General features: G+C 36.9%; 112 protein-coding genes and 1 tRNA gene (2 of these 113 cut by a window edge). 54 read left to right on the plus strand and 59 right to left on the minus strand.

Going from position 1 to position 115,343, the window contains the following annotated elements; all coding sequences use genetic code 11:
- Positions 1 to 344 carry the 3' end of a murein hydrolase activator EnvC family protein gene (locus B5X51_RS07190; protein ID WP_079720369.1) on the plus strand. Its footprint begins 880 nt before the window's first position, so the window shows 344 of its 1,224 coding nt (coding positions 881-1,224); the start codon falls outside the window, past its left edge; it ends in the stop codon at positions 342 to 344.
- Between the two features lie 291 nt (positions 345 to 635).
- On the opposite strand, the gene B5X51_RS07195 is transcribed toward B5X51_RS07190, so the two are convergent.
- Both B5X51_RS07195 and B5X51_RS07200 read right to left on the minus strand, forming a co-directional pair.
- Positions 636 to 1,148, minus strand: a complete 513-nt coding sequence (locus B5X51_RS07195) for an acyl-CoA thioesterase (RefSeq protein WP_079720371.1) — start codon at positions 1,146 to 1,148, stop codon at positions 636 to 638.
- A gap of 57 nt (positions 1,149 to 1,205) precedes the next feature.
- Positions 1,206 to 2,138, minus strand: coding sequence for an HU domain-containing protein (locus tag B5X51_RS07200; protein ID WP_079720373.1), 933 nt, complete (start codon positions 2,136 to 2,138; stop codon positions 1,206 to 1,208).
- 98 nt (positions 2,139 to 2,236) lie between these two features.
- Here B5X51_RS07200 and dprA point away from each other — a divergent pair, with 98 nt between their 5' ends.
- Positions 2,237 to 3,337, plus strand: coding sequence for a DNA-processing protein DprA (gene dprA / locus B5X51_RS07205; protein WP_079720375.1), 1,101 nt, complete (start codon positions 2,237 to 2,239; stop codon positions 3,335 to 3,337).
- Positions 3,338 to 3,497: 160 nt separating this feature from the next.
- Here the strand turns inward: dprA and trpS are convergent, their stop codons facing one another.
- Positions 3,498 to 4,466: a tryptophan--tRNA ligase gene (trpS, locus tag B5X51_RS07210; protein WP_079720377.1), complete on the minus strand. Its 969-nt coding sequence runs from the start codon at positions 4,464 to 4,466 to the stop codon at positions 3,498 to 3,500.
- Between the two features lie 74 nt (positions 4,467 to 4,540).
- On the opposite strand from trpS, the gene B5X51_RS07215 reads away from it, so the two are divergent.
- Positions 4,541 to 5,290 carry a lysophospholipid acyltransferase family protein gene (locus tag B5X51_RS07215; protein ID WP_079720379.1) on the plus strand — a complete coding sequence of 250 codons (750 nt, stop codon included), beginning with the start codon at positions 4,541 to 4,543 and terminating at the stop codon, positions 5,288 to 5,290.
- Between the two features lie 61 nt (positions 5,291 to 5,351).
- Here the strand turns inward: B5X51_RS07215 and B5X51_RS07220 are convergent, their stop codons facing one another.
- The 4 genes from B5X51_RS07220 to recA all read right to left on the minus strand — a co-directional run bounded on the left by B5X51_RS07220 (position 5,352) and on the right by recA (position 9,002).
- Positions 5,352 to 6,821, minus strand: coding sequence for a hypothetical protein (locus B5X51_RS07220; protein WP_079720381.1), 1,470 nt, complete (start codon positions 6,819 to 6,821; stop codon positions 5,352 to 5,354).
- On the minus strand, positions 6,818 to 7,360 hold the full coding sequence (locus B5X51_RS07225; protein WP_079720383.1) for an RNA polymerase sigma factor: 543 nt from the start codon (positions 7,358 to 7,360) through the stop codon (positions 6,818 to 6,820). The genes B5X51_RS07220 and B5X51_RS07225 overlap by 4 nt, the downstream gene beginning before the upstream one ends.
- Before the next feature lie 11 nt (positions 7,361 to 7,371).
- Positions 7,372 to 7,854, minus strand: a complete 483-nt coding sequence (locus tag B5X51_RS07230) for a hypothetical protein (RefSeq protein WP_079720385.1) — start codon at positions 7,852 to 7,854, stop codon at positions 7,372 to 7,374.
- A gap of 131 nt (positions 7,855 to 7,985) precedes the next feature.
- The gene (recA, locus tag B5X51_RS07235; RefSeq protein ID WP_079720389.1) at positions 7,986 to 9,002 is read right to left on the minus strand and encodes a recombinase RecA; all 1,017 of its coding nucleotides are present in this window, start codon (positions 9,000 to 9,002) and stop codon (positions 7,986 to 7,988) included.
- Positions 9,003 to 9,468: 466 nt separating this feature from the next.
- On the opposite strand from recA, the gene trhO reads away from it, so the two are divergent.
- The 7 genes from trhO (at position 9,469) to B5X51_RS07270 (ending at position 16,804) form a co-directional block, all read left to right on the plus strand.
- Positions 9,469 to 10,500, plus strand: coding sequence for an oxygen-dependent tRNA uridine(34) hydroxylase TrhO (gene trhO / locus B5X51_RS07240; RefSeq protein ID WP_079720391.1), 1,032 nt, complete (start codon positions 9,469 to 9,471; stop codon positions 10,498 to 10,500).
- 207 nt (positions 10,501 to 10,707) lie between these two features.
- Positions 10,708 to 11,871, plus strand: a complete 1,164-nt coding sequence (locus B5X51_RS07245; RefSeq protein ID WP_079720393.1) for a PSP1 domain-containing protein — start codon at positions 10,708 to 10,710, stop codon at positions 11,869 to 11,871.
- Positions 11,864 to 12,355: a gliding motility lipoprotein GldH gene (locus B5X51_RS07250; protein WP_079720395.1), complete on the plus strand. Its 492-nt coding sequence runs from the start codon at positions 11,864 to 11,866 to the stop codon at positions 12,353 to 12,355. Before B5X51_RS07245 ends, B5X51_RS07250 begins: the two co-directional genes overlap by 8 nt.
- A 12-nt stretch (positions 12,356 to 12,367) precedes the next feature.
- On the plus strand, positions 12,368 to 14,680 hold the full coding sequence (locus B5X51_RS07255) for a penicillin-binding protein 1A (RefSeq protein WP_079720397.1): 2,313 nt from the start codon (positions 12,368 to 12,370) through the stop codon (positions 14,678 to 14,680).
- Positions 14,681 to 14,870: 190 nt separating this feature from the next.
- The gene (locus tag B5X51_RS07260) at positions 14,871 to 15,572 is read left to right on the plus strand and encodes a CoA transferase subunit A (RefSeq protein WP_079720400.1); all 702 of its coding nucleotides are present in this window, start codon (positions 14,871 to 14,873) and stop codon (positions 15,570 to 15,572) included.
- 179 nt (positions 15,573 to 15,751) lie between these two features.
- A complete protein-coding gene (locus B5X51_RS07265) occupies positions 15,752 to 16,105 on the plus strand; it encodes a four helix bundle protein (protein ID WP_079720403.1) in 354 nt (117 codons plus the stop codon).
- A 45-nt stretch (positions 16,106 to 16,150) separates the two neighbouring features.
- Positions 16,151 to 16,804: a CoA transferase subunit B gene (locus B5X51_RS07270; RefSeq protein WP_079720405.1), complete on the plus strand. Its 654-nt coding sequence runs from the start codon at positions 16,151 to 16,153 to the stop codon at positions 16,802 to 16,804.
- 53 nt (positions 16,805 to 16,857) lie between these two features.
- On the opposite strand, the gene B5X51_RS07275 is transcribed toward B5X51_RS07270, so the two are convergent.
- From B5X51_RS07275 to hemA, 14 genes are all read right to left on the minus strand, one after another.
- A complete protein-coding gene (locus B5X51_RS07275) occupies positions 16,858 to 17,223 on the minus strand; it encodes a DUF6616 family protein (protein ID WP_079720407.1) in 366 nt (121 codons plus the stop codon).
- 111 nt (positions 17,224 to 17,334) lie between these two features.
- Positions 17,335 to 18,051: a 3'-5' exonuclease gene (locus tag B5X51_RS07280; protein ID WP_079720410.1), complete on the minus strand. Its 717-nt coding sequence runs from the start codon at positions 18,049 to 18,051 to the stop codon at positions 17,335 to 17,337.
- Entirely contained in the window at positions 18,035 to 19,189 is a 1,155-nt protein-coding gene (locus B5X51_RS07285) for a serine hydrolase domain-containing protein (RefSeq protein ID WP_079720412.1), read from the minus strand. The genes B5X51_RS07280 and B5X51_RS07285 overlap by 17 nt, the downstream gene beginning before the upstream one ends.
- 12 nt (positions 19,190 to 19,201) lie before the next feature.
- A complete protein-coding gene (locus B5X51_RS07290; protein ID WP_079720414.1) occupies positions 19,202 to 19,693 on the minus strand; it encodes a methylated-DNA--[protein]-cysteine S-methyltransferase in 492 nt (163 codons plus the stop codon).
- Positions 19,629 to 20,756, minus strand: coding sequence for a CNNM domain-containing protein (locus B5X51_RS07295; RefSeq protein ID WP_079720416.1), 1,128 nt, complete (start codon positions 20,754 to 20,756; stop codon positions 19,629 to 19,631). Before B5X51_RS07295 ends, B5X51_RS07290 begins: the two co-directional genes overlap by 65 nt.
- A 130-nt stretch (positions 20,757 to 20,886) precedes the next feature.
- A complete protein-coding gene (locus tag B5X51_RS07300) occupies positions 20,887 to 21,360 on the minus strand; it encodes a hypothetical protein (RefSeq protein ID WP_079720419.1) in 474 nt (157 codons plus the stop codon).
- A 98-nt stretch (positions 21,361 to 21,458) separates the two neighbouring features.
- Positions 21,459 to 21,812: a hypothetical protein gene (locus tag B5X51_RS07305; protein WP_079720421.1), complete on the minus strand. Its 354-nt coding sequence runs from the start codon at positions 21,810 to 21,812 to the stop codon at positions 21,459 to 21,461.
- A gap of 54 nt (positions 21,813 to 21,866) precedes the next feature.
- Positions 21,867 to 22,856, minus strand: a complete 990-nt coding sequence (gene hemB / locus B5X51_RS07310; protein WP_079720423.1) for a porphobilinogen synthase — start codon at positions 22,854 to 22,856, stop codon at positions 21,867 to 21,869.
- Positions 22,857 to 22,893: 37 nt separating this feature from the next.
- On the minus strand, positions 22,894 to 23,796 hold the full coding sequence (gene hemF, locus B5X51_RS07315) for an oxygen-dependent coproporphyrinogen oxidase (RefSeq protein ID WP_079720425.1): 903 nt from the start codon (positions 23,794 to 23,796) through the stop codon (positions 22,894 to 22,896).
- Between the two features lie 2 nt (positions 23,797 to 23,798).
- Positions 23,799 to 24,257 (minus strand): DUF6973 domain-containing protein, encoded by a 459-nt coding sequence (locus B5X51_RS07320; protein ID WP_079720427.1) that lies wholly within the window; start codon positions 24,255 to 24,257, stop codon positions 23,799 to 23,801.
- Between the two features lie 26 nt (positions 24,258 to 24,283).
- Positions 24,284 to 25,312 carry a uroporphyrinogen decarboxylase gene (gene hemE, locus B5X51_RS07325; RefSeq protein ID WP_079720429.1) on the minus strand — a complete coding sequence of 343 codons (1,029 nt, stop codon included), beginning with the start codon at positions 25,310 to 25,312 and terminating at the stop codon, positions 24,284 to 24,286.
- Between the two features lie 97 nt (positions 25,313 to 25,409).
- Entirely contained in the window at positions 25,410 to 26,060 is a 651-nt protein-coding gene (locus B5X51_RS07330; RefSeq protein ID WP_079720432.1) for a uroporphyrinogen-III synthase, read from the minus strand.
- Positions 26,061 to 26,081: 21 nt separating this feature from the next.
- A complete protein-coding gene (gene hemC, locus B5X51_RS07335; RefSeq protein WP_079720434.1) occupies positions 26,082 to 27,002 on the minus strand; it encodes a hydroxymethylbilane synthase in 921 nt (306 codons plus the stop codon).
- Positions 26,999 to 28,255, minus strand: coding sequence for a glutamyl-tRNA reductase (gene hemA, locus B5X51_RS07340; RefSeq protein ID WP_079720436.1), 1,257 nt, complete (start codon positions 28,253 to 28,255; stop codon positions 26,999 to 27,001). The genes hemC and hemA overlap by 4 nt, the downstream gene beginning before the upstream one ends.
- 201 nt (positions 28,256 to 28,456) lie before the next feature.
- Here hemA and B5X51_RS07345 point away from each other — a divergent pair, with 201 nt between their 5' ends.
- From B5X51_RS07345 to B5X51_RS07400, 12 genes are all read left to right on the plus strand, one after another.
- A complete protein-coding gene (locus tag B5X51_RS07345) occupies positions 28,457 to 29,356 on the plus strand; it encodes a helix-turn-helix transcriptional regulator (RefSeq protein ID WP_079720438.1) in 900 nt (299 codons plus the stop codon).
- 2 nt (positions 29,357 to 29,358) lie between these two features.
- Complete coding sequence (locus B5X51_RS07350) at positions 29,359 to 30,117, plus strand: ThuA domain-containing protein (protein WP_079720440.1); 759 nt, start codon at positions 29,359 to 29,361, stop codon at positions 30,115 to 30,117.
- 89 nt (positions 30,118 to 30,206) lie between these two features.
- A complete protein-coding gene (gene hemH, locus B5X51_RS07355) occupies positions 30,207 to 31,241 on the plus strand; it encodes a ferrochelatase (protein WP_079720442.1) in 1,035 nt (344 codons plus the stop codon).
- A complete protein-coding gene (locus tag B5X51_RS07360) occupies positions 31,241 to 32,596 on the plus strand; it encodes an MATE family efflux transporter (RefSeq protein ID WP_079720444.1) in 1,356 nt (451 codons plus the stop codon). Before hemH ends, B5X51_RS07360 begins: the two co-directional genes overlap by 1 nt.
- An 83-nt stretch (positions 32,597 to 32,679) precedes the next feature.
- Entirely contained in the window at positions 32,680 to 32,925 is a 246-nt protein-coding gene (locus tag B5X51_RS07365; protein ID WP_176132737.1) for an addiction module protein, read from the plus strand.
- Positions 32,888 to 33,199, plus strand: a complete 312-nt coding sequence (locus tag B5X51_RS07370) for a type II toxin-antitoxin system RelE/ParE family toxin (protein WP_079720447.1) — start codon at positions 32,888 to 32,890, stop codon at positions 33,197 to 33,199. Before B5X51_RS07365 ends, B5X51_RS07370 begins: the two co-directional genes overlap by 38 nt.
- A 6-nt stretch (positions 33,200 to 33,205) precedes the next feature.
- Entirely contained in the window at positions 33,206 to 33,754 is a 549-nt protein-coding gene (locus B5X51_RS07375; RefSeq protein ID WP_079720751.1) for a CopD family protein, read from the plus strand.
- 39 nt (positions 33,755 to 33,793) lie between these two features.
- The gene (locus B5X51_RS07380) at positions 33,794 to 35,248 is read left to right on the plus strand and encodes a sensor histidine kinase (RefSeq protein WP_079720449.1); all 1,455 of its coding nucleotides are present in this window, start codon (positions 33,794 to 33,796) and stop codon (positions 35,246 to 35,248) included.
- Between the two features lie 27 nt (positions 35,249 to 35,275).
- Positions 35,276 to 36,058, plus strand: coding sequence for an enoyl-CoA hydratase/isomerase family protein (locus tag B5X51_RS07385; RefSeq protein ID WP_079720451.1), 783 nt, complete (start codon positions 35,276 to 35,278; stop codon positions 36,056 to 36,058).
- 37 nt (positions 36,059 to 36,095) lie between these two features.
- Positions 36,096 to 37,910, plus strand: coding sequence for a Xaa-Pro dipeptidyl-peptidase (locus tag B5X51_RS07390; protein ID WP_079720453.1), 1,815 nt, complete (start codon positions 36,096 to 36,098; stop codon positions 37,908 to 37,910).
- A gap of 80 nt (positions 37,911 to 37,990) precedes the next feature.
- Positions 37,991 to 39,067 carry a PA0069 family radical SAM protein gene (locus B5X51_RS07395; RefSeq protein WP_079720455.1) on the plus strand — a complete coding sequence of 359 codons (1,077 nt, stop codon included), beginning with the start codon at positions 37,991 to 37,993 and terminating at the stop codon, positions 39,065 to 39,067.
- A 249-nt stretch (positions 39,068 to 39,316) separates the two neighbouring features.
- A complete protein-coding gene (locus B5X51_RS07400) occupies positions 39,317 to 40,102 on the plus strand; it encodes an Fpg/Nei family DNA glycosylase (protein ID WP_079720457.1) in 786 nt (261 codons plus the stop codon).
- A gap of 3 nt (positions 40,103 to 40,105) precedes the next feature.
- Here B5X51_RS07400 and B5X51_RS07405 read toward each other — a convergent pair whose 3' ends face one another.
- The 3 genes from B5X51_RS07405 to B5X51_RS07415 form a co-directional block, all read right to left on the minus strand.
- On the minus strand, positions 40,106 to 40,759 hold the full coding sequence (locus tag B5X51_RS07405) for an HD domain-containing protein (RefSeq protein ID WP_079720459.1): 654 nt from the start codon (positions 40,757 to 40,759) through the stop codon (positions 40,106 to 40,108).
- A 151-nt stretch (positions 40,760 to 40,910) separates the two neighbouring features.
- Positions 40,911 to 41,642, minus strand: a complete 732-nt coding sequence (locus B5X51_RS07410) for a lysophospholipid acyltransferase family protein (RefSeq protein WP_079720461.1) — start codon at positions 41,640 to 41,642, stop codon at positions 40,911 to 40,913.
- Between the two features lie 222 nt (positions 41,643 to 41,864).
- Positions 41,865 to 42,275 (minus strand): BrxA/BrxB family bacilliredoxin, encoded by a 411-nt coding sequence (locus B5X51_RS07415; RefSeq protein ID WP_079720463.1) that lies wholly within the window; start codon positions 42,273 to 42,275, stop codon positions 41,865 to 41,867.
- A gap of 323 nt (positions 42,276 to 42,598) precedes the next feature.
- Here B5X51_RS07415 and B5X51_RS07420 point away from each other — a divergent pair, with 323 nt between their 5' ends.
- Entirely contained in the window at positions 42,599 to 43,336 is a 738-nt protein-coding gene (locus tag B5X51_RS07420) for a TerB family tellurite resistance protein (RefSeq protein ID WP_079720465.1), read from the plus strand.
- Positions 43,337 to 43,386: 50 nt separating this feature from the next.
- Here the strand turns inward: B5X51_RS07420 and B5X51_RS07425 are convergent, their stop codons facing one another.
- Complete coding sequence (locus B5X51_RS07425) at positions 43,387 to 43,857, minus strand: thioredoxin family protein (protein WP_079720752.1); 471 nt, start codon at positions 43,855 to 43,857, stop codon at positions 43,387 to 43,389.
- A 10-nt stretch (positions 43,858 to 43,867) separates the two neighbouring features.
- Complete coding sequence (locus B5X51_RS07430; RefSeq protein ID WP_245828713.1) at positions 43,868 to 46,231, minus strand: TonB-dependent receptor; 2,364 nt, start codon at positions 46,229 to 46,231, stop codon at positions 43,868 to 43,870.
- Between the two features lie 180 nt (positions 46,232 to 46,411).
- On the opposite strand from B5X51_RS07430, the gene B5X51_RS07435 reads away from it, so the two are divergent.
- The 5 genes from B5X51_RS07435 to B5X51_RS16090 all read left to right on the plus strand — a co-directional run bounded on the left by B5X51_RS07435 (position 46,412) and on the right by B5X51_RS16090 (position 49,004).
- Positions 46,412 to 47,068: a metal-dependent transcriptional regulator gene (locus B5X51_RS07435; protein ID WP_079720467.1), complete on the plus strand. Its 657-nt coding sequence runs from the start codon at positions 46,412 to 46,414 to the stop codon at positions 47,066 to 47,068.
- Positions 47,069 to 47,890, plus strand: a complete 822-nt coding sequence (locus tag B5X51_RS07440; protein ID WP_079720468.1) for a ZIP family metal transporter — start codon at positions 47,069 to 47,071, stop codon at positions 47,888 to 47,890.
- Positions 47,891 to 47,940: 50 nt separating this feature from the next.
- Complete coding sequence (locus B5X51_RS07445; RefSeq protein ID WP_079720469.1) at positions 47,941 to 48,420, plus strand: hypothetical protein; 480 nt, start codon at positions 47,941 to 47,943, stop codon at positions 48,418 to 48,420.
- Between the two features lie 112 nt (positions 48,421 to 48,532).
- The gene (locus B5X51_RS07450; protein WP_079720470.1) at positions 48,533 to 48,739 is read left to right on the plus strand and encodes a hypothetical protein; all 207 of its coding nucleotides are present in this window, start codon (positions 48,533 to 48,535) and stop codon (positions 48,737 to 48,739) included.
- A 73-nt stretch (positions 48,740 to 48,812) separates the two neighbouring features.
- Positions 48,813 to 49,004, plus strand: coding sequence for a type II toxin-antitoxin system RelE family toxin (locus B5X51_RS16090; RefSeq protein WP_079720471.1), 192 nt, complete (start codon positions 48,813 to 48,815; stop codon positions 49,002 to 49,004).
- Positions 49,005 to 49,185: 181 nt separating this feature from the next.
- Here the strand turns inward: B5X51_RS16090 and feoB are convergent, their stop codons facing one another.
- From feoB to B5X51_RS07470, 3 genes are all read right to left on the minus strand, one after another.
- Positions 49,186 to 51,288 carry a ferrous iron transport protein B gene (gene feoB, locus B5X51_RS07460; RefSeq protein WP_079720473.1) on the minus strand — a complete coding sequence of 701 codons (2,103 nt, stop codon included), beginning with the start codon at positions 51,286 to 51,288 and terminating at the stop codon, positions 49,186 to 49,188.
- Position 51,289: 1 nt separating this feature from the next.
- On the minus strand, positions 51,290 to 51,520 hold the full coding sequence (locus B5X51_RS07465; RefSeq protein WP_057482465.1) for a FeoA family protein: 231 nt from the start codon (positions 51,518 to 51,520) through the stop codon (positions 51,290 to 51,292).
- Between the two features lie 81 nt (positions 51,521 to 51,601).
- Complete coding sequence (locus B5X51_RS07470) at positions 51,602 to 52,273, minus strand: SCO family protein (RefSeq protein WP_079720475.1); 672 nt, start codon at positions 52,271 to 52,273, stop codon at positions 51,602 to 51,604.
- Between the two features lie 253 nt (positions 52,274 to 52,526).
- On the opposite strand from B5X51_RS07470, the gene rseP reads away from it, so the two are divergent.
- The 3 genes from rseP (at position 52,527) to B5X51_RS07485 (ending at position 55,002) form a co-directional block, all read left to right on the plus strand.
- The gene (gene rseP, locus B5X51_RS07475) at positions 52,527 to 53,843 is read left to right on the plus strand and encodes an RIP metalloprotease RseP (RefSeq protein WP_079720477.1); all 1,317 of its coding nucleotides are present in this window, start codon (positions 52,527 to 52,529) and stop codon (positions 53,841 to 53,843) included.
- 98 nt (positions 53,844 to 53,941) lie between these two features.
- A tRNA-Asn gene (locus B5X51_RS07480) sits at positions 53,942 to 54,015 on the plus strand.
- Between the two features lie 249 nt (positions 54,016 to 54,264).
- Positions 54,265 to 55,002: a PepSY-like domain-containing protein gene (locus tag B5X51_RS07485; RefSeq protein ID WP_079720478.1), complete on the plus strand. Its 738-nt coding sequence runs from the start codon at positions 54,265 to 54,267 to the stop codon at positions 55,000 to 55,002.
- Between the two features lie 553 nt (positions 55,003 to 55,555).
- On the opposite strand, the gene B5X51_RS07490 is transcribed toward B5X51_RS07485, so the two are convergent.
- On the minus strand, positions 55,556 to 56,479 hold the full coding sequence (locus B5X51_RS07490; RefSeq protein ID WP_079720480.1) for a YeiH family protein: 924 nt from the start codon (positions 56,477 to 56,479) through the stop codon (positions 55,556 to 55,558).
- A 69-nt stretch (positions 56,480 to 56,548) separates the two neighbouring features.
- A complete protein-coding gene (locus tag B5X51_RS07495) occupies positions 56,549 to 57,439 on the minus strand; it encodes a LysR family transcriptional regulator (protein WP_079720482.1) in 891 nt (296 codons plus the stop codon).
- Between the two features lie 294 nt (positions 57,440 to 57,733).
- Between B5X51_RS07495 and B5X51_RS07500 the strand changes: the two genes are divergently transcribed.
- Positions 57,734 to 59,137, plus strand: a complete 1,404-nt coding sequence (locus B5X51_RS07500) for a nicotinate phosphoribosyltransferase (protein WP_079720484.1) — start codon at positions 57,734 to 57,736, stop codon at positions 59,135 to 59,137.
- Between the two features lie 5 nt (positions 59,138 to 59,142).
- Positions 59,143 to 59,754, plus strand: coding sequence for a bifunctional nicotinamidase/pyrazinamidase (gene pncA, locus B5X51_RS07505; protein WP_079720486.1), 612 nt, complete (start codon positions 59,143 to 59,145; stop codon positions 59,752 to 59,754).
- Here pncA and B5X51_RS07510 read toward each other — a convergent pair.
- Entirely contained in the window at positions 59,741 to 60,520 is a 780-nt protein-coding gene (locus tag B5X51_RS07510; RefSeq protein ID WP_079720488.1) for a THC0290_0291 family protein, read from the minus strand. The genes pncA and B5X51_RS07510 overlap by 14 nt on opposite strands.
- A 198-nt stretch (positions 60,521 to 60,718) precedes the next feature.
- Here B5X51_RS07510 and gdhA point away from each other — a divergent pair, with 198 nt between their 5' ends.
- The 6 genes from gdhA to B5X51_RS07540 all read left to right on the plus strand — a co-directional run bounded on the left by gdhA (position 60,719) and on the right by B5X51_RS07540 (position 70,377).
- A complete protein-coding gene (gene gdhA / locus B5X51_RS07515; RefSeq protein WP_079720490.1) occupies positions 60,719 to 62,062 on the plus strand; it encodes an NADP-specific glutamate dehydrogenase in 1,344 nt (447 codons plus the stop codon).
- Positions 62,063 to 62,145: 83 nt separating this feature from the next.
- On the plus strand, positions 62,146 to 62,865 hold the full coding sequence (gene recO, locus B5X51_RS07520) for a DNA repair protein RecO (protein ID WP_079720492.1): 720 nt from the start codon (positions 62,146 to 62,148) through the stop codon (positions 62,863 to 62,865).
- The gene (locus B5X51_RS07525) at positions 62,866 to 65,274 is read left to right on the plus strand and encodes a TonB-dependent receptor plug domain-containing protein (RefSeq protein ID WP_079720494.1); all 2,409 of its coding nucleotides are present in this window, start codon (positions 62,866 to 62,868) and stop codon (positions 65,272 to 65,274) included.
- Positions 65,275 to 65,419: 145 nt separating this feature from the next.
- Complete coding sequence (gene ileS, locus B5X51_RS07530; protein WP_079720496.1) at positions 65,420 to 69,223, plus strand: isoleucine--tRNA ligase; 3,804 nt, start codon at positions 65,420 to 65,422, stop codon at positions 69,221 to 69,223.
- A 5-nt stretch (positions 69,224 to 69,228) separates the two neighbouring features.
- Positions 69,229 to 69,612 (plus strand): TraR/DksA family transcriptional regulator, encoded by a 384-nt coding sequence (locus tag B5X51_RS07535; RefSeq protein ID WP_079720498.1) that lies wholly within the window; start codon positions 69,229 to 69,231, stop codon positions 69,610 to 69,612.
- A gap of 153 nt (positions 69,613 to 69,765) precedes the next feature.
- Positions 69,766 to 70,377: a lipoprotein signal peptidase gene (locus B5X51_RS07540; RefSeq protein WP_079720500.1), complete on the plus strand. Its 612-nt coding sequence runs from the start codon at positions 69,766 to 69,768 to the stop codon at positions 70,375 to 70,377.
- Between the two features lie 5 nt (positions 70,378 to 70,382).
- Here B5X51_RS07540 and B5X51_RS07545 read toward each other — a convergent pair whose 3' ends face one another.
- From B5X51_RS07545 to B5X51_RS07570, 6 genes are read right to left on the minus strand one after another with little or no spacing between them, the layout of a single operon-like run.
- On the minus strand, positions 70,383 to 70,805 hold the full coding sequence (locus B5X51_RS07545; protein ID WP_079720501.1) for a response regulator: 423 nt from the start codon (positions 70,803 to 70,805) through the stop codon (positions 70,383 to 70,385).
- A 19-nt stretch (positions 70,806 to 70,824) separates the two neighbouring features.
- Entirely contained in the window at positions 70,825 to 72,273 is a 1,449-nt protein-coding gene (locus tag B5X51_RS07550; RefSeq protein WP_079720503.1) for a PAS domain-containing sensor histidine kinase, read from the minus strand.
- Between the two features lie 48 nt (positions 72,274 to 72,321).
- Positions 72,322 to 72,891, minus strand: a complete 570-nt coding sequence (locus B5X51_RS07555) for a 5-formyltetrahydrofolate cyclo-ligase (protein WP_079720504.1) — start codon at positions 72,889 to 72,891, stop codon at positions 72,322 to 72,324.
- Complete coding sequence (locus tag B5X51_RS07560) at positions 72,884 to 73,861, minus strand: succinylglutamate desuccinylase/aspartoacylase family protein (RefSeq protein ID WP_079720506.1); 978 nt, start codon at positions 73,859 to 73,861, stop codon at positions 72,884 to 72,886. The genes B5X51_RS07555 and B5X51_RS07560 overlap by 8 nt, the downstream gene beginning before the upstream one ends.
- Positions 73,862 to 73,864: 3 nt before the next feature.
- A complete protein-coding gene (gene rimK, locus B5X51_RS07565; RefSeq protein ID WP_079720508.1) occupies positions 73,865 to 74,737 on the minus strand; it encodes a 30S ribosomal protein S6--L-glutamate ligase in 873 nt (290 codons plus the stop codon).
- The gene (locus tag B5X51_RS07570) at positions 74,734 to 75,159 is read right to left on the minus strand and encodes an ATP-dependent zinc protease family protein (RefSeq protein WP_079720510.1); all 426 of its coding nucleotides are present in this window, start codon (positions 75,157 to 75,159) and stop codon (positions 74,734 to 74,736) included. Before B5X51_RS07570 ends, rimK begins: the two co-directional genes overlap by 4 nt.
- A gap of 177 nt (positions 75,160 to 75,336) precedes the next feature.
- Between B5X51_RS07570 and uvrC the strand changes: the two genes are divergently transcribed.
- The 9 genes from uvrC to B5X51_RS07615 all read left to right on the plus strand — a co-directional run bounded on the left by uvrC (position 75,337) and on the right by B5X51_RS07615 (position 89,819).
- Positions 75,337 to 77,142: an excinuclease ABC subunit UvrC gene (gene uvrC, locus B5X51_RS07575; protein WP_079720512.1), complete on the plus strand. Its 1,806-nt coding sequence runs from the start codon at positions 75,337 to 75,339 to the stop codon at positions 77,140 to 77,142.
- A 21-nt stretch (positions 77,143 to 77,163) separates the two neighbouring features.
- On the plus strand, positions 77,164 to 79,392 hold the full coding sequence (locus B5X51_RS07580; RefSeq protein WP_079720514.1) for a patatin-like phospholipase family protein: 2,229 nt from the start codon (positions 77,164 to 77,166) through the stop codon (positions 79,390 to 79,392).
- A gap of 201 nt (positions 79,393 to 79,593) precedes the next feature.
- On the plus strand, positions 79,594 to 80,760 hold the full coding sequence (locus B5X51_RS07585; protein WP_079720516.1) for a homogentisate 1,2-dioxygenase: 1,167 nt from the start codon (positions 79,594 to 79,596) through the stop codon (positions 80,758 to 80,760).
- Between the two features lie 38 nt (positions 80,761 to 80,798).
- Positions 80,799 to 81,941, plus strand: a complete 1,143-nt coding sequence (gene hppD, locus B5X51_RS07590; RefSeq protein WP_079720518.1) for a 4-hydroxyphenylpyruvate dioxygenase — start codon at positions 80,799 to 80,801, stop codon at positions 81,939 to 81,941.
- A gap of 289 nt (positions 81,942 to 82,230) precedes the next feature.
- Positions 82,231 to 83,010 (plus strand): DUF3108 domain-containing protein, encoded by a 780-nt coding sequence (locus B5X51_RS07595; protein ID WP_079720520.1) that lies wholly within the window; start codon positions 82,231 to 82,233, stop codon positions 83,008 to 83,010.
- A 3-nt stretch (positions 83,011 to 83,013) separates the two neighbouring features.
- Positions 83,014 to 83,988: a tryptophan 2,3-dioxygenase family protein gene (locus B5X51_RS07600; protein ID WP_079720521.1), complete on the plus strand. Its 975-nt coding sequence runs from the start codon at positions 83,014 to 83,016 to the stop codon at positions 83,986 to 83,988.
- Positions 83,985 to 85,223 carry a peptidoglycan DD-metalloendopeptidase family protein gene (locus B5X51_RS07605; RefSeq protein WP_176132738.1) on the plus strand — a complete coding sequence of 413 codons (1,239 nt, stop codon included), beginning with the start codon at positions 83,985 to 83,987 and terminating at the stop codon, positions 85,221 to 85,223. The genes B5X51_RS07600 and B5X51_RS07605 overlap by 4 nt, the downstream gene beginning before the upstream one ends.
- Before the next feature lie 134 nt (positions 85,224 to 85,357).
- Positions 85,358 to 86,989, plus strand: a complete 1,632-nt coding sequence (gene pgi / locus B5X51_RS07610) for a glucose-6-phosphate isomerase (RefSeq protein ID WP_079720523.1) — start codon at positions 85,358 to 85,360, stop codon at positions 86,987 to 86,989.
- A 190-nt stretch (positions 86,990 to 87,179) separates the two neighbouring features.
- A complete protein-coding gene (locus tag B5X51_RS07615) occupies positions 87,180 to 89,819 on the plus strand; it encodes a TonB-dependent receptor (protein WP_079720525.1) in 2,640 nt (879 codons plus the stop codon).
- A gap of 176 nt (positions 89,820 to 89,995) precedes the next feature.
- Here the strand turns inward: B5X51_RS07615 and B5X51_RS07620 are convergent, their stop codons facing one another.
- Both B5X51_RS07620 and B5X51_RS07625 read right to left on the minus strand, forming a co-directional pair.
- On the minus strand, positions 89,996 to 90,754 hold the full coding sequence (locus B5X51_RS07620; protein WP_079720527.1) for a TrkA C-terminal domain-containing protein: 759 nt from the start codon (positions 90,752 to 90,754) through the stop codon (positions 89,996 to 89,998).
- 174 nt (positions 90,755 to 90,928) lie between these two features.
- The gene (locus B5X51_RS07625; protein ID WP_079720529.1) at positions 90,929 to 91,645 is read right to left on the minus strand and encodes an energy transducer TonB; all 717 of its coding nucleotides are present in this window, start codon (positions 91,643 to 91,645) and stop codon (positions 90,929 to 90,931) included.
- Between the two features lie 230 nt (positions 91,646 to 91,875).
- Between B5X51_RS07625 and B5X51_RS07630 the strand changes: the two genes are divergently transcribed.
- Positions 91,876 to 92,313, plus strand: a complete 438-nt coding sequence (locus tag B5X51_RS07630) for a hypothetical protein (protein ID WP_079720531.1) — start codon at positions 91,876 to 91,878, stop codon at positions 92,311 to 92,313.
- 110 nt (positions 92,314 to 92,423) lie between these two features.
- Here the strand turns inward: B5X51_RS07630 and B5X51_RS07635 are convergent, their stop codons facing one another.
- A complete protein-coding gene (locus B5X51_RS07635) occupies positions 92,424 to 93,503 on the minus strand; it encodes an endonuclease/exonuclease/phosphatase family protein (RefSeq protein WP_079720754.1) in 1,080 nt (359 codons plus the stop codon).
- Between the two features lie 102 nt (positions 93,504 to 93,605).
- On the opposite strand from B5X51_RS07635, the gene B5X51_RS07640 reads away from it, so the two are divergent.
- Genes B5X51_RS07640 through B5X51_RS07650 form a run of 3 tightly spaced genes read left to right on the plus strand, consistent with a single transcriptional unit; the run spans position 93,606 to position 98,250 of the window.
- Positions 93,606 to 96,419 (plus strand): TonB-dependent receptor, encoded by a 2,814-nt coding sequence (locus B5X51_RS07640; protein WP_079720533.1) that lies wholly within the window; start codon positions 93,606 to 93,608, stop codon positions 96,417 to 96,419.
- A 10-nt stretch (positions 96,420 to 96,429) separates the two neighbouring features.
- Positions 96,430 to 97,812: a DUF5689 domain-containing protein gene (locus B5X51_RS07645; protein WP_079720535.1), complete on the plus strand. Its 1,383-nt coding sequence runs from the start codon at positions 96,430 to 96,432 to the stop codon at positions 97,810 to 97,812.
- 30 nt (positions 97,813 to 97,842) lie between these two features.
- Positions 97,843 to 98,250, plus strand: coding sequence for a hypothetical protein (locus B5X51_RS07650; protein ID WP_079720537.1), 408 nt, complete (start codon positions 97,843 to 97,845; stop codon positions 98,248 to 98,250).
- A 10-nt stretch (positions 98,251 to 98,260) separates the two neighbouring features.
- On the opposite strand, the gene B5X51_RS07655 is transcribed toward B5X51_RS07650, so the two are convergent.
- The 13 genes from B5X51_RS07655 to B5X51_RS07715 all read right to left on the minus strand — a co-directional run bounded on the left by B5X51_RS07655 (position 98,261) and on the right by B5X51_RS07715 (position 108,959).
- Positions 98,261 to 98,989: a hypothetical protein gene (locus tag B5X51_RS07655; RefSeq protein ID WP_079720539.1), complete on the minus strand. Its 729-nt coding sequence runs from the start codon at positions 98,987 to 98,989 to the stop codon at positions 98,261 to 98,263.
- Positions 98,990 to 99,173: 184 nt separating this feature from the next.
- Positions 99,174 to 100,394, minus strand: a complete 1,221-nt coding sequence (gene hflX, locus B5X51_RS07660) for a GTPase HflX (RefSeq protein WP_079720541.1) — start codon at positions 100,392 to 100,394, stop codon at positions 99,174 to 99,176.
- Between the two features lie 164 nt (positions 100,395 to 100,558).
- Entirely contained in the window at positions 100,559 to 101,452 is an 894-nt protein-coding gene (locus B5X51_RS07665) for a DUF3078 domain-containing protein (protein ID WP_079720543.1), read from the minus strand.
- 1 nt (position 101,453) lies between these two features.
- Positions 101,454 to 101,966, minus strand: a complete 513-nt coding sequence (locus B5X51_RS07670) for a DUF2480 family protein (protein WP_079720545.1) — start codon at positions 101,964 to 101,966, stop codon at positions 101,454 to 101,456.
- A gap of 76 nt (positions 101,967 to 102,042) precedes the next feature.
- Positions 102,043 to 102,366, minus strand: coding sequence for an iron-sulfur cluster assembly protein (locus B5X51_RS07675; RefSeq protein WP_070052978.1), 324 nt, complete (start codon positions 102,364 to 102,366; stop codon positions 102,043 to 102,045).
- A gap of 1 nt (position 102,367) precedes the next feature.
- Positions 102,368 to 102,745 carry a SufE family protein gene (locus B5X51_RS07680; protein WP_079720755.1) on the minus strand — a complete coding sequence of 126 codons (378 nt, stop codon included), beginning with the start codon at positions 102,743 to 102,745 and terminating at the stop codon, positions 102,368 to 102,370.
- A 43-nt stretch (positions 102,746 to 102,788) separates the two neighbouring features.
- The gene (locus B5X51_RS07685; protein ID WP_079720547.1) at positions 102,789 to 103,217 is read right to left on the minus strand and encodes an META domain-containing protein; all 429 of its coding nucleotides are present in this window, start codon (positions 103,215 to 103,217) and stop codon (positions 102,789 to 102,791) included.
- A 10-nt stretch (positions 103,218 to 103,227) separates the two neighbouring features.
- Positions 103,228 to 104,466 (minus strand): aminotransferase class V-fold PLP-dependent enzyme, encoded by a 1,239-nt coding sequence (locus tag B5X51_RS07690; RefSeq protein WP_079720549.1) that lies wholly within the window; start codon positions 104,464 to 104,466, stop codon positions 103,228 to 103,230.
- A gap of 48 nt (positions 104,467 to 104,514) precedes the next feature.
- Positions 104,515 to 105,831, minus strand: a complete 1,317-nt coding sequence (sufD, locus tag B5X51_RS07695; RefSeq protein ID WP_079720756.1) for a Fe-S cluster assembly protein SufD — start codon at positions 105,829 to 105,831, stop codon at positions 104,515 to 104,517.
- A 99-nt stretch (positions 105,832 to 105,930) separates the two neighbouring features.
- On the minus strand, positions 105,931 to 106,683 hold the full coding sequence (sufC, locus tag B5X51_RS07700) for a Fe-S cluster assembly ATPase SufC (RefSeq protein ID WP_079720551.1): 753 nt from the start codon (positions 106,681 to 106,683) through the stop codon (positions 105,931 to 105,933).
- A gap of 41 nt (positions 106,684 to 106,724) precedes the next feature.
- Positions 106,725 to 107,129, minus strand: coding sequence for a hypothetical protein (locus B5X51_RS07705; RefSeq protein WP_079720553.1), 405 nt, complete (start codon positions 107,127 to 107,129; stop codon positions 106,725 to 106,727).
- A gap of 9 nt (positions 107,130 to 107,138) precedes the next feature.
- Positions 107,139 to 108,584 (minus strand): Fe-S cluster assembly protein SufB, encoded by a 1,446-nt coding sequence (gene sufB, locus B5X51_RS07710; protein WP_079720554.1) that lies wholly within the window; start codon positions 108,582 to 108,584, stop codon positions 107,139 to 107,141.
- Between the two features lie 45 nt (positions 108,585 to 108,629).
- On the minus strand, positions 108,630 to 108,959 hold the full coding sequence (locus B5X51_RS07715) for a HesB/IscA family protein (RefSeq protein ID WP_079720757.1): 330 nt from the start codon (positions 108,957 to 108,959) through the stop codon (positions 108,630 to 108,632).
- A gap of 272 nt (positions 108,960 to 109,231) precedes the next feature.
- On the opposite strand from B5X51_RS07715, the gene thiL reads away from it, so the two are divergent.
- Positions 109,232 to 110,296: a thiamine-phosphate kinase gene (gene thiL, locus B5X51_RS07720; RefSeq protein WP_079720556.1), complete on the plus strand. Its 1,065-nt coding sequence runs from the start codon at positions 109,232 to 109,234 to the stop codon at positions 110,294 to 110,296.
- 32 nt (positions 110,297 to 110,328) lie between these two features.
- Here the strand turns inward: thiL and B5X51_RS07725 are convergent, their stop codons facing one another.
- From B5X51_RS07725 to B5X51_RS07745, 5 genes are all read right to left on the minus strand, one after another.
- Positions 110,329 to 110,580 carry a hypothetical protein gene (locus B5X51_RS07725; RefSeq protein WP_079720557.1) on the minus strand — a complete coding sequence of 84 codons (252 nt, stop codon included), beginning with the start codon at positions 110,578 to 110,580 and terminating at the stop codon, positions 110,329 to 110,331.
- Between the two features lie 72 nt (positions 110,581 to 110,652).
- Complete coding sequence (locus B5X51_RS07730; protein ID WP_079720559.1) at positions 110,653 to 111,423, minus strand: alpha/beta fold hydrolase; 771 nt, start codon at positions 111,421 to 111,423, stop codon at positions 110,653 to 110,655.
- A 214-nt stretch (positions 111,424 to 111,637) separates the two neighbouring features.
- Positions 111,638 to 112,930 carry an aminopeptidase P family protein gene (locus B5X51_RS07735; RefSeq protein WP_079720561.1) on the minus strand — a complete coding sequence of 431 codons (1,293 nt, stop codon included), beginning with the start codon at positions 112,928 to 112,930 and terminating at the stop codon, positions 111,638 to 111,640.
- 201 nt (positions 112,931 to 113,131) lie between these two features.
- Positions 113,132 to 113,422 (minus strand): chaperone modulator CbpM, encoded by a 291-nt coding sequence (locus B5X51_RS07740; protein WP_079720563.1) that lies wholly within the window; start codon positions 113,420 to 113,422, stop codon positions 113,132 to 113,134.
- Complete coding sequence (locus B5X51_RS07745; protein WP_079720565.1) at positions 113,419 to 114,348, minus strand: DnaJ C-terminal domain-containing protein; 930 nt, start codon at positions 114,346 to 114,348, stop codon at positions 113,419 to 113,421. Before B5X51_RS07745 ends, B5X51_RS07740 begins: the two co-directional genes overlap by 4 nt.
- 426 nt (positions 114,349 to 114,774) lie before the next feature.
- Between B5X51_RS07745 and asnB the strand changes: the two genes are divergently transcribed.
- On the plus strand, positions 114,775 to 115,343 hold the 5' portion of the coding sequence (asnB, locus tag B5X51_RS07750; RefSeq protein WP_079720567.1) for an asparagine synthase B. 1,102 nt of this gene lie beyond the right edge of the window; the window shows 569 of its 1,671 coding nt (coding positions 1-569); the start codon lies at positions 114,775 to 114,777; its stop codon lies off the right edge, out of view.

Here is a 115,343-nt window from a genome sequence, read left to right on the forward strand (position 1 = left end):
GTAGGCAGCCACATCCTGTGGTTAAGTCTATAAGCATCAATAATAATGGGGTAAATATTGATACCGATTCTGGCGGAAAGGCACAGGCTGTTTTTAATGGCACTGTTAGTGAAGTTCAGGTATTAAAAGGGGCTAATAAAGCGGTAATGGTAAGGCACGGAGATTACATTACTATTTACGATAATCTTGAAAAAGTATTTGTAAAAAAAGGAGATGTAGTGAATACCGGGCAGGATCTTGGCGCTGTGGCTACAAGCCGAACCTCCGGAAAAACTACTTTACACTTTTTAATCTATAAGAATATGCAAAAAATGGACCCCGCAGACTGGATCCTGGAAATGTAATTTCTTTACTCGATAATCGAGATATAATGCCTGTCTTAAAATCCAAAAATTTTTCCATTTAATGACTTGTAGACTTGCCTCGAGATAATTTACACAAGCAAACTTTATCAGGTTCTGTATCTTAAGGATCTTAGTTGTATCCTCAATAGCCTAATTTAAAAAGGACTGGACATTTAGAAGATAGATTTATTCGGATCATTCCCAACTTACGCTAGAAATTTCCTCCAATTATTTTAAAAGTAAAACTTGTTATAGATTTGAAATAAGGCTTCTTGAATAACCCCACAAAGGCTAATTCTCAAATAAAGCTTTGAGTTCTGTAGCTTCATTAGGCTTCATTTTTCCGGCAAGAACAAGGCTAAGTTGCTTTCTTCGTAGAGCAGCCTCGTAGCGTTCTTTCTCCAGTTCTGTTTCGGGCTCTAAAGGAGGAACCGCAACAGGAGAACCCGTTTCGTCTACGGCTACAAATGTGTAGATGGCCTCATTGGCTTTAGAGCGATTTCCGCTTTCGCGATCTTCCACCCAAACATCAATAAAAATCTCCATTGAAGATTTAAAAGCCCTGGAAACCGCAGCTTCCACAGTAACAACACTTCCCAAAGGAACTGCTTTATTAAAAGCTACGTGGTTTACTGAAGCGGTAACCACAATACGGCGGCTATGTCTTCTTGCTGCAATGCTGGCGGCACGATCCATTCTGGCAAGTAATTCGCCACCAAATAAATTATTGAGAGGGTTGGTTTCACTAGGTAAAACCAAGTCGGTTAAAGTAGTTCTGGATTCTTCTGGGTGTTTTGCCTGCATTTTACCAATTTTTGGCAAAAATAAGGTGCTTTGGGCAATTTACAGCTTAAAGAACTATTAAAGTTCCTGTACTAATAGCCAGGCCGCTTCATTTAAAGACTTTACCTCCCGTAACATGTTTATTGCATCGCGTCTTTTCTCGTGGCTGGCGTAAACCACCTGGTGCAATCCATATTTATTTTCACCTAGAAGATGTGCTTTAAAGCCTTCTTTTCTTAGTTCTGCAACTTTGGTTTTCGCATTTTCCTCTACACGAAATGCTCCGGCTACAATATGATAATTCCCGGTTTGTTTGGCTACATTAAAAGTAATTGCAGGCAATGGATTATCTATAACAAAGGTTGCTTGCTGAATTTGTTCCTGGAGTTGTTCCTGTGCCTGTTGTTGCTCGGCTATATTGTGTTTAGAAACCTGGCTACTATAAATATTTAGCCCGGTAAAACCAGAAATTCCCAGGGCAATAAGACCTATAGCTGCATATTTAAGATAAGCTGGGGTTTTTCTTCTTCTTTCTGGGGTAAAAAGTATAGGAGCTTTTTCTTCAAGCTCTTCAACTTGCTTTTTGTATGTTTCTCTACTAATTCCTGAAGCTTTAAAGCTATCCAGTCCAAAAGAATCGGTTAGGTAGTTTACGTGTTCAAAAGGTTCAAACTGAAGTTTTTCTTCCGAATAAAATAAACGCCCAATATTTTCTAGCTCAACTTTACCATCTTCCTCAAAAGATTTTTCCAGTTTACCTACAAATTCAGCAATCATATTTACCGAAGTAGTATAGGATACTTTTTGAGCTGCTGCAATATAATTTGCCAAAAGGCCATCGTTCTTTCTTAATTGCGAATTAAAGGAGACCACTTTCTTGGGTGGGTAGAAAGTTTGAGTTGCCTCGTCTATATATGCCGATTCTTTTTGGGATAAAAAAGCCCCAAAGCCTGGCAGAATTACGCATTCGTAACGATAAAGTAAATCCTGGATGTAGTTAGCTATCTTCATTGCCGCAAAAATAAGGTGTTATTTTAATCCTCCTAAAGTTACCCAAAGAAATTTTATTAACAAATGTTTTTTTCTGTAATTTTAAGGAAAATCCAATTATGTCTTCAGAAGAATTATTATATGTCCTGGCCTTGCAACATATTCCAAATCTGGGAGATACGCTTGCCAAGAAACTGATTAGGCATTTGGGAACGGCAAAAAACGTTTTAAAACAGAAAAAGCAGGATTTATTGAAAATTGACGGAATTGGTGCTTACCGTTTGCGCGATTTCTTTGATGCTTCTCATCTTAAAGCAGCAGAAGAAGAGCTGAAATTCATAGAGAAGAATCATATAAAAGTACTTTATTTTAAAGATCAGGATTATCCAGACAAATTAAAGCATTGTATAGATGGCCCGGTGGTACTATTTCAAAGAGGAAATATTAACCTAAACAACCAAAAAATTATTAGTGTGGTGGGTACTCGTAAGATCACACAAAGTGGTGTGGCGTTTTGTGAAAAATTTATTGAAGAATTGAGTCCGTTAAACCCGATAATTGTTTCTGGATTCGCTTATGGAGTTGATATCACTGCGCAAAAAGCGGCTGTAGCTAATAACCTGCAGAATATTGGCTGCTTGGCACATGGATTAGATCAGATTTATCCAAAAGTGCATCAAAAATATATGGCTTCAGTTGAAGAAAATGGAGGCTTTTTTACCGATTTTTGGAGTAGTGATGATTTCGACAGAAATAATTTTTTAAAGCGAAATCGAATAATCGCCGGCCTAAGTGAAGCTACCGTGGTTATAGAAAGTGCCGAAAAAGGCGGCTCGTTGGTTACTGCAGATATTGCAAATTCTTATAATCGTGAGGTATTTGCTGTACCGGGAAGACCTTCTGATAAATTAAGTAAAGGCTGCAACGATCTGATAAAATCTCAAAAGGCTCACTTGCTTAATTCAGCAGCAGATTTAGTTTATATGCTTAATTGGCAGCCGGAAGTAGCAGCAAAACCGGTGCAAAAACAATTATTTATAGAGCTTGATGCAGAAGAAAATAATGTGTTGGATTTTTTACAAAAGGAAGGGAAAACCCAGCTAGATAGCATTGCGCTAAACTGTAACTTTCCCTCTTATAAAGTTGCGGGTATTTTAATTAATATGGAATTAAAAGGCGTGGTGCGCCCATTACCCGGTAAATTATTTGAATTGATCTAGTGTTAAGTTAAGCCAAAATCATCGCATAATCCAATGTTTTTTTGCGGCATATCATCGTTAAAAAATAATTCCGTAGCTACGGCTATGCAATGATTTTTTGCCTAAATCTGCCACAAAAATCCTCGATTGCCTTATACGCCATTTCAGCTTTCACTTAACATCAGTAACCTACTTTTTTCCTTACTCGGCTTATCACTTCGTCGGCTACATTTCTGGCTTTTTCAGCACCAACTTCCAGTGCCTTGTCAATCTCTACCAGGTTATTCATATAATATTCATACTTTTTGCGCGGAATTTTAAACTGCTCTAAAAGTATTTCGTATAAAGCCTGTTTAGCGTGCCCGTATCCATACCCGCCAGCTTCATAATTCTTACGCATTTCAGCGATTTGCGCTTCTGTGGCTACTAATTTATAAAGGGCGAAAACATTACAGGTATCAGGATTTTTTGGTTCTTCCAAAGCAGTGCTATCGGTGTCAATAGCCATAATTTGTTTCCTGAGTTTTTTATCGGTTACGAACAGGTTTATGGTATTGCCTTTAGATTTACTCATTTTAGCGCCATCCGTGCCCGGTACATACTTCGTGTTTTCCTCAACTTTAGCCTCAGGAATTACAAAAGTATCACCCATTTTTGAATGAAAACGGGAAGCTACATCGCGGGTAATTTCTAAATGCTGAAGCTGATCTTTTCCTACAGGTACAATTTCGGCATCATAAAGTAAAATATCTGCCGCCATTAACATGGGGTAGGAGAAAAGCCCGGCGTTTACGTCTTCCAGCCTATCAGATTTATCTTTGAAAGAATGCGCTAAGGTTAAGCGCTGGTATGGAAAAAAGCAACTTAAATACCAGGAAAGTTCTGCCGTTTGTGGGATATCGCTTTGACGATAAAAAACTGTTTTTTCAATATCTATACCGCAGGCAAGCCAGGTTGCTGCCACAGAATAGGTGTTGTTTCTTAAAGTTTTGGCATCTTTTATTTGGGTTAGCGAATGCATATCTGCAATAAAAATAAAAGACTCGTTATCGGGTTTGTTGGCCATTTCTATAGCCGGTAAAATGGCACCCAATAAATTTCCTAAGTGTGGAGTTCCTGTACTTTGTACTCCTGTAAGAATTCTGGACATCTACTTTTCGGTTTTTGTGCAAAGGTACTTTTTTTAGGGAATTCCCTCGGTTCATTTTAGTACTTTTGGCTGCTATGAGCATCTTACGATCAATACTTACTATTTTATGGAGAATCTGGTTTTATATTCTTCTTGTATTACCAATTTTAGTAATGTTTCCGGTGCTTGTAGTGTTTTCTTCCGCAGAAAGGCTTTATCCTAAATATTATGTTTGCGCCCGTATTTGGGCTAAGTGTATCTTATATGGAATGGGTTTTTATCCTGAAATTAAAAGAATGCAGCAACTTGACCCGAAGAAGAATTATATGTTAGTGGCTAATCATACCTCTATGATAGATATTATGATGATGCTGGTGATTATTAAACAACCCTTTATTTTTGTGGGTAAAAGGGAACTTGCAAAAATTCCGGTTTTTGGATTTTTCTACAGAAAAACTAATATTACCGTAGATAGAAGTTGTGCTAAAAGTAAACAGGATGTGGTAACCGAAGCCCGCCGAAGACTAGATATGGGAGAAAGTATTTGTATTTTTCCCGAAGGGGGTGTGCCAAATGATAGGTCTTTGGTTTTAGATACTTTTAAAGACGGAGCTTTTAGATTGGCCATAGCTCATCAAATCCCTATAGTGCCCATTACCTTTTACGATAATAAAAAGAGATTTTCCTATAAATTTGTTTCTGGGGCACCAGGGAAACTTCGTGTAAAAATCCACGAATTTATTAATACAAACGGAATGAAACCGGGTGATAGAAAAGTTTTACGGGAACAAACCCGCCAGGTAATTTTAGAGGAGCTTTCTAAAGATATTAAAACGCAGAAATAATCTTATAACGCCTTGTTGTAAAAAAGATTAGGGCAAACTATTAATTATGTGGGCCTGATTGCTAAAAGCTAAAACTCACACCTGAATAAACCCCAAAATAAAACGGTCTCACCCCGGGAGTATTATCAAAAGTGTCTAGCTGATATTTAAAGATAGGTTCTACATTTAACTTAAAACTATCGGTAAGTTTGTAATCTAATCCTACGCCAATATTTGTACTAAAACTAACTTTGTTAATATTATTAGCCTCTCCAAGCCTTGTGTTTTGGTTGTTAGCGTTTACCTGAATGCTATTCTCATCTAAAAATAAACTGCTTCCGCCGGCAATTATATTAAGTCCAATTTTACGATCTATAAGGCTATATTCTATTTCCAAAGGAACTTCAATAAAACCAAATTGCTGGTTGAGTTCTCCGGGGATAGACCGACTTAAAGGAGCTAAATCAAATTGACTTTCTGAGTTTGGCGAATTTGACGATCCACTTTGTACACTATTTAATTGAGGGTTGTTATTTTTTTTATCGTAGTTAATAGTGTTTATAGAGCTTGCAGCAACTCCCGGGGAGAATACAATATCTTCTATATTGTAGCTCATCGCAACTTTAGAGATTCCACTTCTTATTTTGATTTTGTCTGAAATAGCATAAGCGAGATTCATACCATAAGCCATACTAACTTCAGAATTGGTGTTGTTCCCGGCAAATTCTGGATCTATAGAACTTCCTTTACCAATATTATCATAAAAAACAGGAGCGGCAAAAGTGCTTAAACGTAATTTCTTTTTAGCCGTTTTGGCCAGCATATCTCCTTCTTTATCTAATTTTTTTTCTGCCTCTATTTGTGCTAATTCTTTAGCTACCTGCAGGCTGTCTTTAGTAGAAAGCTTGTTTTCTTTATTATTGCTTTCTGTTTCCTTTAAAGCTATGCCATTAGATAACTGCTCTTCGTTTTTTGAATCTGGATTAATAAAATCCTGGTGCTGAATATGCCCTTTTTCTGAGCCCTGAATGTTTTCTTCAGCTATTGCAGCGTCCTTTTGCTTCAGGTTATCTGTTATGGTGTGTGAGGTATTTTCTTTTGCAAGTGAACTGATTTCAGATTTTTCGGCTTCCCGATTTGTATTTTGAGTAGCTAGAGCTGAATTATTATTGGAAGATGAGTTTTTTGAGTCTTCAGCAGTTGAATAAATAGTTTCTTTAATATTGTTTTTCAATACTTCTAAAGCATTGGTGAATTTTTCATTTTTATTGATTTCAGGGAAATTTATTTGAGGTTTTGCGCTTTCTTCCACTTCAAAAACCACGTTTGTTCCGGTAAAATTATTTTGGCTAAAATAATAGCCGCCAAGAACCAGCGCTAAAACTGCTGCAACGCCACCAAGTTTCATCCACAACGGAAGAATAAAAGGTTTCTTTTCATCTTTCTCCTTCAACTTGCCGGCAATTTTATTCCATAACTCAGGATTGGGTTCGGGAGCAAAATCCCTAAACTTTTCCTGGTATAGCCGGTCTATGTTTTTTCTTTCTTTCATAACGATTGCACCTTGTTGTCGTTGAGATAGTTTTCTATTTTTTCTTTTAAAATATGCCTGGCTCGGGCAAGGTTAGATTTTGAACTTCCCACGCTAATATTTAGCATGTCTGCAATTTCTTTATGTGAAAATCCGTCTAGTGCATACAGATTGAAAACTTCCCGATATCTATTTGGCAAATCCTGAATGCTTTTTAATAGAAATTCTGAGCTAATTTCTTCATCATCAATTTCAATTACTGGATCTTCAAGCAGATTTTCATTAATGATCTCAAAATACTTTTCTTTTCGGTGCTTTTGTAGGGTAGTGTTAATTACAATACGTTTCATCCATCCTTCAAAAGAACCTTTGTCTTTATACTGTTCTATTTTGTTGAAAATGGTGATAAAACCATCCTGCAGGCTGTCTTCGGCCTGCTGGTAGTTATTAGAATATTTAAGGCACAGGCCAAAAAGTTTACCGCTATATAATCGATAAAGCTTCTCCTGTGCCTTAATATCCTGTTTTTTACACTGGTGTATGAGTTTTTCTAAACTCAATAACTTAATTGTTATACGTTAGTATTTTCTTCTGGTGTTTCCGGCTCGGGCTCTCCTACGGGAACATCTATTGTTATGTATTCTGGCTTGTCATCACTGTCAAAACCAGATAGTAAATTAAAGCGATAGGTAGTGTAATCTTCAGATTTAACCTGGAAGTCTTTAAAAAGTTGAGAGCTTCTAGATAAACTTTCACTTTCTATTGTACACTCTGTAAGAGCAGGATCGTATGAAGAAATAACTGTGATGTTATATTCAAAAATAGAGTCATTTTCTTCACTTTTTCCTTGATTTCCATCAAATCCAACAAAAGTATGACAGGCTGATTTTAATGCGTAATCTACATTAATATCATAAGTTTCATCCTTGTCAAAATATTCTGGTAAATCTGCATCAGAAATTAGAGCAATATCATATGCTATATTGGGACCATCGTCTGTATCACAGCTTACCAACACCAAAGCACTCACAAATAATAAAATTAATCTTTTCATTTTAATAATTTTGATTTTAAATTGTTTTCTTGCTTTATAGATGCCTAATTTCTAGAAAGGTTGCGTCCCAAAATAAAAAAAATCCCTTTAAAAAGGGATTTTTATGACTTCGGTGTTATTTTAACAAATATCTAGGCTTCTTTAGCAATTTTTATAGCATTTTTTATCTTTTCTTCCAGCTCTTCCATAAGGTCTGGATTGTCTTTAAGCAGAATTTTTACCGCATCACGACCCTGACCTAATTTGGTGTCTTCGTAACTAAACCAGGAACCGCTCTTTTTAACGATTTCATAATCTACTCCTATATCTATAATTTCACCAATTTTAGAAATTCCTTCGCCATACATAATGTCAAATTCAGCCATTTTAAACGGTGGGGCGACTTTATTTTTCACCACTTTCACACGGGTTTTATTACCCATAACATTACTATTGCTGTCTTTTATTTGGGTAGAACGTCTAATATCTAAACGTACCGAAGCATAGAATTTTAAAGCATTACCACCGGTAGTGGTTTCTGGGTTTCCAAACATTACCCCAATCTTTTCCCTTAACTGGTTAATAAAGATTACAGTACAATTGGTTTTGCTAATAGAGGAAGTAAGCTTTCTAAGAGCTTGAGACATTAAACGAGCATGCAATCCCATTTTTGAATCTCCCATTTCACCTTCAATCTCACTCTTTGGAGTAAGCGCAGCAACCGAGTCTATTACAATAATATCTATCGCTCCAGACCTAATTAAATTATCGGTAATTTCAAGTGCTTGCTCCCCATTATCTGGTTGTGATATAATAAGATTTTCTATATCTACTCCAAGTTTTTCGGCATAAAAGCGGTCAAAAGCATGTTCTGCATCAATAAAGGCAGCAATGCCTCCTTTTTGCTGAGCTTCAGCTATTGCGTGTAAAGTTAAAGTTGTTTTACCTGAAGATTCAGGGCCATAAATTTCAATTACCCTTCCGCGTGGATATCCTCCAACACCCATGGCTAAATCTAAACCTAAAGAACCGGTAGAGATAGCGTCTATATCTACCACGGCCTGGTCACTCATCTTCATTACGGTACCCTTTCCGTAGGTTTTATCCATTTTATCCAGGGTAAGCTTTAAGGCTTTTAATTTTGCTTCTTTTTCTTTATCGTTGCTCATAATTTGAATAGTCTATTTAGATAGACGCTAAATTACTATAAGTTTTCCTGCATCACAATTTTATATCAGTGGCTTTTGTATATTTACTTTCTAACCTGAGGTTTAAAGCACATTTTAGTTGATGAAAACTGTTTTATAACTTCTAACTAATGCCTTGGAAATTACTCCCTGGTAGTTATTGAGTGAAATCTAAAAATTAATTCTGCCTATGAGATTTTTGAGAAAAAGTCTAATTATTCCTGGTGGTTTTGATGTTTCAGTGAGTATTTTGCTGAACGTGAGTTGCCGGGTAGACGGTGGCTAAAATTTTAAAATCTAATTTATGAAAGAAAGTAAAAAAGATTATAAACCGAATTAGCCACACAAAAAATGCCCTGGGAATTCATTTTTCAGGGCATTTTTTCTTCCTTAAATTTTAAACGTATCTTTGCAAAAAATTTCTTTAACCTTAACTAATTAGTATAGCATGCAACTGTACAATAAATTAAGCGCTAAAGAGAGGGAAACACTAATAGACGAAGCGGGTGAAGACCGTTTAACGCTCTCTTTTTATGCCTACGCCAAAATTGGCAATCCACATTTATTTAGAAATCATCTTTTTATTGCCTGGGACCAAATAGATGTGCTTGGGCGCATTTATGTTGCTCACGAGGGGATTAACGCTCAACTTTCTGTTCCGGCAAAACGATTTGAGGAATTTAAAAAGTTTATAGATGATATCTATTTTCTTGAAGGGGTGAGACTGAATATCGCTATTGAGCATGATGCCAAAGCCTTTTTAAAGCTGAAGGTGAAAGTGCGTAAAAAAATAGTTGCTGACGGTTTAAACGATAGTACTTTTGATGTTACCAATAAAGGAGTTCACGTAGATGCTCTAAAATTCAACGACCTTATTAGCGACCCTAATACGGTGTTGGTGGATATGCGAAATCATTACGAAAGTGAAATTGGTCATTTTCAGGGTGCAATTACTCCAGATGTAGATACTTTTAGGGATTCTTTACCGATTATTGAAGACGATCTAAAAGAATATAAGGAAGACAAAAACCTGGTGATGTATTGTACCGGTGGTATTAGGTGTGAGAAAGCCAGTGCATACTATAAGCATAAAGGTTTTAAGAATGTGTATCAACTGGAAGGTGGAATTATTGAATATGCCCGCCAGGTTGAAAAACAAAAACTGGAGAACAAATTTATAGGTAAGAATTTTGTTTTTGATCATCGCCGTTCCGAGCAGATTTCAGAAGAAGTTATTGCGCATTGTCACCAATGTGGTAAAGCTTGTGATAAGCACGTAAATTGTGCTAATGAAGCCTGTCATTTGTTGTTTATACAGTGTGAAGAATGTGCCGAAAAAATGAATAATTGTTGTTCAGTAGAATGTAAGGAGATTGCCGCTTTGCCTTACGAAGAGCAAAAAGCTTTGCGCAAAGGCAAGGGAAATAGCAATAAAATATTCAAGAAAGGACGCTCCAAGGTTTTAAAATATAAAAGTTAACACAGCGTTCTAAAAAGAGAGTGCCAATTAATATTGGTATATTTACTCGATAATCGAGATTTAATTATTAAGAGGTTTTCCTCTATTCAAATAATGAATTTTCGTTTTATAACTCGTGGGATTGTCCCAGGGTTCTTTATTAGAGACTCAATATAAACCCAAAAGTCTACAAAGCAATTTGTAAGACTTCCAACATATAAATTATTTATGGCTTGTAGCAGTTGCTCAACCAAAGACGGTCAGCCAAAAGGATGTAAAAATAACGGAACCTGTGGTACAGATTCCTGTAATAAACTTTCTGTATTCGATTGGCTTTCAAATATGTCTATGCCTAACGGTGTAGAACCTTTTAATTGTGTAGAAGTCCGTTTTAAAAATGGAAGAAAACACTTTTTTAAAAATACTGAAAACCTAAGCTTGAGTATGGGAGATGTAGTAGCTACTGAAGCTTCTCCCGGCCATGATGTGGGTATGGTAAGCCTTACCGGAGAATTGGTTAGGGTGCAAATGAAAAAGAAAAAAGTAAAAACCGATAGCGAAGAAGTTTTAAAGATTTACAGAAAAGCCACCCAAAAGGACATTGATGTTTGGGAAGAAGTTCGCGGCAGGGAAGAAGCAATTAAGAAACGCGCCCGGGAAATTGCTATTCGTCTTAATCTTAGTATGAAGATTAGTGACATTGAATTTCAGGGAGATGCTTCAAAAGCAACTTTTTATTATACGGCTGATGATCGCGTAGATTTCCGTCAGTTAATTAAGGAATTTGCCAGGGAATTCAATACACGTATAGAGATGCGCCAAATTGGTTTAAGACAGGAAGCTGCTCGCCTTGGCGGAATTGGCTCTTGTGGTCGTGAATTGTGTTGTTCTACCTGGCTCACAGATTTTAGATCGGTAAGTACTTCTGCAGCAAGATATCAGCAGTTGTCTTTAAACCCGCAAAAATTAGCGGGACAATGCGGAAAGTTAAAATGCTGTCTCAATTACGAGCTGGATTCTTACCTGGAAGCTTTAAAAACATTTCCAAGAACTGATACTAAACTTTTCACGAAAAAAGGAACTGCAGTTTGCCAGAAAATAGACATTTTTCAAGGTGTACTTTGGTATGCCTATGAAGGCGAATGGATGAACTGGCATAAATTAACTGCAGAGCAAGCTAACAAGATTATAGCTTCAAATCGCAAGAAAGAAGATGTTGGTAGCCTTGAGGAATTTGAAGTTCAACTTCAATTAGAAGAAGAGAAGCCAGATTTTAATAATGTGGTTGGGCAGGATAGCTTAACACGTTTTGACAAACCTAAAGGTCAGCAAAAAAAGAATAAGTCAAAAAAACGAAGAAAACGTAAAGGAAAACCTTCTAAGAATGCGTAATGCCTGGGTATTTTTAATTTTTATTGGCGCCTTTGCCTTGATTACCTCCTGCGATAAAAAGAGGGTTTATGATGAATATCAACCTATAACTGGAGGTTGGGAAAAAGATTCTACCTTGGTTTTTAAATTGGGAAAGTTAGACTCGCTAGAAAATTATAATCTGTTTATAAACATTAGGAATAATAAAGATTATAAATACAGAAATCTATTTTTGATTACTGAGATGCGTTTTCCGCAGGGAAAAGTGATTACCGATACTTTGGAATATGAAATGGCAGCACCAGATGGAAACTGGCTTGGTACAGGTTTTGGTGATGTAAAAGAAAGTAAACTCTGGTATAAAGAAAATATTAGTTTTACCGAGCCCGGTGAGTATAGAATTGCCATAAAACAGGCAATGCGTAAAAACGACCAGGTGGATGGAATTGAAAATTTAGAAGGAATTACCCACGTAGGTTTCAGGATAGAAAAAGACCTGCAATAATATATTACATAGATGGCTGGAACAAAAAAGAAGCAGCAAAAGACCAAAACCAGTAAAAGACCTTACATTGTTGGATTTTGGACTCTTTTTGGGATTGGATTATTAGCTGTAGTTTTAATTTTTTTAATGGCAGGTTGGGGTGCTTTTGGCAAGATGCCCGATTTTGAAGAGCTTGAAAACCCTGAAACTAATCTCGCTACCGAAATTTTCTCTTCAGATGGGGAAACTCTGGGAAAATACTATAGCGAAAACCGTACGCCTATAAAATATGACGATCTTCCAGACCACCTGGTTGAAGCTCTTGTTGCTACTGAAGATGAACGTTTTTATAAACACGCCGGGATAGATGCTAAAGGGTTCATACGTGCAGCTGTTTTTCTAGGTCAACGGGGCGGTGCTAGTACTATTACTCAGCAATTGGCCAAGCTTTTATTTACTGAAGACGTAGCGCGAGGATTTGTACCTAGAGTGTTTCAAAAAGTAAAAGAATGGATTATTGCCGCCAGGCTAGAGCGGCAGTATACCAAAGAGGAGATTATCACCATGTATTTTAATAAAATTGGGTTTGTATACCAGGCAGTGGGAATTCGATCTGTATCTAAAATTTATTTTGGAAAAGAAGCCAAAAATCTTAAAGTTGAAGAGGCTGCTGCAATAGTTGGAATGCTTAAAAATCCGTCTTATTATAATCCTATAAAGAGAAAAGAGCTGGTAAAACAGCGTCGGAACCAGGTTTTTGTTCAAATGTATAAAAACGGATATCTCTCTGAGCAGGAAAAGAACTCCCTTCAAAAATCACCTTTAAACCTTGACTTCTCTCCTGAAGGGCACGATGAAGGAATGGCGACTTATTTTCGTGTATACCTACAAGGATTTATGAAAGACTGGATAGAAAAAAATCCAAAACCTGATGGTACTGAATATAGCCTTTACCGCGATGGATTAAAAATCTATACCAGCATAGATTCCAAGATGCAACAGTATGCTGAAACTGCAGTAGAAAAGCATATTTCACATCTTCAAAAGGAATTTGATAGGAAAAATGAAAGAAATAAAACCGCACCGTTTCGGGATTTAGACCAGGAGCAGATTAATAATATTGTAAAGAGTGCTATGCGGCGCTCTGTAAGATGGCGAGAAATGGAAGGTCAGGGAAAATCTGAAGAAAATATTCTGGCCTCCTTCGATAAAGAAACTAACATGCGTGTTTTTTCCTGGGATGGTATTAAGGACACTATTATGACGCCTAAGGATTCTATATTCTATTATAAAGGATTTTTGCAGGCAGGTTTAATGTCTATGACGCCACAAACAGGAGAAGTGAAAGCCTGGGTTGGGGGAACTAACTTTAAGCATTTTAAATACGATCACGTAAAACAAGGGAAACGCCAGGTAGGTTCTACCTTCAAGCCATTTGTCTATGCTACGGCAATAGATCAATTAAAGCTTTCTCCATGCGATATGATGCCTAAGAACAGGTTTACTATTGAAGCCGGTAAATACGGAAATGTTAAAGATTGGTCTCCAGCAAATGCGAACGGAGAATACGACGGGATGATTAGTTTAAAAAATGCGCTCGCGCAATCTGTGAATACCGTAACAGCCAGGCTAATTGATAAAACAGGTCCGGGGCCGGTTCTTGATTTGGTTAAGAAATTGGGTGTGGATACTGAAAACTTTTCCAACGGACCGGCAATTGCTTTGGGTACCGAGGATATGAGCCTTTTTGAAATGGTTTCGGCTTATAGCACTTTCGTAAATGAAGGGGTTTATGTGAAACCAGTAATTGTAAACCGAATTGAAGATAAAAACGGAACGGTACTTTATCAACACGTTCCTGAAACCCGGGATGTACTTAATAAAGAAGCGGCTTATGTAACGGTAAATATCTTAGAAGGCGTAACCCAATATGGTTCCGGAGTTCGTTTACGTGGGACCTACGCTAAAGAATTTGATCACTACAAAAGAGGGGTAACAGGTTATCCTTATGATTTTAAGAATCCTATAGCAGGTAAGACCGGGACTACACAAAACCAAAGTGATGGCTGGTTTATGGGCATGGTTCCTAATCTTGTAACCGGCGTTTGGGTTGGTGCTGAAGATCGTGCCGTTCATTTCCCTGGTCTAACCTATGGGCAGGGAGCCACTATGGCGCTACCAATTTGGGGAATGTATATGAAAGACCTTTATGCAGATGAAGAACTTGATGTGTCAAAAGGTGATTTTCCAAAACCCGATAATCTGTCTATTCAAATAGATTGTGATGAGTATAATCAGGAAAATCAATCTGAAACCGACAGTATTCCAGATGAACTTGATTTTTAAGCCCTCTAAAAGGGTTTAATACCTCCTGACTTATCTAGTATTTTTCGATTCATACCTCGTGGCCCTGTCCCGGGGTTTTTGATTATTTATCAAAAATTCAGTCATATTTTTCAGGAAAATATAATCTACAAGCCTAAAAGCATTGTAACAGCATTTTTATTTTCGTATTTTTCGGTAAAATTAAATACCGATGATTAAAAAAACTGTAGCAAATGTAAAAGATGCTTTGCAGGGCGTAGAAGATGGTATGACGTTTATGCTGGGAGGTTTTGGCCTTAGCGGTATTCCAGAAAATGCCATTTCAGAATTAGTACGTCTTAATGTAAAAAATCTTACTTGTATTTCTAATAATGCAGGGGTAGATGACTTTGGCCTCGGACTTTTACTTCAAAAGAAACAAATAGATAAAATGGTTTCGTCCTATGTGGGAGAAAACGACGAGTTTGAGCGCCAAATGCTTAGCGAAGAACTGGAAGTAGAGCTTATTCCACAAGGTACACTGGCTGCACGCTGCCAGGCTGCCCAACAAGGATATCCTGCAATGTACACGCCTGCCGGCTATGGGACCGAAGTTTCCCAGTTCAAGGAAACCCGGGAGTTTGATGGAAAAATGTATGTTTTGGAAAAAGCTTTTAAAGCCGATTTTGCATTTGTAAAAGCCTGGAAAGGCGATAAAGCCGGAAATCTTATTTTTAAAGGAACTGCCCGGAACTTTAATCCGCTAATGTGTGGTGCCGCTAAAGTGACTGTTGTTGAGGTTGAAGAGTTGGTAGAGCCGGGGGAACTTGATCCAAACCAGATTCATATTCCAGGGATTTTTGTGCAACGTATTTTTGAAGGAAAAAACTACGAAAAACGAATAGAAAAGAGAACGGTTAGAAAAGTGAGTTAAAAGTTAAGGGTTAAAAGTGACCATTGAAAAAACAACCAATTTACGAATGACTGATAAATGATGATTTGAAGGTTTGAAAATGTGATAATTTGAAGATGATTTATTGATTAAACGTTTTTACAAAATTGCCATAGCTTTGTAAAAATCGAAGGTTAAATGAATTAATTACACTTTGTGTTATGAGGGATGATAAAGATAATATTATAGTAAGCAAAACTTTTGATTTTGCACTCAAGATTATCGATTATTCGGAAAAATTGAGATCAAATCATAAATACGAAATGTGTTCTCAACTTGTTAAAAGTGGTACCTCAATTGGAGCAAATGTTTGGGAAGCCCAAAACGCTGAAAGCAATGCTGATTTTATTCATAAGTTTAAAATATCAGCTAAAGAAGCTGATGAAACTAATTATTGGCTAAAACTTTGTAAAGCATCAAAACATCTTCCAAATCCAGATGAAGAACTTTTTTCAGAATTAGCCTCTATTATAAGGATATCTTCAAAGATTATAAGTTCATCTAAAAAGCGATAATCAGAATTTTCAAATCAGCAAATAATCAAATTTTCAAATTGAATTATGTTAGACAAAGAAGGAATAGCAAAACGTATAGCGAAAGAGGTGAAAAATGGGTATTATGTGAATTTAGGAATAGGGATTCCTACTCTTGTAGCCAATTTTGTTCGCGATGATATAGAAGTAGAATTTCAGAGTGAAAATGGAATCCTGGGAATGGGACCTTTTCCATTGGAAGGAGAAGAAGATGCCGATTTGATTAATGCGGGAAAACAAACTATAACTGCACTTCCCGGTGCGAGTTTCTTTGATTCTGCAATGAGCTTCGGGATGATTCGCGGTCAGCACGTAGATCTTACTATTTTAGGAGCTATGGAAGTTGCCGAAAATGGCGATATCGCCAACTGGAAAATTCCGGGGAAAATGGTAAAAGGTATGGGTGGTGCCATGGATCTTGTGGCTAGTGCCGAAAATATTATCGTAGCCATGATGCATACCAACAAAGCAGGCGACTCTAAATTACTCAAAAAATGTTCATTGCCTTTAACCGGCGTTGCTTGCGTGACTAAAATTGTGACTAACCTTGCGGTTATTGAGGTGACTAAAGATGGTTTTAAACTGCTAGAAAGAGCTCCTGGAGTTAGTGTGGAAGAAATTAAAGAAGCTACGGAAGGAAAGTTGCTTATAGAAGGTGATATTCCTGAAATGCAATTATAAAAATAACTGTTTTGGAAAGTTTTTTAACCTTCCAAAACAGTCTTTAGGGTTTTCTATGCATCTAAAAATGAGGTGGAAGTCTCTTTAATATTTACAAGAAAGTCTATGGCTTCATCTCTTGCAATTATTTCTCCCCGCGAATTAGCCTGGGAAAAATATTTATACCAACCAACACTTTCTAAATTCTCTTCCAGCATTTTTACTTCCTCCTTAGAAGGCATTTGCCAAACCGTGATATATCTATAATCACTGCGGTAAGGAGTATGTTCATCGTTTCTGGCCCATCCCATATTTTCTACTCCACGGGATTTCATTTCTTTAATTCTTTCTTCCATATTTGTGAATACCCTGCGGCGTTCTTCAATAGTAAGTTTTAACCATCTGCGGGTAACGTTCCACATTTCAATATACAAATACATATCTTAAGGTTTTATTGGTTACACTTAAAGTTAGCAAATATTTGACGGATAATCCTTTAGAATAGATTAAAATTCCACAGGATATGATAGCGCTCATACCGGTAATTTTTTCTATTGTACACTAACAACTTCTGAAGCTTCCAATAGTTTTTCCTGGCGTAGTTTTAAAATAACCTGCGCAATGGCAAGTACATCTTTTTCGCAGTAATTAACAATACGCGCAATATCTTTATCATTGTAAAAAACATTTCTTACATCACTACCTGAAATATCATCTTTTGGAGATGGAATTTTTAAAACATTAGTTAATAACTTTAAAGAAGTAAAATGCTTATAATCTCCAAATTTCCAGAGTTCCAAAGTATCCAGGTGTGGCACTTCCCAGGGCTTTTTTCCAAATAGATTAAGTTTTAGGGGTAGTGGAAGATTATGAATTAGCATTCTACGAGCAATAAATGGAAAATCGAATTCTTTTCCATTATGTGCACAAAGTAAATGCTGAGGCTTTGAAAAATGCTCTTTTAATAATTCAGAAAACTGCTGAAGTAAGGTTCTTTCTTCATCTTTAAAAGTGGTAAGTCTAAAAGTTCTATCACCGTTTTTAAAATTGAAAAAACCTACCGAGATACAAACAATTTTACCAAATTCTGCCCAAATTCCTGCGCGGTTATAAAACTGCTCTGCATTAAAATCGTCTTTACGCTGATATTGGGTTTTTGCTTCCCAGAGCGACTTTTTTTCTTCATCGAGATTGTTAAAATCTTCAAATTCGGGAACCGTTTCAATATCGAGAAAAAGAATATGTTCCAGCTTAATTGTTTGCAGCATCGTTTAGCATTTTATAAGTCTCATCAATATACTTATAGAAATCTGGCGCGTGCTCTTCGTTTTCTTCTTTTTTAATCAGGTTTTCCCCCAATCTTACAATAATTAGATCGTCTTTGGGAATAACAATAACATACTGCCCATGAATGCCCCGCATATAGAAAATATCTTTATTGTTGTAATCGCTAAGCCAAAAACCATAGCCATACTGCGGACTATCCTCAAAACGGGGTTCAGTAGATTGCTTAACAAATTCAGGGTTTAGAAGCTGTTGGCCATTCCATTTTCCTTCATTTTTATAAAGTTTTCCGAACCTGGCAAAATCCCGGGCATTAGAGGCTATACAACAATAAGCTTTCTCCATCCCGCTTTCTTCGCTATCTAATTGCCAAAGCGCATCGTGTTGCATATTCATTGGTTTCCATAAATTCTCACTTAAATATGCTGAAAGATTCTCTCCGGTGGCTTTTTCTATAACCATACCAAGGAGAATAGTGTTCCCGCTAAGATATTTAAAGCTTTCTCCGGGAGTTTCAGTTACTTCCAGGCGTAATACTAATTCGCGAATATTTTCATCAAAATAAGCCCTTGCAGTCATCCCGAAGGGATTGTAATAATTCTCATTCCAGTTTAGGCCAGAAGACATGGAAGCCAGATCTCCTACTTTTAACTCTGAATTGAACTGAGGGAAAAAATCGGAAACCGGTTGCTCTAAACTTTTAATATACCCATCTTTAATAGCGCTGCCTAGTAGTGTAGAAACAATACTTTTGGCCATAGAAAATGAATTTGTTTTAGAATCTGGACCATATTCCTGGTAATATTTCTCAAACCAAATACTATCGTTTTTTATAATTAAAAATGCAGCAGTTTCCAGCTCTTCGTTTAAATTGGCTAGATCTTGAGTTGATGAAACAGAGTTATAATTTGAATGTTCTGACCATTTATTGGTTTCGGTTCCTGCTTCAATCAACCTGTTTTCAAAATGCGGATAATCATCTATAAAGGCTGTGTTGTGACCCTGAAAATAAGTAGCCTGAATTCCGCGGAAAATATAACCGAAATCGAAAATAATTAGAATAATAATGGCGATAGAAAGTGCGAGTATTACCGAGCCAATAATTTTTAAAAATCTAATCATAGGATTTAGGTTTTAGAACATTGAAAGTTGCGTTGTATTCTTTTCGTGGTTTAAAAGCCATTGTTTACGGGCTAACCCACCCGCATAACCGGTTAAAGAACCGTCGCTGCCAATTATGCGATGGCAGGGAATAACCACCCAAAGCGGGTTTTTCCCGTTTGCAGAAGCTACCGCACGTATCGCTTTTTCATCACCTAATTTTTTGGAAAGTTCAAGGTAGCTACAGGTTTTTCCGAAAGGAATTTGGTTAAGTGCCTTCCAAACTTTTTGCTGAAATTCAGTTCCGTCTGGGTTTAATTTTAAACTGAATTCCTTTAGTTCTCCATTAAAATAATCGTTTAACTGCTGAAAAGCCAACCGAAGAAAATCTGGAATTTCTGTTGAAGTTGGAATTTTCTCATCCAGGATCTGAATGCTTGAAATTCCCTCTTCATCTCCACTAATTCTGGCTGTTCCCAGTGGAGTTTTCAGAAATATCTGGTTTAGTTTCTTCGTTTTCTTCATTGTCTTTCCTTTGAATTAATCCAAGGCGTTTTGCTCTTTTTTCCCAGTTCTGCCGAGCAAGCATTTGCATATCTTCAATACTATCGCTTTCGTCCATAATTTCAAGCCCCAGCAGAGTTTCAATAATATCTTCCATGGTAACGAGACCAACCGTATTTCCAAATTCATCTACAATCATGGAAATATGTCCTCTTTTTTGTACAAAATTCTCAAAGAGTTCGGGGATTGGAGTGTCTTCTGCACTCATAAAAATCTCTCTTTTTAAAGAGCTTAAAGGTTCTGGGCCCCTATCATCTATCATTTCTTCAAGGACATCATCTTTTAATATAAAACCGGTAACATTGTTGGTTTGTTTTTTATAAACGGGAATCCTGGAAAACTTCAGGTTTTTATGAGTTCGGTGGAATTCTTCTATGCTGGTATCTTCATTTTCAATAATCGCTACTGAATATGGTGTCATCACATCTTTTGCTTTAACCGATTTAAATACCAGCAGGTTTTTAATTACCGTGGTTTCGCTTTCGTCAAAAACACCTTCCTCTTCGGCAGCATCGGTAATTGCTGCGAATTCTTCGCGATTCATAGAAGAAACATGAGCCGATTTCCCTATGAGCTTGGTGGTGAGCATCATAAGCCAAAGTATGCCGGTATACTTCAGCGGGAAAATCATTATTTTTAGCGTTTTGGCTGTAAAATTTCCTAAAGATTGCCAGTAGGTTGCACCTATGGTTTTAGGGATTATTTCAGAAAGAATAAGAATAGCCATAGTCATAATTGCAGATACTATTCCAACTGCATTGCCCCCATCACCATAGATTTTCTCGGCTTGCACGCCAACCAGGATGGCGCCAACAGTATGGGCAACAGTATTTACGGTTAATATTGCAATTAACGGCTTGTCTATATCTTGTTTGAAATTTGCCAGGGTATTGGCGTATGCTTTTCCTTCTTTATTTTTTATTTTTATATAAGAAGGGGTTACACTCAATAAAGCTGCTTCCAGGATAGAACACATAAAAGAAAAGAAGATGGAAAGAACAGCAAATAAAATTAGTAATCCCATATTGGTTTTAGGCTTGTTTGAAATACTAATTTAAAGATAATTCCTCAAACCCATACAAAGAAATGATAAAACATAAAAAAGAGCCCCGATAGTTTAAAATCGGGGCAAAATAAGAGTTGTTTAGTGGGTTTTAAGCAGAAAGTTTGGCGTTAATTATACCCTGCCACTTTTTAGCAACAACTAGTCGTTCTGATGCATTGTTGTTCTCATTATCATCTTCGTCATAAAAAATGATTTTAAGCGGATTTTGATCCCTTTCATTTTCGGAAAGATCTAAGCTAATGCTTTTAATCAATTTTCGATTTTCGGGAAAAGGATGAGAACTTACTTTGCTATTTTTAATCTTAGTAAGATCTAAAACCCGATGCTGCATCTTATTTGTAGGCTCTATAATGAGTAATTTATTTGCTTTACTGTCTAATCCCAATAATAAGTTGTTTGAAATCTCAAAGGTGTCAGACGTCAAGTTATTTTGAGTACTTATATTTCTAAGGTTCCTAAGTCTGTTTTTTTCTTTGTTGTTCTGTTGCCAAATTAGGTATAGTATTGGCAGCATAAATAAGGCTAAAAGGCCAAGGCCAATTAGTGTAGATACGGTATCCATTTTTTTATAATATTTAGGTGATTTTTAATGTATTTGCCCTGTTATAGAGCTAAGTATGAGTTCCAAAAAACCTTAAGTTCTTCGGGAATTCAAGAGAATCACCAGAAAAAATGGAAAGGATAGATTTGTTGAAGTATTAACTGCCTGTGGTCTAAACAATGGGAAAATAATTTTTTCTCAATTGGCAGCAGTAATGTTTCTTTTGAAGTAAAAGTAGCAGGTAAACTTCCTGAGAAATCAGAAAAACTTTCTTCTGAAGTACTATTTTCGAAAGTGATAATTTCAGAAAATAGAACGGCTTGTTTGTTTTGATCTGCCTGCAGGTAATCATAATTCCGGGAATCGAGATTATGCGTAGAAAAACCAGAAAAAGCAAAGCCCTGCCCTGAAAAGGACATAAATAATATGGCAAAGAGCGCATATATAGCTTTAAAATTTTTCTGGTTTTTCATCTTGTAAAAGTATATAAAAACCTAATTGGTTATTGCTAAATTTTAGTTATAAATTTAGGAAATTAACTTAACCGCATCCTTAGCAAAATAACTGGCAATCATAGAGGCCCCGGCTCTTTTTATAGCGGTTAATTGTTCTAGAACTACGGCATCGTGCTCTAACCAACCTTTTTCTGCCGCAGCTTTAATCATCGCATATTCACCGCTTACCTGGTAAACCGCAACCGGAATGTTCACTACATTTCTAATATCGCGTACAATATCCAGATAGCATAAGCCCGGTTTTACCATAACAATATCTGCGCCTTCCTCAATATCCATAAGGGTTTCTTTAACTGCTTCTTCGCGGTTTGCAGGGTCCATTTGGTAGGTTCTCTTGTCTTTTGGGATGTTTTCGGCATCTACGGGTGCAGAATCCAGAGCGTCCCGGAATGGCCCGTAAAAGGCTGAAGCATATTTGGCGCTGTAACTCATAATGCCGGTTTCGTGGAAACCTTCGTCTTCCAGCAAGCTGCGCATTTCAAAAATTCGGCCGTCCATCATATCACTTGGTGCTAGAATATCGGCACCGGCTTTTGCGTGAGAAAGTCCCATTTCGGCTAAAATAGCGGTAGTATCGTCGTTAATTATTTTGCCGTTGGCAATAACGCCGTCATGTCCATAGGCAGAATAAGGGTCCAGGGCAACATCGGTCATAACCAACATTTCCGGAACCGCATTTTTCACTGCTTTTATAGCTCGTTGCATAAGCCCGTCAGCATTTAAAGCTTCCGTCCCTGCATTGTCTTTTAAGTTTTGCGGAACTTTTACAAAAAGTAAAACCGATTTTATCCCTAAACTCCAAAGTTCCTTAACTTCTTTTTCCAGTAAATCCAGGCTAAACCTAAAATAATTAGGCATAGAAGCGATTTCTTCCTTCTTATTTTTTCCTTCAACCACAAAAAGTGGAGCGATAAAATCATTCGGAGTTATTGCGTTTTCCCTAACTAAGCTTCTCATCGCCTCGCTGGTTCTTAATCTTCTATTTCTTCTTAATGGATACATAATTTCAGTTGTCAGTTATCAGTAAATGAGTTTTCAGTTAAACCCAATTTCGTGGTTTTTCCAGAACTTCCAATATTTTCTCTTCTTCGCTGCCGGGTTCTGGATGATGGTCGTAAACCCATTGCACGTGTGGCGGCAAACTCATTAAGATGCTTTCAATTCTTCCGTTGGTTTTTAAGCCGAAAAGCGTGCCTTTATCGTGTACTAAATTGAATTCCACATAACGGCCGCGTCTTATTTCCTGCCAGGTGCGGTTTGCTTCAGAATAGGGTAGATGCTTACGTTTTTCTGCTATAGGAACATAGGCTTCAAGGAAACTATCACCAACTTCGGTTACAAAATCATACCAGTCTTCAATACTTTTTTCTTTGGAAGCTTTTAAATAGTCAAAAAACAAACCTCCAATTCCGCGTGCTTCATTTCTGTGGGAATTCCAGAAATATTCGTCACATTTTGTCTTGTATTGCGGATAGAATTCAGGGGAATGTTTATCACAGGCTTCTTTTGAAACCTTATGGAAATGTTCGGCATCTTCCTCAAAAAGATAGTAGGGGGTGAGATCCTGACCGCCTCCAAACCACTGGTCTAAAACGTTTCCGTCCTTATCATACATCTCAAAATAGCGCCAATTAGCGTGAACCGTGGGTACCATCGGGTTTTTTGGGTGAATCACCAAGCTGAGCCCACAGGCAAAAAAATCTACATCACCAACTTTAAAATATTGTTGCATTGCGGGGGCTAAAGGCCCGTGTACAGCCGAAATATTTACGCCGCCTTTTTCAAAAACAGTACCATTTTCTATAACTCGTGTTCTGCCGCCGCCGCCTTCTTCGCGTTCCCAAAGGTCTTGTTGAAATTTGGCTGTGCCGTCTATCTCTTCCAGTTTTTCACAGATGCTATCCTGTAAGTCTTCAATATATTTATAAAATTCCGCTCTCATTTTCAATCTTCAATATAAACCAGGTTATTTTTTGTTTTCCTTATTTCTTCTACTTTGGAAACCTTAAATGCTTCTTTCATCCTTTCCTGGAGAAGTTTAATAATTGCTTCAGTTTTTAATTGACTTCCCTTAAATAAAGTCTGCCCAAACCGATTATTGTGTAAATCCATTGCTTTGGCCAGTTTTTGATTTGGAGAAAGTTTTTCGTGTAAACCTGTGAATTGGTCGCTCCAAATTCTTACAGTTTCTACCGATGAGGAAATTTTAAAACATTTCTGGCAAATTAAATAATTCCACAGGGCGTGTCTAAAAGCATTCGCTTTACCATTTTTATGATGTTCTTTTTGATAAAGATCATCACAAATTCTTATGGTTTCAATCGTTGCCCGGTAGGTTGGTAAAATATAGCGCGGCTTACTTATAAATACCTTAAAGACTGCGAGCAGTTCCTTAAAATTCATATTTTTAATCCGCGCCCAGACTGCCACTATTTGGCTTTATACTCTTTTACCGCATCTACAAAAGCTTTTGCGTTTTCTACCGGAATATCTGGTAAAATACCGTGCCCCAGGTTTACGATATAGCTGTCTTTTCCAAATTCATTAATCATTTGGCTTACCATTTTTTTGATCTCTGCCGGTGGGGAATATAATCTTGAAGGATCAAAATTACCTTGTAAGGTGATTTTTCCACCACTTAAATAGCGAGCGTTTCTGGCGCTAATCGTCCAGTCTACTCCCAAAGCGGAAGCTCCTGAATTTGCCATTTCGTGTAGGGCAAACCAACAACCTTTTCCAAAGGCGATTACCGGAATCTCATCTTTTAAAGCGTCAATGATCTGTTGAATATATTTCCAGGAAAATTCCTGGTAATCTACAGGACTTAGCATCCCGCCCCAGGAATCAAAAATTTGTACTGCATCTACCCCGGCTGCAACTTTTGCTTTAAGGTATGCGATAGTTGTATCGGTTATTTTTTGCAGTAATAGATGCGCTGCCACGGGATTGGTAAAGCAAAATTTCTTGGCCTTATCAAAGTTTTTGGAACCCTGGCCTTGTACGGCATAGCATAGAATTGTCCATGGGGAACCTGCAAAACCAATGAGTGGAACTTCGTTATTTAGTTCCTGTTTCGTCATTTTAATGGCATCCATTACGTAGCCTAAGGTTTCCTCTATATTGGGAACAATTACCTGGTCTACATCTTTTGATGTGCGAATAGGTTTTGGCAACCACGGGCCTACACCGGGTTTCATTTCTACTTCAATATTCATTGCTTGCGGAACCACCAAAATGTCGCTAAATAAAATAGCGGCATCAGTACCTACCTGATGTATTGGCATTACAGTGATTTCGGTAGCTAGTTCTGGAGTTCTACAACGAGTGAAAAAGTCGTATTTTTCTTTAAGCTTCATAAAATCTGGAAGGTAACGGCCTGCCTGGCGCATCATCCAAACCGGTGGGCGTTCTACCGTTTCTCCTTTTAAAGCTTTTAGAAATAGATCGTTTTTTATCATTTTTGTATTGTTCTAATTTTTTGTTTTCCTGCAAACTTACAAGGTTCTGTAAACCTTGCAGAAGTATGCCTTATAACACACTAATTTTTTATTTACACTATTTATTTTTAGAATACTTTACTACTTGCACAATCACATTTTCAATGGTTGGTTTGGTAGCAATTATTATATTGTTTGTATGTTTTTGGGCTTCTAAAGCAGTAGTATTTCCTATACAATATGCTGTGATGCCTGTTAGCTTATTTTTTGCAGTAAAACTTTGCACTGCACTGGGGCTAAAAAATAAGATCCCATCAAATTCCTGAGAAAAGCCCTGTGGATTTAAGCTTGTTTTATAAACTTCAATTTCCTGAAAATTAATATTTTCTTGTTGGAGGGTTTTGGGAATTTCGTCCATTCTCTTATTACCGCAGAAAAAGGTAAAGGTTTCTGAAGCATATTTTTTAGTAATAATTTGGGCTAAATCTTTGCCATAATCTGCAACTTCCTGAATGTGGAATCCGTTATCACTAAGAAGTTCAGCGGTTTTTTCCCCCACGCAAAAACAATTTTTAAATTCAGTTTTCCCCAAAACCGCATTCACCGAATTTTTACTGGTAAAAATCACATTTTCAATTTTCTCTAAAGGAAGTTTGAAATTGTGGGTTTCTATAAGGATAGCATTGTATTCCACCAGGCTCAAGCCTGAGTTTAGAAACAATTGTTTCTGGGAATTACTGAGTTTTTTAGTTGAGAGAATGCTTTTCATTCCAAATTATTTAAATAAGGATCAGCCTGCGGTATTTATTTCAGCTTTAATTTGTTGCATCAATTTTGAGCCACCATTATTCAGGATCTCTTCAGCACAACGTCTGCCCAAATTTTCAATTTCGTTTAAAGAAACAGTTTTTTCTACTCCAATCTTCTCTTTTCCGTCTAAACTAAAAAGGGCTCCTTTAAAGTAAATCAAGTCTTTTTCTACAGTTGCTAAAGCACCAATGGGGGCAGTGCAGCCGCCTTCTAACACCTTTAAAAATTCGCGCTCAATATGTACGGTGATCTCAGATTCTCTATGGTTTAATAAGGAAAGTGCTTTGCGGGTAAACTCATCTTCTTCCATTGCCACCACAAGCATTGCGCCTTGTGCAGGGGCTGGAATCATCCAGTTAAGATCTATAAAATTCTCAGGTTTTAGAGCGATACGTTCAAGGCCTGCAGCGGCGAAAATTGCTCCATCCCAGTCGTTATCGACTAATTTTTTCATTCTGGTATTTACATTTCCACGTAAATCTACCACCTTGTGAGCAGGATGTTTATGCAGCCATTGTGCTTTTCTTCTCAGGCTACCGGTAGCAATTGTTCCTTCACTTTCTAAGAAATCCAGGCCTTTATGAATAAGTATATCTTTAGTATTGGCGCGTTTTAAAACTGCAGCCTCAACAATACCTTTTGGAAGTGCCGTGGGCACATCTTTCATAGAATGCACGGCAATATCTATATCACCTTTTATCATGGCTACATCCAGAGTTTTGGTAAAAATCCCTGTAATACCCATTTCGTAAAGTGGTTGATTTAAGTTAAGGTCTCCCGAAGATTTAACGGGAACAAGTTTAGTTTTATGTCCGGCTTTTTCCAATGCATTTTGCACTGTTTTTGCCTGCCAGAGTGCAAGTTCGCTGTCTCTGGTGCCAATACGAATTATTTTGTTCATTGCGCCTTTTCTTCTAACTGAAAAACTTTCTGGATTAATTCCAGACTCTCATTGGTAGTTTCTGAATCTTCTTTTAAATGATTGGCAAAATGCTTCATTATTTTTTGAATAATCCTGTCGCTAACTATTTCAGCTTGTTCATCATTGAAGTCTGATATTTTCTTACGCTGAAAATCAAGTTCAGCATCTTTCATGCTTCTAAGCTTTTTCTTTAAAGCTTTTATAGTAGGTGCAAATTTTCGTGTTTCAAGCCATTTATTGAAATCGGTCTCTACCTCTGTAATAATAATTTCAGCTTCAGGAATAAAGCGCTTTCTGCGTTCTAAATTCTTATCTGTAATTTTTGAAAGTTGATCCAGGTGAACCAATTTTACATTAAGTAATTGAGCTACATCCTCTGAAACATTCTTTGGAATAGAAAGGTCTAAAACCAGTAAATCTTTGTTAGAATAGATTAATTCTTTAGAAATGGTGGGATTTTGTGCTCCTGTGGCAACAATAAGAATATCTGTATTCCTTATTTCTGCCTGCAAATCGGCATAATCTTTAACTATTAGATTAAATTTCCCTGCAATTTTTTCCGCTTTGTCTTTTGTGCGGTTAATAAGGGTGATATGCTCGTTATGCGTATGTTTTATCAAGTTTTCACAGGTATTTCTTCCAATTTTACCTGTTCCGAAAAGCAAAATATTCTTATCGGTAACATTAGGTACATTTTGAAGAATATATTGAACCGAAGCAAAAGATACTGAGGTTGCTCCTGTAGAAATTTCGGTTTCGTTCTTTATACGCTTGCTAGCCTGGATTACTGCGTTGACAAGTCTTTCCAAAAATGCATTGACCAGCCCAAGTTTTTTAGAACGGGCGAAAGCAAGCTTTAACTGACTAATAATTTCGAAATCTCCCAGAATTTGGCTATCCAGGCCGGTGCCAACCCTAAACATATGGGAGATAGCTTGTTTGTTTTTATGAATATAAGCTACTTTTTCAAACTCTTCTACGGTACCGTGTGTATGTTCACAAAGAAGTTTGATTAGTTGAAAAGGATGATCTGCGAATCCGTAAATTTCAGTTCTGTTACAGGTAGAAGTTACCAAAATGCCATCAATCCCTTCAGCATTAGCCTGAAGAAGTAAACGTTTCTTTGCTTCTTCATCCAAACTAAAATGTCCTCTTATTTCTGCATCAGCCTTTTTATAACTAAGACCTATTGTGTAAAAATGTTTTCCGCTTGCTATGTGATAATCTTTCATGTACCTGTTTGGGGTATTCGGTTGCAAAATTAAGCTAATGTAAAATCAAAAAGTAACGCTCAAAGTACTTTTTGTATCGCTTTCAGTTATTTTCGGTTTTTTTACGCTTCCAAAAGTCGTATTTGCTTACATTTGTAGTAGTAATAGTAGGTTTGGGTGCAACAGTTTAGAATAATTCTAAATAGTATTAAAATTTAAAATATGGTTTTAGAAGATAAAAATAACGCTGAAGGATATACGGAGGGATTAAAAATTGAAGATGGTTTTTATCTTTTAAAATTTCAAAATGAAACTTCTGATAGTCAAAAAATTATTCGGGATATAGACAGTAGTTTTATACAGTTTCATTTTAATTTAAAAGGAAACTGCAAGTTCCTGTTTAATAATGGTAATTACGAGCTTCCGCTTAATGAAGAAAGTTCATTGTTATTATACAATCCGCAGCAGGATCTTCCACTTAATTTAGTACTAGAACCAAACTCCTGGTTAATTTCCCTGGTGATTTCTATCAAAAAATTCCATTCGCTGTTTTCGCAGGAAGCCGGGTATATTACTTTCTTAAGTGCAGATAATAAGGATAAAAAATATTATAAAGATGGTCCTATTTCGCCTTCTATGGCAATAGTTCTTAACCAGGTAATGAACTTTAATCTTACCCAGAGTATTAAAAATCTTTATTTTAAAGGGAAAGCTTATGAGTTATTGAGCTTATATTTTAATAGGACAGAAGATCCAGATGTAGAGCAATGTCCTTTTCTTAGTGACGAAGAAAATATTATTAAGATAAGAAAGGCCAAGGATATTGTGATCTCCAGAATGGCGGAGCCACCTTCTTTGCAGGAATTATCTGATGAAATTGGATTAAGTCTTAAAAAATTAAAAGAAGGTTTTAAGCAAATTTATGGCGACTCTGTTTACAGTTTTCTTTTTGATTATAAAATGGAATCTGCAAGAAAACTCCTGGATAGTGGCGATTATAATGTGAACGAAGTGGGCTTAAAGGTGGGCTACAGTACTTCCAGTCATTTTATTGCGGCTTTTAAAAAGAAATTTGGTACAACGCCAAAAAAATATATTATGTCTTTAAATCCAAACCTTTAAATATGCACAGGTTAGTACACTCATTTTTTATTGGTCTGTTTCTTATTTTTCAAAATACTGGATTCGCTCAGGAAATTGAAAATCAAGTCCAGGAAGAGAAAAATGAAGTATTGGTTTTTTATAAAACTGAAGGTTTTTGGCATAATTCTATCCCCGCTGGAAGAGCTCTTATTCTAGAACTTGGAGAAGATCACGAATTTGAAGTGACCGCCACTGAAGATGCAAATGATTTTAACGAGAATAATCTTACAAAATTTAATCTCGTAATTTTCCTAAGTACTACAGGAAATGTATTAAATGAAAAAGAGCAGGATGCTTTTGAAAGATATATAAAGAAAGGTGGTAATTTCTTCGGAATTCACGCCGCAGCCGATACCGAATATGAGTGGCCATGGTTTGGTGAATTAGTAGGAGGTTATTTTGCAGGACATCCAGAAATACAGCAAGCTGATATTTTTGTAAATATGCCAGAACATCCAACGGTTTCGCATCTGCCAAAGGTTTGGACCAGGACAGATGAGTGGTATAATTACAAAAACCTAAACCCTGAAAAGGAGGTTTTACTTTACCTTGATGAGAATTCTTATGAGGGAGGAACAAATGGGGAAGAGCATCCAATTGCCTGGATTAGAGAAACCGGCCATGGCGGAGTTTCTATTTATACCGGTTTGGGGCACACCATACAATCATATTTAGAACCTGATTTTAAAGAGCATATTTTGCAAAGTATCTTATATGCTTTAGACAAGGAAAAAAAATAAATCCTCTATTAAGGCATAAGAAAGTGTAATAATATTAACTTTTGTTGCATTTTTAATAAGCTTATTTTTGATATTGAAAAAGAAAAACTATGAGTAAAGGCGTACTATTGGTTAATTTGGGGTCTCCAAAAAGCACCGATCCTAAAGATGTAAAAAGTTACCTGGACGAATTCTTAATGGATGAGCGGGTTATAGATGTGCCATATTGGGCACGTACACTGCTAGTAAGAGGGATTGTCTTGAATACAAGGCCTAAAAAATCGGCTGCAGCTTATCAAAAGATCTGGTGGGACGAAGGCTCTCCACTTATTGTATTATCTGAACGTCTTCAGGAAAAAATGGATAAAAACACATCGGTGCCTATTGCTTTAGCGATGCGCTATGGAGAACCGAGTATAAAATCGGGGCTACAGGAATTGCACGATAAAGGCGTAGATGAGGTTTTGCTTTTTCCATTATACCCTCAATTCGCGATGGCTACAACAGAAACTATTCTTGTTTTAGCCGAAGAACTTAGAAAAGAACATTTTCCGAAAATGCAATTTACTACGGTGCCACCATTTTATAATCATTCAGATTATATTAGGGTTTTAGCTGAAAGTATTGCTGAAAAATTAAAAGGAAATGATTTTCAGCATTTATTATTTTCTTACCACGGGGTGCCAGAGCGACATATTAGAAAAAGCGATGTTACCAAGTCCCACTGTAAGATTGATGGAAGTTGTTGCCAAACGCCTTCGGCAGCACATCAATTTTGTTACCGCCACCAGTGTTATGAAACTACTCGCCTTGTAGCAGAATATCTTGAATTAAAAGAAAATTCATACAGTGTTTCCTTTCAATCTCGTTTAGGTTTTGATCCATGGTTGCAACCTTATACCGATAGAACCATAGAGCGTTTTGGAAAACAGGGAATGAAAAAACTGGCTATTGTTACCCCGGCTTTCGTTTCAGACTGTCTGGAAACCCTGGAAGAAATCGCTATGGAAGGCGAAGAGATATTTCACGAAGTGGGAGGTGAAGAATTTACCGTGGTTCCCTGTTTAAACGATAGGGATGATTGGGTTAAAGTGCTTTCTCGCTGGGTAGATGAATGGGCGCACCAAAAGCCTGTTGAAGCATAATGGCCTCGGCGAATTCCCAAAATCTTGGAAAAAAACCAATAGGTAAATTACTTGTACAGCAAGCGGCACCGGCTTCCATAGGAATTCTGGTAATGTCGCTGAATATATTAATCGATACCATTTTTGTAGGAAACTGGATAGGTTCTACCGCTATTGCAGCAATAAATGTAGTACTACCGGTTTCATTTTTTATTGCCGCCCTGGGAATGGCCATTGGTATTGGTGGCTCGTCTATAATTAGCCGGGCACTTGGCGGTGATGACCGTAAAAAAGCTCTAAAGACCTTCGGAAACCAGATTAGTTTAACGCTAATTCTCACCATTACATTAGTTATTATTGGGCTAATGTTCGTGGATTCCCTTATTCCTGCTTTTGGGGGAAAAGGCGATATTTTTGAACCGGCAAAAGTATATTATACCATAGTGCTTTACGGAGTACCATTTTTGGCGCTTTGTATGATGGGAAACACCGTGATTCGCGCCGAAGGAAAACCCAAATTCGCGATGATCGCCATGATAATTCCGTCTGTGGGGAATTTACTTTTGGACTATATTTTCATCAATCAAATGGGGCTTGGCATGTGGGGTGCAGCCTGGGCTACGACCGCTTCTTATCTTTTTTGCTTTGCCTATGTTTTCTGGTTTTTCGTCTCTAAAAACTCTGAACTTAAAATCAGTTTGCCAGATTTCGGACTTAATAAATCCATACTTTCTGAAATAGGATCGTTAGGTTTTGTCACCTTATCACGGCAAGCTGTAGTTAGTATTATTTATATGCTGATGAATAATATTTTATTTGATCTTGGAGGAGAAGATTCAGTAGCGATTTATGCCATTATTGGTAGAATGCTGATGTTTGCCCTTTTTCCCGTTTTGGGAGTTACCCAGGGTTTTTTACCTATAGCCGGCTTTAATTATGGTGCTCAAAAATACCAGCGAGTTAAAGAAAGTATCAATACTGCTATTTTGTATGCCTGCGGATTGGGCTTGTTAGTTTTTGGAGGAATCATGTTTTTTGCTGAAGAAATTGTTGAAATCTTTACTCAAAATCCAAAGATTATTGCTGAAACTCCAGATGCGATGCGCTGGGTTTTTGCCGCTACTCCTATTGTTGCGATTCAACTAATTGGTGCAGCATATTTCCAGGCGGTTGGAAAAGCAATTCCAGCTTTATTACTAACGCTGTCCCGGCAGGGATTCTTCTTTATTCCATTAGTTCTTATTTTACCCAATTATTACGGTGAAATTGGGGTTTGGATCTCTTTCCCAATCGCCGATTTACTTTCAACCTTACTCACAGGTTATTTTTTAAATAGGGAAATAAGGCTAAAAATGAAGCCCGGAACCTCCCAATAATTTTTCCGAAGAAAAATCATAAATCGCTACCTTTGTTAGAAAGCTGGAAGACCATGGATAAAAACGCTTTAAAAATAGAATTGATGCAAAAAATCATTGCTTGTGATGATGAGGATTTGCTTAAGGAAATGGAGATTTTTCTGCAAGAAGTGAAAGTTTCAGTTCACGAACCCAACGAAGCTTATAAGGTGGATGGCCAAAAAAGTTTACTTTCTAACGAACAACTTGAAGAAATAGAAAGGCGTTGGAAAGCTTACAAAAGCGGTGAGGAAAAAGCAATTCCCTGGGAAGATGCCAGAAAAGAAATTCAAGATAAATATGGGTTTTAGCCTTAAGATAAACTCTTCGGCTCAGCTTGACTTAAAAAGTGCGATCAATTGGTATGAATCTAAACAATTCGGTTTAGGTAAGCGTTTTTTTAATGATTTTGAAAATACATTAATCCGAATTCAATCTAATCCTTATATCTTTCGGCTTGAAAATAATTATAGAAATGCTCTTTTAGATATTTTTCCTTACCTGGTGATTTTTGACATAGACGATCAAGAAATAATAATCCTTGCTATTTTCAACACTCATCAAAACCCAACCAAAAAACCATAATTTGTGATAGAATATTACCAGTATATAAAAGCTTTACATCTTATTTTTGTGATCACCTGGTTTGCCGGGCTTTTTTATATTCCGCGCTTATTTATTTACCATATTGAAGCAACCCAAAAACCGGAACCGGAAAAGAGTATTTTGGCTTCCCAGCTAAAGTTAATGACCAGGAGACTTTGGTTTATCATTACCTGGCCCTCGGCTATTTTAGCCAGTTTGTTCGCTTTTTTACTCCTGCACCTTTCTCCGGGATGGCTTTCACAAGATTGGATGTTGGTGAAATTAGGCTTTGTAGCCTTGTTGTATGCCTATCATATTAAAACGCATCTCATTTTTAAAGAACTCCAAAATGATGTGGTAAAATGGACCTCAAACAAAATGCGTCTTTGGAATGAAGGCTCTACCTTAATACTCTTTTCGGTTATATTTTTAGTAATTGTAAGAGATGCTTTAAACTGGATTTACGGAGTTCTGGGAATTTTTCTTTTAGCCGCAATGTTAATGTTAGGTGTCAAAATATATAAGCGAATTAGAACAAGGAATCCCAATGCTTAATTGGTGTGATAATTGATTAAATTGAGCTAATTATTATTTATGAAGCTTTCAAAACTTTCTTTAAGTACCCGCATTTTTATCTCCATGATCTTATTGGTGTTGGGAGCTTCAATTTTAATCGTAGGCATTACAGTTTATCAATATAAGCATGAAGCCGAGAATTACCACCGTGAACGCCTGGAGAGAAAGGAACAAGCCATTAAGGAAAACATTAAGTTTATCCTGGCAAGTACCACCTTTCTGGTAAATACCGAGAATATAGATATCATTTTTAGGGAGCGCAATAAAATTCATGAAATGGCGCAGGTTCATGAGATGCAGATCAATATTTATGACCTTCAGGGGGAACTCTTAATAAAATCAGATCAATCATTTTTTAGAGATACCACAGATAATCAGTTAGATGCGCATATTTTACGAAAATTAGAACTATCGGAAAGCAAAAGGTATATTGAAAAAAATGAGATTAATGGTCAAAAATTTCAGTCTTCCTATTCTTACATTGTAGATGGTAAATTTAAGCCGCTTGCTATTATTTACCTTCCTTATGTACAGGATGATACGGTTTTAAACCGGGATTTGAATAACTTTCTCTTAAGAATGGGGGAAGTGTATTTGTTTATGTTGGTACTGGCGATAATCCTATCTTATTTTCTTTCAAAATATATAACCAAATCCCTCAAGATCATTTCAGATAAAATCACAGAAACCAGGCTGGATAAGCGTAACCAGAAAATAGATATTACCAATGCTTCCGAAGAGATTTATACCCTTGTTGCAGCTTATAATAGTATGATAGATGAGTTGGAAGAAAGTGCGGTGAAACTGGCTGCCAGTGAGCGGGAACAAGCCTGGCGCGAAATGGCGAAACAGGTGGCTCATGAAATTAAAAATCCGTTAACTCCAATGCGTTTAAGCGTACAGAGTTTTGAGCGTAATTTTGATAGAAACGATCCTAAAATTGAGGCAAAAGTAGCTGAATATTCTACCACGCTCATCAACCAAATAGATACTATGAGTTCTATTGCAGAAGCCTTTTCAAATTTCGCGAAAATGCCTGCTCAACAAAATGAGATGCTAAACGTGCCCAAAATAGTAAAATTGGCTCTGGATATTTTCAATGAAAATTATATTCAGTTTACCAGTGAAAAAGAAGAGATTCTAGCCAAATTTGACCGAACTCAACTTATTAGAGTAATTACCAATTTGGTGAAAAACGCCATACAGGCTATGGAAGGCCAGAAGAACCCTCGTATTATGGTAAGTATACACGAAGAGGAATCAAATGTATGTGTGATTATTTCAGATAATGGAACAGGAATTTCCGAAGAAAATATAGAGAAGGTATTTGAGCCTAAATTTACTACCAAAAGCAGCGGAATGGGGCTTGGCTTGGCTATGGTAAAGAATATTGTGGAAACTTATAATGGAAGTATTACCTTTAGCTCTAAGCACGGAAAAGGCACCACTTTTAGAGTGCGTTTTCCAAAATAAATAAGAAACGAACCAAAAATTTTAAATATGGAATTCGAAAATATCTTAACCGAGAATAATGACGGAATTTTACAAATAATTATTAACCGTCCAAAAAAATTAAATGCACTAAACAGGGATACTATTCAGGAACTTCATGATGCTTTTTCAGAAGCAAAGGAAGATCAGGAAGTGAAAGTGGTGATCTTAACAGGAACAGGAGAAAAGGCATTTGTGGCCGGAGCAGATATTAGCGAATTCTCTGATTTTTCTGTAGAAGAAGGTAGGGAGCTCGCAGCCAATGGCCAGGCGAAATTATTCGATTTTGTAGCGAACTTTCCTAAACCGGTTATTGCTGCGGTAAATGGGTTTGCTCTAGGCGGCGGACTCGAATTGGCAATGGCCGCTCATTTTAGAGTAGCAAGCGATAATGCAAAAATGGGACTTCCCGAAACTTCACTTGGTCTAATTCCCGGTTATGGGGGTACGCAGCGACTTCCGCAACTTGTTGGAAAAGGTCGCGCTATGGAAATGATCATGACTGCGGGCATGATAGATGCTAAACAGGCGCTTCAATACAATCTTGTGAATCACGTTTGTGAGCAGGAAGAACTGATAGAATTTACCGAGAAAATTGCTCAAAAGATTATGAAAAATTCTTTAGTAGCTATGAGCGCAGCAATTAGAGCGATTAATGCTAATTACGAAGATGGCGTTAATGGTTTTGAAATTGAAATCAGTGAATTTGGAAGTTCTTTTGGAACCCAAGATTTCGAAGAAGGAACTTCTGCTTTTCTAAATAAGCGTAAAGCCGATTTTCCTGGGAAATAAATAATTCAGATCAAAATTTGCTCTTAAAAATTTTTATATGAAAAAACTCTTATTATTAATATTCTTTGGTGCTTTTAGCTTAGGTGCCCAGGAGCAAGCGAAACCTGTTTTTGAGAATGGGGAAGCACAAATTGTTCCTGAATTTAATATCCCCGAAGATTGGATTCGTGAAGATCTATGGGTAGAAACCAATTTTGATACCGATGGTGATGAATTGCCAGACAGGATGCATGTGGCGGTAACCAGGCCAAAACAAACCGAAACCGAAGGTTTAAAGCTTCCTGTAGTTTATGAGTCCAGCCCATATTTTGCGGGCGTAGCTCCCAATGTGGAAGGTGCTTTTTATGATGTGTACCATGAGCTTGGAGAAAAGGGGGAAGAAATTGTTCACCCTTCTGTAACAAGAGTTGGAGAACGGCCAATCATTTCCAATTCGCAAATAAATACCTGGGTGCCTCGTGGATATATTGTAGTACATTCTTCATCGCCGGGAACAGGGCTTTCGCAAGGCTCACCAACCGTTGGGGGAGATAACGAATCTCTTGCGCCAAAGGCAGTGATAGATTGGCTTAATGGTCGCGCCAAAGGATATAAAACCCCTTATGGTGACGAAGAAGTTGAAGCTTACTGGACCACCGGAAAGGTGGGGATGACGGGAACTTCCTACAACGGAACGATTCCTCTGGCAGCTGCCACAACAGGGGTAGAAGGTTTGGAAGCCATTATTCCTGTCGCGCCAAATACTTCCTATTATCATTATTACCGTTCCAACGGATTGGTACGTTCGCCGGGCGGTTATTTAGGCGAAGATGTAGATGTGCTCTATAATTTTATTCACAGTGGAGATGAATCGAAACGCGCTTATGCCGATTCAGTTTATCGCGATACCGAAATTAAGGATGGCATTGATCGTATAACCGGTGATTATAACGAGTTTTGGGCCGGTCGTGATTATTTAAATGAAATGGAACCCATGAAGGCCGCATTATTAATGTCGCACGGTTTTAACGATTGGAATGTAATGCCAGAACATAGTTACCGTATTTACAAAGCTGCGGAAGAAAAAGGCCTGCCGGTTAAAATCTATTACCACCAATATGGGCACGGTGGTCCGCCCCCGGTTTCGATGATGAATAAGTGGTTTACCAAATATCTGTTTGGGGTAGATAATAACGTAGAGAAAGGTCCTAAAGCTTATATTGTTCGGGAAGATGACGATCCCCAAAACCCAACGGCTTATGCAAATTATCCAAATCCGGATGCTGTAAATGTTACATTATATTTGCAAAACGATGGATTAAAAAAAGGAAAGCTAAGCACTAAAAAATTAAAAAATCAAGGGAAACAAACTTTGATCGATGATCATAATTTCTCTGCAGATTCTCTGGCGCAACTTGAAAACTCTAAACATCGTTTATTATTTACAACACCTGTTTTAAAGGAAGATGTGCATCTTTCGGGGCTATCAACTATAAAGATTAAGTTGGCCAGTAGTAAGCCGGCAGCAAATCTTTCGGTTTGGATGGTTTCCCTGCCCTGGAATTCAGGTGAAAATACCAAAATAACCGATAATATTATTACCAGGGGTTGGGCAGATCCGCAGAATTATAAATCGCTAACCGAAAGTAAAGCTTTAGAACCGGGTAAGTTTTATGAACTGTCTTTTGACCTTAATCCCGATGATCAGGTAATTCCTGCCGGACAGCAAATTGGATTGATGATCTTTTCCAGCGATAATAAATTTACACTACTACCAGAACCAGGCACCGAACTCACTATAGATCTCGATGAAACCCATATAGAAATTCCTGTGGTGGGCGGAATGCCGGCCCTACAAGAAGCCATGAATTAAACAGGAATAAATCCTAAAAAAGGGAATAATTCCAATAATTAAAAAAACTTTGAGATGGCAATACATCTCAAAGTTTTTTTATGTCCAAAATTGAAAACTATATAAAAGGGCGGGGTGCCCAAAAAAATGTGTCTAACCAATTTGATGCCCACAATCACGAGTTTAGAGATGATTTTCTAAATCATTGTGCTACTGAAGGGGATGAGGTTCAAAACTCCAAAACTGTTTTAATAGATACTTTTCCGAAAAGTATTGTGAATAAAGTAACCAGCCCGGATGTGGGAATGGGTTTTTCTTTAAACCCTTACCAGGGTTGTGAACATGGTTGTGTTTATTGCTATGCTAGGAATTCTCACGAATACTGGGGCTTTAGTGCCGGGCTGGATTTTGAACAAAAAATTCTTGTAAAAAAAAATGCGGTTTCATTACTTGAAAAGAAAATCAGCGGAAAAAAATGGGAAGCTACGCCTATTGTACTTTCAGGGAATACCGATTGTTATCAGCCTATTGAGAAGAAACTGAAAATTACCCGCCAACTACTGGAAACTTTTCTAAAGTATAAACATCCGGTAGGGATTATTACGAAGAATGCTCTGGTGCAAAGGGATATGGATGTTTTACGAGAGCTGGCGGCAGATAATTTAGTGCATGTAAACCTCTCGGTCACTTCGCTGGAAGAAAATACCCGTAGGATTTTGGAGCCAAGAACTGCAAGTATTAAAAAACGTCTCGAAACCATAGAAAAACTAGCTACAGCTAATATTCCTGTTAGTGTTATGATGGCGCCTATAATTCCTGCTATCAACTCCCACGAAATTATGCCTTTGGTCAAAGAGGTTTCGGAAAGGGGCGCATTGGGAGTGGGCTACACTATTGTGCGTTTAAACGGTTCCATTGGAGCAATTTTTACCGATTGGATTAAAAAAACAATGCCCGATAGAGCCGATAAAGTTTTAAATCAAATTGAAAGTGTACACGGCGGAAGTTTAAACGATAGTAGGTTTGGAACAAGAATGAAAGGGGAAGGCGAGTTTGCCGATCAGGTAAAGCAGCAATTTAAAATAGCGAGAGCTAAATATTTAAATGGAAGAGAAAGGCCACCACTAAATTGCGATTTACACGAAGAATTCAAGGATGGGCAGATGAAGTTATTTTGAGAAACTACCGTCGCACTGAACTCGGTTCAGACTTTATCCGGAATCTTATTCGGGAATCTAAGGTGAAAAGAAACAACGTTTAAATTGGATGCCTTTTACCTTAAATTTTATGATGAATTTATAAGTTTAAAGCTGAAATCATTAATATTTTAGAGAACAGAGAACAGAGAACAGAGAACAGAGAACAGAGAACAGAGAACAGAGAACAGAGAACAGAGAACAGAGAACAGAGAACAGAGAACAGAGAATATGCCAGAACTACCAGAAGTTGCTTACCAGAAAAAATATGCCGATGCTACTATTTTGCATAAGAAGATCGTAAAAGTAGAAACCGGCGATAAAAAAATATACCAGTCTGATAAAAAGGACTTTGAAAAAGTGCTTCAAAACAATCAATTTACTGGTAGCGAGCGTTTGGGCAAATATTTGTTCCTTAATTTGGAAAAGAACAGATGTTTGGTGGTGCATTTTGGAATGACCGGTAAGCTGGAATATTATCAACACGATGAGGTGCCAAAATATGCGCAACTCACGCTAACTTTTGAAGATTATTCCAGGGTTTCTTTTACCTGTCCCCGGAAATTTGGAAAACTTTATTTAGCTGATAGTCTTACGGAATTTCAAAAAGAGAATAATTTAGGAATCGATGCTCTTGCCCTTGGAAAACCAGAGTTTTTCGAAATTTTGGATGGTAAAACCGGAACCATAAAAGGCTTGCTTATGAACCAAAAACTCATCGCAGGAATTGGAAATTTGTATGCCGATGAGGTGCTTTTCCAGGCTAAAATTCATCCAACAACCAAAATTGATAAACTTTCAGAAAAAGAGAAGCAAGAGATTTTTAAAGAGATTGAAAAAGTTTTAGAAGTGGTTAAAGAAGCCAGGGTGGAAGGGAAGAAGCTTCCAGATACTTATTTAACTTCAGTGCGTAAAAAAGGCGAAGATTGCCCGAGAAATAATGGTAAAATTGAACAAATTAAAGTTTCAGGGAGAACCACTTATTTTTGTCCTACTTGTCAAAAGGAGAAATCTTAGAATTTAAACTTTTCCGTTCCATTCTTCATAAAATTGCTCCAGGTATAGTTCCATGAAGTCGTGGCGTTTTTGTGCTATTTCCTGCCCTGTTTTAGTATTCATTCGCTCTTTTAGCAAAAGCAACTTTTCGTAAAAATGATTAATGGTTGGCGCAGCAGAAGCTTTATATTCTTCCTTGCTCATATTAAGTTTTGGTTTAATTTCGGGATTATAAAGCGCACGTTCTTTAAATCCGCCGTAATTAAAAGTTCTTGCAATACCAATAGCTCCCAGGGCATCTAACCTATCGGCATCCTGAACAATTTCTAATTCTATAGAATTAAATTCTTGCTGAACATTTCCTCCTTTAAAAGAAACGTTTTCGATTATTTTTACCACGTGATCTATAGCTTCAGCGTCAACCTGTTGTTTCTGAAGAAATGTAGAAGCCATTTTGGGGCCAACAGTCTCATCTCCATTATGAAATTTTGAATCGGCAATATCGTGAAGTAATGCCCCCAATTCTACAATAAAAAGATCAGCATTTTCATTTTTTGCAATCAATTTTGCATTGTTCCAAACCCGCTGAATATGAAACCAATCGTGACCGCCTTCAGCGTTTTTAAGGGTTTCCTTTACGAAGGCTTCGGTGTTTTTTAAAATTTCAGGTTTATTCATATTTAAAATCAAAGAATATTTTTGGAAGTGTCGCTTCGTCAAGCTGAACTCGTTTCAGCTTCTAAGATGTTATTACAATTTAAGATCTTAGATCCTGAAATAAATTCAGGATGACGTTTTAATATACCTAAAGGCGATTATTTTTTATATATTATTTAATATCGGCAATAATGGTGCGTTCTACTTTTGCAACAAGACTTTCCGGATCATCTGATGCTACCGGAATAGGCTCGTGCACTTTTAGTTTTATGTGAACGCCCGGTTCCATGGGGAAATTACCGTGTTTAAAGAGTTTCCAGGAATTATTGATTGTGATTGGAACAATTAGCGCTTCGGGCATTTGTTTAAAAAGCATTTGCATTCCGCTTACGGCAAACTTTTTGGGAGCTCCGGTTCGGCTACGCGTCCCTTCTGGAAAAATTACGGCAGAGCGATTGGTTTTATTAAGGTATTTGGCAAATTTTCCCATTTTTAAAAGAGACTCCCGCTTATTCTTACGGTCTATTAATACCGAACCGCCGTGCCGCAAATTAAAAGAAATACTTGGAATTCCTTTGCCTAGTTCCTTTTTACTTACAAATTTTGGATGGTGTTTTCGTAAGTACCATATTATTGGAGGGATATCGTACATTCCCTGGTGGTTTGATATAAAAATACAGGGTTTTTCTATAGGAATATGCTGAGGATTTTCAAAGCTAAAACGAGTTCCTAAAATATTTAGACAACGCATTAAAAATAGATTGAAAATATCTACACTTTTTTTATGAGCCTGGTATCCGCTTAGTTTTAAGCACAACCATTGGATAGGATGAAAAACCAGTAGATTTAAAAAAAAGAAAAAATAGAATAATGCCGTTAAGGGATATGAAAGTATTTTTTTCATCACTTAGATTATGCGGCTAAATTAAGTATTTAAGCCCTAAACCTGCAAATACTAATTGGGGAAAGAAAATAAAAAAGGTCTAAAAGATCGCTTTGCGTCAAGCTGAACTTGTTTCAGCTTCTAACCTAATTATAAGTTAGATCCTGAAACAAGTTCAGGATGACGTTTTTAAAGCAAAACTCTTTCAGACCCTTCTCAATAGTTTATACTAGCAATTGCTACTTAGCAGAACTCGTTATAAGCTCCGGTAAGGTTTTCAGCAATCATTTCAGCCGGGCGGCCTTCAATGTGGTGACGCTCTAGCATATGTACTAATTCACCATCTTTGAAAAGTGCCATAGAAGGCGAAGATGGAGGGAAAGGTACCATTAAGCTACGAGCTTTATCTGTAGCTTCTTTGTCTACACCTGCGAAAACAGTTACTAAATTATCTGGTTTTTTTGCATTCTGTAAAGAGATTCTGGCGCCTGGTCTTGCATTAGCGGCAGCACATCCACAAACCGAATTTACAACTACCAGGGTAGTTCCTTCTTTCTTCATGGCGTTCTCTACATCTTCTACACTGTGTAATTCTTCAAAACCAATGCTGGTAAGGTCTTCGCGCATAGGTTTTACTAAATCTGCTGGATACATATATTTGTTTTTTTTGTATTAAACTTTTGTAAGTTACAAAGATACCAAATTAACTTCAGCTGTCCATATTCCAATTAATTATGTGCAAATAGGTTAAATTGATTAACTCATATACTATTACCTGAAAGCTACAACTAAAATTGTCTCAATTTCACACCAAGGCTTTGGGCTTTTAAATCTCATTTAATGAGTAAATTACCTCGGAGCAAGCTCACGAGCCATTCATTGAGAACTATTGAATAATTTAGAGGTAAGCCTTAGAGCATTTAAACCTTGATTATCGAGTAAAATAGTATCTTTGCCGCTTATTAAAAATTTTCTTCATGTTTAAATGGATTGCCGCCGTAATTGGCTATATGTATTTCCGGTTTCCGGGAGCCATTTTAGGATTTATAGTAGGAACCCTTATAGATAACTGGACCCGAGGTAGTGGTGGGGCATTTAAACAAATGTTTGGGGAGCAGAATGAACAAAAGGTTTCTCCAGGCGATTTTGAACTGAACTTACTTTCGCTATGTTCCCTGGTGATTAAAGCCGATGGCCAGGTTTCACAGTCTGAAATGGATTATGTACGTTCCTATTTTGTGCAGGCTTACGGGAAAGAACGCGCTAATGCAACATTTAGAACTTTTAATGATCTAATTAAAAACCGCGAAATATCAGCTTCAAGAATTTCGCAATATTTGGCCGCCAGAACAAAGTACCCTGCACGTTTACAAATTATTCACTTTCTCTTTGGAATAGCGCAAGCCGATGGTCGCGTAAGTGATGCTGAAGCACGAGTGATCCAGGAAATTGCAGGTTATCTTAGAATTGGCAGAATGGATTTTGAAAGTCTAAAAGCCATGTTCTTTAAATCTGCCGATAATGCCTATAAAATCCTGGAAATTGAAAAATCGGCCAGCGATGCGGAAGTTAAAAAAGCTTACCGAACTATGGTGAAAAAATATCATCCCGATAAATTAGTTCATATGGATGAAGCCTATAGAAAAGGGGCGCAAGAAAAATTCAATAAAGTTCAGGAAGCCTACGAACAAATTCAAAAAGAACGAGGAATATAATTTATTCGCTGATGTGTGATCAAAGCACAAGGCTTTTTATTCTTCCTTTTTTATAAAATATTTAGTATTTCTGAGGAAGTATAGTATTCAAAAATCCGTTTTTTTACAGCAAACTCCTTGTCTAATATAATTGTTGCAGGCAGCGAAAATGGTATTCCTTTTCGGCTAGCCAATAAAATTGGAAGTTGGTGAACTCCATTTCGTTGCGTAAGTGCTTGCTTATTTACGAATTCTACTTGATCAAAATGTATGGTGTCGGTAGTTTCAACATCCATTTCTACAGCGTAATAATTTGAATTTATCTTTTTTATCACCTCAGGATTAGTGAATATTTCACGTTCAATTTTTTTGCAATAAGCGCACCACTCTGCGTGAAAAAAAATAAAAACAGGTTTTGATTCTTTTTCTAATGCTTGCTCCAGTTCAGGCCAGCTTTTCCAGTTTATTTCAGCTTTTTTCTGAGCATTTACGATAGGAAATACCAGTAGGAGAATGAATAAAAAGTAGCCTTGTATTCGCATGAATTTATCTTTAAAAATCGCCAAATTTTAATCCTATAAACATTGTTCTTGGTCGGTTTGGACCATAAATATAATCGGAGTCCCTTAGTGGGCCACGGTCAAAATCATTTTGGTAGCTATCAAATAGGTTTTGTACTCCACCGCTTAGTTCTACATGAAAATTCTCTATTGGGTCAAAGTGATAGGTTATTTTTGCAGTCATGTCCAGAAAATCTTCTGTATCTACCAATTTTATAAAACCGGTTTCACTAATAACCCGCGGTGCAATCATAGAGCCGGTATAGCTGCCGGTTAGATCTAAATTAAAGTTTTCGTTTATACTCCAATTAGAATTTAAAAAGCCATAAACATTGGGAGACCGAATAAATTCATCTAAAATCACATCCTCTTCCCCTGGGGAATTCCCATCGGCTTCAAAAAGAATTTGATCTTCTCTAAAAATGGAACGTTGTATGGTGGCACCCGCTTGAAAAAACAGGGATTCGCTTGGAGAGATCGTGAATTCCAGGTTAGTTCCAGCAACATAAGCACCAGAACCATTTCGGGATTCTTCTAAAATGGAACCGTTGGGCAGTGAGGTTCCTGTACTAACTATGGTAAAGGGATTTTTAAGGTTGGTGTAAAAACCTTCTAGTAAAAAGTTGGTTTGTAATTTGTGGTATACTTTATCGAAATTTAGGGATGCGGTATAGGCATTTGAAAATTCACTTTCAAGGTTTTCTGAGAGAATTACAAATCGCTGTTCTCCGCCAACCGAAGAGATATGCAGGTCTTCGTTAAAAGCCTGAGGTGCTCGAAAACCACGTGCATAACCTCCTCTAAATTGTAAATTTTCTGAGAGACTGTACAAAATAGTTAAACGCGGGCTTAGTACAGTCTCATTTATTTCTGCAGAACGTTGTATGTTTTGAATGCCATACAATCCATCTACTGTTACGTGATCTAAACGAGCCCCAATTAGAGCAGTAAAGTCTTCAATAGGTTTCCATTCATATTGGCCATAAAAGCCTATGCTTTTTACCTGTTGATCAACGATGCGGTTATAACCGGTGATTTCATCTTTTGTTTCATTTAGTTGGTATTCCAGGCCGGTGGTAAGAACATCATTATTAGAAAAAGTATGGCTATATTTTGCTCCTGAAACTACCGCAAGGTCTGTAGTTTTACCAAAAGCATTATTAGCGGCAATAGAATCGGCTCTGCTGCGTCCGCCACCTAAACCTCCGTAATAACTATCCCTGTTAGTATGTTGCACAGAAATATATGCAGAACCGCTATTTTTACGTTTATCATCCCATAATTCATAATCTAATCCTGTAAAAATTGTATTATGGTCGAGTTCTTCGGTAATATCGGTAAACTGAGGCGCCAGGTCAATACGGTCCCCACCGCGTCTATACTCTCTAATACCGGTAAAATCCAGTCCAATTCTACTGTTATTGTTCGGTCTTAAAAATGCTTTTGCGCCAAGTGAGTTATTAGTAAGTTTTGTGATTTCACTAAATCCGTCTTCGTTAGCATCATAGGCGTCACGATCGCGAAATATCCCATATACAGTAACCCCACTAGTTAAATCTTCACTAACCACCGAGGCATTAAGATTTATATTTCTATCTGCGGTTTTTCCGTCAATAAGTGCAAGGTTTGAGCTAACTTCCCAGCTATCGTTTATGGGTTCTTTGGTAATAACATTCACTGTTCCTGCAATGGCATTAGAACCAAATAGTGCAGAGCCACCACTGCGCACTACTTCAACACGTTCAATGGTACTAATAGGTATTTGTTCCAGGCCATATACCCCGTTTAAAGCACTAAAAACAGGCCGGCTGTTTACCAAAATCTGAGTGTATTCTCCGCCTAGCCCATTTAAGCGTACCTGGGTAAATCCACAGTTCTGGCAATTTGTTTCCACCCGAACTCCAGATTGGTAATTAAGTCCGTCTGCAAGTGAAATAGACTGGGTAGCTTCAAATAGTTTTGGACTAAGTACATTCACAATTACAGGTGCTTCTTTTTTACTAATTCTGTTGCGTGTAGCACTTACTACTACCTGGTCTAAGCCAAGGGCATCTTCAACTAAATTAAAGTTTACAGTTTTAATGGCTGAAACTCCAATAACTTTCTCTTGAGTTCGGTAGCCCTGAGCTTGTACCACAAGCTTTACCTCCTTTTTTGGAATGCTCAACTCATAATTTCCATTCATGTCAGCATCAGTGCCAGTCTCGCCACCTTTTATAAATATACTGGCAAAGGGTACAGGATTGCCATTGGAAGTGATAGTGCCCGAAATCCTGGCCTGGGAATCTTGTGCCAGGGCTATTGATGGAAAAAATAATAGGTATAGCAAATATTTCATAGTTGTATAGGTCATCATAATTTTATTTTAACAAAACTATAAAATAAATTTAGATTAGTCTAAAAATAGGTTTTTAATTTTAAAAATGTATTTTTGGAAAATATAAACTATCTCGAAGTGAGTTTACGAGAAATAAGGAGCAAACGATTTTAATTTCGAGCTAAGTTTCGGAGCATTTTTATCGGGTAAATTAGAAGTATGTTTAGTTTTTCAGAAGAAAATTATTTAAAAGCGATTTTTCATTTAGAAAGAAAATACCAGGCGGGTGTGAGTACCAATGCATTAGCGGAAGAAATGGAAACCAAAGCTTCCTCGGTTACTGATATGATTAAGAAACTATCGGAAAAAGAACTAGTGATTTATAAGAAGTATCAGGGCGTAAAACTGAGTGAATTGGGAAATAAGACAGCCATTAAGGTGATTAGGAAACACCGTTTATGGGAATATTTTCTGGTAGAAAAACTCGATTTTAATTGGGATGAAGTACATGATATAGCCGAACAACTGGAACATATTAAATCTGAAAAACTTACCCAGGAATTGGATAAATTTCTTGGTTTTCCTAAACGCGATCCCCACGGGGATCCTATCCCTGATGCTCAAGGAAATTTTAGTGTAGCTAATAAAATGTTGCTTGCTGAATTAGATAAAGCAGAAAAAGGAATTTGCGTAGGGGTAAAAGATTCTTCATCTGAATTTTTAAGGTTTTTAGATAAAAATAATATTTCGCTGGGGAAAGAAATTAAAGTTCTGGAAAAAGAAGCTTTTGATGGATCTATGCTCATACTAATAGAAGAAAGGGAATTAAGAATCTCACAATTAATATCAAATAATCTATATATAAAAACACAGTAAATGGAAGATTTAATCGCTTATTTTGAGCAATTAGACCCGGTAATGGCTGCATTACTGGCTACAATTTTTACCTGGTTACTTACTGCTGCAGGAGCTTCGTTGGTTTTTCTATTTAAAAACATGAATAGAAAGTTGTTTGACGGTATGCTGGGATTTACCGGCGGCGTTATGGTGGCTGCCAGTTTTTGGAGCTTATTGGCACCCGGGATAGAAATGAGTCCGGGCGAAGGATTTGAAAAAACAGTACCGCCTCTAGTTGGGTTTGGACTGGGAGCGCTTTTTCTTTTCGGTTTAGATAAAGTATTACCACATCTGCATGTAAATTTTAAAATGAGCGAAAAGGAAGGGATTAAAACACCCTGGCATAAATCTGTTCTCCTTACTCTGGCAATTACTTTGCACAATATCCCCGAAGGTTTGGCGGTAGGTGTACTTTTTGGAGCTGCAGGTGCAGGTCTGGAAGGGGCCAGTATTGGTGGCGCTGTAGCGCTAGCTATAGGAATTGGTTTACAAAACTTTCCTGAAGGTTTTGCTGTTGCCATGCCGCTTCGGGGGCAGGGAATGAGCCGGTGGAAAAGTTTTAATTTTGGTCAGCTTTCGGCTATTGTAGAGCCTTTTGCTGCGGTGCTTGGGGCCTGGGCGGTAATGACTTTTGAGCCTATTTTACCTTATGCACTTTCTTTTGCTGCCGGGGCAATGATCTTTGTGGTGGTGGAAGAAGTTGTGCCGGAATCTCAAAAAGGGAATTTTACCGATATTGCGACTATGGGCTTTATTGTAGGTTTTATGGTGATGATGACCCTGGATGTAGGTTTAGGTTAAAATCTTTTGCAACATTCAAGTTGAGATGTAGTCTTTAATTGTAAAGAGTTATGCCAGTAAACCAGAACACTATAAGAAACGATATCAATAACGACTTTTTTCTTTTAAAATTAGCTTTGTTAGCTGTCTTTGCTTTCTTATTTACTTTGTCTGCTTCAGCGCAGCAAGAGGAAGAAGTTGTTCAGTATTTTTTGGAAACTTATCCTGGAGAATCTTTCGACTTTAAAGAAAAAAAAATTGTATTTAGAGAGGTTTTGGTAGATTCAAGGTGCCCTAGTGATGTAATTTGTGTGCGAGCCGGGGAAGCAAAAATTCTGGTAGAAATATTTAAAGGTGAAAAATCTTTAGGGCAAGAAATTATTACCGTGGGAGCAAATGTAAATTCCTTTAAAACCAGCCTGGCTAAATTTTTTGAAGAAGAATTAGACATAGAATTCCTGTCGCTTTCCCCGTATCCAAAAACTTCAAGGAAGATAAAAGCTTCAAATTATCAGCTTATGTTGAAAGTAACGGAGAGGTTGGAAAATTAATCACTACCACAACCTGATGTTCCGCTGGCTTAGCCCTTAAAATCAAATTATTTCATTTAAGAGGTTTAGTACAAATGAGAAATAACTCTTATCTTGTTATTAAAAATTTATTATGGAATCAGTAATTTTCAAAGGAGAATCAAAAGAAAATTTAAAGTTGCTTGTACAACTTGCCCATAAACTTGGTATCGAAACTCAATTTTTAAAGCCGAACGAATTAGAGGAATATGCGTTTGGATTGGCAATCGAAGAAGGAGTAAATGAAGAAGAAATGGGCCTTGAAGATTTTAAACAATCACTTTTAAAAGATGAAGGTTAGAATCAGTAAAAGCCTGGCAAAAGACACTGCAAAAATCACAGATAAGCAAGTTAAAGAAAAACTTTTTTAAAAAATTGAACAGCTTCAAAATACCGAAAATTTAAGTCAACAACCGATTAAAAAGCTTAAAGGATTTAAAGATTTTTATCGAATTCGAATAGGTGATTATAGATTGGGGGTTAAAAAGTTGACCGATCAAGAAATTCTGCTTGTTCGTTTTTTGCAGCGAAAAGAGATTTACAAATATTTTCCAAAAAGAGATTAACTGCAACCGCAACCTGAAACTCCGCATGCTTTGGTCTTTTCAGACTTCTTTTTTAAAAATGCAGGTTTCCAGATAAATTTTGTCAGGATATATCCTAATGCGATCGCGAAGGTTATGAAAACGAGAATTTCTTGAATTAATTCCATAGTTTTTCAGTCGTTTTGTTAGTTGTAACTTACATTCATTTTAATAATTGAAAAGCCGCTAATGCTACAAAGTAGGCGAACAAGGTCATGACCACTAACTGTAAAACAGGCCATTTCCAGGTATTGGTTTCTTTTTTAACAATAGCCAAAGTACTCATACATTGCATTGCAAATGCATAAAACAATAATAAACTAATTCCACTGGCGAAAGTAAATAATGGTCCTCCTAAAATTGGATTTATCTCAGCCGCCATGCGGTTTTTAATGGTTTCTTCTTCATCACTGCCTACGCTATATATAGTGGCTAAAGTTCCTACAAAAACTTCACGAGCCGCAAAAGAACTTATTATGGCAATTCCAATTTTCCAATCATAACCCAAAGGCGCAACAACCGGCTCTATACCTCGCCCCATAATCCCTATATAGGAGTTTTTTAATTTGAATGAAGCAATTTCTTCGTCAAGCTCAGCTTCGGATATATTATTCTGGTCATTGTATTGCTCACTAACAATTTGGTTAGCATTACTAAAGTTGTCTCCCGGCCCGTAACTAGCCAAAACCCAGAGAATAATTGAAATAGCGAGGATTATTTTCCCGGCTCCAAATACGAAAGATTTGGTTTTTTCAACCACATTTATGGCAATGTTTTTTCCCATTGGCATCTTATAATTGGGCATTTCAATAACAAAGTGGCTTCGGTTTTTTATATTCAGAATTAAATTCAAGATCCAGGCCGATCCAATGGCCACACCAAATCCTAAAAGATAAAGCAGCATTAGGGTTAGGCCTTGCAGATTAAAACCCCAGACCGCCCGATCTGGAATTACCAGGGCAATAATAATTAAGTAAACAGGTAATCTTGCCGAACAAGTGGTAAATGGCACCACTAAAATGGTGATTAAGCGCTCTTTCCAACTTTCAATATTCCTGGTAGCCATCACGGCAGGAATTGCGCAGGCAGTTCCTGAAACCAATGGAACCACGCTTTTCCCACTAAGTCCGAATTTTCGCATAATCCTATCCATTAAAAATACTACCCGGCTCATATAGCCGGTTTCTTCCAGAATAGAAATAAAGAAAAACAGAAATGCGATTTGGGGTATAAAAATAACAATACCGCCAAGGCCGGGAATAATACCTTCAGCAATAAGATTGGTAAAAGCTCCAGCCGGCAAAGTAGTTTTTGTCCATTCGCTTAAAAATGCAAAAGTCTCATCTATAAGATCCATTGGGTAGCTGGACCAGCTATAAATTGCCTGAAAAATCAATAACAGGATGCCGAAAAATATCGTATAACCCCATACTTTGTGGGTAAGAACACGATCTAAACGAGAACGCAGGTCTTTTGCAGAACTTGCATCAACTTTCATCGTTTCTTTTAAAACACCGTTAATAAACTGGTATCTTAAAATAGTTTCTTTGTGTTGAAGTTTCTTTAGCTCGGTATGAGATTTAGTATCAAAATAATCTGAATTGGTAATTTCTTTCCGATTAATATTACCAAAATTCACATCTTGAGTAATTACCAGCCATAGTTTATAAAGTGATTGCTTTGGGAAAGCTTTCCGTAAACGATCAAAATATTCAGGAGCAATAACTGATGCATTTACGCAAGGCTCGTCTGAGATATGTCTGTAATTGATTATCGCTTCTTTCAGCTCATCAATCCCGGTGTTTTTTCTGGCGCTTACTAAAACTACTTTAGTATTTAATCGTTCTTCCAGCAAATCTACATCCAGCGAAATCCCTTTTCGCTCCATCCTGTCGGCCATATTTATAACCAGAATAGTGGGAATACCAAGATCTTTAATTTGGGTAAAAAGAAGTAAGTTTCGTTTAAGATTTTCTACATCGCTAACCACAACAGCTACATCTGGATAATCTTTATCGCTTTTATTTAGCAATAATTCTATCACCACATTTTCATCTAAAGAAGAGGCATTAAGGCTGTAGGTTCCGGGAAGGTCTAAAATATGGGCTTTAAGGCCACGCGGAAGTTTACAAATTCCTTCTTTTTTTTCAACCGTGATGCCGGGATAATTCCCTACTTTTTGATTCAGACCGGTGAGCTGATTAAATACAGAGGTCTTACCGGTGTTGGGGTTTCCTATTAATGCAACATTTATTTGTTTAGCCATGTTAGCTTATAAGGTCAATTTCTATAAGTAAAGCGATCTCTCTTCTAATGGCCAGGTGGCTGCCGTTAATGTTTAAATACATAGGATCTCTAAAAGGAGCCATTTGCAACATTTCCACTTCATTGCCCGGCAAACAACCCATTTCGAGTAATTTTAGCGGAATATTTTCTTCTGAAAATTCTTTGATAATTCCGCGTTCACCACGTTTTAAGTCGGCCAGAGTTCGTTTCACTTTTTATTTAGATTGATTTTAAACAAGGCAAAAGTAAGGTAAAAATTCAGCAGTAAAAAATTTCAATGAAAAAACTGTTTTCTAACGGTATTCACGCTTTAAAACCTTGATATCGTGCATTAAGCTTTCTATAGACTCGGCATCGGTACCGTCATAAAATCCTCGAATTCGCTTTTCCTTGTCTACAAGCACAAAATTTTCAGTATGAATCATATCGTAGGGTCCGCCATCGCCATTGCTCTTCGATGCGAGGTAAGATTTTCGAGCCAGTTCATAGATATGTTTCTTATTGCCAGTAACAAGATTCCATTTTTCATCTATCACCCCTTTTTCTTCAGCATAAGCTTTTAAAACCGGTACAGAGTCGGTTTTTGGGAAAACGGTATGAGAGAGTAATAAAACTTCCGGATCGTCTTTAATTTCCTGTTGAATATCTAACATATGATCGGTCATTACAGGGCAAATAGTGAGACAGGTAGTAAAGAAGAAATCGGCCACATAGATTTTATCTTTGTAATAATCTTGAGTAATAGTGTCGCCATTTTGGTTAATAAGCTCAAAATCTTTTACTGTATGGTATTTACGAACATGTTGTACGGTAGAATCTACTAATTCAACATTTACCATATCTGGTTGAAAAACAGGTAGGCGTTCTTTAGGAGTTAAGAGCGTATAAATACTATACACAATGATTACTGAGAGTATAAAAAGTACAATGGCAAATTTCTTAAGCCAGTTAAAAAGATTACGCATACTATTAATTTAACTCACTATGTGAGGTTTATAATTTAGAAAATCTCCAACTTAAGTTGGATTAATACTTTTTTAAACTTGATTTCCCAATGAGTTTCTCCCAGGAAAATTTTATACAAAACTAAGGGCTAACAATTAATTTGTCGCAGTTAAAAACCTAAAATTTCAGTGTACCGAAACAGGAAGGCTTTTAACTTTTCTAGGATAGTATAAAAGGTTACTTTTGTGCGATTTAAATTTTGAAGCATTACACATGGATCCATTTATAGTTAAAGCTATACAGTTACTGTTAAGTTTGTCTTTACTTATTGTTCTACACGAACTGGGGCACTTTATTCCCGCCAAATTATTTAAAACCAGGGTAGAAAAATTCTTTCTGTTTTTTGACGTGAAGTTCGCTCTTTTTAAAAAGAAGATTGGTGGAACGGTATACGGTATTGGATGGCTGCCTTTGGGTGGTTATGTGAAAATATCGGGAATGATAGATGAAAGTATGGATAAGGAGCAAATGGCAAAACCGCCAGAACCCTGGGAATTTAGAAGTAAACCCGCCTGGCAACGACTTATAATTATGCTTGGGGGTGTTACTGTAAACCTGGTGCTTGGTTTTCTTATTTACATGATGATCATGTTTGTTTGGGGTAAAAACTATGTAGGTCCAGATGAAATGCCTAAAGGTTTTGCAATTGCCGAAGAATTTAAACAATATGGTTTTCAGGACGGTGACCGTGTTTTACAATTAAACGGAAAAGATTTGCAGAATAGTACCGATGTAAATAGGTATTTGTTTATGCGAGATGTAAATAGCATCACTGTTTTACATCAAAATGGGGCAGAAGAGACTATTGAAGTTCCTGAAGATATTGGCGAACAAATGTGGGAACAGGGAGTAATGTTACCTTTTATTCCTATTCAAAATCCGGTTATAGAGGAAGTTACCGCAGATAAGGCTGCAGAAATTGCTGGCCTGAAAAAAGGTGATAGTATTATTTCTGTAAACGAGCAGGAGATTGGTTACTGGCATGAGATAGGTGAAATTACCAAGGAAAATAAAGAGAAGGAAATGGAGTTGGTCTTTATGCGAGACAATGATATTAAAAGCATTATGATCACGCCAGATGAAGAAGGCATGCTAGGTTTTAGAATAAAATCTAATTATGAAATAAAGCAGCAAAAATATGGCTTTGTTGAAAGTATAAAACAAGGTTTTGATTATGGTTACTGGACTTTGCACGATTATGTAGCGCAATTTAAATATGTCTTTACTCAAAAGGGGGCAACACAATTAGGTGGATTTGGAGCTATTGGTGATATGTTTCCCGATACCTGGAACTGGAAAGGGTTTTGGCATACTACAGCACTTATTTCTATTATTCTTGCGTTTATGAACATTTTACCTATCCCAGCTTTAGATGGAGGGCATGTGATGTTCCTTCTATATGAAATGGTAACTGGAAGAAAACCTAATGATAAATTTATGGAAGTAGCACAAATGGTTGGCTTTTTTATCTTAATAGCATTGGTGCTTTATGCTAATGGTAATGATGTATATCGCTGGTTATTTGAGTGATAGAATATCAATTGAATTTTATTAGAAAAAAATTCAGTTTTTGTTTTGTGGTGATTTAAATTTTGACTTATATTTGCAACCGCTAAAGAGCAAAACACTCCTCCTTAGCTCAGTTGGTTAGAGCATCTGACTGTTAATCAGAGGGTCCAAGGTTCGAGTCCTTGAGGGGGAGCAAATTAGAAGAAACCAGTCTTGAAAAAGGCTGGTTTTTTTTCGTTTATATCCCTTTCGTAATAAGCTTTTCCAGATCAAGCCTAATTGGGATCAAGAACATTTTCTGGATTTATATAAATAAGTCGGCATACTTTTAAGATACCTATTGAAATACTCTAAATAATAAGAATTCATACAATGTAAAAGTGACTAAGGCGTTATGTATGCTAAGGATTACAGATTTACACACTAATTTAAATGTATAGATATGAGAATTAATTATTTACCGGGAATTTTACTATTAATGCTATTATTTCAATCTTGTTCAGAAAGCGAAGATACCAATGAGCCAGATTTGAATGCCGTAGCTTTTTCGGCAGATTCACATGTGGAAACCTCAACATTACCACAAACTATTCTGGATTATATAACTGTAAATTACCCCGGACTTACCATTGTAGAAGCCGAAATTGAAGATAACCAGAACTTTGAAATTGAGCTTAGTGATGATACAGAGTTAATTTTTAATGCTCAGGGAGAATTTTTGGGAGTAGATGATGATGAAAATAAATTTGATGATGAAGAAATTGATCCGGCAGTATTACCACAAAATATACTGGATTTTATAAGTGATAACTTCCCGGGACTGGGTATAGACGAAGCCGAGCTGGAGAACAACGGGAACTATGAGATAGAATTGGAAAATGATATCGAGCTTATTTTCGATGGAGACGGAAATTTTCTAGGTCAGGCAAAGGATGAAAATGAAGCTGAAGAGGGTGAAGCCGAAGAAGATATTAATCCGGCTGAATTGCCGCAGGTAATCCAGGATTACATCGCAGAAAATTATCCCGATAATACCATTATTGAAGCAGAAGTTGATGAAGATGAATACGAGGTAACACTGAATAATGGCATAGAACTGGAATTTGACCTGGAAGGGAACCTACTAAGTGTAGAGGATGGAAATGGCGAAGATGATGACGATGACGGGGATGATGATTAAAGTTTAAAGAAAAAACATACTCAATTACCTCAAGGCACAGCCTGGGGCTCGATTATCGAGTAAGGCAGAAAAACCGGTCCAAAAAAAGGCCGGTTTTTTCGTTTAAAATCTTTTCTAATGGCTGGTTTCAGAGTTAAAGCGATTTGAGCCTAATTTTTAAAAAACCATTTTTTGATATCTAAACCTAAAAAAAGGCCTTCTTTTCGGATACCCACTTTTTATTCTCGCACCCATTTTAACAGATTAACCCTAATTGTTGTGTTTAAGCAAGAATTGTAGTCAAAATATTAAAAAAGAAACTTCACAGGTTTTCAAAACCTGTGAGGTTTTGGTAGGCAAGCTTTTTTAAAATAGTTTCAACTTCAATTATGTTCTTTAATTATCAACATACTAGATCCTGAAATAAATTCAGGATGACGGTTTAAAGGTCTTTTCAAACAATCGCTTTTTTTTTGATTCACCCATCCTGAAATAAGGGGGGCAAAGAAAGAACTCTAGGTTTCTTCTATTTGTAAGTGGGCTACTACAAGCCTTTAATTTGTGGTGTTAAAAATCAATTGAGAATAATATAAAGAGAACTTATCGAAATAAACACCCAAAGACTAATACCTAATACAAAGGGTTTAAATCCTGTTTGTTTTATATCCTTTATAGAAAGCGTAGTGCCTACCATAAAAAGGCATACAATTAAAAGACGTTTGGAAACTCCGGTGATACTTTGGGTTAATTCAGCAGGTAAATTAAGGTAGCTGTTCATTAGAATTGCAACTATAAAGAAAAGGATAAACAAAGGGATTTTAATTTTGCCATCTTTTGTTTTAAAAAAGAACATAGAAATCAAGGAAACCGGTATAATCCAAAGTGTACGGGCCAGCTTAACTGTTGTTGCCACTTTTAAGGCTTCCTCACCATATTCTAAAGCGGCGCCTACCACAGAGCTGGTATCGTGTATAGCAACGGCTGTCCATAACCCAAATTGGTGCTGACTCATATTAAAAAAGTGTCCTATTCCAGGAAAAATAAATAGAGCAACAGAATTGAGTAGAAAAACTACGCCCAGGGAAACAGAGATAGTTTTAGGGTTGGCATTGATCACAGGAGAAATTGCTGCTATGGCACTACCACCACAAATTGAAGTGCCGGAAGATATAAGATGCCCCAAACGCACGTCTATTTTTAAGATTTTAGCTAAAAACCACCCCAAAATTAAAGTGGCAGCAATGGTGAATATGGTGATATTTAATCCTTCCTTGCCTGTTTTTAGAGTTTCCATTAAATACATTCCGAAACCAAGCCCCACTACAGAAATTTTTAATAGATATTGAATACTTTTATGAGTGAATCTCTGAAAGTTCTGTCCGGCAAAAAAAGTGAATAGAAACCCAATTATTAAGGCTGTAGCACCACTAACGTATCCGCTTAAGCATATTGCTATTAATAGAATAAATACCCCTGTTCTATATTTTTGAAATTGCATAACACCTTATTTAAGTGCTACAAAGAACGATAGAATCCTAAGTTGTTATGCAAAGCAAAAAGTAATGGGCTATTCCTTTTTATTATAACCTTCAATAAATATATTCTCTAGCTTCTGGTTTAGCCTGGACTGAAATCCCTGCCTTTTTACAAAATGAAACCAGCGGGATATGGAAAGTCCCTGCACTTCAACCACCCTTAAGTGTCCATCTAAAACCTCCTGGTTTATCGCGTGAATAGACAGGAAAGCAAAGTGATTGGAATTACGTAAATAAGATTTTATACCTTCTGTACTGCCCAGGGTGGCTTTTACTTTTAGATCTGGGATTTGGTGCTTTTTTAGTGCATTGGTAATTACTTCCCGGGTGCCAGATCCACTTTCTCGTTCTACAAAATCCAGGTCTGGAAGTTGCGCGATTGGTATGTCTTCTAATTTAAAAACCTTATTTTTTGTACTTGTAACCAGAACAAGTTCGTCTTTTACAAATGGATCATAATTTAGTCGAGTGTTTTGATTTTCACCTTCAATAATCCCAAAATCTAATTGACCATTTAAAATAAGTTGCTGAATATCTCCTGTATTTCCCGAAATAAGATTGAAACTTAGCTTCTTGTTTGAGTTTTGAAGTGAAGCCGCTATTTTTGGAATCACGTACTGAGCAATGGTTGTGCTGGCGCCAATTTTAATGCTATCCGGGAAAGCTGGATTTTCTGAAGAAAATTCGTGCTCCATTTTAGTATAGATATCCAATAAGCTTTCAGCATATTTTAAAAATATTTCTCCCTCGTTGGTCAATGCTATGCTATTTCCTTCTCTTAGAAAGAATGCTTTCCCATATTCCTGTTCCAGGTTTTTAATGGTTTTGGAAACCGCGGGTTGCGACATATAGAGGTTTTCGGCAGCTCTGGTGAAACTTCTGGTAAGTACTACTTCTTTAAAAATCTTTATTTTGTGATCCATACGATAAAGTTAAAAACTTACTTTTAATAGTTCTATTTTCTTTGAACTGTTAGTTAGGTTTTATTTCAATCTAAAAAATAGGAGTAGTTTGAGTTTGAATATTTCTAGCGAAAATATGACGTCCTTATGAAATGTAAGCAAACCTAAAACCAACAATTGGCTGAGTTTTAATACAATTTTACCCGAAATTCCAAAGCTTAAACACTTGCAAAAGCTTAAATTTGTGCTGTTCAGTGAAGCGACTTTTAAAATTTATAAAGCGATGCTTTACGAAGTTTAAACTAACTAAAAGCTATGCTAGATTTTTCAGCTACTTATACCGACCAGTATCAACTGGCAATGGCACAGGTATATTTCAAAAAAGGCCAAAAGGATCACACCGCCATATTCGATTATTATTTTAGAAAACTGCCATTTCAAGGTGGGTATGCTATTTTTGCCGGGCTTCAGGATCTACTGGAAATCATTGAAAACTTAAAATTTAATGATAAAGACCTGGAGTACCTTAAAAAACAAGATTTTGATGATGATTTCCTGGAATACCTGAAGGATTTTAAATTCCGAGGAAATATTAATGCCGTACAGGAGGGAGATGTGGTTTTTGCAACCCGCCCAATCTTGCAGGTTGAAGCCAATATTATTGAAGCGCAAATTATTGAAACTATTTTACTGAATTTGCTCAATTTTCAAACCTTAATTGCTACCAAAGCCAGCAGGATTAAATTAGTTTCAGGAGAGCGTACCTTATTAGATTTTGGGCTGCGAAGAGCCCAGGGACCGGGTGGTTACTATGCAACTCGTGCGGCAATTGTTGGTGGTTTTCATGGTACAAGCAATGTTGTTGCCGGTAGGGATTTTAATATCCCTGTTTCAGGAACTATGGCGCATTCCTTTATTCAAAGTTATGATGATGAAATAACTGCATTTAGAGATTTTGCAGAAGGGAGACCAAAAGATTGTGTGTTATTAGTTGATACCTACGATACGCTTAAAAGTGGTGTGCCAAATGCTATTAAAGTGGCAAAAGAAATGGAAGGACGTGGTCAGAAATTAATGGCTATTAGACTTGATAGTGGAGATTTAGCTTATTTCTCTAAGCAAAGTAGAAAAATGCTAGACGCCGCCGGACTTGATTATGTGAAGATAGCCGCTTCTAATCAACTAGACGAAAACGTAATAAAAAGCTTGCTGGAACAGGGCGCCAGGATAGATGTTTTTGGAGTGGGGACCAACCTTGTTATTGGAAGTCCGGATGCCGCATTAGATGGGGTTTATAAATTGGCTTTTTCTAATGGGAAGCCAAGAATTAAAATATCAGAGAGTATCGTCAAGGTTACGCTTCCGCATAAAAAACAAGTATATCGTTTAAGGGACTCTCAAGGGAATTGCGTTGGTGCAGATCTGGTGGCGCTTTTTGAAGAGCAGGAAATTAAAAATATGATCCATCCATTTGAACCTTATAAGCAAATGAAGGTTGGTACCTTAACGAAAGAACCACTACTTAAGCCAGTAATGCAAAAAGGTAAAAATAGGTTAGTGCATAAAACACTGCAGGAAATTGCTGAATATAGTAAAAATAGGCTGGCAGAGCTTTCTATAGAATATAAACGATTTAATAATCCGCATATTTATAAGGTAGGGATTAGTGAAGCCTTAAAAGAGGAACGTGATAAATTGATTGCATTTTACCAAAAATAGGACTTATGAAAACACTCATTATTGTAGATCCGCAAAACGATTTTATGCCCGGCGGCTCATTATCGGTTCCAGGTGGGGATGAGATTATACCAATAATTAATAAACTTCAAGAGAAATTTGATTTAGTGATAGCTTCGCAGGATTGGCATCCTGAAGGTCACGCCAGTTTTGCCAGTAGCCATAAGGGGAAAAGTGAGTTTGAAACCATAGATCTTAATGGAGCCACGCAAGTGATGTGGCCAGACCATTGTATACAAAATACCGAAGGAGCTGAATTCCATAGCGATTTACAGACTGCTAAAATTGAAGCTATTTTTAGAAAAGGAACAAGTCTGGAAATAGACAGTTATAGTGCTTTTTATGACAACCAACATTTAAAATCTACCGGGCTTTCCGGTTATTTGAAAGAAAAGAATGCAGAAGATCTTTATTTCTGCGGACTTGCAGCCGAAATTTGTGTTTCTTTTACAGCTAAAGATGCAATTAAACAAGGTTTTAAAGCAACTATAATAGAAGATGCTACGAGAGCGCTAAATGCAGAAGACTTTGAAAAAGCAAAAGCAGAATTAAAAGATTTGGGAGGTGAGGTTATAACTTCATCAACTATTGAAAATTAATATAATAAACATAGCCAACATTAATCCAAAGAATATAGTCGTTAAACTTATTTTGAGGCGCGTTAATGTTTAGTCCGTCAATCCAGTCGCTTCCATAATATTGCCCACGGGCTTCAATTAAAAGGTCATGTCTAAAACCTAAACGATAGCGTACTCCAAGCCCTGCGACTATGGAATAAGTGCTGCCGCGTTCAAAATCCATTCCGCCAACAAAAGTTGGGAATACATTGTTAGGATCTGTTAGAGGTCCTAAATCAGAATACGCATCAGCTTTATAAGACACAAAATGGCCGCCCAGACTTATATAGGGAGAAAACAAATATCCTGAATGGGTGAAATCGCGAATTCTAAAAGGATGATATTCCAGGTGAATTCCACCTTCAATAATCTCGCTTTCTCCATGCATCGCTCTTAACAATTTTCCTCCCTGGCTTGATTTATTAGCAACAGGGCCAAAATGTTCTAATTTGGAGTAAAAATAATCCAGCTCATTTCTAATTCTAAAATGATTAATAAAAAAGGAGGCGGTTTGAGAGTAGTGGCAATCGGTTTTATAGGCAAAATTAATATAATGGGAAATTCCTATTCCGTAACCCGCGTTGTTCAGGTTGTTTTTTACATTCCAGCGTTCGCCGTAATCTGTAAAAAATGAAGCCGGCCCTGCCTTTACAGCAATTTCGTGAGCAATCCCAAATTGGGAATATCCCTTTACCTGGAAGAATAATAAAAAAACAATAAGAGTTAAAAATATCTTGTAACTGTGCATTACTTCAGGCTTGGACGAGTAACAAATATATAAAAACTACATTAAGAAAAATTATAATATAATTCTGTTTCTAAATTGCTAAATTAAAGCCGTTAATGTTGTATGAAAAGATGAAAATTTGAGGTCATTTTTCTTATAACCTATATATTTGCAAACTAAACACAGTTTTTTTATAAATTATTTGAAGTATCACACAGTATGGAACAAAATATAAAGGATTTTCTTGATAAAGTATCTGAAAGAAATCAAAACGAACCGGAATTTATGCAAGCAGTGCATGAGGTTGCTGAAACTATTATTCCTTTTATAAAAGAGAATAAACAGTATCAGAACATGCAGTTGCTGGAGCGTATGGTAGAGCCAGAGCGAGTAATTATGTTTAGGGTTACGTGGTTAGATGATGAAGGCAATATTCAGGTAAATCGCGGGTTTAGAATTCAAATGAATTCAGCCATAGGGCCTTATAAAGGTGGTTTGCGTTTTCATCCCTCTGTTAATTTAAGTATTCTTAAATTTCTTGCTTTTGAGCAAGTATTTAAAAACAGTCTTACCACTTTGCCTATGGGTGGAGGAAAAGGCGGATCTGATTTTGATCCAAAAGGAAAATCTGATAACGAGGTAATGCGTTTCTGCCAGAGTTTTATGACAGAGCTTTATCGTCATATTGGTCCAGATACCGATGTTCCTGCTGGAGATATTGGAGTTGGTGCGCGTGAAGTTGGTTTTATGTTTGGCCAATACAAAAGATTACAAAATGAATTTACCGGAATTTTAACCGGAAAAGGACTTGCTTACGGTGGTTCTCTTATTCGTCCTGAAGCTACAGGTTATGGCAATGTATATTTTGCACAAAACATGCTAAGTACAAGAGGTGAATCTTTTGAAGGGAAGAACGTTGTGGTATCGGGTTCTGGAAACGTAGCCCAGTATGCAGCAGAAAAAGCACTGGAATTTGGAGGAAAAATTTTAACATTAAGTGATTCTGGAGGCTATATCTATGACGAAGCTGGAATTGATGAAGAGAAGCTTCAGTTTGTTATGGATCTCAAAAATGTAAGACGTGGTAGGATTAGTGAATATGTAGATAAATATTCTTCAGCTAAATATTTTGAAGGTAAAACGCCATGGGAGGTATCATGTGATGTGGCACTTCCTTGTGCTACTCAAAATGAACTTGAGGAAGCAGATGCTAAGAAATTGGTAGAAAATGGGTGTATGTGTGTTGGAGAAGGTGCTAATATGCCTTGTACTCCAGATGCTGTAGAAGTGTTTAAAAACGCGAAAATTCTTTTCGCCCCTGGTAAAGCCTCTAACGCTGGTGGTGTTGCCACTTCAGGATTAGAAATGAGTCAAAATTCTATGCGTTACAGCTGGACTGCAGAAGAAGTGGATAATAAGCTAAACGAGATTATGAACAATATTCATGAGCGTTGTGTAGAATACGGGAAAGAAGAAGATGGCTATATAGACTACGTAAAAGGAGCTAATATTGCCGGCTTTGTAAAAGTAGCCGATGCAATGCTTGCCCAGGGAGTAGTGTAAATTACGCTTGTTAAAAGTATAAATAAAAGCCGCTTATAAAGCGGCTTTTTTATTTATCTTCGAAAAGCATAAATTCTTTAAAAATGCTTGTTACCACTCCGGCAATTGTAATTAGTGCCTTAAAATATGGCGAGGCCGATTTGATTGTGAAAGCCTATACCTATAGTGATGGTCTAAAAACCTATATGCTTAAGGGAGTGCTTAAATCTAAAAAAGGAAAATTTAAGGCTTCTCAGTTTCAGCTGCTCACCCAGTTGGAAATTGTGGCAAACCATCGCAATCAGGGAAAGATGGAGTACCTGAAAGATGCTAAAATTAAGCATACCTATACCAGCCTGCATACTAATATGGTGAAAGGTGCTATGCTTATGTTTTTAGCTGAAGTTTTAAAAAATGCAATTCGAGAAGAAGAAACCAACCCACAATTGTTTAAGTATCTTGAAAACTCATTGATGTGGTTGGATCTACATGATAAAATAGCTAATTTTCACCTCTTGTTCTTATTAAACTTAACTCGATACCTTGGTTTTTATCCAGATGCTGATGCTAAAGAACTTATGTACTTCAATCTTTTGGATGGCGTTTTTGAATTGAATAGTGTGAATAATTATTGCATTGATGGGCAAAATGTAGCGGTTTTAAGGCAGATGTTAGGCATAAATTTTGATATGTTGAATGATTTGAAATTGAATCAACAAAGTAGGGCAAATTTCCTGAATATGTTGCTCCTTTATTATGAGTTGCACATAGAAGGATTTAAGAAACCAAAATCACTTGCCGTTCTCAATGAAATTTTTAGCTAAATGCGAAATTCAATAATAGGAGTAATTCTCCTTTTTTTTATGGTTAATAGTATCTACGCTCAGCAGGTACAGGTTTTGAATGAAGAAACTCATGAGCCCCTTGCCAGTGTGGCTTTATATAATGCCGAAAAATCTAAAAGTGCGTTAACTAATTTTGATGGAGTAGCTAATATTTCAGTATTTAGTGAAAACGAGTTTATTCATTTTAAGCACGTTAACTTCAGCGATAAAAGCCTCAGGAAATCCCAAATAATCCAGAATAAAAATAAGGTCTATTTAAAAAGTGACGGTAATGAGCTGGAGCAGGTGGTGCTTTCGGTGGCGAAATTTGAAATGAATAAGGATGAAATTCCGCAGAAGATCGTCAGTTTTTCAGTAAAAGATATTATTATGGCCAGTCCGCAAACTTCGGCCGATCTACTTGAAAGCAGCGGGCAGGTTTTTGTTCAGAAAAGTCAGTTAGGTGGTGGAAGTCCTATGATTCGTGGTTTCTCAACCAACAGGCTTTTAATCACCGTAGATGGTGTGCGAATGAATACCGCGATTTTTAGAAGCGGAAACCTTCAAAATATTATATCTATAGATCCATTGGCGGTAGAAAATACCGAGGTAATTCTTGGCCCGGGATCGGTGGTTTATGGAAGTGATGCCATAGGTGGCGTGATGAATTTCTATACCTTAAAACCAAAATTTTCTTTTACTGATGAAACTTCGGTTTCGGGTAACGCATACGCTCGTTACGCTTCTGCCAATAATGAAAAAACCATACATGCAGATGTTAATATTGGTCGTGAGAACTGGGCATTTTTAAGCAGTATTAGCTTTTCAGATTTCGACGATTTAAAAATGGGCGCACACGGTCCCGATGAGTATTTGCGTAACGAGTATGTAGTACGGCAAAACGGGGTAGATATAGTAGTGCCCAACAATAAGCCAAGAGTGCAAAAACCAACGGGTTATGAGCAAATAAACCTGCTGCAAAAGGTGAAATTTATGCCTCACAAAGATTGGGACCTTAATTTAGGGCTTATCTATTCTGCTACCTCCAATTTCCCAAGGTTCGACCGACTTTATAGAAAGCGGGATGGCGCATTGCGTACTGCCCAATGGTACTATGGGCCACAAGAATGGTTTATGGGTAATTTTAAAATCAATAAAAAAGGGGATGGAGCACTCTATGATAAAGCCCAGATGACCGCTGCCTACCAGTTCTTTGAAGAAAGCCGTCATAATCGTGATTTTGGCGAGGATTGGCTATACAATACCAAAGAGAATGTTGATGCGTATTCGGTTAATTTTGATTTTGAAAAGACTTTTGAAGAGAGCCGTTTGTTTTATGGTGCAGAATATGTTTTTAATAAGGTGAACTCCACAGGTTTTGCTGAAAACATTTTAACAGATGAAGAGCAAGTTACCGCTTCCCGATATCCCGATGGTTCCACCTGGCAGTCAATCGCCGCTTATACCACTTATCAATGGAAAATCCAAGAAGATCTTTCTTTCCAATCAGGGCTTCGGTATAATCATATTTTGGTAGATGCTAAATTCGATGAGAATTTATATGATTTTCCATTTAAGATAGCCAATATTAAAACCGGAGCTTTAACCGGAAGCGCGGGAATTAACTGGCAACAAAACAGGTTTATCGGCTGGCGGTTAAACCTTTCTACAGCTTTTAGGGCGCCAAACATAGATGATGTTGGGAAAATCTTTGATTCTGAACCTGGGGCGGTGGTAGTGCCAAATCCAGATTTAAAACCGGAATATGCTTACAGCAGTGAGCTTGGTTTTGACTGGAAGCCGGCAGAGAATATTAGTTTTATTGCTACTGCATTTTATACCTATTTGAATGATGCCATGGTGCGCAGGGATTTTAATCTAAATGGGGAAACTGAAATTGACTACCAGGGAGAACCAAGTCGCGTACAAGCTATTCAAAATACCTCGAAAGCCTATGTGTACGGTTTTGAAACCGGGGTAGAAATAGATTTTTCTGTGGCTTTGCGATTAACCTCTCAAATTAGCCTAACCGAAGGTAAGGAAGAACAGGAAGACGGGTCTATCGCGGCCTTACGCCATGCAGCTCCTGTTTTTGGAAATACCCATTTGATATGGCACAAAAAAAAGCTGAAATTCGACCTTTTTGCGGAGTACAATGGGCAGTTTGATTATGAAGACCTGGCTCCTTCCGAACTGGGAAAAACCTATTTATATGCCATAGATGATAATGGAAATCCTTATTCGCCTTCCTGGTATAGTCTTAATTTTACCGGCCAATACGAGATTAGTAAAAACTTACTGGCTACTGCTTCCTTAGAAAATATCACCAACCAACGCTACCGTACGTATTCTTCAGGAATTGCCGCGGCAGCTAGAAATTTAGTTTTATCACTGAGGTATAGTTTTTAAAAAGAGCTTTAAACCTCACAGGTTTTCAAAACCTGTGTGGTTTTTATTTTATGCGGATTAGTTTTGGGGTAGCTTTTTCCGTTTTTCTGACCTGCTCTTTTCTTAAAATTGATTATTTTCGCGACTCATTGGAAATTTTGAAAAAATGAGCAATAAGTTCCCTGAATATAAAGGACTTGACTTACCTAAAGTAGCAGAAGAAATTTTAAGTTACTGGAAGGAAAACGATATTTTTGAAAAGAGTGTTTCTACTCGGGAAGGCAAAGAGCCGTTTGTGTTTTTTGAAGGGCCACCTTCGGCAAATGGACTTCCGGGAATTCACCACGTAATGGCGCGAGCTATTAAAGATATTTTTTGTCGTTATAAAACCCAAAAAGGATTTCAGGTAAAACGTAAAGCCGGTTGGGATACTCACGGTTTACCTGTAGAACTTGGCGTTGAAAAAGAACTGGGGATTACCAAAGAGGATATTGGTACTAAAATTTCCGTAGAAAAATATAATGATGCCTGTAAAAATGCGGTAATGCGTTACACCGATGTGTGGAACGACCTTACCGAAAAAATAGGCTATTGGGTAGATATGGAAGATCCATACGTGACCTATAAATCAAAATATATGGAAACAGTTTGGTGGCTGCTTTCCGAAATTTATAAAAAAGACCTTATTTATAAGGGTTACACCATACAGCCGTATTCGCCAAAAGCGGGAACGGGACTAAGTTCTCACGAACTTAATCAACCCGGGACATACCAGGATGTGACCGATACCACGGTCACAGCAATGTTTAAAATTACTGATGCTTCAGCGGCTTCGGTTGAAAAGGACCTGGAAGGCGCATTTTTAATCGCCTGGACCACCACACCCTGGACCTTACCTTCTAACACTGCCTTAACCGTAGGGCCAAAAATTGAATATGTTTCAGTAAAAACTTATAATCAGTACACTTTTAAGCCAATCACTATTCTGGTTGCGAAGGCACTGGCTAAGGCCCAATTCGATAAAAAGTTTGCCGAAGTTGAAACGGAAGAGGAACTTAAAGCTTATGCTGAAGGCGATAAAAAGATACCATTTTTAATCGGGGAAACTTTTATAGGAAAAGACCTTGTTGGGATAAAATTTGAGCAGTTGTTGCCGTATGCATTACCTGCAGAAAATCCTGAAAATGCTTTCCGTGTAATTTCGGGAGATTTTGTGACTACAGAAGACGGTACCGGAATTGTGCATACTTCGCCAACTTTTGGTGCAGACGATGCTATGGTGGCCAAACAAGCTGAACCACCGGTTCCTCCACTTTTGGTAAAAGACGATAACGGAAATTTAGTGCCGCTGGTAGATCTTCAGGGGAAATTCAGGCCAGAAATGGGTGAATTTGCCGGGAAGTATGTGAAGAATGAATATTATGATGAAGGCCAGGCTCCGGAGAAATCTGTAGACGTTGAATTGGCAATTAAACTAAAAGAAGAAAATCGTGCTTTTAAAGTAGAAAAATACGTTCACAGCTATCCAAATTGCTGGAGAACCGATAAGCCTATTTTGTATTATCCGCTGGATTCCTGGTTCATAAAAGTCACCGAATTCAAGGGACGCATGCACGAATTGAATAAAGGCATTAACTGGAAGCCAAAATCTACCGGGGAAGGCCGTTTTGGAAACTGGTTGGCCAATGCGAACGACTGGAATTTATCCAGAAGTCGTTATTGGGGAATTCCGTTGCCAATTTGGAGAACCGAAGAAGGGAAAGAGGAAAAACTTATTGGTTCTATTGCAGAATTGAAAGAAGAAATGGCGAAGTCGGTTAAAGCCGGCTTTATGGATAAAGATATTTTTGAAGGTTTTGAACCCGGAAATATGAGTGAAGAAAACTACGAATTGGTAGATCTTCATAAGAATGTAGTTGATGAAATTACGCTTGTTTCAGACTCCGGCAAACCAATGAAACGCGAAGCCGATCTAATAGATGTTTGGTTCGATTCTGGTTCTATGCCTTATGCACAATGGCATTATCCATTTGAAATGCCCCCTAAATCCCCCAAAGGGGGACTTTCTCCCAACTATCAGACGTCTAGGAAATCTTCTTATCATTTATTAAAAGAGAAAGCTGAAAATAGAAGAAACAACCCTACCGAAGCTGAAAGTATTTTATGGGAAGGTTTAAAAGGGAAAAAATTAGATGGCTTCAAATTTAGAAGGGAACATATTATTGATGAATATATTGCCGATTTTGTTTGTTTAGCAAAAGGGCTTATTGTTGAAGTAGATGGTGGCTATCATAGTGATCCTGAAATTAGAGAAAATGATGAATTCAGGAGTAAATATTTAAAAGACAATCTTGGGTATAGTGTTATACGATTTACAAATGATGAAGTGATCGGGAATCTGGAAGGAGTACTTGACCAAATTGAAGAAACTTTAGCCAAAACTCCCCTTAGGGGCCAGGGGGCTTTTAGTGCCGATTTCATAGCCGAAGGCGTTGACCAAACCAGAGGTTGGTTTTATACCCTTCACGCTATCGCTACTATGATCTTTGATGATGTAGCTTATAAAAACGTAGTTTCTAACGGACTTGTTTTAGATAAAAACGGACAAAAAATGTCCAAACGTCTTGGGAATGCAGTAGATCCTTTTGAAACACTTGCGGCTTACGGGCCAGATGCCACGCGTTGGTATATGATCTCTAACGCCAATCCATGGGATAATTTAAAATTTGATATTGAGGGAATTGCTGAGGTGCGCCGTAAATTTTTCGGTACGCTTTACAATACGTATTCGTTCTTCACTTTATATGCGAATATTGATAATTTTACTTATAAAGAAGAAGATATTCCATTAGCAGAAAGACCCGAGATAGATCGTTGGATACTTTCAGAATTACATACGCTCATTGAGAAAGTAGATAAATTCTATGCCGATTACGAGCCTACCAGGGCAACCCGTGCAATTTCAGAATTTGTTCAGGAAAACCTTAGTAACTGGTTTGTGCGTCTAAGCCGAAGAAGGTTTTGGAAAGGCGATTATCAACAAGATAAAATTTCGGCATATCAAACCCTTTATACCTGTTTAGTTGAAGTGGCCAAACTGGGAGCGCCGGTGGCGCCTTTCTTTATGGATAGACTTTACAAAGACTTAAACAAGAGTACACATAAAGAAAACTTTGAATCGGTACATTTGGCTGAATTTTCAAAGTATGATGATAAGTTTGTTGATAAATCTTTAGAGCGAAAAATGGAGAAGGCTCAAACTATTTCTTCATTGGTTTTATCGCTTAGAAAGAAGGAAATGATAAAAGTGCGTCAACCGCTGCAAAGGGTAATGATTCCGGTGCTTGACGAGCAGCAACGTGAAGAAATTAAGGCGGTTGAGGACTTGATAAAGTCTGAAGTAAATGTAAAAGAACTTCAACTTATAGATGATGCTTCAGGACTACTAATAAAACAAATAAAACCAAATTTTAAGGTTCTTGGGCCAAGGTTTGGAAAGGATATGAAGCTGGTAGTCAATGAGATAAACAATTTAACTTCCGAAGATATTGCAACGATAGAGCGCGAAGGGGAAATTGCCATAAATCTTAACGGAGAAATGATTAAATTAGCTACTGAAGAGGTAGAGATTACTTCCCAGGATATTGAAGGTTGGTTAGTTGCTAGTAGTAGTAATATTACGGTAGCTTTAGACGTTAGTATCTCTGAAGAATTAAAAATGGAAGGAATTGCCAGGGAATTGGTGAATAGGATACAGAATATAAGAAAAGATTCTGGATTTGAAGTTACCGATACCATTGAAGTGACCCTACAAAGAGACGGTATAGTCGAGAATGCCGTGAACAAAAATATAACCTATATCAAAAATGAAACATTAACTGCAAGTCTCGAATTTGCAGAGGTAGTAAAAGAGGGAGTCGAGGTAGCTTTTGACGACATTACTACTAAAATGTTTATTAAAAAACATTAAGAATTATGGCAACTGAAGTAAAAGAGCGGTATAACGACGCTGAATTAGCGGAGTTTAAAGCCCTCATAAAGGGTAAAATTGCTAACGCACAGGAGCAATTAGAGATTTATCAAAATGCTTATAAAAATGATGGAAACAACGGTACAGATGATACCGCACCTACATTTAAAGCTTTTGAAGAAGGTAGTGAAACCATGAGTAAAGAAGCAAACTCACAACTGGCTATTAGACAGGAGAAGTTTATTCGAGATCTAAAAAATGCACTAAACCGTATTGAGAATAAAACCTATGGTATTTGCCGTGTAACAGGAAAACTAATCGCGAAAGAGCGCTTAAAATTGGTGCCGCATGCTACCTTAAGTATTGAAGCTAAAAATATGCAGAAATAATAGCTTTCTGTTTGTATTTATATATCATCCCTTGGCTTATGCTTAGGGATGTTTTATTTAACGATTAATCTGTTTATTGTAAGCTGATTTATAACCGGCTAAAAACTAAATAATATTAGTATTTTAGCGACTTTATTAAATTCCATAAAGTTCATGTCCTTAAAAAAAGCGAGTATTATTATCGTTTTGGTACTATTAATAGACCAAATTTCGAAATTTTATATCAAAACAAATTTCTCGCTAGGCGAGGAAGTTCCTGTTTTTGATTGGTTTAAAATTCTTTTTGTAGAAAATGAAGGCATGGCCTGGGGTACAAAAATACCCGGGGAATATGGAAAGCTTTTTCTTACCCTATTTAGGCTGGTGGCCATTGTTGGTATTGGTTACTGGTTGTGGGACTCTGTTAGAAAAAACGGTTCCAGGATTTTAATAACTGCAATAGCCTTAATTTTCGCAGGAGCTATGGGTAATATTATAGACTCTGTGATATATGGGATTATCTTTAATGATAGTTATGGTCAGGTAGCTGAATTTATGCCGGCACAGGGCGGCTACGCTACTTTATTTCATGGTAAAGTGGTAGATATGTTATATTTCCCGTTATGGCAGGGTAATTTACCCGAATGGATTCCTTTCTGGGGTGGGAATTATTTCACCTTTTTTGAGCCCGTATTCAATATAGCCGATACCGCAATTAGTGCGGGTGTTATATTGCTTTTGCTATTTAATAAACGTGCTTTTCCTAAGGAAGAAGAAGCAAAATAAAATAGTTAAGCTGCAGCGTGGCCGTTGCGGTCAAAAATTTTCTCGAATTTCTTTAATTCTATAGGTTTTATTAAATAATCTGTTACCAGGTTAAAAGATTTTGCTCGTTCAAGATCTCGAGGGTCTATAGAAGAACTCACAACATAAAGCGTTATTTTCTTATCGAAGATATTCTTTATCTTAATAAATTCATTTAGAAACTCCCAGCCATCCATAATTGGCATATTGATATCAAGAAAAATGATGTCGGGTAGTATCTCTTCGCTAGCATTTTCCAGAATCAGTTTGAAATGATCTAAAGCCTCTTTACCATTTTTAAAAATCAAAAGATTATTTGAGAGTTTTTTAATCTCTATAATCTTCTTAACCAGGTTCACGTATATTTTGTCGTCGTCAATAATACACGCCAATTCTACTTTTTGCCCCATGAGAATTAGTGTTTAGTTTTTAAAACTTAATTTTAAATGTAGTGCCTACATCTACAGTGCTGGTTACCGAGATTGAACCACCAAGTGTCTCTACCTGGTTTTTAGTTATAAAAAGTCCAATTCCTCGTGAATCCAGGTTCTCATGAAAGGTTTTGTACATCCCAAACATCTTATCACCATATTGATCCAGGTCAATGCCTAACCCATTATCGCTAACTTCCAAAAACGAAGTTTCGTTCTTAATATAGGTTTGAATAAAAATCACCGGTTTTCTTCCAGGATGTTTATATTTTATGGCATTTGTGATTAAATTTAGTAAAATACTTTCAAGATACTCAGGGATATAGCTAATTTCTTTAAGCTTGTGAAATTCAGCTACGATTTTTGCATTTTCTCGATTTATTAAAGATGAAGTTGAAGCCATTACCCCACTTAATGCTTTTTTAAAGGATACAATTCGGCGTTCCTTGCGCAAAAGTGATTGTCTGTTTACAATTTCATTTAGCTGATTTATAGCCGAATCAAGATTTTCCGAAATGTCTGCTACATTAGGAATTAATTCAATTTTATCTGCATCGGTTTTTGCTTCTTTTAGCAATTCTACGATTAGGCATAGATTGCTGCTGTGGGAACGCAAATTGTGGGAAACAATATGGGCGAAATTAAATAACCTGGAGTTTTGAGTGGCTATAATATCCAGGGAATTTTGTAAATTCAATTCATTATTTTTTTGCTCATTAATGTCCTGAAAAACACCACGTATTCCTATGATGTCCTGTTCTTCGTTATAAACCGGTTTTCCGGTAGCGCGCACCCAAAAATCTTTATGATAAAGATTTTGCATTTTTAACTCTACCTTAAAAGGGATGCCGTATTTTTCACACTTTTCAAAAGCAGACGTTACGGTTGGATGTTCCTCGGGGGCGTAGAATTTATAATGTTCTTCATAAGGTGGTTGATAATCCAGGGGGCAGTCTATGATCTTTTTTGTAACATTATCCCAATAAATATTCTTGTTTACCGTGTCTATATACCAACCGCCGGTGTTGGTCATTTGTGCGGTTTCACGGTAATAGAAAAAATTTTCTTCAATAGTATACTGGTCGCGTTTGCTTTGATGGATGTTTACAAAAAGCAGTACAGCTGTTTCCTTATTATTTTCCTTGTTTTTGAGGTTTCGGCATTCAAACCAGCGGTATTTTCCATTACTAAGTTTAAGTTTAAGCTCAATGCTGAAAGCTTCATTTTCTTCTGTTAGTTTATCGAAATAAACTCTGAAGTCGTAGCGATAGTCCTGATGCAGAATTTCTTTCAGAAAAAATTCAAAATGAGATTCAGAAAATTCGGGATTGCCAACGAGGGTATTGAAATGTTCTGACCAGGTTACCTCTTTACTCAGAAGATTGATCTTCCAGTAAGCGATATCAAAATCTTCAAGAATGCTGTTTAATTGAAGGTCGTTTAGCATTAAAGGGGCGAAAGTTTTGTTAAAAATAACAGAATACTTCTTAATTCCCTAATATTTAAAGCTATATATTTTATTCGGGGTAACGCAGTAATCCAGGGGAATGTCACTGCTAAAAACCTCTTTAAATTCGGGCTCGGCTTCAAAAAATGAAAGCCCAATTTTTATCACATCTGCTTTACATTCACTAAGAAAATTATCGTAAAAACCTTTGCCATAACCAATGCGATGTCCATGTTCATCGAAGGCTAATAAAGGAACAAAAACCACGTCTAGCTGTTGTGGGGCAATTGGGATGCCACCTTCGGGTTCGGGGATATTCCACCTATTTTTTCTAATTACGCTACTATCAGTAAGTAAAAAATGATCTAATTTATTTTCCTGGATATTGGTTTTAGAAAGTACCACATTCTTGTCTTTGCCCTGCAGTATATGTAAAACGTTTTCGGTATCAATTTCTTTTTGTTCGGCGATGCTTAAGAAAAGATGATAGAATTCTTGTTCCCATATAGGTAGCTGTAGGAGCCTATTAGCAATTTCAAGACTTAGCTGCTCTATTTCTTCTTCGGAAAGTTCTAAACGTAAATTTTTGTATTTTTTTCGTAAGTCTGCTTTATTCATCTTTTGGAGCTGAAATATGAAAAACGGCATCCCCCTGGTATACAATTGGGGATTCGTTTATATTTATTACATAGCCTGTATTTACAGCTTTTATCTTATGTCTAAACTTGCCGTAAGGATCGGTTATAGTGCCAATATATTCCCCTTTTTCAACATGTTTGCCACAAGGAATTTTCATATGTAAAAGACCGCTGTATTTTGCACGCATCCAATTGGTGTTTTCAATCACTACTGTCTCCACAATAGGATCTGGATATTCAAATTTTGGATTTAGCATTTCTAAAAAGCTCAGAATACGCATGGCGCCTTCTACGCCGTGTTTCGCTACATCTTTGTTGCTGTCTTGTGATTTCCCGCCTTCAAAAAGCAACACCGGAATGCCTTTTTTAGCACAGGTTTCACGATAAGATTTTGTGATAGTTTTGGAGTGTATGGTAAACGGAGCGCTAAAAATGCGAGCGTACTTAAGACTTTGCTCATCGCCGCGTTTCACCCGTATTTGCGGGGCGTTAAACCTACTGGCACCCCCGGTATGAAAATCAATACAAAAATTAGCCAAAGGCAATATATTCTTAACAAACTGAAATGCGAAACGGCTGGCAAGCGAGCCGTGTTTTGTTCCCGGGAACATTCGGTTTAAATCACGGCCATCGGGAAATTCCCGTCTTAAGTTTAGAAACCCGAAGATGTTAACTACGGGAATACAAATAACGGTTCCTTTTTGAGGCTTGTTGATTCCTTTAGAAATAATTTGTCGAACAATTTCTACCCCGTTAATTTCATCTCCGTGAATTCCTGCGGTAATTAAAACTACCGGTCCGGGTTTTTTAGAGCGTTCAATAATAACCGGCACTTCCACCGAGGTCGTGGTGTAAAGTTTGGCCATATTAAAGTTAATAGTGGCGCTTTTTCCCGGCTTTACCTTCTCTCCCAGGATTTCCAGAACATTGTCACTGGTTATTTTTGCCATAGACTAAATGTTCCGTTCTATATATCTTATAATGGATTTTGCGATATCCTTACCTGTAGCTTTTTCAATGCCTTCTAATCCCGGAGAAGAGTTTACTTCAAGAATTAATGGGCCACGGGTACTCTGTAGCATATCTACACCGGCCACCCCAAGTCCCATTGCTTTAGTAGCTTTTACGGCCGCAATTTCCTCCTCGTCGCTAAGTTCAAAAACTTCAGCAGTACCACCGCGGTGAAGATTAGATCTAAACTCACCTTCTTTACCCTGTCTTTTCATCGCACCAACTACGTGGCCATCTACAACAAAGGCTCTAATATCAGCACCTTTTGCTTCTTTAATAAACTCCTGTACAATTACACGAGCTTGTAGACCATTAAAAGCTTCAATTACAGATTCAGCAGCATTTTTAGTTTCGGCTAGAACAACACCAACTCCCTGGGTTCCTTCTAATAACTTTATAACCAAAGGAGTTCCGCCAACTTGTTTAATTACTCCTGAAACATCTCTGGAGTAATTGGTGAAAACCGTTTTTGGTAATCCAATTTTTGCACGGGAAAGTACTTGCAGACTTCTTAATTTGTCACGGCTTCTTACTAGGGCTTCAGATTCTGTAGTGGTAAATGCTCCCATCATCTCAAACTGTCGCACTACCGCAGTACCGTAAAAAGTAACAGAAGCACCTATTCTTGGTATCACAGCGTCTACTCCTTCTATATAAGCGCCTTTATAATAAATATTGGGTTTACGTTTTTCAATTACGATATCACATTTTAGTGGATCTATAACTTCTACTTCGTGTTTGCGTTTGGTAGCGGCTTCTACAAGTCGTTTGGTAGAATAAAGATGACTATTACGCGAAAGGATTTTTATTTTCATTGTTGTTTAAGATTGTAAGAAACGTCAGTTAACTCGGTGTCTACCATGAATTTTTTGGTAAGGAACTTTCGGCCAATTAGTACCGGGAACCTCATTTCCTGTCGTGACGACAAAGAAAGCGAAATTTTATAGACCTTATTAAAAATTTTAATAGTAGATATTACCTGATATCTTTTTTGAATAATGCCATTGCTACTTCGCACAAAAACAATATCATAATCAGTAAAAGTAAATTTTTTCCCATTGTACAGCGGGTGCTCTTCGTCAAGGAATGTGCATTCTAAAACGCCATCATTCTCATAAATATTTTCGCAATGAATGGATGAAGTATAAGCACCGGTGTCAATTTTAATAGCAATATCATCTAAGTGTAAGGCAGGGAAGTCTGCTTTGTCAAAACGCCCAATTACTGTTTTATCCATACCGCAAGGTAATAAAATACACATCCAATCTTTTTATAGAAATTATAAAATTTAAGGCCATTAACTCCTAAAATGAGGTTGCTATCTGGCTTTTAAAGTTTTCTTTAATATAAATTTAACATTTACAAGCCGTTGTAATTTTTAAAGCTACGCATAATAAATTCTACCTTTGGGAAGATGGAAACGCCAGCTTTAGAAGTACAATTAAAAACTTTGCCCAGTAGCCCTGGAGTCTATCAATATTACGATAAAAACCAAAAGATACTGTATGTAGGGAAGGCCAAGAACCTTAAAAAAAGGGTGACTTCCTACTTTACCAAGCGCCATGATAGTCATCGTATTGGCGTGATGGTTAAAAAGATCAGGGAGATAAAACACATTGTAGTAGAATCTGAAACCGATGCGCTACTTTTAGAAAACAATCTTATAAAAAAGCACCAGCCGCGATTTAACGTGATGCTTAAAGATGATAAAACCTATCCCTGGATCTGTATTAAGAATGAACGCTTTCCAAGGGTTTTTCCTACCCGGAAATTAGTAAAAGATGGCAGTGAATATTATGGGCCATTTACCAGTTTTAAAACAGTAAACACATTACTGGACCTTATTAAGGGCTTGTATAAACTTAGAACCTGCAATTATGACCTTTCCGAAGAAAAAATAAGGAATGGAAAATATAAAGTTTGTCTTGAGTACCATTTAGGGAATTGTAAAGGTCCTTGTGAAGCAAAACAACCTGAAGCAGAATATAACAGTAATATTGAGGCAATTAGGCAGATTGTAAAAGGAAATTTTAAAGAATCCTTGCAACAATTTAGGGAACAAATGAAACTGCACGCTGAAAACATGGAATTTGAAGATGCGCAGCGTATTAAAAATAAAATAGACGTTCTAGAGAATTATCAGTCTAAATCTACCGTGGTGAATCCAAAAATCACGAATGTAGATGTGTTTTCTATAGTTTCAGATGAAGGTTATGGCTATGTGAATTTTCTTCAGCTTTCTCACGGTGCTATTATCAGGTCGCATACTATAGAGATGAAGAAAAAACTGGATGAAACCGATGAGGAGCTGCTGGAATTGGCAATCACCGAAATACGGCAGCGCTTTAGCTCTAATTCAAAAGAAATATATGTTCCTTTTAAAATTGATGCAGGGGAAGATGTGAAAGTAACCATCCCAAAACTAGGTGATAAAAAGAAGATTGTAGAATTATCACAGCGCAATGCCAAATATTACCGCCAGGAGCGCTTTAAGCAAATGAAGATTGTAGATCCAGACAGGCATGTGAAACGGATTATGGCGCAAATGAAAGAGGATCTTCGTCTTAATGTGGAGCCCACACATATAGAGTGTTTTGATAATTCCAACATACAGGGAACAAACCCTGTAGCAGCCTGTGTGGTTTTTAAAAATGGAAAACCAAGTAAGAAAGATTATCGTAAATTTAATATCAAAACCGTAGAGGGGCCAGATGATTTTGCATCTATGGAAGAGGTGGTTTTTAGACGGTATAAACGTTTGCTGAACGAAGGAGAAGACCTACCTCAGTTAATTATTGTTGATGGCGGAAAAGGTCAGCTTTCTTCTGGGGTAAAAGCTTTAGAAGATCTGGGTTTACGTGGAAAAATAGCTATTATTGGTATTGCTAAGCGTTTGGAAGAGATTTTTTATCCGGGAGATACTATTCCACTTTATTTAGATAAGAAGTCTGAAACCTTAAAGATTATTCAGCAATTGCGTAATGAAGCGCATAGGTTTGGAATTACTTTTCATCGTAACAAAAGAAGTAAAAGTGCGTTAAATACAGAGCTGGAAGAAATTGCCGGGATTGGAGAGAAAACCGTGGTAGAATTATTAAAACAATTTAGATCGGTAAAGCGAATAAAAGAAGCTTCAGAAAAAGAACTGGCCGAAGTGATTGGAGTTTCTAAAGCCGGGATAATTTTCAACCATTATAAGACAAAGAAAGAGCCCGAATAAGCTTTTGAAATTTATAAATAAATGAGAAAACTACTGCTTTTATTTCTTTTGTTTTTAGCCCTTCCTGGCTTTTCCCAGGGTGAGGAAGATTTAAAAGTTGGCCTGGTTTTAAGTGGTGGTGGGGCAAAAGGTCTTGCCCATATAGGAGCTTTAAAAGTTATTGAAGAAGCTGGGGTTAGAATAGATTATATTGGTGGAAGCAGCATGGGGGCTATCATTGGCGGTTTGTATGCTTCCGGTTATACAGCGCACCAATTAGATTCTATTTTTCACGAGACTAATTTCAATATTCTAATTCAGGATAATATTCCGCGTAGCGCAAAATCCTTTTACGAAAAAGAAGATTCAGAAAAATACGCGCTAAGTTTACCTTTTGATGATTTTAAAATTGGTTTACCATCGGGCCTTTCCAGGGGACAGAATATTTACAATTTGATGTCCCAGCTTACCATGCATTTGGGGAATGTAGATGATTTTAGCAAATTACCTATTCCGTTCTTTTGTATAGCGGCAGATATAGAAACCGGAGAAGAAGTGATTTTAGATGAGGGGTCTTTTGCCCAGGCTGTTTCTGCAAGTGGTGCAATTCCTTCTGTTTTTAGTCCCGTTAAAATAGATGGGAGATTATTAACAGATGGTGGGGTGGCTAATAATTATCCGGTAGAAGAACTTAGAAAAAGAGGGGCAGAAGTAATTATAGGGGTAGATGTGCAAGATAGCCTGGTAGATAGGGATGATTTGCGCAGCGTTTTTGATATTCTTACTCAAATTAGCAACTTTCGCACGATAAGTGAAATGAAAGAAAAAATTCCTAAAACCGATATTTATATCAATCCCGATATTAGTTCCTTTTCGGTGTTGTCTTTCGAAAAAGGGGAAGCGATTATAGATTCTGGAAGGGTTGCCGCCTTAGAAAGAAAAGAAGAGCTTAAAAAGTTGGCTGAGCGGCAAAGTGTAAACCGTCAAAAAGTGCAGATTTCTACAGTAGATACCCTTCAAATAAGTACGCTAACTTTAGAGGGTAATAATACCTATCCGCGATCCTATATTATGGGTAAATTGCGACTCAATTATTTTACAGATTTTACGCTTAAGGATTTAAATAAGGGGATTAATAACCTTTCTGCTTCCGGTAATTTCAATAGAATTAACTACCGGTTAATTCCCAATAATGATGATGGCCTTTATACCCTTGCCATGAAAATGGAAGAGAGTGAAAATAAAAGTCTTTTGCGTTTGGGGCTGCATTATGACGAACTTTATAATATTGGAGCCTTAATAAATTATACTCGTAAAAGCTTGCTTTTTTCTAACGATGTTGCTTCTCTGGATATCGTAGTTGGGGATCAATTTAGATATAACTTTGATTATTATATAGATAAAGGTTTCTATTGGAGTATAGGGCTTAAATCACGCTATAACAAATTTGAACACCCGGTTTCTTTTAATTTTGCTCGTGAGAATGCCGAGTTAGAAGATATTGGTATAAATAGAATAGATGTAGATTACCGCGATTTCACGAACCAGATTTATGCAGAGACTTTGTTTAAGCAGGTTTTCTCTTTTGGGCTTGGGGCTGAGCATAAATACTTGAGGATTGCTTCAGAAACCTTGAGCGATCCCAGTGATGATATTGATGAGAATACGCTCTTTGAAAACAGCCATTTTTATAGTGCTTTTGGATATTTAAAATACGATTCTTACGATAATAAATACTTCCCATCCCGCGGAATTTATTTTGATGGAGATTTTCATGTTTATTTATTTTCTTCAGACTACAATAACGATTTTGCTGAATTTTCTATAGCCAAAGGAACGCTAGGGTATGCTTTCTCTCCCTTTAATAAATTTTCTATAAGGATGGTGGCTGAAGCCGGATTTAAAATAGGAAATAACGGAGGTAATACACTAGATTTTTTCCTGGGTGGATACGGCAATAATCTTATTAATAATTTTGTTCCATTTTACGGATACGATTTTATTAGCCTTTCTGGAGATAGTTATATTAAAGGTCTCCTGGAGTTTGATTATGAAATTTTTAGAAAAAATCACTTGATTTTTGGAGCCAATATTGCCAATGTAGGCAATAGGTTATACTCCTCTGGAACCTGGTTCACAGCTCCAGATTTTACGGGTTATGCACTTGGCTACGGTATAGACACCTTTATGGGGCCATTGGAGTTGAAATATACCTATTCTCCCGAAATTAAAGCTAGTCAATGGTTTTTTAGCCTGGGCTTTTGGTTTTAGTAATTGTAGTAAATCAATGATTTAAATTCTTTCGGTTTTCGCTTATACAGTTTGAACTTTCCTTTCCGGTTTTTAGAGATGTTTTAAGAATATTTCTTTAAAAATTACCGATATTTGTTTTAAGATGAATTAATTCCAAAAAAAATAACAAATTCTCAATATTCTTTTTGAAATTGGGGGTTGAATTAAAAATATCAGATTATGCCTTTTTATCATAAACTCGGTAAAATTCCTCATAAACGTCATACGGTTTTTAGAAAGCCAGATGGCAGTCTTTATTACGAGCAACTTTTTGGTACTATTGGTTTTGATGGGATGTCTTCTAATCTTTATCACGAACATCGTCCTACTCAGGTAAAGGAAGTAAAAGGAAGTTATAGCGTAAAACCTAAAATAGCTGCCGAGAACAATATAAAATCTTATCGTTTTAAAGGATTCCAGGTAAAACCGAATCCAGATTATCTTGAAAGTCGTAAAGTGGTTTTAACCAATAGTGATGTAGATATCACGCTGGCTTCTCCTCAAGGTTCTACAGACGATTATTTTTATAAAAATTCAGATTCAGATGAATTACTTTTTATTCATAAAGGAACCGGGAAATTAAGAACACACCTGGGTAACCTGGATTTTAAATATGGTGATTACTTATTAATTCCGCGGGGAACTATTTATAAAATAGATTTTGATGACGAAGATAATCGTTTATTTATAGTAGAATCCAGAAGACCAATCTATACGCCAAAACGCTATAGAAACTGGTTTGGACAATTGTTAGAGCATTCCCCGTTTTGCGAGCGTGATTTAAGACAGCCTTATGAATTGGAGACAAACGACGAAAAAGGCGATTTTCTTATTAAAGTAAAAAAGCAAGGTGAAATATTTGATATGGTTTATGCTACCCATCCATTTGATGTGGTAGGTTACGATGGATATAACTATCCTTATGCTTTTTCTATTCACGATTTTGAACCAATAACGGGTAGAATTCACCAGCCGCCACCGGTACACCAAACTTTTGAAACCGATGCATTTGTGGTTTGCAGTTTTTGCCCACGTAAATACGATTATCACCCAGAGAGTATTCCGGCGCCATATAGCCACAGTAATATAGACAGTGATGAGGTATTGTATTATGTTGATGGTGATTTTATGAGTAGAAACGATATTGAAGCCGGCCATATCTCTTTGCACCCGGCGGGAATCCCACACGGGCCGCACCCGGGAGCCGTAGAACGCAGTATTGGCCAGGTTGAAACCGAAGAATTGGCGGTGATGGTAGATACCTTTAAGCCGTTAATGCTTACTGAAGATGCGATGGAAATTGCCGATGAAACCTACCATAAATCCTGGTTGGATGAAAATCATTAAAATTTATAATTAAAAAATTAGCAATAAAAAACATTAAAATGAGTACTGATAATACATCACTAAAATTAGAAAAGGTAATGCAGGATGCTGAAGATTTTCTTCCTATCCTGGGTACAGATTTTGTTGAACTATATGTTGGCAACGCCAAGCAGGCGGCGTATTACTACCAGCATGCCTGGGGGTTTCAGCCGGTAGCCTATTCGGGATTGGAAACCGGAAGAAAGGATAGTGTTTCTTATGTTTTGCAACAAGGCAAAATTAGAATTGTGCTTACTTCCCCACTTCAACCGGAAGGTGATATTAATGAGCACATAAATAAGCATGGAGACGGAGTAAAAATGGTTGCGCTTTGGGTGGATGACGCCAGAAAGAGTTATGAGGAAACCACAAAACGTGGTGCAGAATCTTATGTGGCGCCCTACGAAATGGAAGACGAACATGGAAAAGCTGTGATTTCGGGAATTCATACTTATGGAGAAACCATTCATTTATTCGTTGAACGAAAAGATTACGAAGGACCCTTTTTGCCAGGTTATAAGGCTTATGCCACTAAAGTGAAGGCAGCAGATACAGGTCTAAATTATATAGACCACATGGTTGGGAATGTAGGTTGGAACGAGATGAATAAGTGGGTAGATTTTTATGCAAAAGTAATGGGCTTCGCGCAAATGGTTTCTTTTGATGATAAAGATATTTCTACAGATTATACTGCGCTAATGAGTAAAGTAATGAGTAATGGAAATGGTAGAATTAAATTTCCAATAAACGAACCTGCTGAAGGAAAGAAAAAATCTCAAATAGAAGAATATATAGACTTTTATAATGGCGCAGGTGTGCAGCATATTGCACTGGCAACAGATAATATTATAGAAACAGTAACTCAGCTTAGGGATCGCGGCGTAGAATTTTTATACGTACCGGATACCTATTATGATACTTTATTAGATAGAGTAGGTGAAATTGATGAAGATCTTGAGCCTTTAAAGGAACTTGGGGTGCTTGTAGATAGGGATGATGAAGGTTATTTATTGCAGATTTTCACCAAGCCTGTTTTAGATCGTCCAACAATGTTCTTTGAGATTATTCAGCGAAAAGGAGCTCAATCTTTTGGAAAAGGGAATTTTAAAGCGTTATTTGAGGCGATAGAAAGAGAACAGGACTTGCGAGGAACTTTGCAATAATCATAAAAAAAATAGGTTAATAATGATTATTTGTTAAAAAATAATATCTTCTAAAATTATTGTGTTAAACTTAATTTTCTTGTTGTTATTACTCTGATAAATGTAGAATTTTGCGCTCGCATTTTTGGAGTGGTTACCAATAATGTAATAAATTTTTTTCATAATTTAAGTTTTAGTTGGTTAATAAGACAAAAACCTCATCATTAATTTGATGGGGTTTTTTCTTTTAATACATTTGGAATAGAAATTGTAAATATTCTTACTGTAAATCAGTATTTAAAAATTTGGTATGAAAAAAAGTTTATTTACAATCTTCCTCTTTCTCTTTACCGGCATGGTGCTTCAGGCGCAACCTCAATCTGCATTTGGTGCCGGAGAATGGTTTAAATTCCGCATACATTATGGGCCCTTTAATGCAAGTTACGCCACTTTAGAAGTTGATGAAACCAATTTTGAGGGTGAGCCTGTTTATCATATAAAAGGCAGGGGTAAATCTACCGGTTTGTTGCATTGGTTTTTTAAGGTAGACGATGACTACCAGACCTTTATAGATAGACAGAATGGAATGCCCTATAAGTTTATTAGGAAGATTAATGAAGGTGGCTATACCAAGGACCTGGAAATAGACTTTGATCACCGTGATAATAAGGCATATGTTTTTGATAGAAAACATAATGAAAATCATACCTACACTACCAAGCCAAATGTTCACGATATGTTATCGGCATTTTATTATATTCGCAACAATATTAAAAACGACGAACTTAAGCCTGGAGATGAAATGCGTCTCAATCTTTTTATAGATGATGAGAATATGGATTTTAAATTGAGGTTTCTTGGCAGGGAGGTGATTAAAACCAAATTTGGTAAAGTTGCTACTTTAAAATTCAGGCCGTATGTAATGGCTGGAAGAGTTTTTAAAGAGAAGGAAAGTCTTACTTTTTGGGTGAGTGACGATGCAAATAAAATTCCTGTTAAAATAGAAGCAAATCTTGCGGTTGGTTCCCTTGATGCTGATTTAGATTCGTACAAAGGTTTAAAACATCCGTTTAAAATAATTATGAATTAATACATGGAAATAAAGCCGGAAATTGCAGAACGCATTTTTGCATTAGAGGAAAAGTTTAAAAATTCAGGTCAGGATCTGGCATCCTATTTAGATGGGCTTTTACACGACAGGTATCTTACTTATTGGGATTACTTAAGTATTGATACCCTTTTGAGTTTGCAAAAAACTTTAACCCATTTTCCTGATGAAAAAATTTTTATTTCCTATCATCAAATTACAGAACTATACTTTAAGCTCATTATCCATGAGCAGAAGCAAATAATTGAAAAAGAATCTCCTGATGCCGATTTTTTAATTGAAAAATATAATCGTTTAAATCGTTATTTTAGAATTCTAACCGATTCTTTTGATGTAATGATAAAGGGCATGGAAAGGAAGCAATTTCTGAAGTTTAGAATGTCTTTATTGCCTGCTAGTGGATTTCAATCGGCGCAGTTTAGAATGATAGAAATTTATGCTACTCCCTTAGAGAATTTGGTCTCTTATCAACTAAGAGATCAATTTTCAGAAAAGAATAGCCTTGAAGAGTTGTACGAAAATATTTACTGGAAGAGAGGTGGGATAGATCTAAAAACCGAAGAAAAAACCCTAACGCTTCGCCAATTTGAAAAACGCTATACCGCACGCTTCCTGAGAATAGCTTCAGAATATAAGGGGAAAACCCTTTTCCATCAATATAAGGAGCTACCAGATTCAGTTAAAAATAATAAGTTTTTAAAAGAAGCATTGCGTAATTTTGACGCCAATGTAAATGTAAACTGGCCCTTAATGCATATGGGTGCCGCTTACAGGTATTTAAATAAGGATAAAGAAACAATTGCGGCTACGGGTGGAACAAATTGGAAAGAATTTTTACCGCCTACATTTCAAAAAAATAGTTTTTTTCCTTATTTATGGAGTGAAGAAGAGTTGGAAAATTGGGGCAGAGAATGGGTAAACCATATGTTTAATTCAGAAAAGAAAATTGCTAAAAATTGAAAAAATTAAGTTTCCTATTAGTATTTATGTTGGCTTTCTCAGCCTGTAAAGATGATGCAAAAGAAACCGCGCTAAATGCCGATAAGGTAGAAAAAAAGGCGCCTAAACCAGTTACAAAAGAATTCGGATTTATTCTGGACGATTATAAGGTGGTTAATGGTGTTATAGAATCTGGAGATAGTTTTGGTTATCTTCTAGACCAGCACGGTGTAGATAGGGGGAAAATCTATCAGATTTCAGAAAAAGTAAAAGATACATTTAACCCTGCAAGAATTACAGCCGGTAGAAAGTATATGATTCTCAAAGCAAAAGATTCAGCAAATACGCCTCAGTATTTTATTTATCAAAACGATAGAATAAACTACACCGTAGTTGGCATTGGGGATAGTATTAGTGCTTCCCGAAAAAAGAAGCCTGTAATTATAAAAAAGAGGGAAGTTTCCGGTGTTGTTAGTTCTTCGCTTTCAGAAGCTGTGGCAGAACAGGGTTTAAGTAATCTTTTAGTTTACGAGCTTTCTGATATTTATCAATGGAGTATAGATTTTTTTAAACTTCAGAAAGGAGATCAGTTTAAAATGATTTATTCTGAAAAATATATAGACGATACTATTTTTGCAGGGATTGAAAATGTTGAAGCTGCGGTTTTTAAACACGAAGATAGACCTTTCTATGCTTTTCAATATGAAACAGATTCTGTCACCGGGCAACCTAGTTTTTACGATGAAGAAGCTAAAGCTTTACAGAGTTTCTTTTTAAAAGCACCGCTAAATTACAGCCGAATCTCATCAAGGTATACAAAGAGAAGATTTCATCCGGTTCAAAAAAGATGGAAAGCTCACCTGGGAACAGATTATGCTGCCTCTCGCGGTACACCTATTGTAAGTACAGCCGACGGAACCGTGATAGCTGCGAGCTATACTTCCGGAAACGGGAATTATGTTAAAGTGAGGCATAACGATAAATATACCACGCAGTATTTGCATATGAGCAAGAGAAATGTTCGTAACGGGCAGCGTGTAAAACAAGGTGACGTTATTGGCTTTGTTGGAAGCACCGGTTTGGCCACAGGCCCGCACGTTTGTTACCGTTTCTGGGTGCATGGTAAGCAGGTAGACCCTTATCGCCAAAACTTACCAACAGCAAAGCATATAGAACCAGCGCATAAGGAGGAGTATTTTGCAGCGATAGAAGATTTAAGAACAGCGCTGGACGAAATTTCTTATAAGGAGATTTAGAAAGCAAACACGAAGTTCCAAATACGTTAGGTGTAAACATTAAATTTTGGTCTAAGTACCGAAGCGATTTTAGTTGCGCTTAACTTTACGGAAAAAAATATAAGTTTAGGCAACGCCAAAAAATAAAAAATAAGATGAAAAATATTAATCCTACCCAAACAACCGCCTGGAAAAAATTAGAAAAGCATTTCAGCGATGTACAGCAATTGCAACTTAAAGAGCAATTTAAAAAAGATCCTGAGAGAGCTTCAAAGTTTTCTATTGCCTGGGAGGATTTTTATCTGGATTATAGTAAAAACAGAATTACTGCTGATACCCTGGATTTATTGCTGGAATTAGCAGAAGAATGTGACCTTAAATCTGCTATAGAATCTTATTTTAGTGGTGATGCGATTAATGCAACCGAGAACCGTGCGGTTTTACATACAGCTCTTAGAGCTCCTGCCGATGCTGAAATAAAGCTTGATGGAGAAAATGTGGTGCCTGAAGTACAGGAGGTAAAAGAAAAAATTAAGAAGTTTTCGGAAAAGATTATAAGTGGAGAAAAGAAGGGTTACACCGGTAAAGCCTTTACCGATGTTGTGAATATTGGAATTGGAGGTTCAGATCTTGGGCCTGTAATGGTTACCGAGTCACTTACGTATTACCATAATCATTTAAAAGTTCACTATGTTTCTAATGTAGATGGTGATCACGTTCATGAAACTTTAAAAAATCTTAATCCTGAAACTACTTTATTTCTTGTGGTTTCAAAAACCTTTACTACCCAGGAAACCCTTTCTAATGCTACAACTATTAGAAATTGGTTTAGAAAGACAGCTCCGCAAGAAGCTGTAGCTGAACATTTTGCGGCCATTTCCAGTAATTTGAAAAATGTAGAGGAGTTTGGGATCGCTATAGATAATGTATTCCCAATGTGGGATTGGGTTGGTGGCCGTTTTTCATTGTGGAGCGCTGTAGGACTTTCAATAAGTCTGGCAGTGGGGTATGCCAATTTTGAAGCTTTATTGAGGGGAGCTCAAAAAATGGACGAACATTTTAAGACTTCAGATTTTAAAGAGAATATCCCGGTTCAGCTAGCCTTGTTAAGTATTTGGTATAACAATTTTTATAAAGCAGAAAGTGAAGCAGTAATTCCTTACACACAATATCTTAATAGACTTCCAGCCTATTTGCAACAGGCAATTATGGAGAGTAATGGGAAAAGTGTAGATAGAAATGGAAAAAAGGTAGATTACCAAACCGGAACCCTAATTTGGGGGGAGCCGGGAACCAATTCTCAACATGCTTTCTTTCAGTTAATTCACCAGGGAACTAAATTAATTCCGGCAGATTTCATTGGTTTTAAGGAATCTCTGCATCAGGATAAGGACCATCACAATAAGCTGATGGCTAATTTCTTTGCGCAAACCGAAGCGTTACTTCAGGGGAAATCTAAAGCTGAGGTTAAAAAGGAGTTGGAAGCACAGGGGTTGCCTGAAAATGAGATAGAGAAACTGTTGCCTTTTAAAGAATTTGAGGGTAATAAGCCCACAAATACATTACTTGTAGACAAACTTACTCCAGAGAGTTTGGGTAAAATTATTGCGATGTATGAGCATAAAATATTTATTCAGGGAGTGATTTGGAATATTTACAGCTACGATCAATGGGGAGTGGAGTTAGGTAAGCAACTTGCGAGCCATATTCTTAAAGAAATTGAAGCAAAGGTGGTGAAAGATCACGATTCTTCTACTAAAAAGCTCTTAGAGGTGTTTTTTAAGTAAAAATAGCTGTTTTGTTAACAACCTGTGCAAATCATTAGTTTCCAAAGAATCAATTAGTTAAAATTTTGTTTTAGTTTTGCGGCGAACAAGGTGTTAAAGTTAAATTTCTTAACATTCCGATAAACTGGAAGTTGTAGTATTTGACTTCATTTGCACCGAAAATTAAACTCAAAACAAACAAATTTTAGACATGAGGAAATTATTAGCATTAGCGTTGTTTTTAACATCAGCTACAATTTTTGCTCAAGGAACTATTACCGGTACGGTGATTGATTCTGACATGAATGCTCCGCTACCCGGAGCTACGGTTATGGTTGCTGGTGAAAATACTGGTACAACAACCGATTTTGACGGGAAATTCTCTATTAATGTTGAGCGTTCTTCCGGAAAACTTCAAATTAGTTTTGTTGGTTACAAAACGCAGTCTATTCCGTTTAAAGTTGCTGATGGTGCAACTAGAGACTTAGGAAGGATCATAATCAACGTAGATGATAATGCATTATCTGAGGTGATTGTAGTTGGATCTGGAGTAATTGACTTGGAGGACGATCGTAGAACTCCAATTGCCGTTTCAACAATTACGAGGAGTGAGATTCAGAAGAAAGCTTCTGGTAATGTTGAGTTTCCAGAAATTATGAAAAATACACCTTCTGTATATGTATCTAACCAAGCCGGTGGATTTGGTGACTCTCAAATGTTTCTTCGTGGTTTTAGCCAAAATAATACGGCTTTCCTTTTGAATGGTCAACCTATTAATGGAATGGAAGATGGAAATGTATACTGGTCGAACTGGTCAGGAATGTCAGATATCGCTAATGCAGTACAGGTACAGAGAGGACTTGGGTCTTCTAAACTTGCTATTTCTTCTGTTGGTGGTACGGTAAATATTGTAACAAAAGCAACTGATAAAACCGAAGGTGGTTTTGCGAGAGCTATGGTAGGTAATGGAAGTTACCTTAAAGGAACAGTTGGTTATGATACAGGATTGGATGATAATGGTTGGGGTTTTTCTTTTCTTTTAGATCACTGGCAAGCACATAGCAAGTATGCTGATGGTACCAGGGGACAGGGGCAGAATTATTTCTTTTCTGTTGGAAAAGTCCTGGGTGACCATAATTTTAATTTTCTTTTAACAGGAGCTCCACAGTGGCATGATCAGAACTTCTCTAAGAGTCAGGATCTTTATGATCAATACGGAATAAAATATAACAATAATTATGGATTTTTAGATGGAGACTATCAGACTCTAAGAAGAAACTATTACCATAAGCCAGTTATGAACTTGAACTGGGACTGGAATATTTCAGAAAATTCTGATTTATCTGCTGTAGTTTATGCTTCCTTTGGTCGAGGTGGTGGAACTGGTGATTATGGTAACGGAATAGGATATGTTGATAACGACAATAATCCAGATACCCGTGGTGCATATAATTTTGCAACAGATGGCCTAATTGATTGGAACTATATAGTAAATGAATCTAATGCTTCTATTGCAGATGGATTAAGTAGAGACAGAATAGGAACTGTATTGAGAGCTTCTGTTAATAACCATGCCTGGTATGGGACTGTTGCCAATTACAGTTATGATACCCAAACAGGGTGGACTTTCAATGTAGGTGGAGATCTAAGATTTTATACTGGAGATCACTTCCGTCAGTTAACAGATCTATTAGGACTTCAGGGTAGAGTTGAGCCTCTTGGTGGACGTCCAGATGATTACGTAGTAAGTCAAACATTTAATCCAAATCCATGGGATGCTTTGTTCAATTACGCCGATGAGGATGAAAGAATTGATTATGACTATTCGGAAGATATAAATTATCAGGGTGGTTTTGCACAAGTAGAGTATGCAGCTGATAGATTTTCAGTATTCTTTCAAGGAGCATTGTCAAATCAATCATACCAACGAACTGACAGAGGAAACTTTGCTAATACTAAAGAATCTGAGAAAATAAACAAAACAGGTTATAATATTAAAGGTGGCGGATCTTTTAATATTAATGAAGAAAATATTGTTTTCGTAAATGTAGGTCGATACTCACGTCAACCTTTCCTTGATAATCTTTTTCCAAGCTATGATGATAATACTATGGTAGCTGAGAATGGAGTAGATAACGAAGACATTACTGGATTTGAGGCTGGTTACAAGTTCGAAACCACCAACTTTAGGGCTAATCTAAATGGATATTATACAAAATGGGAAAATCGTTTCCTAAATGCTGGAGGTGAATATGACCAAGATGGCGATGGAGTTGTAGATTTTGATGACGCTTCATTCTTATTTGATGGAATTGGACAGTTACATAAAGGTTTGGAGTTAGATATTCACTGGAAGCCAACTTTAGGCTTAACCCTTAACGGATATGCAACTGTTGGTAACTGGGAATATGATGGTTCTACAAATATTAGAATTCGTGACGAAAACACGTCTAGTTTTGTAGATGAGTTGGAGGATATTGAGCTTACTGGAACTAAGGTAGGTTTGGCTCCACAGACTTCATTCGGCCTTGGAGCAGACTTGGATGTTACACGGGATTTTAGTGTAGATGCCAATGTTAATCATTATGCAGATCTTTATGGTTTTGTAGATGTTGAAGATGTAGCTTTATCTTCGATATCAGGTGATTCTTACCAGTCTGAGAAACTTGATGCTTATACCCTTGTAGATTTAGGAGCATCCTATAAGTTTAGATTCGGAAATCAGAATATTCAGTTAAGAGGAAATATTTATAACCTCTTTGATAACGAATATATTAACCAGAGTGATCAATATGGTTATTTTTATGGTAACGGACTTACCTGGAACTTCTCAGTTAGATATAACTTCTAAATAGAGAAATTAATTCTTATAGAAAAACCACCCAATACGGGTGGTTTTTTGCGTTTTAAACTATTGAAACCAATATCTAATATATCTCCATGATAGACAGCATAGTGAAAGAAAGAAATTCTTATGGAGACGTATCACAGGATTCAACTATAAGATGATAAGGTGGTTTACTTTTCTTAATCTGTTTTGGTCTGATCTTTTTTTCTTTCGGTTTCTTTTTCAACAAATTTTTTATGTTGTAATTCTCCAACAAAATCCTTGGTTCTCTTGTAAATACTTTCAAAAACCTCTGCTTTACCATAAAGCGTGATGACATCGTGAGGTAGTATTTTTGAATTTCCCGAAGGTGAACCTAAATAGTCTTCACCTTTTCTATCTATTCCCAATACTGTTATGCCTTCTTTTCTAAGATCTAATTCTATTAAAGTTTTATTGGCCAGCCAACTGTCTTTCTCAACCCGCATTTCACTTACGTGATAATTATCGTGTAAATGCAATACAGCAGCATAATCCTGTACATTTATATCGGTATATTTTTTTAGCATTTTGCTAATCAATTTTGATAGTCCACGATCTACCCAGTCACTTCTAATGGCCCACCATAATATAGCTAGTCCCACCACAACTATTAGCAATCCATATAGCTTAGATGCATTACTATCTGGCAGCACAAAAGTTAGAATTAAGGAAGACATAGCAGTTACGATACCTGCATTACCTATAAGCATAAGGCTGTAGATAATTTTTCGGCGAACCGGGTGATTCATTATTTTTTCAGTTTCCGAAGAAGTATAACCTGAGCCGGTATATGCAGAGCGAGCCTGGAACCTTGCGCTTTGGGTAGAAAGTCCCGTATGAGCCAAAGCAATGGCTGCAACTCGTGTAATTAAGGCTGAAAGTGTGATAATAAAAAATAGTGTAACAGCAGCAATCATAAAGCTTCATTTTATATGGCGATGTATCCATATAAGATAAACTAATTTCTGAATTTTTTAGATTATTTAGAAGGTTATGTTTTCTGATTCGCGGTTGCTGTTTTGACGTCTCTGGTTTTAGTTATGAGAAATGTTTTATTATTGAATTTTATAGGTTTTGTATTACGTTGATCTTTAATTCTGAACTTGGAAAATTATGGGTAATGCATAATTTACATTAACAGGCTTACCACGTTGTTTTCCCGGTTGCATTTTGGGTAAGGATTTTATAACTCTTACCGCTTCTTCTTCCAGTTTTGCATGAGGTGCTCTTGCTTGAATATTTACAATTTCTCCTTCAGTGTTTATTTGAAAAAGGATAGTAATACGGTTTACCCCGGAAAGGCCTAATTCACTCCCCAGTTCTTTATTGAAGTTCTTGTTTACGTAAGTCGTGATTTTTTCACTCATACAGGTTTTTCTCGCTGCATTATCATTTAGGCTTTCACATCCGGGAAATATGGGCACATCTTCAATTAAAATAAAAGGCACTGTTTCCGCTTCTTCATCGGTTTTAGGTTCAACGATTTCCTCGGGTTCTACAATGTCTTCCAGGCTTATCTCGGTAGACTCAATCTCGTCTTCTTTAAGCTCTGGATCGTTTTCAATTACATCAATAACATCGGGAATTACCGGAGGTTTAGGAGGTGGTGTGTTTGCCAGTTCGGTAATTGGTATTTCTTCATCTTCAAGAGCATCTAAATAAACTTGCTGGCTGGCAATTTTTTCTTTATCATAAGTTTTCCATTCTATTAAAAGCAAACTGGCTAGTAATGCCATGATTAGTCCGAAGGACAAAAACAAATTTGATTTTTTCCGAAGATCGGCTTTTGGATTTTTCTTAGGTTTCATAGGATAGAATTAAATTAATAGTTAGTAATAAAACAGTGAAAATTTAATATAATGGCTGGTATTTTAAATAACTAACAATTAAAGTGCCAAAAAAATATATATAAATGAAATTTAGGGCTTGAGGTTTGTCGCTTAAGCAAAAAATAACGAGAAGTATCTTAGATAAACTAAGAGGTACAATTGAGTGACTTTTTGTAGAAAATCCTATATTTACTAAAAAATTTACTTCTATGTATCCAACAGTACAATTCATACATTCTTATTGGGCTTATTTAGTACTTATTGTTTTGTTTGTAGCCGTTATAAACTCAATTATAGGTTATGCGTCAAATAAAGAATACGGAGCAACTAATTTTAGAATTGCGCTTTTTACGCTTATTACATCTCATATTCAGTTTTTAATAGGAGTTGTCTTATATTTTACCTCACCTTATTTTTCTGTGTTGTTAGAGAAGGGGATGGGCACGGTTATGCCAGATCCTACGCTTAGACTTTATATCATGGAGCACCCTTTAATGATGATTATTGCTTTAGTATTAATAACCATGGGATATTCTAAGCATAAGAATAAACTTACTTCAAAGCCAAAATTTAAAACTTTGGCTATATTTTATACCCTTGGATTATTAGTGATGTTATCGCGTATTCCCTGGAGTGCCTGGTTTTAAGTGAAATAGATTTTACTCTACTTAATCGTGGTTTCACACTAAGCAGCTTAATGTGAAATCTAAAAGAAATTGCCTTTAATACCTCGTGAGTTTATCGCGGGGTATTTTATTTAATTCTTATTTGATGAAGTAGAGGTTACTTGTTTTACAAGATAGATATACACCGGAAAATGATCGCTATAACCACCCTGGTATCCTGAGTAGCCATAGCTTCGGAAAGGATAACCTTTGTATTGTCCGTTTTCTGTGATGAGATATTTCTTATTGAAGATCCCTGCTTTATAAAACTGAAACCCGGAATAGTCTTTTCCGGTTAAAGCACCAGAAATAAGAATTTGGTCAAATAAATTCCAACCATCCCGGTAGGCAAGTGTGCCCATACCTTTTTTCAACATACGCTCCATTGGATTGTATAACTGATGCGGACTTATCCCTTTTGGCCCTCCTTTTGTTTTCAGTATTTCTTTAAAACTTTTGTTAGTAGGATCGTCGTTAAAATCGCCCATACTTATCACCCTGGCTAAAGGTTCTTTTTTAAATATAGAGTCAATGATAATTTTATTTAGAGCCGCCGCTTTTTCGCGTTTGTAACTGCTTGCCGTTTCCCCGCCACTTCTGGAAGGCCAGTGATTCACTATAAAATGTAATTTTTCATTATCAATTTCTCCACTAACCACCAGTTGATCCCTGGTGTAAACGCGTTTATCCGGTTCTTTGCTATTATAGATCAATAACTCGTGTGAAACCGAATTTTCCAATCTAAAAATATCTTTTCGGTATAATAGGGCAACATCAATTCCACGGCGGTCGGGCGATTCATAATGTACAATACCATAATTGTAGGTTTTGAGTTGTGGTTCATTTATTAGGTCTTCTAAAACCTGCCTGTTTTCAACTTCACAAATACCTATAATCACAGGAGCTTGCTGAGTGATTTCCGATCCTATTTCAGGAATAACCCTTGCCAGATTTTGCAATTTATCCATGTATTTTTCCTGGGTCCAAACATCATCTCCTTCAGGGGTGCGATCATCATCAAAAGTGAAAGGATTGTTTTCGGTGTCAAATAGGTTTTCCACATTATAAAATGCAATACTTATAATTTTATACTCCTTTTGCTGTGAGAAACTACTTTCAGTTCCCAAAAAGAATAACAGGTAAAAAACAAAAAGGGGAAAAATACGGGTAATCATTGTCTTACATTAAAGCTAAATTATTGGTATAAAGTGCTGATATTTTGATTATTAACGGTTAAATATCTAAACTTATATTGAATATGACACTACCAGGTAATGAAATTTTTAATTTTTGTTCTCTTTTTTGGGTTGGGTTTTTCTGGCTCCTTAGCACAGGGAATTTCCCTGGAAGGAAAATTGGTAGATGCTCAAACCTATAAAGAATTACCCGGAGCGAAACTTCAGTTAGAGAAAAGCTTTTTTGAAACATTCTCTGATAAAAGCGGAGCATTTTTGTTTTCTGCAGAAAATCTTCCGCTCGGAGAACAAATTTTAAGCATAAGTCTTCCCGATTATAAATTACTCAGGATTCCGGTGATTATTAATAAGAGGACAAATAAAGATCTTGGGCTTATTTTAATGCAGCCCATTCTTGCCGATTATGCGAATCAAATAAGCATAATAAGTCTTTCTGATGCTGAGCTGGATGAGGATGAAGCGTATATAGAGAACCTTTCCGGCCTCTTACAAGCTTCCCGTGATGTTTTTCTTAATGCCGCGGCTTTCGATTTTAGTCAGACGTTCTTTAGACCCCGTGGTCTCGATAGCGAAAACGGGAAAGTTTTAATAAACGGTGTTGAAATGAACAAGGTTTATACCGGCCGGCCTCAATGGAGTGCCTGGGGCGGACTAAACGATGTGCAACGCAACCAGGTTTTTTCAATGGGCCTTAGCCCTTCTGAAGTAAGTTTTGGTGGCCTCGCTGGAACCACGAATATAATTATGCGGGCTTCAAAATACGGCAAAGGTGGTAAAGCTTCTATTGCGGCGGCTAATAGAAGCTACAATGGCAGATTGATGGCTAGTTACGGCTCTGGAGAATTAAAGAACGGCTGGGCATATGCAATTTCGGCATCGCGCAGGTTTGCCAACGAAGCTTATGTAGACGGCACTTTATATGATGCAAATGGATTTTTCCTTTCAGTTGAAAAAACCTTCAATGAGAAACATAGTCTCAATTTTACAGGATTTTATACGCCGAATATCCGCGGAAAATCTTCTCCAAATACTGCTGAAGTTTTCGAAATAAAAGGAAGAAAGTATAATGCTTACTGGGGCTATCAGGATGGTGAAATTAGGAATTCCAGGGTGAGGGAAATAAAAGAACCCGTATTGATGTTGAATCATTTCTGGGACTTTTCAGAGAAAGTAAGCATTAATAATAATTTCGCTTTTCAGTTTGGGAAAATGGGAAATTCAAGGATTGATTTTGGAGGAACCCGAAGGGCTGAAATTAATGAACAGTCGGGATACATAGGTGGAGGCACCAATCCAGATCCTACCTATTATCAAAAACTGCCCAGCTATTATTTGCGCTTCGCAGATAATCCAAATTATGAAGCGGCCTACCTCGCGCAGCAAGATTTCAAAGAAGATGGTCAGTTAGATTGGCAGCAGTTATATATCGCGAATAATGCGGCCGGTTATACGGTTTATGCGCTGGCAGAAGACAGAAGCGATGATCTTAAATTTGATTTGAATTCTATTCTTTCAGCTAAAATAAATGAGCATGTAGACCTGAATGGGAAACTGGCCTTTGCTTATTTGAATTCGCATAATTTTGCCTCAATTAAAGATATGCTGGGTGGGGACACTTTTCTTGATGTAGATTTCTTTGCTGAAGGAGACCGGGAAACCTTCCTTGAAAACAGGGCACAAAGCGATCTTCAAAACCCAAATAGAAGTGTAACCGAAAATGAGCCTTATAAATATAATTTTCGATTCTATGCGAGTTCCGCTAAAGCTTTTGGTCAAGTAAATTTTGATTACGACCGGCTTGATTTTTATTTAGGAGTTATCGCGTCCCAAACTTCTTATCAAAGAGATGGATTATTCCAAAACGGAAATTATCCCGAAAATTCACTCGGTAAAAGTGAGCAATTAAATTTCACCGATTTTGGAGGGAAAATAGGAGCAAATTATAAACTTACCGCAAAACATTTGCTGGGTTTTAACGCGGCCTTATTTACTAAACCGCCAAATCTTCGGAATTCTTTTTCAAATTCACGCCAAAATAATGACGTAGTGAAAGGAATTAAAAGCGAACAAATTCAAAATATAGATTTTAGTTACCGGTATAGATCTTCGAATATTAAAGCCAGGTTTTCTGCTTATTATACCCAAATTAAAGACGCAACCGAAATCTCCTTTTATTACGCCGATGGTCTTTCAGGTTTAGGCAGAAACAGCACCACGGCTTTTGTTCAGGAGGTTTTAAGCGGAATTGACAAACAGCATCTTGGGCTGGAAATAGGGATTGAAGCAAAATTAACTTCTTCCATAAAATTGAAGGCGGCCGGAGCATTGGGACAATTTACCTACAATAATAATCCTGAACTGTATTTAACTTCAGACGATTTTAATGAGATAGTAGATTATGGAACTTCCTATTTAAAAAATTACCGCATTGCCGGAGGCCCGCAAAGAGCCGCTCAAATTGGTTTTGAATATCGAGATCCAGATTATTGGTTTTTTGGCACTACTGCCAACTTTTTTTCTCAAGCTTTTTTAGATATAAGTCCCTTAACCAGAACTTCGAATTTCTTGAATGACAGTGATGGCTTGCCCATTTTGAATTACGATGAAAATGTTGCTGCAAAACTTCTAAAACAAGAACAGTTTAGTGATTATATATTGGTAAATGCAATAGGCGGAAAATCCTGGCTGGTAAAAGGAAAGTTTATCGGATTTTTTATAAGCCTGAATAATATTTTTGATAAACTCTATAAAACCGGTGGTTTTGAGCAATCCCGAAATGCGAATTACCGAACTCTAAAACAAGACCAGCAGAGGGAAACCCCCATTTTTGGCCCTAAATACTGGTATGGCACCGGTGCTTCCTACTTTGCTATGATCTATATACGATTTTAATACTATATCGATGAAAAAATTAAAAGTAATAAGCTTAGCTTTTTTTGGAATGTTTTTACAAACTTCTTGTGTGAAAACTGATGATTTTCAATTACCGAAAACTGAAACCGAAGAGGTGAATATTGAAGGGAATGTTACAGGAATTTTAGCGGTAAAAAGCAATTTTAAACCGGAAACTGGTGAAATATATGTTTTTTCTGAAACCAATACCTGGATGGAAGCTTATGTGGTTTCCAGTGATGAAGCCGGGAATTTTTATAAAGAATTGGTGTTGCAGGATAAACCCGAAAATCCCATTGCAGGAATCCTTTTGCTAGTCGATGATAATTCCGTTTTTGAAACTTATAATTTTGGGCGAAAAATATATGTAAAGCTAGACGGACTCGCTTTATGGAGTAATAATGGAGTGCACCAGCTTGGAATTCAAAATAGGGGAGATGTAGCGGCGATTCCGCCCTCCAGGATAGACGATCACATTATTAGAACTATGGAAACGGCTGAAATTGTTCCGCTTCAATTAGAGATTTCAGAATTCAACGAAGAGCATGAAAACTTATTTATTCAGGTTAAGAATGTTCAATTTAATCGAAACCTACTAAGGGAACAACATCATTATACTTTTGCCGGGGAAGTGACTGATGAATATGATGGCGAACGGCAGTTGGAGAGTTGTAGAACAGGTGCCAGTACGATGTTAAGCACCAGCACTTTTTCTGGATTTAAATCTTTGTATTTACCTAAAAATTCAGGTAGTATAAAAGGAGTTCTAACCCGAAATTTTTACGATGATTATTTTGTGATCGCGGTAAATTCTCCCGATGATCTTAGCTTTGAAGGCGAGCGTTGCGATCCAGAATTTTTGAATTGTACTAATAATACTTCCGAAGGAATAAATGTTTTATTCGAGGAGGATTTTACGAATATCACCAGTCTTTCTGCATTAGAAAATAGTGGATGGACTAATGTGAACGTAAACGGAGGTAAAGCTTTTCAACCCGGAATCTTTGATGGAAACCGGTACATTCGGGTTTCGGCATTTAATACCGAAGAGGCACCAATGGAGGCCTGGTTGGTGAGTCCTCCAATAGACTTAGACGATGTTTCAGGAGCTCAGTTGTCCTTTGATATTATGGCTTCTTACGATAACTCAACCATTCTAAGTGTTTTGATTACTGAAGAATTTACCGGTAATGTATTAAATACTATCTGGAAACATTTAGACGCTGTAATACCTATAGGCCCCACCAATCAATATGGTAGAGGTTTTGTAAAAAGTAAGATCGATATCTCATGTTTAAAAGGCGAAATTCATTTCGCCTTCAGGTATTTGGGTGGCGCACCAGATAAAAGCACAACTTATGATATTGATAACATGCGGATAAGTGGGAATTGAGTAAATTGATTTTTATTTTAAAATCAAAAGATGAAGCAAACTTTACTCTTTCTTTTTTTACTGACTTTCGTTTCCGGGGCCGCGCAGCAATCCCAGGATTTCGCGGGTAATTGGTTTTGGGAATCTCCAGATGGACAAAATACTATGGAATTACAGCTGGAATACGAAAACCAAAACAGGATTGTTGGTAATCACTGCGTGGTTTTTTATCAAGGTGAAAAAACCGACTGTAAAAGGAAGGATGCCGGTGGGTTTACCATTAATTTGGTGAAAATTGCCAAAGGAGTTTATGATGGCACAATAGAAAGTGCAGTAAGTTTTACCTCCGGAAAAATACGTTTGCAATATATAGATCGAGAAAAAGCAATTCGATTCTACTTAAAAGAAGTACCTCCAGGAGAATTTTATATGCCTAAGGAGGCATTTTTAATGAGATAAGCTAATAATATTATTTTTGATAAGCTTCACTATATGGCGACCAGATCTCGTAAATAGGATCTCCTTTAGAGCTTTTTCCCTGGTGATGCCATTTACCATCTTTTACTTCATATTTAAAATCCAGACTTGCTCCTACGCGACTCGCATCTCTGGACAAGAATTCAATATTTTCAATGTATTTCCCGTTTTCTGCAGTATAAGTTCCACCGCCGGAGCCATTAAATTCTTTGGTAGCCGAATTAAAAGCAATCCACTGAAATCTACCGCCGCTTAAAATTTTCACCGTACGCCTGTCACCGGGAGTCATCGTGTTCATCTGTCCATTTCTTTCGCGACCGGTAATTACCCAGGTTCCGATAAGGGCATCACTTTCTTCCGACAGTCTTTCCCATATTTTTGTAGACATTCCGTCAGAAACTTCCATCTTGTTTTCTCCTTCCCAGGAAATATTATATTCCTGTTCAGTCCCGATGTTTTCAGCATCATAGGTGTCAAAATCTCGAACTTCGGTAAGGGTTTCGTTATTTAAATTAAGTTCACCACCAGCGGCACCCAAAAATTTATTATCGCTTAAATTTTTAGATCCCAGGGCAAAATAACCATCTTGAATAATTTTAATCACTTCACGATTTGAAATGGTTTCACCGTTTTTTTCGATTAATTTCCATGTACCATCCAATTCCTGGGCAGATATTATTCCGAAGCAAAAAAGGAGCGATAATAAGATTAATTTTTTCATTTTAATAGAATATTGATTCCCTCTAATTTAATGAAAAAACAATAAGGTTTGAGGGGTTTTGCATCGTCACCCTGATTTTTATTTCAGAGCCTGCCCCTATTTTGGTTCGGGGTCTAAGCTTTTGTGAGATATTAGAAACTGAAACCAGTTCAGCTTGACGTTAACAAGGCCTCTTACTCAGGTTCTATTTTTCCTCTCCATATTTATCATATTCCGGATAAAGGAAACTGTTATAAGGAAAACGGGTAACATGAATATCACGAACTGCTTCGTAAACTTTTCTTCTAAAATCTTCCATATTTTCTTTATTCAAAGCTGAGATGAACAGCACATTATCTCCCATTTTGTTCATCCAGGTTTGTTTCCACTCTTTTAAACTGTAGTGCGCTTTGGTTCTTTCGGTCATTAAGTCATCATCTTCAATTTCTTCAGCTTCATATTGATCAATTTTATTGAAAACCATAATGGTTGGTTTGTCGTTGCTTTTAATCTCGCTCATAATCTGGTTAACAGATTCTATATGATCTTCAAAGTTAGGATGAGAAATATCCACCACGTGCAATAGTAAATCGGCCTCTCTAACTTCATCTAAGGTAGATTTAAAAGACTCTACCAATTGTGTAGGCAACTTCCTTATAAAGCCTACTGTATCGGTTAATAAGAATGGTAAATTGCGAATCACCACTTTTCTAACGGTGGTATCTAAAGTTGCAAAAAGTTTATTTTCGGCAAAGACCTGACTTTTGCTAATGGTATTCATTAAAGTAGATTTCCCAACATTCGTATAACCTACAAGTGCTACTCTAACCAATTGCCCGCGATTACCGCGTTGCACTTCCATTTGTTTGTCTATGGTTTCGAGTTTTTTCTTTAAAAGCGAAATTTTATCTCTAACAATTCTACGGTCGGTTTCAATTTCTGTTTCCCCGGGACCACGCATTCCAATACCACCACGCTGGCGTTCAAGGTGAGTCCACATACCTGCAAGTCTTGGTAGTAAATATTCATATTGGGCAAGTTCTACCTGTGTACGGGCGTAGCTTGTTTGCGCCCGTTGTGCAAAAATATCAAGGATAAGTGTAGTTCTATCAAGTACTTTACACTTCAATATTTTTTCAATATTCTTTTGCTGCGCGGGAGAAAGTTCATCATCAAAAATAGCGGTACCTACTTCATTCTCATCAACGAATTCTTTTAATTCATTCATCTTTCCGGTACCGATAAACGTTTTAGGATTGGGTTTATCCATATTCTGGCTAAAACGCTTTATCACTTCCCCGCCGGCGGTGTAGGTAAGGAACTCTAACTCGTCCAGGTATTCTTTTAATTTATCTTGCCCCTGCTCTTTGGTAACAATACCAATTAAAACAGCTTTTTCGTGGGTTAGGTCGGTTTTTTCAATCATAACTACAAAGTTACATAATAGATTGCTACTGCGATTTTTGCTGAATTTATTTCAACATATATTTAACTAAAAAACTTATAAAATAAAAAACCTGCCGGTAATTGGCAGGTTGTATTTTAACTTATTGATGCTGAAGGAAGTTTAGTATTAGGTTTAAGATGGAACTAAAATCCATAATTAAATCCTAAGCCAAATACTTCTCTAATTTGAAAACCTTGCACGGCATTATCGTCATAAATAGCCTGGAAAATAAGGTTTGTAGAGAGGTAGTCGTTAATCTTCATTTTCAAATTCATCGTATAATCTATATCTACGTTTTTTGGATCTTCAAGGTAGTTGGAGTAAAGATTAAGCAAGTTTTCCATCGTTACATTTTCAATAACATCAAATTTAGCATATCCTGAAACCGAGGCTCCAAGTTCAAAACGCATGGCTTTATTGGCATCTACACCAAAATAATCTCCATCTACATAACCTGGTGCTGAAGTGAAATCTTTATCTACAAAAACCATTCTTCCGGTAGCCGGTGCAATATTTACATAGAAATTTTCGCTTTTTTTCCACATCATTCCGGGACCGAACTGAAGGTAGGCGGGAGATAAAAAGTTGGTGTATTCTGTTCTGATAGTTTGTCCGTTTTCAGCATCTTCACCAAATTTATAACCTTTGGTGATTTGTGTTCTGAAATTTAAAAAAAGCGAATAATACCAATTTGAGTCTTGTAATTGTTTCCCTGCGATTGAGTTAAGTTCTAAACGATCACTTGTTTTTCTGGCAAACTCATCACTACGCTGCTTGGTTAATCCATAATCCAGGAGTATCCTGTTGTCCCAGGTGAAATCATCTTTTAAATAGTTTAAATTATAGTCAAAAAGTAAATTTCCTGCTAGGTTAGAGGTTCCACCGCCGGTCCATTCTTCATTAAAAGCCGATTGATTAAAAAGTAACGAGATGTTCCCTTCTTTAGTCCATCCTTGTTTTTGTTCTTCTTCTTTTTCCTGAGCATTAAGGCTAGAGACTCCGCTTAATATAGCGAGAGCAAGTACTATCTTTTTCATTTTATTTCTTTGATTTTTTATATAATGGCACTGAGGAGCAAGCCTCGCCGTACATTAAACTTTTTACAATGGGTTGTAATTTTTCTATTAAAAGTAGATATGCGTTTTTGGGAACCGGTTTGTGAGCACAGCCCTTTACAATTACGGGCTTATCTTGCAAATCGCTTACATCCATTTTTAAAATAGCTTCGGTGTAAAGCACTGTCTCCAGTGTTTCCAAATCGCCGGTTATTACTTTTTTTGCGTGAGGCTGTAAGTAGGTGGCCAATAACATAAAGGCCCAGGCCGGGATTATTGCATCACTGGAGCAGGTAAGTGCTATAAATTTGTCTTCATATTGGCTCCAGTCATGATTTTTGGCCTGTTCTCTAAATTCACTTTCCCGCAAAACGAAACCTTCCAAAAGCCAGTCTTTCACATCAAATAACACGCGTTCCCCTTCAGGATAATAATCCTCAAGGTTAAAGGTGATTAGTTTGCTGTTGGCTATTCGGTTTACAATTTCTTCAGCCATAATGAAGTTAATGGTTAAAAGTTAATAAACATTTAAAGCAAAATTTTTTATTCCCCCTTTAGGGGCCAGAGGGCTTTTATAAAAGTCCTAATTCCAATTTAGCTTCTTCGCTAATAAGATCCTGATTCCATGGGGGATCGAAAGTGATCTCTACTTCTGCCTCTTTAACCGTATCTATAGAAGCCACTTTTTCTTTAACTTCCTGAGGTAAACTTTCGGCTACCGGGCAATTGGGAGTTGTTAGGGTCATAAGTATTTTTACTTCATAATCGGTGTTTACCATTACGTCGTAAATAAGCCCTAATTCGTATATATCTACAGGAATCTCGGGATCATAAATGGTTTTTAAAACCTTTACAATTTTCTCTCCCAATTCCTGTGTGTCTATTTCTTTTTCCATCTTATTTTAATTGTGTTTGGTATGCCACAGCATACATTTTAAGTTGTTTGATCATACTCACCAAACCATTAGCACGGGTAGGAGACAAGTGCTCCTTAAGGCCAATATCATCAATAAATTTTGTGTCGGCTTCAATAATTGCTGAAGGGTGATGATTGGAAAAAGCCCTAATTAAAATAGCTACAATTCCCTTGGTAATTATCGCATCGCTATCTGCGGTAAAAGCTAATTTTTCATCTTTTAATTCAGCGTGAACCCACACTTTACTTTGACAGCCTTTAATAAGGTTTTCGTCAATTTTATATTTTTCGTCTATAATTGGAAGTGTTTTTCCAAGCTCTATCATATATTCATAACGCTGCATCCAGTCGTCGAACATCGCGAACTCATCTATAATTTCTTCCTGTATTTCCTGTATCGTTTTACTCACTTTTTTCTGTTTTTTGCAGGTTTAAAAGCTCTTTGTTTTCAGCAGATAAAAATATTAGATCTTTATCGCTAATCTTTACTTTTCTGATTTCCGGAAGAACTTCGCCAAAAATTTCTTCATATTCCATTTGGCCTTCGCAGTACATTTTTGTTCCCAGGTGCGGATTGAATTTTACAATTGAATCTTCAATTTTATAGGTCGCTACAAAATTATTACAACCGGTTTTTCCTGAAAGTCTTTGTTCTTTACCTTCAAAATTTAAGATAAAACCTTGGGAAGAAATATCTTCTCCGTCCATTTCCAGCAATTCATAATTGCTATTAAGGGCTTTTAGATCTGCAGGATCTTCTGAAATTTTTTCTTCTGAATTTCCGCATGAAATCATTAGAAATGCGCTTATTAAAAATAAAATTTTTTTCATCTTGTGTTGTTTAGGAAAGCATTGATTTCGCTTTTTTAACCGCTTCAATAAAACGGTCAATTTCTTCTTTAGAGTTGTAGAAAGAAAAAGAGGCTCTAACTGTTCCCGGGATTTTATAAAAATCCATAATGGGTTGTGCGCAATGATGGCCGGTTCTCACAGCAATACCCATTTTGTCTACAAGAGTCCCAATATCATAAGGATGCAATCCTTCAATATTAAAAGAAATCACAGCGGTCTTTTCTCTGGAAGTCCCGTAGAGCTTCATTCCTTCAATTTCCTGAAGTTTTAGAGTAGCGTAATCCAGCAATTCGTCTTCGTAGCGGGCAATGGCTTCAAAACCTATAGCATTCATATAGTCTAAAGCCGCACCAAAAGCAATACCGCCACAAATATTAGGCGTACCGGCTTCAAATTTATGTGGAAGACCTGCGTAAGTTGTTTTTTCAAAACTTACCGTAGCTATCATTTCCCCGCCACCCTGGTAAGGCGGAAGTTTATTGAGCCATTCTTCTTTGCCGTATAGTACACCAACTCCTGTTGGGCCACACATTTTATGAGCAGAAACCACGTAAAAATCTACATCCAGTGCTTGTACGTCGGCTTTAATATGTGGAGCTGCCTGAGCACCATCTATTAAAACGGCTGCGCCTTTTTCGTGGGCTTTATCTATAATTTTTTTAATAGGATTTATGGTTCCCAAAGCGTTTGAAACGTGGTTTAGGAAAACCATTTTTGTTTTTTCTGAAAGCAATTCTTCAAAAGACTCGTAAATAAGTTCTCCCTGCTCATTCATAGGGATCACTTTTAGAATTGCTCCTGTTTTTTCGCAAAGCATTTGCCAGGGCACTATATTGGAATGATGCTCTAAGGCTGAGACAAGAATTTCATCTCCTTTTTTTAGAATAGAAGCAAAGCCATTGGCAACAAGGTTAATTCCATGTGTGGTACCAGCGGTGAAAATGATTTCGTGCGATTTTTCAGCATTAAAATGTTGCTGAATTTTTATTCTTGCAGCTTCATATTTATCGGTTGCTTCCTGTGATAGGCTGTGTACGCCACGGTGAATATTAGCATTGTAGTTAGAATAGTAATCTACAATCGCATCCATTACCTGTTTTGGCGTTTGCGAAGTTGCCGCATTATCTAGATACACCAGGGGATAACCATTAACTTCCCTATTTAGAATAGGGAAGTCTTTTCTAATTTCTTCAACGTTAAAAGCTATATTATTAGTAGCAATGCTCATTTTTTTATGGATTTGAGGATTCTGTTTAATGCTACTTTAGATAGCAATTTATAAATTGAATCCTAATTCTACACCCAATTTGAGGGCTATAAGTTTATTGATTCTCTTTTTAATCTCAGGAATTTTTACGCTTTCCAATACATTATTGGCAAAAGCGTACATTAAAAGTCCGCTGGCCTCTTTTCTTGGAATTCCGCGTGATTGAAGATAAAATAAAGCTTCTTCATCTAACTGGCCAATAGTACAACCGTGGCTACATTTTACATCGTCTGCAAAAATTTCCAGCTGAGGTTTAGAGTTTATGGTTGCTTTATCGTCTAATAGAACATTGTTGTTAGACTGGTAAGCATTTGTTTTTTGTGCTTCTTTTTCTACTACTACTTTTCCGTTGAAAACACCAACCGATTTTTCATCAAAAATACCTTTGTAATCCTGGTGTGATTCACAATTTGGTTCAATGTGATGTACCAGAGTATTGTGATCTACGTGTTGCTTTCCTTCAATAAGGGTAACCCCTTTCATGGTAGAATCTATACGTTCTCCCTTTTGATAGAAATTAAGATTATTTCGGGTTAATTTTCCGCCAAGAGAAAAAGTGTGTACAGAGCAGAAGCTTTCAGATTGCTGTTCTATATAAGTATTGTCTATTAAAGAAGCCGAAAGATTATCGTTCTGAATCTTATAATAATCTACAATAGCACGTTTATTAGCAAAGATTTCAGTAACCGAATTTGTGAGAACAGGTTGTTCTGTTAAGCTTTGGTGACGCTCAATAATCTGGCAATGTGAATTCTCATCTACCACAATAAGGTTACGTGGTTGTACCAAAACAGAAGATTCATTTCCCGTAGAGAAATTTATGATCTGAATAGGCTTATCGGCTAGTGTATTCTTGTGAATATGGATAAAGGCTCCTTCTTTGGTAAAGGCGGTATTCAATGAATTTAACCCATTTTTTGGAGCAATTTTATTGAAATAGTTATCAATTACCGGCTTATAAAGATCTTTATTTAGCGCCGAAGACATTAGGCAAACATCAATCTTATCATGCGTAGTGCTGGATAAGTGCGACGAATAAATACCATCTATAAATACCAAATCGTAAGTATCTATCTCGTGAATAAGGTATTTTTTGATGTCTTTGTATTCTATAGCGTTTTCCTTTTTTGGAAAAAGGCTATAATCTTCCTTCAAAACCGATTTCAAAGAAGTGTATTTATAATCTTCTTCTTTCCGACTTGGGAAACCCATGGTTTCAAAGTCCTTAATCGCCTGGTTTCTTATTTTATGAAGATCATCATTAGATCCTGTGTACTCTTCTTCAAAAGCCAGGAATGATGATACTAATTTTTCTTTTAATTCCATCTTTAATTCTTTTGTCATTTCCGCAGCGGCGGAAATCTTCTTAATTGAAAGGGCTTAAATCTTCTTCTTAGTTCTATTAAAAAGTTCTCAAACCTTGAACTAAACTGCTTTTTCAGCTTTAATCCATTCATAACCTCTTTCTTCCAGCTCAAGAGCAAGTTCTTTGCCACCAGATTTCACGATTTTTCCGTCTACCATTACGTGAACAACATCTGGTACAATATAATTAAGTAAACGCTGGTAGTGAGTAATTAACAATACCGCATTGTCTTTACTTCTTAAATTGTTTACTCCATCGGCTACAATTTTTAGAGCATCAATATCCAAACCTGAGTCGGTTTCATCAAGAATAGATAATTTTGGCTCTAACATGGCCATTTGGAAAATCTCGTTTCTTTTCTTTTCACCTCCGGAAAATCCTTCGTTTAGAGATCTTGATAAGAATTTACGGTCAATTCCCAAGCTTTCAGATTTCTCACGAATCTTTTTCAGCATTTCATTGGCCGGCATATCTTCAAGTCCGTTAGCTTTTCTGTGCGCGTTGATCGCGGTTTTCATAAAATTGGTAACTGAAACTCCTGGAATTTCTACCGGGTATTGAAAAGATAGAAAGATGCCTTTATGCGCTCTTTCTTCAGGATCCATTTCTGAAATCTCTGTGTTTTCAAATATAATTTCTCCTTCGGTTTGTTCAAATTCCTCTTTCCCGGCAATTACCGAGGAAAGCGTACTTTTTCCTGAACCGTTTGGTCCCATAATAGCGTGAACCTCTCCCGGATTAATTTCGAGATTAATTCCTTTAAGGATTTCCTTATCTTCTATACTCGCGTGTACATTCTTTATTTTTAGCATAAATTCTCTGTATGCATCCCTAATAAAACGGGATTGGTTTATTATTCTTCTTCTTGTTGTTCTGTAGCCTTTGCGGTCTCCAGAATTTCTAAAATTTCTCTTATTTCTATATTTTCATCCCAACCTTCCAGTCTTGAATTCGGAATTATTTTACCTTTTATCTTAACAGCTACCATATCAAATTCTTCCTTCTGAAATGGCTGTACCTGTTTGGCCAGTATCTTAGACATAGAGTCTATGGTTACTCCGTAAATAAAATCGTTTCCTCTTAAAATTGCTTCATCTCCTGCATAGATAAATTCCCCGGTAAGCGTTTGAATGCTGTCGGGAACTTTTTCTGTTTCAGGCTGATTCATAAGATCCTCTCGGCCTTCGTCCTGGCAGGAAAAAGCCGTAACGGAAAGGGCAAGGATTAGCAAGAGCTTCTTCATTCTTTCAATCTTCATTTTCCCTTTTTATCCTACAGAACCTTCAAGGGAAATTTCTAATAGTTTTTGTGCTTCCACAGCAAATTCCATAGGTAGTTTGTTCAACACCTCTTTACTAAACCCATTTACGATAAGAGCAATTGCTTTTTCTGTATCAATACCACGTTGGTTACAGTAAAAGATTTGGTCTTCTCCAATTTTACTGGTAGTAGCTTCGTGCTCTACTTGTCCGGTTTTATTTTTTACTTCAATATACGGGAAAGTATGCGCACCACATTTGTTACCCATTAACAGGGAATCACATTGTGAGAAATTACGGGCATTTTTAGCTCTGCTATTTATTTGTACCAATCCGCGATAAGAGTTTTGCGATTGTCCCGCAGAAATACCTTTGGAAATAATTGTACTCTTGGTGTTTTTACCAAGGTGTACCATTTTTGTACCGGTATCTGCCTGTTGGAAGTTATTGGTAACTGCAATAGAATAAAATTCACCTATAGAGTTATCTCCTTTTAAAATACAGGAAGGATATTTCCAGGTTACTGCAGAACCTGTTTCAACCTGCGTCCAGGAAATCTTAGCTCCTTTCTCGCAAAGTCCACGTTTGGTTACGAAGTTATACACTCCTCCTTTTCCTTCTTTACTTCCGGGGAACCAGTTTTGAACGGTACTGTATTTAATCTCGGCATCATCTAAAGCTATCAATTCTACTACAGCTGCGTGCAATTGATTCTCATCACGAGTTGGAGCGGTACAACCTTCCAGGTAACTCACGTAACTTCCAGGTTCAGCGACCACAAGAGTACGTTCAAATTGTCCTGTTCCAGCCTGGTTTATTCTAAAATAAGTAGAAAGTTCCATTGGGCATCTTACGCCTTTTGGTATGTAGCAAAACGAACCATCACTAAATACTGCGGAATTTAATGCTGCATAAAAATTATCTGTGGTAGGTACCACCGAGCCTATGTATTTTTTTACAAGCTCTGGATGTTCCCTAATAGCTTCTGAAATAGAACAGAAAATAATTCCTTTTTCAGCAAGGGTCTTTTTAAAAGTTGTAGTTACCGAAACAGAATCCATAACCACATCTACAGCCACACCTGCCAATTTCTTTTGCTCGTCTACAGAAATACCAAGCTTTTTAAACGTGTCCAGTAATTCAGGATCCACCTCGTCTAAACTATCATATTTAGGCTTTTTGTTAGGGGCTGAATAATAGGAAATATTCTGGAAATTTGGTTTTTCGTAGTGCACATTGGCCCATTCAGGTTCTTTCATGGTTTTCCAGTAGCGAAATGCTTCCAGTCGCCAGTCTGTCATCCATTCGGGCTCTTCTTTCTTTTTAGAAATCGCTCTAACAATATCTTCGTTTAAGCCCACAGGAAATGTGTCCGATTCAATATCGGTGTAAAATCCGTACTCATATTCCTTCGTTTCGAGCTCTTTTTTTAAATCATCTTCAGTATATGCCATCTCAATTTTTTATTAGTTAATGTTCAAACTTTAAAATTTGAACTTTTAAAGAGAAAAACTCTCTCCACATCCACAGGTTCTTTGGGCATTTGGATTGTTAAATACAAAACCTTTCCCATTTAAGCCTCCAGAAAATTCTAAAACAGTTCCTGCCAGGTATAAAACACTGCGTTTGTCAACTACTATTTTTACGTCGTTATCTTCAAAAAGTTTGTCGTCTTCCGCTTTAGCTTTGTCGAATTTTAGTTCGTAAGACAAGCCAGAGCAGCCTCCGCTTTTCACACCCACACGAACAAAGTCCTGTAAATTGTCAAAACCTTCATCGGTCATTAGCGCGGCAATCTTTTTTTTAGCGCTTTCGCTTACTTTTATCATAGCTAAAAAGATTAATTCTAAATTAGCTACAAATATACTATAAAACAAACGGTTTACCATAGCCCTGGTATATGTTTTAAGAATACAGTGATAAGTCTTGCCAATTCTTATTTTCCATCTATTTAGTCTAGTTAAATATCTGATAATTAGTTGTTTTTGTTTTTGCGAACCCGTTTTTTTAAAATCAATTTGCTCCTATTTTCAATCTATGTCTATCTTTGTCACGGCAGTTGGATAATATTCATTTATTTTGCAAATTAAAATAAACTCTTATGTTTCAGAATAATCAGGATATGCGTACAAACCTTTCAGAATTAGGTGAATTTGGTTTAATAGATCATCTAACCAAAGGTTTTCAACCCAAACTATCTTCCACTGTAAAAGGTATTGGCGACGATGCTGCAGTCTTGAAGTTTGATGATAAACACACTGTAGTTACTACCGATCTTTTGGTTGAAGGTGTGCACTTTGATCTTGCATATATGCCTCTGAAACACCTTGGCTATAAAGCGGTTATGGTTAATGCATCAGATGTTTACGCTATGAATGCTAAAGCTACACAAATTACCGTTTCTATCGCAGCTTCCAATAGGTTTCCGGTAGAGGCTCTTGAGGAGTTGTATTCCGGGATTGAGCTTGCTGCAAATCTTTATAATATTGACGTGGTTGGTGGCGACACTACATCATCAACCTCTGGATTGTTTATTAGTATTACTGCCCTTGGCGTGGCCGAAAAAGAGGATATTGTATACCGAAGTGGTGCTAAGCCAAATGATTTGCTGGTAGTAACCGGTGATCTTGGTGCTGCTTATATGGGCTTGCAAATTTTGGAGCGCGAAAAAGAAGTTTTTAAGGCCAATCCTAATGCGCAACCAGATCTTGATCCTTACACTTATTTGATTGAAAGGCAATTGAAGCCAGAGGCTAGAAAGGATATAGCGCCTTTGCTAAAAGAACTTGGTGTGAAGCCAACTTCAATGATTGATATTAGCGACGGACTTTCTTCTGAAATTATCCATTTATGTAAAAACTCACAGGTTGGTGCGAATTTATTTGAAGAGAAAATTCCGCTAGATCCTGCAGTGATTTCAGTATGTGAAGAGTTTGATATAGATAGTACCACGATAGCTTTAAGTGGCGGTGAAGACTATGAATTGCTTTTTACAATTTCGCAAGATGATTTCGAAAAGATAAAAGCGAATCCTAATTTAAGTATAATTGGGCACATGACTGAGGAAAAAGAAGGGATGCACTTAATTACACGTGCCAACCAGAAACTACCACTTATTGCCAGGGGCTGGAATTCTATGGACGCTAAAGATTCTGATGAGAAATAAGATTTCGGAAAATTAATTCCGAAAATGAATACTTAAGAAGCGTGAGCGTAATGCTTACGCTTTCTTTTTTGGTGTATTTTGGAAATATAATCGTTGGTTTCTTTAAATTTCGGGGTTAAGCGAGCCAAAAAACCATTTGCGGTATCAGTCATTTCCATGCCGCATTTCTCGCACTTGTATTCGTGCACGTGATCTGTCACATTTTTAGAAACTCTTAATTTATGTCCAAAAATGCTGCAAAAAACTTTAGCGAACGAAAATGTGTTAGGGTTTCTTTCCTTCATAAAAGTTTGATTTTGTTTATTTTGAATGTCTAAAGTATAAAAAAAAGTTAAACTTCCGACTAAAAGTTAAAATTAATCGATTAAATGCAAAATTTCTCGGAGTTCTGTTTGGTTTTCCAAAAAAGATAAATGTCCATCTGGCAAACTACGGAACTCAGCTTTACAGTCTTTTGCTATTGCTTTTATTGTATTGTAGTCTAGAACAGGATCATTTTTTCCTGCGATTACAATTTTTTGACCTTCAAATTTTGCAAAAAGCTCAGTGTGATCTGTGCGAATTTTCATACCCTTTATGGCTGCATAGATTGCTTTGGAAGAAAATTGTAGGGCACGCTGTTTTAAAATCTCAATTTGTGATTTGAATACCTTATAGTTTTCCGGCGTCAATAAATTAGACATCGCCATACTTACAAAAGCCCTTTTATTTTTTAAGATCAAAGTGGCCGCACGATCGCGGTTAGCTTTACGTTCCTCAGAATCTGCCTGTGGAGTAGAATTTACCAAAACTAAGCTATTGATTATAGTAGGAAAAATATTTTGGAATTCCAAACTTACATAACCACCCATAGAATGCCCGGCGAAAGAAGTTTTTGTAATATTCAGTTCATCTAAAACTGCTTTTACCGCTAGTGCCATATCTGCCATAGTATTAATTTCTGCGAAATTACCAGATTCTCCGTGCCCGGGAAGGTCTATGCAAATAACCTGTCGCTTTGCTGATAGTTCTACCACAAAATCTTGCCATATTTCTTTAGATTCTAAAAAACCGTGCAGGAGCACAAGAGGGTTGCCTGTTCCTTGTGAAGTATAAGAAATAGGTGTGTTTTTATAGGTTGTTTCCATAGCTGTTTAAAATAGAGGAAGCCACGAATTCACAAAAAAAATTCGTGTATTCGTGGCTTTGGTTTAATATTTTGATGAAACCGTCATTGTGAAGGAGAGAAGGACTGAAGCAATCTCTTCCTAAAATAAAACGAGCTTTTAAGTAGATCTATTTTTAAACAAAAGATTACCGCGCTCCTAACGTCGCTCGTAATGACCTTCAAAGTTTTGAAAACTAAGAATTCATAATTTCTTCAATTTCCTCAACTTCAATCGGGATATTACGCATTAGATTAAAAGGTTCACCTTCGGGCTGAATAACCACATCGTCTTCCAGGCGAATACCAAAACCTTCATCTGGTAAATAAATTCCTGGTTCTACCGTGAACACCTGGTTGGGTTTCATTGGTTCGGTTAGAATTCCATAATCGTGCGTATCTAAGCCAATATTATGCGCGGTACCATGCATAAAATATTTTTTATAAGCAGGCCATTTTGGATCCTCATTTTGAACATCGGCTTTGTCCAGCAATCCTAGATCTAATAATTCAGAAGTCATTAATTTGCCAACTTCTTTGTGATATTCAGCCCAAATAGTTCCGGGAACTAACCATTTTGTGGCTTCTTTCTTTACCTTATTTACAGCGTTATAAATTTGTTTCTGCCTGTTTGAAAACTTTCCTGAAACCGGAATTGTCCTGGTCATATCACTAGAATAATTGGCATATTCTGCACCGGTATCCAAAAGGATTAAATCTCCTTCTTTACATTGCTGGTTATTCTCGGTATAATGTAGCACGTTCGCATTGTTTCCACTGGCAATAATTGGCGTGTATGCGAAGCCCCGGCTACGGTTTTTTATCATTTCGTGCCAGTATTCAGCTTCAATTTCGTGTTCCCAAACTCCGGGCTTTGTGAATTTTAGTGCCCTGCGGAAAGCTTTTTCGGTAATATCGCAAGCTTTTTGCATTAAATCCAGCTCAATAGGATCTTTTACTGAACGTAGACGTTGTAAAATAGGATTGCTTTTTGCTACCTGGTGCGCTGGATATTTCTCTTTACACCATTTTATAAATCTTTCGTCACGGGTTTCGGTTTGTACATTCGCACGGTAATGCTCGTTGGTGTTAAAATATACCGTTTCACATTGGGACATTACTTCAAAGAAGATCTTCTCAAAATCCTGAAGCCAATATACCGTTTCTATACCGCTAACTTCTAAAGCTTTTTCTTTATCTAATTTTGCGCCTTCCCAAACTGCAATATGCGGATTGGTTTCCGTAAGAAATAAAATTTCTCGATGTTCGGGTTTTGGAGCGTCTGGGAAAAGTACCAAAATAGCTTCCTCCTGATCAACACCACTCAAATAGAATAAATCGCGGTTTTGCTGAAAAGGCATGGTGCTATCTGCTCCAATCGGGTAAATATCATTAGCGTTAAAAACTGCAAGGCTGTTAGGCTTCATTCCCGCTGTAAAGCTTTTCCTGTTTTTTATAAATAGTTTACTGTCTATTTGATCGTATTTCATAATTATATAATTTAAACCTCACAGGTTTCCAAAACCTGTGAGGTTTGTTCGTTTGTAAAGTCTTCCTGCAAAGTTATTAATATCTAAGAGAGTAAAAAAACCTCCAGGGAAGCATATAAGTTAATATCTGGAAACTATAATTTGATTTCTAGACAGGTTTTTGGTGTTTTAATCTCGATTATTGAGTAAAACGTTTCTGGCTTATTCAAATAAATCCAGCCTATTTTTAAGTTTGATATTTTCTTTTTGTAATTTTCTTACCTGTCCTAATAAATGCTGAATAGCTTCCAGACCCTCTAAGTTAATTTCCAGATCGTAATGCAGTCTTCGCAGTCTTTCAAATTCTGAAATTTCATCACAGTGTACATATTGCACTTCTTCTACGGTAATAATTTCAATTAAACCGCTTTCAGAAAGTGAACTTATAAAGGTGCTTTCAACCCGGTATTTCGCACAAATCTCAATGGTGGGTATTAAATCTTCTAAATTCATGAGCGTAATTTTTGAAGTTCTTTAAACAGTTCTTTTTCCCGGGCATTTAGGTTAGTGGGCATTTTTACATCATAAGTGATAATTAAATCGCCAAATTGGTTTTCCTTTTTATATTTCGGAAAACCTTTGCTTTTTAATTTTACTTTGGTTCCGGTCTGCGTTTCCGGCTTCACTTTTAATTTTACTTTTCCGCTAAAGGTGTCTACAGTGATTTCCCCTCCCAGCAAAGCAGTATATAAATCCAGGTTTACGTTGCTGAATAAATTCTCTTTTTCTCTTTTGAATTTTGTGTTATTTACAATATTAAAAGTGATGTAAAGATCTCCTTTAGGTCCACCCTGAACACCCGGACCGCCATGACCTCTAATTTTAATGGTTTGTCCGTTTTCAACTCCCGCGGGAATGGTAAGTCGAATGTTTTTACCGTTTACCGTGAGTGTTTGCTTATGACTGGTATAAACATCGCTCAATTTTAGTTGAAGCTCGGCATTGAAATCCTGGCCTTTAAAATGACGGCCGCGACCTGAACCGTGAGCTCTTGCACCGCTACCAAACATTTCTTCAAAAAAGTCTGAAAAAGTATCGTCGTCAAAATTTCCTGAATAGGAATAGCCGCCCTGGCCGCCACCAAATCCGCCGCCCGAATAAGCTCTGCCGCCAGAGGCTTGCTGTTGTTTTTTAGCTTCTTCGTAAGCATCGGCATGTTGCCAGTCTTTTCCGTATTGATCGTATTTTTTTCGTTTTTCAGGATCGCTTAAAACCTCATTGGCTTCATTTATTTGCTGAAACCTGAGTTGTGCTTCCTTATTGTTGGGGTTAAGATCTGGGTGATATTTCCTGGCCAGTTTCCGGTAGGCTTTTTTTATATCAGCCTGGCTGGCAGATTTATCTATTTCCAGTAATTTGTAGTAGTCTATAAAATCCATGAAAACTTATGAATTAGTGTTGAAATTCTATCTTCTGAAATTACTAAAAAGCTGGCTTACTTCCCATTAAGTTTTTGTAAAATCGGGGAAATTAGGAGAAATTCGACAAGAGGTGATTTTCGTAATCTTCAATTTTGGGAATAATATTTCTAATACTTCTTTAAAATTTTACTCGATAATCGAGATTAAAAGCTTGGAGGCTTGCCTTGAAAGCAAATTATATTTTCAAGAATAATGCTTTGTGAGCTTGCTGTGAAGTAGTTTACTGCTGAAATTAAATGGTAATTATTATTAGTTTTATTTTTTAATATGAAGTTAATATGGAATTTTATGTTTTCGTATGTAATCAAATAGCCTTTATTAGCTTTTTTTATGAAATATTAATCTAATATTTGTTTCAACATTAATACTTAAAACTTTAAAACTGTGTGTGGAATTGTTTGTGCTTTCGATTTAAAAGAGAGGTCTGAAGACTTAAGACCTCAAATATTAGAAATGGCTAAATGCTTAAGGCATCGTGGCCCAGACTGGAGTGGAATTTATAGTGATGAAAAAGCGATTTTGGCGCATGAGCGACTGGCTATTGTAGATCCCATTTCTGGTGGACAACCTTTATTATCTGAAGACAAGCAGCTTATACTTGCTGCAAATGGAGAAATCTATAATCATAAAGAATTAAAAAGTCAGTTTCCAAATTATAATTTTCAAACAGAATCTGATTGTGAGGTTATCCTTGCGCTTTATAAAGAAAAAGGAGATAGCTTTTTAGATGAATTAAACGGGATTTTTGGTTTTGCCATTTATGATGCCGAAAACGATGAGTATTTTATTGCTCGCGATCATATGGGAATTATTCCTTTATATGTAGGCTGGGATCAAAACGGGACATTTTATGTAGCTTCAGAACTTAAAGCTTTGGAAGGAAAATGTACTAAGATTGAATTATTTCCTCCCGGGCATTATTTATCTAGTAAAAAAGAAGGTTTTCAGAAATG

The sequence above is a fragment of the Salegentibacter holothuriorum genome (genome assembly GCF_900168045.1).
GTDB classification, from domain to species: Bacteria; Bacteroidota; Bacteroidia; order Flavobacteriales; family Flavobacteriaceae; genus Salegentibacter; species Salegentibacter holothuriorum.

Coding starts and splice junctions, on each gene's coding strand:
- B5X51_RS07195 (WP_079720371.1), bottom strand. CDS start 1,148: ATGCAGGCAAAACACCCAGAAGAATCCAGAACTACTTTAACCGACTTG.
- B5X51_RS07200 (WP_079720373.1), bottom strand. CDS start 2,138: ATGAAGATAGCTAACTACATCCAGGATTTACTTTATCGTTACGAATGC.
- dprA (WP_079720375.1), top strand. CDS start 2,237: ATGTCTTCAGAAGAATTATTATATGTCCTGGCCTTGCAACATATTCCA.
- trpS (WP_079720377.1), bottom strand. CDS start 4,466: ATGTCCAGAATTCTTACAGGAGTACAAAGTACAGGAACTCCACACTTA.
- B5X51_RS07215 (WP_079720379.1), top strand. CDS start 4,541: ATGAGCATCTTACGATCAATACTTACTATTTTATGGAGAATCTGGTTT.
- B5X51_RS07220 (WP_079720381.1), bottom strand. CDS start 6,821: ATGAAAGAAAGAAAAAACATAGACCGGCTATACCAGGAAAAGTTTAGG.
- B5X51_RS07230 (WP_079720385.1), bottom strand. CDS start 7,854: ATGAAAAGATTAATTTTATTATTTGTGAGTGCTTTGGTGTTGGTAAGC.
- recA (WP_079720389.1), bottom strand. CDS start 9,002: ATGAGCAACGATAAAGAAAAAGAAGCAAAATTAAAAGCCTTAAAGCTT.
- trhO (WP_079720391.1), top strand. CDS start 9,469: ATGCAACTGTACAATAAATTAAGCGCTAAAGAGAGGGAAACACTAATA.
- B5X51_RS07245 (WP_079720393.1), top strand. CDS start 10,708: ATGGCTTGTAGCAGTTGCTCAACCAAAGACGGTCAGCCAAAAGGATGT.
- B5X51_RS07250 (WP_079720395.1), top strand. CDS start 11,864: ATGCGTAATGCCTGGGTATTTTTAATTTTTATTGGCGCCTTTGCCTTG.
- B5X51_RS07255 (WP_079720397.1), top strand. CDS start 12,368: ATGGCTGGAACAAAAAAGAAGCAGCAAAAGACCAAAACCAGTAAAAGA.
- B5X51_RS07260 (WP_079720400.1), top strand. CDS start 14,871: ATGATTAAAAAAACTGTAGCAAATGTAAAAGATGCTTTGCAGGGCGTA.
- B5X51_RS07265 (WP_079720403.1), top strand. CDS start 15,752: ATGAGGGATGATAAAGATAATATTATAGTAAGCAAAACTTTTGATTTT.
- B5X51_RS07270 (WP_079720405.1), top strand. CDS start 16,151: ATGTTAGACAAAGAAGGAATAGCAAAACGTATAGCGAAAGAGGTGAAA.
- B5X51_RS07275 (WP_079720407.1), bottom strand. CDS start 17,223: ATGTATTTGTATATTGAAATGTGGAACGTTACCCGCAGATGGTTAAAA.
- B5X51_RS07280 (WP_079720410.1), bottom strand. CDS start 18,051: ATGCTGCAAACAATTAAGCTGGAACATATTCTTTTTCTCGATATTGAA.
- B5X51_RS07285 (WP_079720412.1), bottom strand. CDS start 19,189: ATGATTAGATTTTTAAAAATTATTGGCTCGGTAATACTCGCACTTTCT.
- B5X51_RS07290 (WP_079720414.1), bottom strand. CDS start 19,693: ATGAAGAAAACGAAGAAACTAAACCAGATATTTCTGAAAACTCCACTG.
- B5X51_RS07295 (WP_079720416.1), bottom strand. CDS start 20,756: ATGGGATTACTAATTTTATTTGCTGTTCTTTCCATCTTCTTTTCTTTT.
- B5X51_RS07300 (WP_079720419.1), bottom strand. CDS start 21,360: ATGGATACCGTATCTACACTAATTGGCCTTGGCCTTTTAGCCTTATTT.
- B5X51_RS07305 (WP_079720421.1), bottom strand. CDS start 21,812: ATGAAAAACCAGAAAAATTTTAAAGCTATATATGCGCTCTTTGCCATA.
- hemB (WP_079720423.1), bottom strand. CDS start 22,856: ATGTATCCATTAAGAAGAAATAGAAGATTAAGAACCAGCGAGGCGATG.
- hemF (WP_079720425.1), bottom strand. CDS start 23,796: ATGAGAGCGGAATTTTATAAATATATTGAAGACTTACAGGATAGCATC.
- B5X51_RS07320 (WP_079720427.1), bottom strand. CDS start 24,257: ATGAATTTTAAGGAACTGCTCGCAGTCTTTAAGGTATTTATAAGTAAG.
- hemE (WP_079720429.1), bottom strand. CDS start 25,312: ATGATAAAAAACGATCTATTTCTAAAAGCTTTAAAAGGAGAAACGGTA.
- B5X51_RS07330 (WP_079720432.1), bottom strand. CDS start 26,060: ATGAAAAGCATTCTCTCAACTAAAAAACTCAGTAATTCCCAGAAACAA.
- hemC (WP_079720434.1), bottom strand. CDS start 27,002: ATGAACAAAATAATTCGTATTGGCACCAGAGACAGCGAACTTGCACTC.
- hemA (WP_079720436.1), bottom strand. CDS start 28,255: ATGAAAGATTATCACATAGCAAGCGGAAAACATTTTTACACAATAGGT.
- B5X51_RS07345 (WP_079720438.1), top strand. CDS start 28,457: ATGGTTTTAGAAGATAAAAATAACGCTGAAGGATATACGGAGGGATTA.
- B5X51_RS07350 (WP_079720440.1), top strand. CDS start 29,359: ATGCACAGGTTAGTACACTCATTTTTTATTGGTCTGTTTCTTATTTTT.
- hemH (WP_079720442.1), top strand. CDS start 30,207: ATGAGTAAAGGCGTACTATTGGTTAATTTGGGGTCTCCAAAAAGCACC.
- B5X51_RS07360 (WP_079720444.1), top strand. CDS start 31,241: ATGGCCTCGGCGAATTCCCAAAATCTTGGAAAAAAACCAATAGGTAAA.
- B5X51_RS07365 (WP_176132737.1), top strand. CDS start 32,680: ATGCAAAAAATCATTGCTTGTGATGATGAGGATTTGCTTAAGGAAATG.
- B5X51_RS07370 (WP_079720447.1), top strand. CDS start 32,888: ATGCCAGAAAAGAAATTCAAGATAAATATGGGTTTTAGCCTTAAGATA.
- B5X51_RS07380 (WP_079720449.1), top strand. CDS start 33,794: ATGAAGCTTTCAAAACTTTCTTTAAGTACCCGCATTTTTATCTCCATG.
- B5X51_RS07385 (WP_079720451.1), top strand. CDS start 35,276: ATGGAATTCGAAAATATCTTAACCGAGAATAATGACGGAATTTTACAA.
- B5X51_RS07390 (WP_079720453.1), top strand. CDS start 36,096: ATGAAAAAACTCTTATTATTAATATTCTTTGGTGCTTTTAGCTTAGGT.
- B5X51_RS07395 (WP_079720455.1), top strand. CDS start 37,991: ATGTCCAAAATTGAAAACTATATAAAAGGGCGGGGTGCCCAAAAAAAT.
- B5X51_RS07400 (WP_079720457.1), top strand. CDS start 39,317: ATGCCAGAACTACCAGAAGTTGCTTACCAGAAAAAATATGCCGATGCT.
- B5X51_RS07405 (WP_079720459.1), bottom strand. CDS start 40,759: ATGAATAAACCTGAAATTTTAAAAAACACCGAAGCCTTCGTAAAGGAA.
- B5X51_RS07410 (WP_079720461.1), bottom strand. CDS start 41,642: ATGAAAAAAATACTTTCATATCCCTTAACGGCATTATTCTATTTTTTC.
- B5X51_RS07415 (WP_079720463.1), bottom strand. CDS start 42,275: ATGTATCCAGCAGATTTAGTAAAACCTATGCGCGAAGACCTTACCAGC.
- B5X51_RS07420 (WP_079720465.1), top strand. CDS start 42,599: ATGTTTAAATGGATTGCCGCCGTAATTGGCTATATGTATTTCCGGTTT.
- B5X51_RS07425 (WP_079720752.1), bottom strand. CDS start 43,857: ATGCGAATACAAGGCTACTTTTTATTCATTCTCCTACTGGTATTTCCT.
- B5X51_RS07430 (WP_245828713.1), bottom strand. CDS start 46,231: ATGATGACCTATACAACTATGAAATATTTGCTATACCTATTATTTTTT.
- B5X51_RS07435 (WP_079720467.1), top strand. CDS start 46,412: ATGTTTAGTTTTTCAGAAGAAAATTATTTAAAAGCGATTTTTCATTTA.
- B5X51_RS07440 (WP_079720468.1), top strand. CDS start 47,069: ATGGAAGATTTAATCGCTTATTTTGAGCAATTAGACCCGGTAATGGCT.
- B5X51_RS07445 (WP_079720469.1), top strand. CDS start 47,941: ATGCCAGTAAACCAGAACACTATAAGAAACGATATCAATAACGACTTT.
- B5X51_RS07450 (WP_079720470.1), top strand. CDS start 48,533: ATGGAATCAGTAATTTTCAAAGGAGAATCAAAAGAAAATTTAAAGTTG.
- feoB (WP_079720473.1), bottom strand. CDS start 51,288: ATGGCTAAACAAATAAATGTTGCATTAATAGGAAACCCCAACACCGGT.
- B5X51_RS07470 (WP_079720475.1), bottom strand. CDS start 52,273: ATGCGTAATCTTTTTAACTGGCTTAAGAAATTTGCCATTGTACTTTTT.
- rseP (WP_079720477.1), top strand. CDS start 52,527: ATGGATCCATTTATAGTTAAAGCTATACAGTTACTGTTAAGTTTGTCT.
- B5X51_RS07485 (WP_079720478.1), top strand. CDS start 54,265: ATGAGAATTAATTATTTACCGGGAATTTTACTATTAATGCTATTATTT.
- B5X51_RS07490 (WP_079720480.1), bottom strand. CDS start 56,479: ATGCAATTTCAAAAATATAGAACAGGGGTATTTATTCTATTAATAGCA.
- B5X51_RS07495 (WP_079720482.1), bottom strand. CDS start 57,439: ATGGATCACAAAATAAAGATTTTTAAAGAAGTAGTACTTACCAGAAGT.
- B5X51_RS07500 (WP_079720484.1), top strand. CDS start 57,734: ATGCTAGATTTTTCAGCTACTTATACCGACCAGTATCAACTGGCAATG.
- pncA (WP_079720486.1), top strand. CDS start 59,143: ATGAAAACACTCATTATTGTAGATCCGCAAAACGATTTTATGCCCGGC.
- B5X51_RS07510 (WP_079720488.1), bottom strand. CDS start 60,520: ATGCACAGTTACAAGATATTTTTAACTCTTATTGTTTTTTTATTATTC.
- gdhA (WP_079720490.1), top strand. CDS start 60,719: ATGGAACAAAATATAAAGGATTTTCTTGATAAAGTATCTGAAAGAAAT.
- recO (WP_079720492.1), top strand. CDS start 62,146: ATGCTTGTTACCACTCCGGCAATTGTAATTAGTGCCTTAAAATATGGC.
- B5X51_RS07525 (WP_079720494.1), top strand. CDS start 62,866: ATGCGAAATTCAATAATAGGAGTAATTCTCCTTTTTTTTATGGTTAAT.
- ileS (WP_079720496.1), top strand. CDS start 65,420: ATGAGCAATAAGTTCCCTGAATATAAAGGACTTGACTTACCTAAAGTA.
- B5X51_RS07535 (WP_079720498.1), top strand. CDS start 69,229: ATGGCAACTGAAGTAAAAGAGCGGTATAACGACGCTGAATTAGCGGAG.
- B5X51_RS07540 (WP_079720500.1), top strand. CDS start 69,766: ATGTCCTTAAAAAAAGCGAGTATTATTATCGTTTTGGTACTATTAATA.
- B5X51_RS07545 (WP_079720501.1), bottom strand. CDS start 70,805: ATGGGGCAAAAAGTAGAATTGGCGTGTATTATTGACGACGACAAAATA.
- B5X51_RS07550 (WP_079720503.1), bottom strand. CDS start 72,273: ATGCTAAACGACCTTCAATTAAACAGCATTCTTGAAGATTTTGATATC.
- B5X51_RS07555 (WP_079720504.1), bottom strand. CDS start 72,891: ATGAATAAAGCAGACTTACGAAAAAAATACAAAAATTTACGTTTAGAA.
- B5X51_RS07560 (WP_079720506.1), bottom strand. CDS start 73,861: ATGGCAAAAATAACCAGTGACAATGTTCTGGAAATCCTGGGAGAGAAG.
- rimK (WP_079720508.1), bottom strand. CDS start 74,737: ATGAAAATAAAAATCCTTTCGCGTAATAGTCATCTTTATTCTACCAAA.
- B5X51_RS07570 (WP_079720510.1), bottom strand. CDS start 75,159: ATGGATAAAACAGTAATTGGGCGTTTTGACAAAGCAGACTTCCCTGCC.
- uvrC (WP_079720512.1), top strand. CDS start 75,337: ATGGAAACGCCAGCTTTAGAAGTACAATTAAAAACTTTGCCCAGTAGC.
- B5X51_RS07580 (WP_079720514.1), top strand. CDS start 77,164: ATGAGAAAACTACTGCTTTTATTTCTTTTGTTTTTAGCCCTTCCTGGC.
- B5X51_RS07585 (WP_079720516.1), top strand. CDS start 79,594: ATGCCTTTTTATCATAAACTCGGTAAAATTCCTCATAAACGTCATACG.
- hppD (WP_079720518.1), top strand. CDS start 80,799: ATGAGTACTGATAATACATCACTAAAATTAGAAAAGGTAATGCAGGAT.
- B5X51_RS07595 (WP_079720520.1), top strand. CDS start 82,231: ATGAAAAAAAGTTTATTTACAATCTTCCTCTTTCTCTTTACCGGCATG.
- B5X51_RS07600 (WP_079720521.1), top strand. CDS start 83,014: ATGGAAATAAAGCCGGAAATTGCAGAACGCATTTTTGCATTAGAGGAA.
- pgi (WP_079720523.1), top strand. CDS start 85,358: ATGAAAAATATTAATCCTACCCAAACAACCGCCTGGAAAAAATTAGAA.
- B5X51_RS07615 (WP_079720525.1), top strand. CDS start 87,180: ATGAGGAAATTATTAGCATTAGCGTTGTTTTTAACATCAGCTACAATT.
- B5X51_RS07620 (WP_079720527.1), bottom strand. CDS start 90,754: ATGATTGCTGCTGTTACACTATTTTTTATTATCACACTTTCAGCCTTA.
- B5X51_RS07625 (WP_079720529.1), bottom strand. CDS start 91,645: ATGAAACCTAAGAAAAATCCAAAAGCCGATCTTCGGAAAAAATCAAAT.
- B5X51_RS07630 (WP_079720531.1), top strand. CDS start 91,876: ATGTATCCAACAGTACAATTCATACATTCTTATTGGGCTTATTTAGTA.
- B5X51_RS07640 (WP_079720533.1), top strand. CDS start 93,606: ATGAAATTTTTAATTTTTGTTCTCTTTTTTGGGTTGGGTTTTTCTGGC.
- B5X51_RS07645 (WP_079720535.1), top strand. CDS start 96,430: ATGAAAAAATTAAAAGTAATAAGCTTAGCTTTTTTTGGAATGTTTTTA.
- B5X51_RS07650 (WP_079720537.1), top strand. CDS start 97,843: ATGAAGCAAACTTTACTCTTTCTTTTTTTACTGACTTTCGTTTCCGGG.
- B5X51_RS07655 (WP_079720539.1), bottom strand. CDS start 98,989: ATGAAAAAATTAATCTTATTATCGCTCCTTTTTTGCTTCGGAATAATA.
- hflX (WP_079720541.1), bottom strand. CDS start 100,394: ATGATTGAAAAAACCGACCTAACCCACGAAAAAGCTGTTTTAATTGGT.
- B5X51_RS07665 (WP_079720543.1), bottom strand. CDS start 101,452: ATGAAAAAGATAGTACTTGCTCTCGCTATATTAAGCGGAGTCTCTAGC.
- B5X51_RS07670 (WP_079720545.1), bottom strand. CDS start 101,966: ATGGCTGAAGAAATTGTAAACCGAATAGCCAACAGCAAACTAATCACC.
- B5X51_RS07675 (WP_070052978.1), bottom strand. CDS start 102,366: ATGGAAAAAGAAATAGACACACAGGAATTGGGAGAGAAAATTGTAAAG.
- B5X51_RS07680 (WP_079720755.1), bottom strand. CDS start 102,745: ATGTTCGACGACTGGATGCAGCGTTATGAATATATGATAGAGCTTGGA.
- B5X51_RS07685 (WP_079720547.1), bottom strand. CDS start 103,217: ATGAAAAAAATTTTATTTTTAATAAGCGCATTTCTAATGATTTCATGC.
- B5X51_RS07690 (WP_079720549.1), bottom strand. CDS start 104,466: ATGAGCATTGCTACTAATAATATAGCTTTTAACGTTGAAGAAATTAGA.
- sufD (WP_079720756.1), bottom strand. CDS start 105,831: ATGGAATTAAAAGAAAAATTAGTATCATCATTCCTGGCTTTTGAAGAA.
- sufC (WP_079720551.1), bottom strand. CDS start 106,683: ATGCTAAAAATAAAGAATGTACACGCGAGTATAGAAGATAAGGAAATC.
- B5X51_RS07705 (WP_079720553.1), bottom strand. CDS start 107,129: ATGAAGATTGAAAGAATGAAGAAGCTCTTGCTAATCCTTGCCCTTTCC.
- sufB (WP_079720554.1), bottom strand. CDS start 108,584: ATGGCATATACTGAAGATGATTTAAAAAAAGAGCTCGAAACGAAGGAA.
- B5X51_RS07715 (WP_079720757.1), bottom strand. CDS start 108,959: ATGATAAAAGTAAGCGAAAGCGCTAAAAAAAAGATTGCCGCGCTAATG.
- thiL (WP_079720556.1), top strand. CDS start 109,232: ATGTTTCAGAATAATCAGGATATGCGTACAAACCTTTCAGAATTAGGT.
- B5X51_RS07725 (WP_079720557.1), bottom strand. CDS start 110,580: ATGAAGGAAAGAAACCCTAACACATTTTCGTTCGCTAAAGTTTTTTGC.
- B5X51_RS07730 (WP_079720559.1), bottom strand. CDS start 111,423: ATGGAAACAACCTATAAAAACACACCTATTTCTTATACTTCACAAGGA.
- B5X51_RS07735 (WP_079720561.1), bottom strand. CDS start 112,930: ATGAAATACGATCAAATAGACAGTAAACTATTTATAAAAAACAGGAAA.
- B5X51_RS07740 (WP_079720563.1), bottom strand. CDS start 113,422: ATGAATTTAGAAGATTTAATACCCACCATTGAGATTTGTGCGAAATAC.
- B5X51_RS07745 (WP_079720565.1), bottom strand. CDS start 114,348: ATGGATTTTATAGACTACTACAAATTACTGGAAATAGATAAATCTGCC.